The organism is Mesorhizobium opportunistum WSM2075 (assembly GCF_000176035.2).
In the GTDB taxonomy this organism is placed as follows: Bacteria; Pseudomonadota; Alphaproteobacteria; order Rhizobiales; family Rhizobiaceae; genus Mesorhizobium; species Mesorhizobium opportunistum.
This window is the reverse complement of the sequence record NC_015675.1, coordinates 3,270,223-3,383,746: the sequence shown is the minus strand read 5'-3', so window position 1 is coordinate 3,383,746 and position 113,524 is coordinate 3,270,223. Positions and strand designations below refer to the sequence as shown.

Below are 113,524 nucleotides of genomic sequence, written 5' to 3'. Positions count from 1 at the left end.
CCCCGCGACGGCGCCGACGACCCAATTGTTGGCCAGGAAAGCCATGGCCAGCGACGCGCTCATGCCCGAAAGCGCCAATGTCGAGGCGACCGACAGGTCGATCTGCCGGGAAATGATGACGAATGTCATGCCCACGGCGATGATCGAGACCAGTGTCGTCTGCCGGCCGATATTGAGAAAATTGTCGATCGACAGGAACCAGGGCGATGCCAGGCTGAAAACGATCAGCATGACGGCGAAGGCGACGTAGAGCATGTAGGGACGCTCGCCCTGAAGCAGATGCCGCAGCGCCGAGCGACCGCCCGCTTCGTTGGAGGCGCCCCTTGCCATTGGTGCCTTTGCCGGGCTTTGGGTGTCGGTCATGCCGCGTGCTCTTCCGATGGCTGCGATAGTTGAATGAGGTGATGGAGATCCTCGGCGCTGCCGAATTCCTGCCGCCCAATCGTCCTGGTGATGTGACCATCGACGACGATCGAGATGCGGTCGCAAAGCTGCAGCAGTTCCGAGAGATCTGAAGACACCAGCAGAACGCCACTGCCGGCGGCGGCCGCGGCACGAATGACGCCGTAAATCTCCTCGCGCGCGCCGACATCGACACCGACCGTCGGCTCGTCGAGCAACAGCACCCGTGGCCGCGGCTCGTTCCATTTGCCGAACACGACCTTCTGCTGGTTGCCGCCGGACAGGTTCTTCACCGTGGTCGATGCGTTGGGGGCTTTGACGGCCAGCCGGCGCATCGCGGCATTGGCGTGCTCGTTCGAGGACCGGCGCTGCAGCCAACCGAAGCGGGAGAACTCCCGCAGCCTTGGCAGCCCGAGGTTGCGCTCGATCGAATGTTCGAGCACCAGGCCCTGGACATGCCGGTCCTCCGGCACCAGCGCGATGCCTCGCCTTATTGCCGCCGCCGGATCGGTTCCAGCAAGCGAGACACCGTCCAGCCTGGCTTCGCCCGACTGGATGGACCGCAGTCCGAAGATGGTCTGCAGTATTTCGGTGCGTCCGCTGCCGATCAGGCCGGCGAGGCCGTGGATCTCGCCACTGCGCAGCTCGAGATCGGCGCGGTCCAGCCGGTCGTTGCTGACGTCGGTCAATTCGAGCACCGGCTTTTGAGATGAACCGGCCGATGAGGGCACGCCTTGCCCCGATGCCGTGCCGTCCGCCTTCAGGACGGCGTGATCGGGCCCGACAATCGCCCCCACCAATTGCCGCATATTGGTTTGCGCCGTGACGAACGTTCCGGCGTTCTGTCCGTCACGGAAGACCGTCACCCGGCTCGAAATCCGGAACACTTCATTGAGGCGATGCGTGACATAGATCACCCCGACGCCGCGCGCGGCGACCGCCCGGATCGCCTCGAACAGGATTTTCTCCTCATCGTCGGTCAGCGCCGAAGTCGGCTCGTCCAGAATGAGCAGGCGGACATCGCCCATCAGCGCCTTGGCGATCTCGGTCATCTGGCGATAGGCAAAGGGCAGCGAGCCGACCATGGCGCGGGCGTCGAGCGGGATGTTCTGCGATTTGAGGAAGGCTTCGGCCTGCGCCACCAGCTGCCGCTTCTTCAGGAAGCCAAGCCGCGTCTTCGGCTCTCGTCCCAAGAGCAGATTGTCGGCAACCGACAGCGACTCGACCAGGCTCAGATCCTGGTAGACGACCGCCACGCCGGCATCGCGCGACTGGGCGGGCGAAGCGAACGAGACAGGCTTGCCGTCGATTTCGATCGAACCGCCATCATGCACGTGCACACCGCTCAGGATCTTGATCAGCGTCGATTTGCCGGCCCCGTTTTCGCCGAGCAGGGCGTGCACTTCACCGGACCGGATTTCCAGACTGACGCCGCGCAGCGCATTGACGCCGCCGAACCGCTTCCTGACGCCCTCGACGCGCAGCAAGGGGATTTCGGACATCATCGCAGTCGAACCCGGTTCGATCATGACGCCCGCACTTCCTCCCTTTGAAGCGTCCCCTACCCGACGATATCTCTTTTGAGACTTATCTTACTTTTTTTGTGACTTTTCCATCAGGCTGGGGAAATGTCAAATGGAGTCAGGCTGTGGCTGAAATGAATCCGGTCCGACTTCGCCATGCTCGGTGACTATGGCGTCGAAGCCGTCCATGGCTGAGAAGAAGGCGCGCTTGAGCTTGCCGATCTTGCTCGAGTCGATGACGAGATAGTTCTCGCGCGCAAGGCTCATCACCTTCTGCTTCACCACCGCCTCGTGGAAATGCTCGCAAGTGGCGCCGCGCTTGGCATCGACGCCGGCGGCCGACAGGAAGGCTGCGTTGATACCGACGCTCTTCAAAATGTCGAAATCATGCGTGCCCGAGAAAGATGCCGACGCGGGGTGATAAACACCGCCCAGCATGATGATCGTCACATTGGGCTTGCGGCTCAGGCGCTCCGCGATATTCATCGCGTAACATATTGCCGTTATTTGATAATTGTCGGGAATGAGGTCGATCAGGTGGATCAGCGTCGTGCCGCAGTCGATGAAGATCGTCTCGTCGGGCCGTATCTTGCGCACCGCGTGCAGGCAGGCTTCGCGCTTCGCCGCCGCATGGCTGTCGGCCGCGGTCGCCAGTTCGTAGGGAATATCGGCCTCGATCTCGGCCGCGGCCAATATGTGCCCGCCGAGATAGGCGATCTGCCCCTGGTTGTTGGCGATGTCGCGCCGCACTGTCATTTCGGAGACGCCGAGGAGCGTTGCCGCTTCGCTCAGATGGATGACCCGCCGTTCCGACAAAAGGTGGATCAGCCGGGCCGTCCTTTGCGCTTTGCGAGCAGTCATGCGTTGGGCCTGTTGGTCGCCTGAAATGTGAGGATTTTAACAACCGCTCGCACTCAGATGCAAGCGCGGTGCGCGACTTGGTCCTGCAATGGCTGACGGGCATGCCCGGCTTGGCTTTACCGGTCGCCGGGCCAATCGTTCGACCATCAGGCTTTGGCGGATTTCCCCGCCCCGAACCGCAAGCCGTCCATCAGCAGTTTGACCAGCCGCCAGGAGCGGTCGCGCCACTCCGGTGTATCGGGTGCGGAATAGATGCCACCCAGCGCGTGCAGGACGTCGGAGGCATCGACGTCGCCGCGGATAGTGCCGTCGGCCACCGCCGCCTCGACCAGTTGCCGCAAGGCCTGCGATATCCGCCCCGACGTGTCGGAAAACAATGTTGAATTGGTGGTGAAGAGGATGCGCAGGCTGGTCGCCAGGCCGCGCTTGGTCGCGATGTAGTCGACGAAGCGCCGCATCCATTCTTCCAGCGCGACATCGGACGGATATCTTGCCGCAAGCTCCCCGGCAGCGGCACAAAGCGCCTCCGCTTCACGACGGTAGACCACCTCGACCAGGTGTTCGCGCGTTGGGAAATGCCGGTAGAGCGTGCCGATGCCGACCCCGGCGCGGCGTGCGATCTCCTCCAGCGAGGCATCGATGCCGCGCTCGGCAAACAGCGCCGCCGCCGTCTCGACCAGCCGGTCGCGGTTTCGCTGGGCATCCGCGCGCAGCGGCTTGGCCTCCGCGGCGGTCTTCGTTTCGGCGAGTGCTGACGGCTCGACGGCCAATTTTTTCTCCACGGATCAAATATGGGGGCTTGAACCCGGCCGGGCCAGCCCCCACGTAGTAAACGGAGGCACCTCCGTTTTAGTGGAGTACCTTTATCATATAATCAGGGGAATGGGTATGTCACGTCTTTCCAGCCTGCAAGCCGACATCTCCCCTGCGTGCGAGAGAACCGTCTTCATCTCTGCTTTCATCACCAGCATCTGACCACGAGGTGCCTTGCCCTTCCCGGCAAGGCGCCAGTTCAATTCCCGACCTAAGCACTGGAGCCAGAGGTCAATGACCAGCCTTCCCATCACGCTCACCATCAACGGACACCGACACGAACTGGAGGTCGACCCACGCGTAACGCTGCTCGACCTGTTGCGCGAACGGCTTGACCTCACCGGCACCAAGAAGGGTTGCGACCGCGGCCAGTGCGGCGCATGCACGGTGCTTGTCGACGGCAAGCGCATAAACTCCTGCCTGGCGCTGGCGGTCAGCCATGACGGCGCCGACGTCTTGACGATCGAAGGCGTCGCGAACGGTGAAGAACTGCATCCGGTGCAGGCTGCCTTCATCGCCCATGACGGCTTCCAGTGCGGGTTCTGCACGCCTGGCCAGATCATGAGCACGCTCGGCCTGATCGCCGAAGGACAGGCAGGCGAGGATCCCGAGCGCATCCGCGAGGGGCTGAGCGGCAACATATGCCGCTGCGCGGCGTATGGCGGCATCGTGGAGGCCGTCCTGGAAGCCCAGGAGCAACTTGCCAGAACCAACCGGAGGACCGCGGCATGAGAGACTTCGACTATATCAGGCCCGCCACCATTTCCGACGCCATCGCGGCGGCGGCCGAGCCAGGTTCGTCCTATCTCGCCGGCGGCACCAATCTGCTCGACCTGATGAAGGGCGGCATCACCAGCCCCGAGCGCATCGTCGACATCACCCGACTGCCGGAACTCAATCGCATCGAACGGCTGGACGATGGCGGCCTGCGCATCGGCGCGCTGATCCGCAATGCCGATCTGGCCCATGACGCGGCGTTCGCCAGCGCCTATCCCGCAGTGGCCGAAGCGCTGCTTTCGGGGGCCTCGGCGCAGCTTCGCAATGCCGCCACCGTCGGCGGCAATCTGCTGCAACGGACGCGCTGCAGCTATTTTTACGACACTGCCAGCGCCTGCAACAAGCGCGATCCCGGCACGGGCTGCGGCGCGTTGGGCGGTGAGAACCGCCTGCACGCCGTGCTTGGCTGGAGCGATGCCTGCATCGCCACGCATCCGTCGGACTTCTGCGTGCCGTTGGTGGCACTCGACGCCGTGGTCGAGATCGAGGGCAAGGCGGGCCGGCGCCACGTCACGCTGGAGGAATTCCACCGGCTTCCCGGCGAGACGCCGCAGTTGGAGAATCCGCTGGAGCCCGGCGATCTGGTCGTGGCGGTGCGGCTGCCGGCGGAGGCCGCCTCCTTCCGCGCCAATGCGCGCTACCTGAAAGTGCGTGAACGCACCTCCTATGCCTTCGCCGTCGTCTCGGCCGCCGCGGCGCTGGTCATCGACGGCGGCAAGATCCGCGGTGCAAGGCTGGCGCTGGGCGGTGTGGCGGCCAAGCCGTGGCGGGCGCGTTCGGCTGAAGCCGCCCTGCTCGGCGCCGATGCCGACGAGGCGAGCTTCGTTCGCGCCGCCGATGCCGCGTTGGCCGACGCCAGCCCGTCCGGCGACAATGCGTTCAAGATCGAACTTGCCCGGCGCATTGTCGTCAGGGCGCTGACGTCGGCACTGGCAGGAACGCCCGAACGGCTGCCGGCCCTGCCTGCCTCCCCTTTTTCCTCCATCCCCGGAGCGCGCCATGACGCTTGAACTCAACCTCAACCAGCAACCCGCCCATACCCGGCACGGCTCCAGCATCGGCCAGCCGCTGACCCGCCGCGACGGATTTCTGAAAGTCACCGGCACCGCGCGCTATGCCGCCGACAACCATCCGCCCGGCATGCTCTATGCAGTGCTGGCCGTCAGCAGCATCGCGCGCGGCCGCGTCGTCGCGCTGGATATCGAGGCGGCCAAGGCGCATTCGGGCGTGGTCGAGGTGATGACGCCACGCAACCGCCCGGCCCTCGCCATCGATCCGGATGCCAAGGACAACCCCTTCATGTTCCGGCTCGATCTGCTGCAGAACGACCAGGTCCGCTATCCCAACCAGAGCATTGCCGTGGTGATCGCCGAAACCCTTGAAGCAGCGACCGAAGGAGCCGCGCTGCTGTCGCCGCGCTATGAAGCGCTGCCCGCGCGCGTCGGTCTCGACGGCGCTGAAAGCTTCGTACCCCGCGGTGTCGGCGTCGGCGGCCCGGCGGTGCAGCAGAAGGGCGATGTCGATGCCGGCCTCAAATCGGCAACGACGCGGATCGAGGCGACCTACGAGACACCGGCTCAATACCACAACGCCATGGAGCCGCACGCGATCGTGGCCGCCTGGGATGGCGACCGCCTGTCGATAGACACGCCGAGCCAGGGCCTTGCCATGGCGCAGGGCCGCATCGCCGGCCTGTTCGGCATCGCGCCGCAAAATATCCATATCCGCAGCCCTTTCCTTGGTGGCGGCTTCGGCTCCAAAGGCATGATTTCCGGGCCTCAGGTGCTCGGCATCCTGGCGGCACGCCTCGTCGGCCGTCCGGTCAAGCTGGTGCTGCGGCGCGAGCAGATGTACGGCCCCGTCGGCCATCGCGCCCCGACCCGCCAAACCTTGCGTATGGGCATGGACGGCGACGGCCAACTGACCGCGATCTCCCATCACGCCAGGACCACATCGAGCACGTTTGACGATTTCTTCGAACCGGCCGCCGACGCTTCGCATACACTCTATGCCAGTCCGGCCATCGCCACCTCGCACGATGCCGTGCGGCTCGACACCGGCACGCCGCTGTTCATGCGGGCTCCCGGCGAAGCCACCGGTTCGATCGCGCTGGAGAGCGCCATCGACGAGGCCGCGCATGCCTGCGGCATGGACCCGCTGGAATTCCGGCTCAAGAACTATGCCGAAATCGAGCCGATGACGGGCAAACCGTTCTCCTCCAAAGCGCTGCGCGAATGCTATCAACAGGCGGCCGAGGCGTTCGGCTGGGCGAGTCGCCCGCTTCATCCGCGCCGAATGCGCGACGCTGACGGTTTCCTTGTCGGCTGGGGTATGGGCACGGCCACGTTTCCCGCCATCATGTTCCAGGCCGAGGCCCGCGCCGTGCTGAGAAGCGACGGCAGCGGCCTGATGGAGACCGGCGCCCAGGACATGGGGCAAGGCGCATGGACCGCCTTTGCCCAGATCGCCGCCGACGGATTGGGGCTCGACATCGACCGGGTCGAGTTCAAGGCCGGCAGCTCCGATCTTCCCAACGCCGGCATTGCCGGCGGCTCCGGCCACACGGCGACAGCCGGAATGGCGATCCACAATGCGGGCGCCGCCGTCATTGCAAGGCTTGCCGATCTTGCCACCGGTGACCAGCGCTCGCCGCTGTTCGGCGCCGGTAATGAAGGTTTGCTGGCGCGCGGCGGACGGCTGTACCGGCGCGAGGACGAAAGCCGCAGCGAGAGCTATGCCGAAATCCTCACTCGCGCGGGCCTCTCCGAGATCGAAGGCCATGGCAAGGGTGCTGCGGATCCGGCGTCGCAGGAGGCCTATGCCAAACACGCACATGGCGCGGTGTTCGCCGAAGTCAAAATCGACCCCGATTTCGGCCAGATCCGCGTCACCCGGCTGGTCGGCGCATTCGCCGCCGGACGGGTCATCAACCCGCGGCTGGTGCGCAGCCAGTATTATGGCGGCATGATCTGGGGCGTTTCCTTCGCGCTGCATGAGGAAGCCGTTACCGACAGGCGCTCGGGCCGGATCCAGAATGCCAACCTCGCCGAATACCATGTGCCGGTGAATGCCGACGTGCCGTCGGTCGAGGCGCTGCTGGTCCACGAGCACGACCCCCATGTCAATGCGCTCGGCATCAAGGGCGTCGGCGAAATCGGCATCACCGGCACGGCCGGTGCCGTCGCCAATGCGGTCTGGCATGCAACCGGCGTGCGGGCCCGGCGCTTTCCGATCCGGCTGGAGGACCTGCTCTGAGGTGACCAGCGTGCGCGTCGTTCGGAAGCCGATCCCCTTCCGAACGACGCGCACCAGAAACGACAGCGCAGCGACAGGGCTGGAAGCCGTCCGGCCCTCACCTGCCCTATCCCAATCCCATCCGCGTCAAGCAACTGGAGCCAGACGCCCATGACAAAAATCCCCGTCCATCTCGATATCAACGGCCATCGCCACGAGTTGCAGCTCGAACCGCGCGTGACGCTGCTCGACGCCTTGCGCGACCGCCTTGGCCTGACCGGCACCAAGAAAGGCTGCGACCACGGCCAGTGCGGCGCCTGCACCGTGCACATCGACGGAGAGCGCGTGCTGGCCTGCCTCACATTGGCAGCCCAGGCCGAGGGCCGCACCGTCACCACCATAGAGGGGCTTGCACGGGAGGGCGAACTGCATCCCGTGCAAGCTGCCTTCCTCGAACAGGATGCCTTCCAGTGCGGTTATTGCACGCCAGGCCAGATCATGTCGGCGGTGGCCTGCATCCGCGAAGGCCATGCCGGCTCGGATGAAGAGATCCGCGAATACATGGCCGGCAATCTCTGCCGCTGCGGCGCCTACCCGCACATTGTCGCCGCCGTGCGCCAGGCAGCCCTGGAGGCCGCGTCATGAGGGACTTTTCCTATCTCCGCGCCGCTTCGGCTGACGCCGCACGCCAGGCGGCCGCCCTGCCCGGCGCCATGCTGCTGGCTGGCGGCACCACGGTGATCGACCTCGCCAAATGCGGCGTTGCCGAGCCGCACATGCTGGTCGACATCACCCATCTCAAGGGACTGGACCGGATCGAAGTCGACGAGCGCGGCGCCACCATCGGGGCGCTGGCCCGCATGGGCCATGTCGCCGACCATGCCGGGATCAAAAGCCGCTTCCCGGCCATCTCCGAAGCGCTATGGCAGGCAGCCTCGGCGCAGATCCGCAACATGGCGACCATTGGCGGCAATCTGATGCAGCGCACGCGCTGCCCCTATTTCCGCGATCCCGCCAATTTTCCGGCCTGCAACAAGCGGCAACCCGGCAGCGGCTGTTCGGCGATCGGCGGCGTCACCAGGGGACACGCCGTGCTCGGCACCAGCGACGCCTGCATCGCCATGTACCCCGGCGATCTTGCCGTCGCGTTGGTCGCGTTCGACGCGACGGTCCATCTCGGCGATCGACGCATCCCCGTCGACGAGTTTTTCCTGCTGCCTGGCAGCACGCCGGATAGGGAACATGCGATCGAACCGGGCGAGATGATCACCGCCATCGAGATCCCCGGTTTCGCCGCCGCCCGCCGCTCGACCTACCTGAAGATCCGCGACCGGCAATCCTATGAATTCGCCGCCGCGAGCGCCGCTGTCGGCATCGAGTTCGAGGCGGATGGCCGTACCATCCGTGACCTGCGCGTCGCGCTCGGCGGTGTCGCGACCAAACCATGGCGGGCGCGGGCCGTCGAAGACGTATTGAAAGGCAAGGCGCTGGAGCCGGACGCCGTCCGCGCCGCCAGCCGGCTCGCCGTTGACGGCGCCGTCGACCATGGCGCCAACCACTACAAGATCGAGCTCGCGCCGCGTGTCGTCGCGCGCGCTATTCTCAAGTTGGGAGAGACGGCATGACCGTTCACGACATCAGACATGGTGACGCCTCGGACGGAACGCTGGCGCAAGCCGTTGGCGGCCGGCTGTCGCGTGTCGACGGCCCGGCCAAGATCACCGGTGCGGCCAAATACGCCGTCGAGCAGCAGCTCGAAGGCCTCGCATATGCCGCGCTGGTCGAAAGCACGATTGCTTCCGGCAAGGTGCGTTCGATCGAGACAGCGGAGGCCGAGGCAGCGCCGGGCGTGCTCAAGGTGCTGACGCCGGACACCATTATCAGCCTCAGGACCGCGTCCGACTGGTTCGGCACGCCGCCGCCCGACAAGCCCTATTGCCCGCTGGCGCGCGACATCACCTTTTCGGGCCAGCATGTCGCCGCCGTGGTGGCTGAAACCTTCGAGCAGGCGGTTGCGGCAGCGGCCCTGGTCAAGGTCAGCTATGACGAGACGCCTTCCATTGTCGACCTCAGCGACGGCAGGGCCGGGGACGGCATTCCGATCGATGCCATGACCAAGGAATGGGGCGATGCGCCTGCCGCCTTCGCCTCGGCGCCGGTGCGGATCTGCGCCGCCTACAACACGCCGCGCGAATATCAGGCGCCGATGGAACCGCACGGCCTGATCGCGCGCTGGGAGGGCGATCATCTCACCGTGTGGGAGCCGAGCCAGTGGCTGGACGGCATGGCCCGCACCTATGCCGAATGGTTCGGCGTGCCGTTCCAGAATGTGCGGCTGGTCTCGCCCTATGTTGGCGGCGGCTTCGGTTCGAAGGCGCTGGCGCTCGGCCACGGCGCGATTGCCGCGAGTGCCGCCAAGATGCTCGGCCGGCCGGTGCGGCTGGTGATGACCCGGCCGCAGACCTTCACCGGCTATGGCGGCCGCGCCGCGACGCGACAGACGGTGACGATAGGCGCCGGCCATGACGGCGTCATCCAGTCCATCGTGCATCGCGGCGTCAACGAAACATCGATCGACGGCATGTGGGTCGAGCCGCTGGGTTCGGTCACCTCGATCATGTACGCGACGCCGAATTTCTCTTCGAAGCAGAATGTCGTGCGGGTCAACAGCGTGGTGCCGGGCGCCATGCGCGCGCCGGGCGAGAACCCCGGCGCCTTCGGCATAGAAAGCGCCATCGATGAACTCGCCTACGAGGTCGGCATCGACCCGCTGGAGATCCGGCTGCGCAACTACGCCGAACAGGATCCACACGTCAAAAAAGCCTGGTCGACAAGGCAGTTGCGCGAGGCTTTTGCCGCAGGCGCGGAGCGCTTCGGCTGGGCAAGGCGCACGCCGCAGCCGCGCTCGATGCGCGACGGCAACCAGCTGATCGGCTGGGGCGTGGCCGCCGGCACCTATCCGGTACGGCGCGCCTACGGCGAGGCGCTCGTGCGCATTCTGGCCAACGGTTCGGTCGAGGTCGAAAGCTCCTCGATCGATATGGGTCAGGGCACCTACACAATCCTGGCGCAGACCGCCGCAGAGACGGTTGGCGTGCCGGCCGACGACGTGGTGGTGAAGCTCGGCGATTCCCGCTTCCCCCGGGCCGGCGTCACCGGCGGCTCGCGGCTGGCCGGCGTCATGACGGGTGCGGTCTACAAGGCTGCGACCTCGGCACTCGATCAATTGGTGGGTCTGGCGATCAGCGACCCGCGATCGCCCTTCCATGCGCTGCAGGCCAACACGCTGGTGGTGAGCAACGGCCGCATCGGCTCGGCGCGCGGCGATGGCCCCGATGTCTCGATCGCCGAATTGCTCAAGAGCGTTGGTCGCGACCATATCGAGGCGACCGGCGACACCATGCCGGCCAATTCGAGCGCCGAGGATCGCTACAAGAACTACACCACCATCGCCATGGCGCTGCCGCACACCGAAGGCGACTATTCCCGTTACTCCTGGTGCGCGCATTTCATCGAGGTGCGCGTTGACGAGGATTTCGGCACGGTGCGCGTCTCGCGTGTGGTGTCGGCGCTGGATTCGGGCCGGCTCTACAATCCGAAACTGGCCGAAAGCCAGTGGAAGGGCGGCATCATCATGGGGATTGGCCAGGCGCTGCTGGAGGAAGGCATCGTCGACCGCCGCCACGGCCGCATCGTCAACGACAACCTCGCCGATTACCTCGTGCCGACTAACGCCGACATTCCCGATATCGAGGTGATCTCGGTCGGCATCCCCGATCTGCATTCCTCGGCCCTTGGCGGCAAGGGCGTCGGCGAAGTGGCCATCGTCGGCGTCGCGCCGGCTATAGCAAATGCGGTGTTCCATGCGACGGGGAAACGGATCAGGGATTTGCCGATCACGCTGGAGAAGCTGATTTAGGTAGAGGGCATGGTGCGAGGCGCCCCCCTCTGCCCTGCCGGGCATCTCCCCCTCAAGGGGGAGATTGGCAGTTTCGGCTTTCCAGCGTTGATCATTGGTGAGGACGATGAAGTGAATAATCTCCCCCCTTGAGGGGGAGATGGCCGGCAGGCCAGAGGGGGGGGCGCCAGGCGCAAGCCTCATCCTCCCCTCACCACTCCAACCCGAACACCAATTTCCCGAAATGCAGGCCGCCGGCGGCCATGTGGGTGTAGGCTTCGGCTGCTTCGTCAGGTGAAAACACCTTGTCGACGACTGGCTCGATTCCGGCTGCACCGATGGCGCGGGCTGCGTCACGGAGGTCGGACACCGATCCGGTGTTGTTGCCGACCACCTTCAGCGCCTTGATGATGATCGGCAGCAGATTGACCGTGACCTCGGCGCCCGTGAGAAAACCGATGGTGAACAGCGTGCCGCCGGGCGCGGTGGCGTTGACCGCACGGGCAAAGGTGGCGGCGCCGCCGGTCTCGACGACGAGGTCCGCGCCGAGGCCGCCGGTCAGCTCCAGCACCTTGTCGTCCCAGTCTGACGTCGCTCGGTAGTTGATCAAATGATCGGCGCCGAGTGCCTTCGCCCGCTCCAGTTTCTCATCCGACGAGGAGGTGATGATGACGGTGGCGCCGAAGGCTTTCGCCAGTTGCAACGTGAAGATCGAGACGCCGCCGGTACCAAGCAGCACGACGACCGAGCCCGGCCCGACATTGGCGGCGCGGATCGCGTTCCAGGCGGTGGTGCCGGCGATCGGCAGTGTCGATGCCGCCTCGAAGGAGAGGTGCGCCGGAACCGGCACCAGCGCATTGGCCGGCAGCGCGACATATTCGGACAGCGACCCCGGCAGCGAGATGCCTCGCATCTGCCTCATCTCGTAAGGCCGCGGCGGACCGCCGATCCAGTGCGGCTTGGCATGCGCGATCACGCGATCGCCCGTGCTGAATGTCGTGACGCCCTCGCCCAGCGCGACGATCTCGCCGGCGCCGTCGGCGACCGGGATGAGCGGAAAGGTCGGTCCGGGATAATTGCCGCTCGCCACCGCGACATCGACGAAGTTGAGGCTCGCCGCGCGCTGGCGGATCAGCACCTCGCCGCGCTGCGGTTCGGGGGTGGCGACGGTCGTGGCGTGGAAGGCGTCCAGCCTGGCCTGGCTGAGTTCGATGGCTTTCATGGTTTCACTCCTGTGTGACGATGGATGGGTTGAGTGAACCTAGCCGCTGCGCTATCCATAGATAATCCTCGTCATCTACATTTGAGTATTGCGGATCATGCAGCAATCACACGAGCCGGCAGCCCTTGCCGAAATGGCGGCCTTCGCGGCCATCGCCGAGGCGCGCTCCTTCACCAGGGCGGCGGCGCGCGTCGGGCGCGACGCGACCATCCTGTCGCGGCGCCTGCAATCGCTGGAGGAGCGGCTGGGGGTAAGGCTGCTCCATCGCACGACGCGCAGCGTGTCGCTGACCGAAGCGGGCGCCGAATTCCTGGTGCGCGTGCGCGCCATCCTCGCGTCGGTCGACGAGGCCGAGGCAGCGGCTTCCGCCCATGCCGGCGGCGGCCCGCGCGGCCTGCTCAGGCTGGCGCTGCCCGGCACCTTCGGGCGCATGTGGATCGGCCCGCTGCTGCCGCAATTCCTGGCCGATTTTCCCGATGTCCGCATCGAGGCCGAATTCTCCAACCGCTTCGCCGATCTGGTCGCCGAGAATTTCGACGTCGCCGTGCGGCTCGGCGCGCTGGAGGATTCACGTCTGGTGGCACGCAAAGTGGCGACGCGGCGCCGGCTGCTGTGCGCCGCTCCCACCTATCTCGCCCGAAGCGGCACGCCGGAGACACCGCAGGCGTTGCTAGAACATTCCTGCCTGGGCTTCTCCGGCTTCCAGACCTTTCCGGCCTGGGAGATGACCAACCGCGAAGGCCGGCGCGTGCGCGTCGAGGTTTCCGGGCCGCTGGTCAGCGACGATGCCGAGGTGCTGGTCGAGGCCGCCGTGCAAGGCGTCGGCCTGATGATGAGCACTGATTGGCTGGTCGGCCGCGAGCTCGCTGACGGACGGCTGGTGCCCGTCCTTGAGGACTGGACGCTGGCCGACGAAGGCGCGGTCTATGTCGTCATGCCCTCGGCCAAGGGACAAGCCGCCAAGACCCGCGCCTTCGCCGACTGGATCGCCAAGCGCTTTTCGCCGGAGCCGCCGTGGCGGGGATGAAGGGTGCCGCAACGCCCTTACTTCCCCTGCCCCTTCAAAAACTGCCCGAGCAGATCGACCGGCAGCGGGAACACCACCGTGGACGAACGCTCCCCGGCAATGTCGTGCAGCGCCTCGAAATAGCGCAGTTGCATGGCTTGCGGCTCGGCCGCCAGCATCCGCCCCGCTTCGACCAGCTTCGCCGCCGCCTGCTGCTCACCCTCGGCGTTGATCACCTTGGCACGCCGCAGCCGCTCGGCTTCGGCCTGCTTGGCGATGGCGCGGATCATGTTCTCGTTGAGGTCGACATGCTTGATCTCGACATTGGACACCTTGATGCCCCAGGCATCCGTGCGCTGGTCGAGGATCTCCTGGATGTCGCTGTTGAGCTTGTCGCGCTCGGCCAGCATTTCGTCGAGCTCGTGCTTGCCGAGCACCGAGCGCAGCGTGGTCTGCGCCAGCTGGTTCGTGGCCGCCATGAAGTCCTCGACCTGGATGACCGCCCGCTCGGCGTCGACGATGCGGAAATAGAGCACCGCGTTGACCTTCACCGAGACGTTGTCGCGCGAAATCACGTCCTGTGGCGGCACGTCCTGCACCACCACCCGCAGATCGACCTTCACCATCTGCTGGACGAAGGGAACGAGGATGATGAGACCGGGCCCCTTGACCCCGGTGAAGCGGCCGAGCGTGAAGACCACGCCGCGCTGATATTCCCTGAGGATGCGGATGGCCGCGGACAGGAACATGATCACCACCAGCGCGACGACCAGATAGGCCACATAACCAATCATCATTGTCTTGCTCCATTGCCTCCCGCATCGCGCCGCCGAACCGTCAGCACCAGGTCGCTGATGTCGGTGACCTCGACGCTGTCGCCCGCCTCGATCGGCTCATCGGCCTTCGCCCGCCAGCGCTCGCCCAAGGCAAGCACATGGCCCTCGCCGCCCTGCCAGTCGAGGATCTCGGCCGGCACGCCGCGCATGGCCTCGCCACCGACGCGCGGCGGGTTCCGGCGCACCGCCCGGACGTAGGTGCCGGTCAGCAGCGCCAGCCCAAGCGTCAGTGCGGCGGCGGGACCGATGACGGCCCATGACATGGCAAAGCCTGGCCCTTCGACCCTCATCAGCATGGCGGCACCGAACACGAAGGCGGCCACGCCGCTGAGCCCAAGCACGACGGTGGGATTGAACGCCTCGATGACCAGAAAAGTGATGCCCAGCAGCATCAGGGCAAGGCCGGTATAGTTGATCGGCAAGAGATCGAGCGCATAAAGCCCGAGCACGAGGCAGATGGTGCCGACGACGCCGGGCGCCACCGCGCCTGGGCTGGTGAACTCGAAGACGATGCCGTAGACGCCGACCAGCATCAGGATGACGGCGGTGTTGGGGTCGGTGATGACGGCGAGCAGCCGGATGAACCAGCCGGGCTCCAGCGTCTCTACCGGCAGCCCGCTGGTTGCCAGAAGCACTTTCCTGCCGGCCACATCGACCGTGCGGCCATCGGCCTGCTGCAACAGCTCGGTGGTGTCACGGGCGACGAGGTCGATCACATGCTCCTGCAGCGCCGCATTGGCCGACAGGCTCGCCGCCTCGCGCACCGCCTTCTCGCCCCAATCGCCATTGCGCCCGCGCAATTCGGCGAGCGAGCGGATCAGGGCGACGGCGTCATTGGTCACCTTGGCCATCATCGCATCGCCGGCCGGCCGGCCGTTGGCATCCTTCTGGTCCTTAGCCGGGCCGTTGTCCTTCTCGCCGCCGGGAAGCGACGGCAGCCCGCCCATCTCGACCGGTGTTGCAGCTCCGAGATTGGTGCCGGGCGCCATCGCCGCGACATGGGTGGCGTAGAGTATATAGGTGCCGGCGCTCGCCGCGTGGCCGCCGGCCGGCGCGACATAGCCGATGACCGGCACCGGCGAGGCCAGGATGTCGGCGATCATCTCGCGCATCGAAGTAACCAGCCCGCCGGGCGTGTCGAGCTTCAGGATGAGTGCCGCGGCGTCCCGCCGGGCGGCGACGTCAAGCGCTTCCTCGAGCTGCCTGGTGCTTGCCGGCCCGATGGCGCCGTCGATGGCGACGCTCAACGCAACCCTCTCGCCCCCGGCCGAAGGGAAGGGAGAAACGACAGCCGCGACGACAAGGGTCACGGCAAGAAGGGCCACCCGCGCGAAGGACACGCTCAACGCTCCATGAACTCAATATGGGTTCCATTTCAGCGAAGTCCATGAGGGGAATGGTGGCAATGATTGGCGAAGCGGCTGAGCGCAATTTCCCCGCTCTAGGGGAGATTGGCGGCTTCGGCGGTCAGAATTTATAGGCCACGCCGATCCGCAGATCATGCGTCGTCAGGTCGACCGCATCCGGGTTTAGAGGAGCACCATTAACCAAGGAGTGGCGCACAGAAGTGTGGCGGCCGAAATCGGCGAACCGGTATTCGCCGCGAACCAGCCAATTGTCGGTAACCGCGTATTCGGCGCCGGCGCCAAGTGTATAGCCTGCGACTGTGCCCTTGACGTCGGCATAAGGTGTGCTGCCGGGAAGGTTCACGGTGGTGTGCTTGTAGCTTGCCACCGCCAGGCCACCGGTGACAAAGGGAAGCCACCGATCCACCGCATAGCCGGCTCTCAGGCGTAGCGAGCCGACCGTATCCAGTTTGAGTTCACCGCCAAAGGCCGGGTCATCGACACCAAGCGCTCGATAATGCGTCGTGTCCTTCACGCCAGCAAAGCTGTAGTCAGCCTCGATGCCAAGAACAAGCCCGCTATCGAACTGATGATTGACGCCGGCATACAGGCCGCCGAACCCACCCGACGGATTGTATCCCCAGCCGTAATCGTCGAAGCTGCCCGGGGCAAAGGTCTGGCCGACCCTTGCATTTGCCCATGCATATCCGGCCTGTGCGCCGATATAGGCCCCGGACCAGTTGTAGGTGGTGTCACCCGGCAGAACCACGTTGGTGTCCGCTGCCGACGCCATACCGACAGGCGTGATGACCGCCATGGCAAGAAGAATGGTTTTCATCGTTTGTATGTTGCCCCGAAATATTGCGTTGCCCGCGCCGAAAAAGCCGGCGCGGGGTATTGTTCGGCCTTGTGGATCAGAACTTGTAGCTGAGGCCGACCCGGACATCGTGCGTCTGGAGATCGACGCTCGTCACCGTCGGAAGACCGGCTGCCAACGAGAGGTCCTGGCTGCCGAAATCGGAGTAGCGGTATTCGGCCCGCGCGATCCATCTGTCGGTGAAGGCATGCTCGATTCCGGCGCCAACCGTCCAGCCGACATGGCTCTCGTCGTGGAACGGTATTTCACCGCCGGGGCCGGCGCTGATCGCGGTCACTTCATATTTGGCCGCGGCCACGCCGGCGGTAATGTAGGGCAAGGTCCGGTCGAACGCGTAGCCCGCCCGCAGCCGCGCCGATCCCTGCCATTTGAGTTCGCTCTTGAGCAATGTGGTGACGCCACCGCCGCCGGTGTCGACAGGTGTCAGTCCATCGGCATTGCTGTAGGCGATATCAGCCTCGGCGCCGATCACGAAGTTGTTCGCCATCTGGTAGTTGGTGCCGATATGGATGCCGCCGACAAAACCGTCCGGATCAAGCGGCACGTTGAGGTCGGATCCGCCGCCGAAGCCGCCGCCGGCGATGAAGAGATTGGATTTTCCGGCCGCGTAACCGGCATCGACGCCGGCATAGAGGCCGGACCAGTCGTAGCCGGCAACAGGCGAAACCTCATTGATGTCGGCCGCGCAGGCCATGCCGACAGGCCCGAGAATGAAGACTGTCGCGAGAAGAAGGGTTTTCATTTGTTTGTCTGCCGCCCCAAGGGTTATGGTCCCGCGCGAAATGCGTCGCGGAGATCCAGCTGTTGTCGCGTCCCCGGTGTTGCATTGTCCGCCGGTCCCGTCTTGGGCTGGGCCGCACCTGAATTGTCCTGGAGAGCACTGCAATGCTTTCTCGGTCGGTGTGGCCATTCGGCCTCAGTCGATCGGTGGCCTGTGTTCGGCGGCGAGCGGCTTTAGCCTGTTGAGGCCTGAACCGCCAGCGGCGTACCTATGTCCGAGACGAGTTTGACGAGATCGGCTTGGCGTCTCGTACCGGTTTTGGCGAAGATACGATTGAGATGCGTTTTCAGCGTGTTTTCGCCGATGCCGAGAGACGATGCGCTCTTCGAGGCGGACAATCCGCTGCCGATGCGCAACAGGACCCGCGCCTCCGCCGGCGTAAGGTCGAACAAGGTGGTGAGAACGGCCTCGGGGAGCGGGGAAGAGGACGTCGTCGTCGACACGAAGACGGCGGCACATGCGGGCTGGAAAGCGGCGCGAGCCGTTCCTTCGCTCAACGGCAGCACATAGGCCACGGCGGGCGGCTGGCCCGGGGCCGAAATGGGCAGGCCAATGCCGCGGGAGCCAAGCAGAAAATCCGCGCTCGCCGCGCTGGCGATCGCTTCCAGCAGGGCGCGGGCCACCGCCGGATTTTGAACCTGGAGCACGCCGTTCCTCGAAAGAATGGGGCCTTGCGCGGAAAACATCCGTTCGGCGGCGCCATTGGCGTGGAGGATCGCTCCACTGGCTCCGGTCAGGACAACAGGCACCGCCAGATGGTCGAGTGCCTGGCGGTAGAGATTGGCGGTGACGCGGCTCTGATCGAGCAGATCTCCGATCAGCGACGCACGGCGCAGATGCGGCGAGAGCAACGCCAGGAAACGCTGATCCTCGGCTGATATGGCCTCCCTGCTGGCCCGCGTGGTGCAACCCATCAGCCCGATCCGGTCCGGCGTATGGACGAATTTGGTGATGCAGCCTTCGCGCAGTCCCTGCGGTTTGGCCCAATTCTGAAAAAACGGAGTCTGCTGGAGCTCGGCTTCGCTCATCTGCGACAGCGTCGCGACAGGACTGTCGACGTCGCCGACGACCGCAGCCTTCAGCCCGGGAATCGTGTCAAAATCATAGTCCTCCTGGAGCACGCGCATCTGTTCGGGATCCCAGGGCGATTGGGCCGCGAAGCGGCCTTGATTGCCGGCGGTGCTGGCAAGCGCGATGGTGGTATAGGCCGCATCGACAGCCCCGGTGATCCGGATCATCACCCCGGCCCAACCGTCGGGGTCCAGGACGCAATCATAGATATCGCCAATGATCGAACAGAGAACTTCACTGCTCAGTCTCTCCACACGCCCCCCATTTTGCTCCGATCTCGCCTCGAAGGAATTTGTAGCGTCATACTTTCAGGTGACGCCACGCGCGGTTGATCTCGATTAAGGATTTGAATTCGATCAGTTGATACTGGCGGCTATTGTCGCTGGTTATTCTTGGAATGGGAAGCATCGCGCTCAATATATTAGAGTTAGCGAATACATATCGGGTTGCACCATTGTCACAAAAGACGGTCTTTTCATCGGCTCAGTTGCCATCGCATCTCAGCGAACGAGATCGGTTTTCCCTCTGGCAGGACATCCATGTCGCGGAGATATGGTCGGTCGAATATGGCACATCGGAAAACCTGCCCTTCCAAGCCTCGATCGAAGCCACGACCGTGGGAGAACTGGTTCTTGGCCAGATGTCCGGAACAATCAAGCATGCGACGAGGAAGGCGAGCAACATTGCCGATGACGACAATGACGGATACCTGCTGCTGATCAACAAGGCCGACACCCTGTTGTCCGGGACCCAGGCCGGCCGCGAATACGGCGTCGGTCGGGGCGAAGCGGTCCTGGTCACGGCAGCGGAAGCGCTGAAAATGGGCGGTGCCGACTGGAACGTCTGGACGAACGTGGTCGTTCCGCGCGCCATCCTCACACAGGCCTTCCCGCAGATCGACGACAGGCTGGCATTAAAGATAGGCGCCGAAAACGAAGCGCTCGATCTCCTCAAGCGTTATTGCCAGCTGCTTGAAGCCGGCCGCCCCCTCGCCTCGCCAGATCTCATAGCACACGCGACGGAAACGATCGTCGATTTGATCGGCCTGGTGACCGGCGCGAAAGGCCAGCGCGCCGAACTGGCCGGCCTCCGGGGCCTGCGCGCCGCCCGCCTGCAGGCGATCATGGCCAAGATCGCCGACAATTTCGCCGACCCCGGCATCTCCGCCCAAGGCGTCGCACAAGAACTTGGCCTGTCGGCGCGCTACGTCCACGATCTCCTTCAGGAGACCGGCACCAGCTTCACCGAGCGCGTCCTCGAATTGCGCTTGCAGCGGGCCCACAAGATGCTCTCGCAAAGACACAATGACGACATGCGGGTCAGCGACATCGCCATGATAAGCGGGTTCAGCGATGTGTCCTATTTCAATCGCTGTTTTCGCCGCCGGTTTGGCCATACGCCGACGAGCGCCAGATAGGGGATGGGCTCCTGCTGTAGTCCGCAGGCCCACCTGCGCGATCGCACCGAACTGCCACAGTGGGCACAAAATGGACTGCTGTTCACCCCAGTCCAATTCCAGTGCGGCCCAGCCCAAGACAATCTCTATCCGCGATGCGATGTCAGCCTCAGGGCGAAACGACCGTAATGTGAGGGGACTGAATGCCGCAGAATGGTTTGGGGTGCCGCAAGGCGAAGGCGTTAAAATGTCTGGCGCTGGCATCGACGGCGCTGATCGGTGTTGGCCAGCCGATCGCCGCCACGGCTGCCGAGATCTGGACCGGCGCTGCTTCGACGGACTGGTTTACCGCGGGAAACTGGAACCCTGGGTCGGTGCCGACAGCGGCAGACGACGTTTCTCTCGATCCGACATTCCCCCACCCGGCCGTGATCAATGCGCCAAATGCGGCCGCACACTACCTGTTTGTCGGCACCATTGCGAGCTACTCGGGCTCGCTGACCATCACGAGCGGCGGCACGCTCGCCGACACCGCCGGCTTTCTCGGCTACGCTTCTGACGCGAACGGCAGCGTGAGCGTCGTTGGCGCGGATGCGGTCTGGAGCAACAGTTCGGACCTCTTCCTTGCCTTGGGCACCAACAGCACCGGCACCTTGACGATCTCAAAAGGCGGCGCTGTGAGCGACACCGTGGGTCATGTCGGCTTCGGTTATGGCACCGGCACCGTGACCGTCGATGGGGCCGGCTCGACCTGGACCAACAGTGGAGACCTGTATGTCGCCGAATTCGGTGTCGGCACGCTTGATATCACCAAGGGCGGCGTGGTCAGCAATGCCGTGGGCACCATCGGTTGGCATCCGGGCTCCAGCGGTACGGTGACGGTCGATGGTACGGACTCCACCTGGACAAACAGTTCCAACCTGTTCGTCGGCGACCAGGGCAAGGGTGCGCTGATGGTCACGAACGGCGGCGCGGTCAGCAACCTGAGCGGCATCGTGGGCAACCTGGTGGGCTCGACCGGCACGGCGACCGTCGATGGTGCCGGCTCGACCTGGGCCAACGGAGCCCTCGCGGTCGGCAACGCGGGCTTTGGCGTGCTGACGGTCACGAATGGCGGCGCGATCACCAGTTCGGTGGGTTATGCGGGCTATGCCGCAGGCTCCAGCGGCATGGTGACGGTCGATGGCTCGACCTGGACAAACAGTTCCAATCTGTTCATCGGCGATCAGGGCAAGGGTGCGCTGACGGTCACGAACGGCGGCGCGGTAAGCAACGCCCTGGGCTATGTTGGCGACTTCGCGGGCTCGACCGGCACGGTGTTCGTCGATGGGGCCGGCTCGACCTGGAGCAATGCCTCCGATCTCTATGTTGGCAATCTCGGCGCGGGCGCTCTGGCAATCACCCACGGCGGCGCGGTAAGCAACGCCTCGGGGACTGTTGGCGCGAAGGCGGGCTCGACCGGCATGGTGTTCGTCGACGGAAAGAAGTCGACCTGGACAAACAGCGGCACGCTGATCGTCGGCGGTCTCGGCGCCGGCACGCTGTCAATCTCGGGCGGCGCCACGGTCGACAGCGGTTCGAGCTATATTGGCTACAGTGCTGCCTCGAACGGCACCGCGATTGTCGACGGCATGGGCTCTAAATGGACCAGCAGCGGGAATCTTTTCGTTGTCGGCCAGAGCGGGACTGGCACATTGACCATTTCGAACGGGGGCGCTGTCGACAGCGTCTTGGGCTATGTCGGCAACTACTCCGTCGGCACCGCTTTGGTCACCGGGGCGGGTTCTACATGGAACAGCAGTTCGGCTCTCTATGTCGGCGTCAGCGGCGGCGGTGTCGGCACGCTGACGATCCAGGGCGGCACGGTGAAAAACACTGTCGGCCACCTGGGGAACTCGGTCGGCTCCACCGGTACGGTGATCGTCGACGGCGCGGGCTCGAGCTGGATCAACAGCTCGGCCCTGTCCGTCGGCACCGCGGGTACCGGCACGCTGGCCATCTCAAATGGGGGAAGCGTCAAGAGCGCTGCCGCAACGGTTGGCGGCGTCGCTACAGGAACGGGTCTGGTGACCGTGGCTGGTGCGAATTCGATTTGGGCCAACAGCGGCGACCTCTATCTCGGCAACCTCGGAACCGGCACACTGAATGTCTTGAATGGCGGCACGGTCACCAATGCCTGGGGCTATGTCGGCTACAATCCAGGCTCGACCGGCACGGCGACGGTCAACGGAGCTGGCGCGACCTGGACCAGCAGCGCCGGCCTGACGGTTGGCCTCGACGGTGCGGGCACATTGACGATTTCGAACGGCGGCATCGTTTCAGCCGCGGGTATCGTGACCATTGCCAGCCATGTCGGCTCCGTCGGCACGCTCAACATCGGTGGCGCGACCGGTGCGGCTGCGCTGGCGCCGGGCTTGCTCAATGCCGCGAGCGTGCAATTCGGATCGGGCGACGGCACAATCAACTTCGATCATACCGACACGAACTACGCCTTCGCCCTGGCGATCGGCGGCGCCGGCACGATCAACCAGGTCGCCGGCACGACGAACCTGACGGCGGATTCGAGCGGCTTCACCGGCGCCACCTACGTGGTCGGCGGACGGCTGGCCGTGAACGGTTCGCTGGCTAGCTCGCTGGTGACGGTCTCCGGCGGCATATTAAGCGGCAACGGCACAGTCGGCGGCATCGTCGCAAAGTCGGGCGGCATCATCGCGCCGGGCAATTCGATCGGCACGCTCCATGTCGCGGGAAATGTCGACCAGGCGGCGGGCTCGATCTACCAGGTCGAGCTGACCTCGACCGGCCAGTCCGATCTCATCATGGCGACGGGAACGGCGACGATCGCCGACGGCGCTGTCCTCGACGTGGTCAAGACGGACGCAGCGCCTTATGTGCTGGGCACGCACTACACCGTGCTGCAAGCCGATACGGGCGTCACCGGCACCTATACGCTGACCGGAGCCGGCCCCTTCGTCGGCCTTGTCGCCAATTACGACCCGAAGCATGTCTATCTCGATGTGGTGCAGGCAAAGACCTTCGCCGCCGTCGGCCTGACGCCCAACCAGATCGCCACCGGCGGCGGCGCGGAAAGTCTTGGCAGCGGCAATACGCTGTTCGATGCCATCTTTGCATTGCCGAGCGAAGCCGCTGCCCAGGACGCTTTCGACCAGCTTTCCGGCGAGATCCACGCTTCGGCCAAGGGCATGCTGGTCGAGGACAGCCGCTTCGTGCGCGACGCCGCGACTTCCCGAATCCGTGCGGCCTTCGGCGATACAGGCAGGGCTGCCCTCCCGGTCATGGCCTATGGCGAAGGCGGGCCTGAAATGGTCGCCGCCGACACCGACCGCTTTGCCGTCTGGGGCCAGGCCTTCGGCTCCTGGGGCAAGACCGATAGTGACGGCAACGCCGCCGCCTTCGATCGATCGACCGGCGGCCTGCTGGCCGGCGCCGACACGCTGGCCGGCGGTTGGCGCGTCGGCGTTCTCGGCGGCTACAGCCATTCCTCATTCGATGCCGACGCGCGCCAATCCTCCGGCAAGAGCGACAGCTACCATCTCGGTCTCTATGGCGGCACCAACTGGGGTGCCATCGCTTTCCGCACCGGCGCCGCCTACTCTTGGAGCAGCCTTTCGACGCATCGCTCCGTCACCTTCAACGGTTTTGCCGATGGGCTGTCGGCCGACTACGATGCCAGCACCGCGCAAATCTTCGGCGAACTCGCCTACAGGGCCGGGACCGGCGGCAGCTTCAAGTTCGAGCCGTTCGCCAACTTTGCCTATGTCAGCGTCCACACCGACGGTTTCACCGAGACGGGCGGCCCAGCCGCACTCACCAGCCAGGGCCGCACCGCCGACGCCACCTTCACCACGCTCGGCTTGCGAGGCTCGACCGACTTCATGCTTGGCGGCATCGGCGCCACCGCGCGCGGCACGCTTGGCTGGCGCCATGCCTTCGGCGATGTCACGCCGACCTCCAGTTTTGCCTTCGCCGGCGGCGACGCCTTCACCATCGCCGGCGTGCCGATCGCCAAGGACAGCGCGCTAGTCGAGGCAGGGGTCGATCTGCCGCTTGCCTCCAACGCCACGCTCGGCCTGTCCTACACCGGCCAGTTCGGCGGCGGAGCGGTCGACAATGGCGCCAAGGCAAACCTCAGCGTAAAATTCTGACGAGAAAAACAGCGAACGTATTTCGGCCGGATCGAGGCAATGCTCGCTGACGGCGGGGGCGAACGCTGAACCAGTTTTCGCGCGTTCGCCTGCCCGCTACCCCTACTCCGGCGACGGCACCGGCGGCTTCGACGTCACTGCCGTACCGGCGGCAGCGACGATGACGGCAGCGATGCCGGCCAGTTGCGGTGCGGTCAGGCTCTCGTGCAGGAACAGGAAGCCGGCGAGCGCGCCCAGCCCCGGCTCCAGGCAGGTCAGCGTGCCGTAGATGCGGGCCGGCATCCGGGTCAGCGCCACCATCTCCAGCCAGAACGGCAGCGCGCTGGAGAACAGGCCGACGAGCAATGCGCTGACCAGGATCGATGGCGAAAGCAGTCCCATGCCGGCCTCGGCCACGCCGAAGGGCAACACCAGAACGGCGGCGATCGCCATGCCGTAGGCGGTCGTGCGCGAGCCGAGTTCCGCGCCGGCCTTCTGGGCAAGCACGATGTAGAGCGCCCAGAAGCCACCGGCCGCCAGTGCCAGCACCACCCCCACCGGGTCAAGCGGCTGCAGCGAACGGATGAACGGCGACAACAGCACGATGCCGGCGACCGCAAGCGCGATCCAGGCAAAATCGCTGGCGCGCCGCGAGGTCAGCGTCGCCACCAGCAGCGGGCCGGAGAATTCCAGCGCCACGGCAACGCCGAGCGGGATCCTGGCAAGTGCCGCGTAGAACAAGAGGTTGAGTGCTGCGAGCGTCACCCCATAGGCGATGAGCCACGGCAAGGTGGCGCGCGAAGGCCGCATCTGCCAGGGCCGCAGCACCGCGATCAGCATCAGCGCGCCGACGACGAGCCTGAGCGTCGTCGTGCCCTGTGCGCCGATCACCGGGAACAAGGTCTTGGCGAAGGTGGCACCGATCTGGATCGACACCATGGCGCCCATCAGCGCCGCGACAGGCAAAGGCGCCGCTTCGCGACTGGCAACCGGCGTCGATGTCAATTGACTTCATCCTCCCATGCCGCCCGGCGAAAACCTTCCCGGAGCATGGCAATAGGGTGAACCGGCCCGCCTGTCGTGAGGCAGCGCGGAGGCGTTGATAAGGGCACAGCCAGCCTGGCGGGCCGCCCGTTTTCATCAGCGCGCCCGTCTTGATGCCAAGTTCAGACGACAATCACGGTTCAGCATGGCCCCCCTTTGGTCACTGCGCCGCCGCCTTCGACGCCAGCCGTGGCCCGGTCTTGACGTCGACGATTTCGGGCCTGCCGCTGTCGACCGTGCCGTCCCAACCGCCGCCGAGCGCCTTGTTGAGGGCGATGTAGTTGGTCGCCAGGAGGACGCGGCTTTGCAGCAGCGAGTCTTCGGCGGAATAGAGCGAGCGCTGCGCGTCGAGCACATCGAGAAGGCTGGTCTCGCCGGCCTTGTAGAGCGTGCCTTCGAGACTCGCCGCCTCGCCGTAGGATTTCGCCGACGAGGCAAGCTTGCCGATCCGGATGCGCTCCTGCGCCATCAGCACCAGCGCATTCTCCACATCTTCCAGCGCGGTCAGCACAGAAGCCCGGTAGGCGATGAAATACTGGTCGCGCTGCGCCCGGGCGACGTCGGCCGCCGCTTGCAGCTGGCCGGCGTTGAACAGCGGCACGCTGAGCGTCGGCCCGAAGGACCAGCCGATCGACGAATTCTTGCCGAGATCGCCGAGATCGAGGGCCGCCGTGCTGATGTTTCCCGTCAGGCTGACCGACGGATAACGCGCCGCTTCTGCCTGGCCGACCTTGGCGGTGTATTGCGCGTATTGCCGCTCAGCCATGAGGACGTCGGGGCGCGACAGCAGGATGTCGGCGGGAATCCCGGTCGGCATCGGCAGGCGCGGCGACGGGATCGGCTTGCTGCGCTTCAGCCGCTCGCTGAGTGCCGCCGGCGGCCGGCCGGTCAGCACCGACAGACGATGCACGGCCTCGGCATAGCTTGCTTCCAGCGTCGGCACCGAGGCCTCGGTGCTGGCCGCCTGCCCCATCGCTTTGGCGACGTCAGCGGCCGTCGCCGACCCTGCCAGCGCCATGGTGCGGGTGAGTTCGGCGGTCTGCCGCTGCGACACGGCCGAGCGCCGGGCGAGCGCGATCCGGGCCTGGTAACCGCGCGCCTGGGTGTAAGTGGATGCGACATCGCCAACCAGGGTCAAAAGCGTCGAGCGCAATTCCTGCTCGGACGCATCCACACCATAGCGCGCGGCCTCGAGGCCCCTGCGGTTGGCGCCGAACAGGTCAAGTTCCCAGCTCGCGTCGAAGCCGGCCTGATACTCGGTGTAGGTGGCATTGCTGCCCGTCGTTGTATCGGCCGACTTGTTGCGGGTGACCGATCCGGATCCGTCCACGGATGGCAGCAATGTGGCGGCGGTCTGGCGATAGCTGGCGCGGGCCTCGCGGATCTTGGCCTTCGCGGTGGCGACGTCGAGATTGCCGGCAACCGCTTCCTCGACAAGCGTGTCGAGCTGCGGATCGCGCAGCCGCTGCCACCATCGCGACAGTTGCGCCGGCTGGACGGATTTCGTCGGCCTCTCACCGCTCCAGTTCGCCGGCATCGCCAGGATGGGCGTCCGATAGTCCGGGCCGACGACGCATCCTGCGAGCAAAACTGCCGTTATCATGGGCACGAAGAGCCGCCCCGCGGCCACCGGGCCACGTTCCAAACCTCTCATGTAAAGCTTCCTATTGCTGGTTGGCCGTCACCGGCGCCTCGCCCGTACCTTGTCCGGTATCTGGCCCAGTACTTGGCCCAGTACTTGGTTTGGCCGCCCTGCCCTTGAAGATGCGCCGCACCGTGACGAACAGCAGCGGCACCAGGAAGACGCCGATCACCGTCGCCGCGATCATGCCGCCCATGACGCCGATACCGACCGAGTTCTGCGCCCCCGAGCCGGCGCCGCTGGCGATGGCGAGCGGGGTGACGCCGAGGATGAAAGCCAGCGACGTCATCAGGATCGGCCGCGACCGTTGTCGCGCCGCCTCCAGCGTCGCCTCGACCAGCCCCATGCCGGCTGTCTGTCGCTCGATGGCGAACTCGACGATCAGGATGGCGTTCTTGGCGGCAAGGCCGATCGTGGTCAGCAGGCCGACCTTGAAATAGACGTCGTTGGTCTGGCCGAACAGCGTGGCCGCCACCAGCGCGCCGAAGATGCCGATCGGCACCGAGAGCATGACCGCGAACGGGATCGACCAGCTTTCATAAAGGGCCGCCAGGCACAGGAACACGACCAGCGCCGAGATCGCGTAGAGCGACAGCGCCTGGTTGCCGGAAAGCCGCTCCTGGTGCGACAGCCCGGTCCATTCGTGGGAATATCCGGCGGGCAGTTGCGCCATCAGCCTGTCGATCTCGTCCATCGCCGCGCCGGAGCTGATGCCCGTGGCCGCCGCGCCCTGGATCTCGACCGCCGCCGAGCCATTGTAGCGCTCGAGCCGGGGCGAGCCGAATGTCCAGTGGCTGGAGGCGAAGGCCGAGAACGGCACCATGGCGCCGCTGGCATTGCGGACCTGCCATTTGTCGAGGTCTTCCGGCTGCATGCGGAAGTTCGCATCCGACTGCATATAGACCGGCTTCACCCGCCCGCGATCGATGAAATCGTTGACGTAGTCGCTGCCCCAGGCGCTCGACAGCGTGTTGTTGATGTCGGCGAGGCTGACGCCCAGGGCGCTTGCCTTTTCCTGGTCTATGTCGACCGAGAATTGCGGCTGGTCCTCCTGGCCGTTGGGCCGAGTGTTGGCGAGCAGCTTGCTTTGCCCGGCCAAGGCCAGGAGCTGGTTGCGCGTCTGGATCAGCGCGTCATGGCCGGCGCCGTTGACGTCCTGCAGGTAGAAGTCGAAGCCGTTGGTGTTGCCAAAACCCTGGATGGCGGGAGGGGCAAGCGCGAAGACCTGCGCGTCCCTGATCTTGGAGAAGGCGCCCATGGCGCGGCCGGCGATCGCCTGCGCCGCCGAGGCCGCCGTTTTGCGCTGGCTGAAATCCTTCAGCCGCACGAAACCGATGCCGACATTCTGCCCGGCGCCGCCGAAGCCGAAGCCGGAGGCGGTGAAGACGCCTTCGACGGCGTCCTTTTCGTCATTGAGATAGTGGTCGGTCACTTGCTTCAGCACGCGCTCGGTGCGGTCCTGCGTGGCGCCGACCGGCAGTTGCACGCTGGTGATCAGGATGCCCTGGTCCTCTTCCGGCAGGAACGAGCTCGGCAGCCGGGCGAACATCCAGCCCATGGCGACGACGATGGCGAGGAAAACGGCAAGAAAGCGCCAAGACCGGTTGATGATGCCGTGCGAGCCGTCGCGATAGGCCGTCGTGCCGCGGTCGAAGGTGCGGTTGAACCAGCCGAACGGGCCGGTCTGCGTCGCATGGTCCTTGGGCGGCCGCAGGATCGTGGCGCAAAGTGCCGGCGTCAGCACCAGTGCCACCAGCACCGAGAGCACCATGGCCGAGACGATGGTCACCGAGAACTGACGGTAGATGATGCCGGTCGAGCCGCCGAAGAAGGCCATCGGCACGAACACGGCCGACAGCACGGTGGCGATGCCGATCAGCGCGCCGGTGATCTCGTGCATCGATTTTCGCGTCGCCTCTTTGGGCGGCAGTCCTTCCTCCGCCATGACGCGCTCGACATTCTCGACGACGACGATGGCGTCGTCGACCAGGAGGCCGATGGCCAGCACCATCGCGAACATGGTCAACGTGTTGACCGAATAGCCGAACAGGGAAAGCACGCCGAACGTGCCGAGCAGCACCACCGGCACGGCGATGGTCGGGATGATGGTGGCGCGCAAATTCTGCAGGAAGATGAACATCACCAGGAACACCAGCACGATCGCCTCGGCCAGCGTCTTGACCACCTCCTCGATCGACAGCCGCACGAAGGGCGACGTGTCGTAGGGGTAGACGACCTCGACGCCTTGCGGGAAGGTCGAGCTCAGCCGGTTGATCGTCGTGCGCACCGCTTCCGCCGTGCTGATGGCGTTGGCGCCCGTCGCCAGGTTGACGGCGACACCCGCCGCCGGCTTGCCGTTGTAATTGGCCTGCGTCGTGTAGCTTTCGGCGCCGAGTTCGACGGTGGCGACGTCATTGAGGCGCACCAGCGAGCCGTCGGTCTGGCTCTTTAGGATAATGTTGCGAAACTGTTCGGCGGTCTGCAGCCGGCTCTTGGCCGTCACCGTGGCGTTGAGCTGCTGGCCCTTGCGCGCTGGCAGGCCGCCGAGCTGGCCGGCCGACACCTGCGTGTTCTGCGCCTCGATGGCGGTCGCCACGTCGTTCGGCATCAGCGCGTATTTGGCGAGCTTGTCGGGGTCGAGCCAGATGCGCATGGCATAGCCGGAGCCGAAAAGCTGCGTCGAGCCGACGCCTTCGACGCGCTTCAGCGTGTCGTTGACGGTGGCGTCGACATAGTCGGCGAGATCGGTCGAGTTCATCTTGCCGTCGCTGGAGACGAAGCCGATGACCATCAGGAAGCCGGTCGAGGATTTGGAGACGGTGATGCCGTTGCTCTGCACCACTTGCGGCAGCTGCGACTGCACCAGCTGCAGCTTGTTCTGCGTCTGCACCTGTGCGGTGTCGGGATCGGCGGAGCTGGTGAAGGTCAGCGTGATCGAGGCCGAGCCGGTCGAGGTCGAGGTCGCCGTCATGTAGTCGAGATTGTCGATGCCGGTCATGCCTTGCTCGATGACCTTGGTCACCGAATTCTCCACCGTCTGCGCATCGGCGCCCGGATAGGTGGCGCTGATGTTGACCGTGGTCGGCGCGATCTGCGGATATTGCGAGATCGGCAGCGTGGTGAGCGCCAGAAGGCCGCCCAGCATGATTACGATGGCGATCACCCATGCGAAGATCGGCCGGTTGATGAAGAATAGTGACATCGCTCAGTTCCCGGTCGACTGGTTGCTGGCGGTCTTGGATGCGGCGGGCACGGCCGATGTTTGCCCGCGGTCCTTGATCTCGCCGGTCGCCTCGTCGATCGTCACCTCGACGCCCGTGGCATCGCCGCCGGGGCGTACCAGTTGCATGCCCTCGACGATGACACGGTCGCCGTCGCCGACGCCGGAATCCACCAGCCAGTTGTTGCCGACGCTGTTGCGCACCGCGAGCACACGTGTCTCGACCTTGCCCGCCGCGTTGATGACCATTGCGGTCGCCTCGCCCTTGGTGTTGCGGCTGACGCCGCGCTGCGGCACCAGGAAGCTGTTCTGGGCAACGCCCTCCTCGACCAGCGCGCGCACATACATGCCCGGCAGAAGCAGGCGGTCCGGGTTGGGGAACTCGGCGCGCAGCGCGAAGGTGCCGGTGGTCTGGTCGACATTGGCGCCGGCGAATTCCAGCTTGCCGGTCTGCTGATAGATGGTGCCGTTCTCGAGCTTCAGCTTGACGCTGACATTGGGGCCGCTGAACTTCAGCCGCCCTTCCGAGATCGCCTGGCGCAAATTGAGCAGATTGGTGCTCGACTGCGTGACGTCGACATTGATCGGATCGAGCGAACGGATCGTGGTCAGCACCGTTTCCTGGTTGGCGGTAACCAGGGCGCCCGGCGTCAGCGTCGACTTGTCGATGCGGCCGGCGATCGGCGCCGTGATCGAGGTGCGGTCGAGGCTGATGCGCGCGGTCTCCGCACTGGCCTTCGCCGATGCCACATCGGCCTGGGCCTGCGCCAGCGTGGCGGCGGCATCGTCATAATCCTGTTTGGAAACAACATTCTGCTTCAAAAGGCCGGCATAGCGGTCGAACTTGGCCTGCGCGGTCGGCACTGCCGCTTCCGCCTTCTGCTGCGACGCCACCGCGCTGTCATAGGCTGCCTTGTAGCTGGCCGGGTCGATGAGGTAGAGCGGCTGCCCGACCACCACTTCGGCGCCTTCCTTGAACAGACGCTGCTGGATGATGCCGTCCACTTGCGGGCGCACCTCGGCGATCAGCGAAGCGGCCGTGCGCCCCGGCAATTCGGCGGTGATGGCAACCGACTGCGGATGCAGCGTGACGACGCCGACTTCCGGTTTGCCGACGCCGCCCATGCCGGCGGGGGTCTTGCTCTGCTCCTGCGAACAGGCCGCCAGGACAAGGGTGGCGGCGAGCACCGCCGTCCACGGCGCGAGCCGGCGGGTCTTGGCCGACAAAGCGGACTGGCTAGGCTTGAGATGCATGGCCTCGATCTTTCGCTGGAGTTGCTGTCGCTTGAAGCTCCGGATCGCGGGAGCGGCGGAGAGTGCGTGCCGGCATGGGCAAGTTTGGTCGCCCGTCATGGCGATCGAGACGATGGGCCACGCCGGCGTGCGGGGGGCGTCGAGCAGTGCTTCGAAGCGGCCCATGTCGCGCTCCTTCTCCGCGGCCGGAGCGTACCCGAGGATCGGGGATCCGGACGAGATGCCCACCGACCCCATTATGCCCATCGACGAGAGTATGCCAACCCTCGCCCATGTCTTACGCGATCTTGCGGTCATGATGTCCGTGGCTATCGGGCTGCTGTGAAAGCGGCAGCGACAGCCGCCAGGCTGCGAAGCTCAGGCGGATCGCGCCCTTCAGCGTATCGACCGGCAGGACTGGCGGCATGGCATGGTTGGCGCGCTGGCCGAGCGAGAATCGCGGGCTCATCGATGCCATCAGCCGCAGCATCATCATGGCTTCCCACATTGCCGTGCTTCCATTTTTTGCTTTGAAACGGTGGGATGGTGCGGCCGCCATTCCCTTGAAAAAACCGGCCGGCCCGAGAACGGGTTGGGTACCGGGCCGGCCGGCGCGGCCGGTCAGGGTTCAGCCATTCCCGGGCTGGGGTGGCGGAAGCTGTCCGCCCTGGTCGGGCGGCCCTCCTGGTCCGGCTGCGTCATCCGGCGGGCCGCCCCAGGGACCGGGGGGTGGCCCGTGGCGTGGCCTGTGGGGGCGTTCCGCCGAAGCGAGGATTTCGAGCTGTTCGGGGGTGAGCTTGGTGCGCAGCTCGGCGATCGCGTCCTTCAGCTTGGCGGCCGAAGCCGCGCGCGCCGTGACCTCGTCGGCCAGTCTTTCCTGGAAGGCGAAGGCATCGGCCTTGCCGCCCGGACCCGCATCGGGACCCTTGACATCTGGACCCTTGGCCTCGGGCCCGCCGGCATCAGGACCGCCAGTGGCACCGGGGCCACGATCATGCCGTGGCGGGGTCAGCACGGCTTGCAGCGCGCTGGTATAGTCCCGCCAGGCATCGAGCTGTTCGCTGCGGATGCCGACGCGGGTCTCGAGCGCGGCCAGCCGGGCGGCGAGCATGAATTCCGGCGGCGGTCCCATGCGCCGGGGGCCAAAGCCTTCCTGCGGACCCGAGCTTTGCGGACCCCAATTTTGCGGACCATGCCGCGTCGGCCCATTCTGGCCGAACCATGGCATTGGGCCATGGTCCGGTCCACCCTGTATTGCCATCGGTGGCGCATCGCCAGGCGCCGTGGCGGGATCGGGCTGCGCCGCCAGCACGGGGTGAACCGCGGCGACGGAAAACAGGCCGAGCGCAAGAAGTCTGCTTCGCATGACGATGTTCCTTTCTCTCATGCATCGGACGGCCATGAGGATAGGAAGCCTGTTTGTCCGCTTCGCGTCGGCGTGTTGCCGAAGGTTTCCGCAAAGGGGCAATTTGTTTCCGAATGTTTCCAGCGGGCCGCCGGAAACATTGCGTTGCAATTTTCCATGCCGCTTATGCGCGCTCTCCCTATAATCACGGCCATTACGGGCAAGGGCACGATGATGCAGTCACAACCCCATATCCTCGTCGTTGACGACGATCGCGAGATCAGGACGCTTCTCGGCCGCTACCTCGACGGCCAGGGCTTTCGCGTCTCGGTGGCGGCGGACCGGCGTGAGTGCGAGCAGAAGCTGGGTCTCGGCCAGTTCGACCTCATCGTCCTCGACGTCATGCTGCCTGATGGTTCGGGGCTCGACATCTGCCGTGCCTTGCGCGATCGCAAGCCGCACATTCCGGTGATCCTGCTGACGGCGCTGAAGGAGGATGTCGACCGCATCATCGGTCTCGAACTCGGCGCCGACGACTATCTCGGCAAGCCGTTCAACCCGCGCGAACTTACCGCCCGCATCCGCGCCGTGCTGCGGCGCTCGACGCCCGAGGACGCGCCCGCCCCGCCTCGCGCCCGCATCTATCGCTTCGCCAGCTACCGGCTGGAGCCGGACACCCGCAAGGTGACGGACGCGCAAGGCGCGGCTGTCGACCTCACAGGCGCCGAGTTCGACCTTTTGCAAGTGTTCCTCGACCGTCCCGGCCGGCTTTTGTCGCGCGACCAGCTGCTTGATCTCACGCAAGGCCGCGAACGCGACCCGCTCGAACGCTCGGTCGACGTGCTGATGAGCCGACTGCGCCGCAAATTCACCGACACCGGCGACGGGCCGCTGTTCAAGACGGTGCGCAATGGCGGCTACCAGCTCACCGCGCGTGTCGAGACGGTGGAGGCGCAGGCGTGAACTCGCTGCGCCGCCGCCTCATCCTGCTGCTGGTCGCCTCGATCGTCGGCGTCGTCGGCTTGGCGACGGCCGCCGTCATCAGCGTGCGCGGCGGCGGGCCGCCGCCGGAGCTGACCGTGCCCTGGGTCGCCCAACAGATGGAACTGGTGGTGCGGCTGCTGCCCGGCCCTATTCCGGATGTGCTGCGCGTGCAATTCAGCGACGGTCCGGCCGACGGCAAGGTGGACCGGCCGAAGACCGCCATGCTCAACGATCTGCTGCGCCGTCGCGGTTTCGACCTGCTGGCCATCGTCAGCGACAGGCCGGACGCGCCCGGCCAGCATGCCTCGGTGCGCCTGCCCGATAGCCGCTGGGCGATCGTAGAGATTCCCCATATCGATCCGCCCGGGCGCGAGTGGCTGGTGCTGGCCGGCTGGATATCGCTGATCGTGGCCGGCGCCACCGCCGTCTCGGTCTACTTCACCTCGGTGCTCATCCGGCCGCTGGAGATGCTGGAAACAGCCGTCTCCAAGATCGGCAGCGACGGCGTGCTGGCGGCGGTGCCCGAAGTCGGTTCTGCCGAGGTCAAGGCGACGGCGCATGCGCTGAACCAGCTTTCGTCGCGGCTGCGGACCGCCATGGAAAGCCGCATGCGGCTGGTGGCCGCCGCCGGTCACGACCTGCGCACGCCGATGACGCGCATGCGGCTGCGCGCCGAATTCCTCGACGAGGAGCGTGACAAATGGCTTCACGACCTCGACGAACTCGACCGCATCGCCGACAGCGCCATCCGTCTGGTGCGCGAGGAGGTGAACCAGGACGCCGTCGAACCGCTCGACCTGGAAAAGATGGTGCACGACATATCGGCCGAAATGGTCATGCTCGGCCATGCCGTCTCCATCGGCCACCTCGACAAGGTTTCGGTGCGCGCCGGCGCGCTCGGCCTGCGCCGGGCGCTGCGCAACCTGATCGTCAACGCCGCCACCCACGGCAAGGCCTGCAGCGTGGATCTTGCCATCGCCGGCAAGCGCGCCGTGCTGACCATTTCCGACAACGGGCCGGGCATCCCGCCCGACCTCATCAACAAGGCCTTCGAGCCCTTCTTCCGCGTCGACCCCGGCCGCCAGCAATCCGTTCCCGGCGCCGGTCTGGGCCTTGCCATCGCCAAGGAGATCATCGAGCGCTACGGGGGAACCGTAACGCTGGAGAACCGAACGGGCGGCGGGCTGGCGCAGACGGTTGTGTTCGACGCGGTGTGAGGCGCTGGCTCCCCACCTCCCCCTTGTGGGGAGGTCGGACCGCAGGTCCGGGTGGGGGTGCTGGTGCTGGCCTTGCAGGAGATAGATCTCGCAACGTCGCGCTGCCCCCACCCCGTCCCGCAATCTCCACTTCGCTGCGACTGCGAGCCGACCCTCCCCACAAGGGGGAGGGTGAAAAGCTAGGCCGAGATCGCCATCGGCACGGCGCTCTTGTTGGGGATCTGGATGTCGATTTCCAGCGTCGACATGGTCTCGCCGCGGTCCATGGAGATTTGCAGGTAATCCTGGTCGATCTGCACATGCTTGGCGATGACGGCCATGATCTCCTCGCGCAGGATGGAGACGAGGTCGGGCTGGTTGCGGTTGCGGCGCTCATAGGCCAGCAGCACCTGCAGCCGCTCGCGCGCCACCGGCGCACTGGAGCGCCGCTTGAAAATGTCGAGCAGGTTCATGCCGCCCTCCTTCCCAAAAGACGATCGAGAAAGCCCTTGCGTTCGAAGGGCACGATGACAGGCAGGTCCTCGCCTTCCAGCCGCCTTGCGGCATCGAGGTAAGCCTTGGCCGCGGTGTTGAGCGGCTCGGACAGCGTGACCGGCGCGCCGAGGTTGGAGGCCCTGAGCACATCCTGGCTCTCCGGAATGATGCCGAGCAGCGGCACCGACAGGATTTCCAGCACGTCGTCGATGGAGAGCATTTCACCCCGCGCGGCCCGCCCCGCGTCATAGCGGGTGACCAGCACGTGCTTGGCGATCTGCTCGCCCTGTTCGGCGCGCATGGTGCGGGCGTCGAGCAGGCCGATGATGCGGTCGGAATCGCGCACCGACGACACTTCCGGATTGGTGACGATGACCGCCTCGTCGGCAAAGCGCATGGCGAGCTGCGCGCCGCGCTCGATGCCGGCCGGGCTGTCGCAGAACACGTAGTCGAACACCGAGCGCAGCTTGTCGATGACTTCGCCGACGCCTTCCTCGGTCAGCGCATCCTTGTCGCGCGTCTGCGAGGCCGGCAGCAGGAACAGCGTCTCGACGCGCTTGTCGCGGATCAGCGCCTGCGACAGCTTGGCCGTGCCCTGGATGACATTGACGAGGTCGAACACCACGCGCCGCTCGGCGCCCATGATCAGGTCGAGATTGCGCAGGCCGACGTCGAAATCGACGAGCGCCACCTTCTTGCCGGTCTTGGCCACGGCCGCTCCAAGCGCTGCCGTCGAGGTGGTCTTGCCGACGCCCCCCTTGCCCGAAGTGACCACCACTACCTTGCCCATCAAAAAAGCCTCCGTTGTTGTCGTTTGTTATCTCGGGCCGGCTTGCCGGCCTTTGTCTCAGTCAGCGCTTTAGCTCAATGTCTCGACACGCAGGCCCTCGCCGTCGAGGAAGGCCTGCACCGGTTTGCCGCGCGACACGCCTTCCATTTCCTCGGCGGTGATGTACCAGCCGTCGACCGACAGAAGCTCGGCCTCATTGCGGCGGCAGAAGATGCGCGCGGCGGTGTTGCCGAGCGCCCCCGCCGAAGCACGCCCGCGCAGGGTGCCATAGACATGGATCGAGCCGGCCGCCACGATCTCCGAACCCGACGCGACCGAGCCGAGCACGATGACATCGCCATGCGGATGCATGATCGCCTGGCCGGAGCGGATGGGCGCCTTGATCATCAGCGTGCCCGAATCGTAATGCCCAGCCTGCGGCTCGCTTTCATCGGTCTTGCTTGCGCCAGCCTTGCCCTTGCCAGCCGCACCTGCTTCTGTGCGCGTTTCCGGCACCTCGGCCTTGTCCGAAACCTGGACTTTGTCCGAAACCTCCGCCCTGCCCTTGCGGCCAGGCAGCAGCCCATCCGTCGTCGCCTCCTTGGCGCCGACCAAAACCGGCGGCAGATCGGCGTCGAGCGACGCGCCTTCAAGCTCGATGGCATAGATGCGGATGCCGCGCGTGCCGAGTTCAGCCACCAGCGCCGCGATATCGCTTGGGTCCGGCTTCAAAGTGTTCAAATCGAGCAGCACCGGCCGCCCGGCAAAATAGCCCGGCGAGTTGCCGATCCAGTGATCCAGCCCCTGCAGCCACTCCGAAAGCGGCATCTCCGGCGTCAGCGTGAAAGCGACGAAAGAGCGAGCCCGAAAGCGAATGGATTTGGCCTCGAGGGGAGCGGCAAAGGTCACGGCTGGCGAATCCTTACTGAGAGGTAAACGCTAGCGAGGGAATGGTTAACGAATGGTTAATGAGGGGTGAGCAACTTATCTCGTCGCAACGATGTTCCCGCGGCGACACCGGTTTCCGGGCATTGCGCTACCCAGCATTAGCGCGCATCTGACGTCGAGATGTGCGCCTCGCGCGCGGCGCAGCTTCGACGATATGTCCATTTGTGGGCAACACAGCGTCTTTGCGCGATCTCGCGTCGGTCACTCGGTGCAACCGCTCGTAGGGCAGCAATTCCTTAATGCGCGCGTCAAGAGTCACGATTTCGGCGCGCAGATCTTCGCATTCCTGCCTCTGGATATCGAGCTGTATCTGGTCTGAAGCCAGTTGCAATGAGAGCTCCGATAGGTTGGTGCTGACCGCCGACAGGTTTTTCTTGTCGCCTTCGCTCTCAATTTTGAGAGCGACAAGCCTTTCCTCCGCGATCCGGCGCTCGGTCGCGAAATCGTTAGCCTGGGTTCTGAGCAGGGTGATCTCGGCGGAGGTTTCGCTGCTGTCGCTGGATGCCTTCTCCAGCCTCGATCGCAACTCCTCTATCTCGGAACGCAGGCCGCGCATCTCCGCGTGGGCGCGCGCCCGTTCGGCAGCGCTGTCGCTTTCCACGATGCGGGCCGCCTCGGTTGCCTCGGCAAGCTGGGCATGCGTGGTCTCCAGTGACTTCTGCAGCCGGGCTCCTTCCTTCTCGTGCCTGCCGAGTTGGCCCAACAGCTCGGCTATGTGCGCGGTTTCGTTGGCGTGAGTTGCCGCGAACTCGTCCAGTTTATGCCGAGCCTCGGTCTCCCGCTTTTGCGCCTGCTCGAGCTCGACCGAAAGGCCGACCTGCTTTTCGCGCAGCAGCTTGTTCTCGCTTGCGCGTCTGTCGACCTCGACGGTTTTGACGGTCAGAGCCTTGACGATCTCGCCGAACTGCGTTTCGCGCCTTGCACTCTCATTGCCCATTTCCACGAGCTCGAGCCGTGCCTTCGCAAGCGCTGTACGCAGCGACTCGCGGTCCTGGACTATGCCGGCCTCGCGCTGTTGCCAGACCTCGGCTGCACGGTCGAGTTCGCGCAGCTTGCGGGTGGTGTCGAGCAATTGTTCCGACAAGGTCTTGTGTTCCGTCGTCAAAGCGATATTGGCCAGTTCCAACTCATTGGCCCTTAGGGTGTCGCGATACAGGACGTTCAGAACCTCGCGCGTCATGCGATGCGCGGTGGCTATCTCGGCCAATCTGGTTTCGATCTCTTCCAAGTGGCCTTGCCCGTCCCGGAAAAGGCCGGCGACGGCCTCCAGGGCAGCAAGCCGGGTCTGTGTGTGCGGCGTCAACCTCACGGACGGCGCGTCGCTTTCGCCTTCAGCAGGGCCAGTGTCCTCGTTTGCCGGCACTTCCGCATCTTCGGAACCCTGCCCATTGGTCGAAAGGCAGTCCTCGATTGCTTCCGCCAGATCCGATTGGAATTCCTGAAATTCCTTGTCTACGTTCTCGGCCCGCTTGATTAGAGATTTGAAACTCATCACGACACACCCCTTACGCTCGACAACACACCTTACCCTAGCTTCCGGGAACGCTTAACGAATTGCTAATATACAGCATTACCTGCCATTCCGGAAGGGCTCGAGGCTGCCATGGCCGATCCTGCCGGCCGAATGGACGAGATCATCCAGAAGTATGACGAGGCGCAGCGCCGGTTCGAGGAGCTCGACGGATACGAGCGGCGACAGCCACGATGCTGTTCTCGTCAGGCGACGGGACAGCTACCTTTAACGGCCGAAATGAGGCGCAAAGCCGCCATTGTACTCGGCGGAGATGGCCATTAGGAGTAGTACGGCCGAGGTCATCGAAGGGGAGGCATGACATGCAGGCAATGCCGATAGCGCATCAAGCCGCGCAACCCGTGCTCGGCCCCATATCCTCCATGACCGGCTATCCGGCCGCAGTCCTGTGCTGGCTGCTTTCGGCTGGCGTCTATATCGCGGCCAAATGGGTGGCGCCTGAAATGCCGCCCTGGGGCCTCTGCTTCTGGCGGCTGACGCTTGCTTGCGCCATCCTGCTGCCGATCGTGCACCGTCATCACGACGCGATGATCGGCCTTTTGCGAACGCGCGCCGTGGAGGTCGTCGCCGTCGGGGCGATCGGCCTGACGCTCTGCCAGGGCATGATCTACCATGGCCTCAGCCACACCGACGCCACCACGGCGGGCATCATCATGGCGCTGTCGCCTGTCATGACGATGGTGCTCGCCCGTTTCGTGCTTGGCGAGCCGCTCGGGCTGTGGAAGTCGCTTGGCGCCCTGGTTGCGCTTGCCGGGATGATTTTCATCGTTGCCCACGGCAACCTGGCGGCGCTGCTGCAACTCAAGGTCAACGCCGGCGAGTTGTGGATCGTCGGCAGCGCGTTCTGCTGGGGTCTGTACACCGTGCTTTTGCGCCGTGCCAAATTCGGCATCGAACTCCTGCCGATGGTCGTGCTGCTGCTCGGCGCCGGTGCGCTGGTCGCCTTGCCTTTCCATGTGTGGGAATTGTTCAACGACGAACGCTCCGCCATGGACATCGACAGCGTTCTCGCGCTCGCCTATCTGGCAGGCCCCGGCGGCGCCTTGATGTACTATCTCTACAACAAAAGCGTGGAAACGCTCGGCGCGAGCCGGGCGAGCATGCTGCTCTACCTGCAGACGGTGTTCGTCGCCATGCTCGCCTATCTGCTGCTTGGCGAGGGCTTGCACGATTACGATCTGGTCGGTGCTGCCTTCATTGTCGCCGGCATCGTACTCGCCACCGTGGTCAAATCCAGGCCAGCTCAACCCCGCGTGGCGTAGAAATCCTGACGGGATCAGGCGCAAAGCCGCCTTTGTATTCAGCGGAAGTAACCAGTCTCAGTGGTGCGTCACCGTCGCGACAGTCAGAGGTACCCCTCAATGCCGCTTGAAATACTGCACCTCCCGCTCATGCTTCTCCGCCGCCTCGCGCGTCTCGAATGTGCCCAGGTTCCGCCGCTTCCCGGTCTTCTCATCCTTCTTGCGCGAATAGAGCCGGTATTTCCCGTCCTTGAGTTTCCTGATCATTTCGCCTGGCCCTCCTGAGGCGTGCGCCGCCTTTTGAGACTGCGCGCGGCTTGTTCAAGGGCGGCGCGGTCGGTGCCCAGGCGATCGATCAGGTCCTGCGCCTCGTCGCCCGATATGCCGGTGCGCACCGCCAGTTCCTCCACCGTCAGCACGTCGGCGCTGGCGATCTCACGCGGCAACGCGTCACCGGCCGTCAACGGCAGTGCCGCCTCGCGATCGATCTCGGCTTCGGCCCGGTGCCAGTGATCCTCGGGATCGCCGCCGCCTTCACGCTGCCAGATCTGGTATGCGCGCTGCTGGATCTTCTCGTGCCGGTCATCGTCCATGGTCGTTCCTCCTCTGGGCATTGAGGCCGATCCGAACGATCCCAGAAATCGCGCGGTCGCAGTCGCTCCCGGCGGCCTTCGTCGTGTGCCAGCCCGCTGCCGGCTACTCGCATTGGCGTCTCGGCCCGCCGGAATAGGGCTGGTAGCTGTTGTCTTCCGGCCGATAGGAGCGGTAGCGGCTGAAGCAGGAGGCAACATGGTCGTCGTCGCCGGCGGCCGCGTAAGCGCCCAGCCCCGGGCCCTCGGCATAGCTGGCCTCGGCGGCGGGCGGCGCGGTGCGGTCGGCGGCGAGATAGGGCGAGACGCAGGTGCGCTGCTGCCCGCTATAGGACATGTAGCTGTTGTCGTCGGGATTGTAGGAGCGGTAACGGTTGGCGCACCAGGCGAGATGCGGCGGCGGCAGTTCGGCCGGCGCGATAGCGCCGGTGACGGTGGGATCTGGCTGCTGCTTGGTTGGTTCCTTGGCGGCGATGTCGGCAGGCGCGGGCTGCTCGGCCGGCACGCGTTCGAGGTTCTGTGCCGCCTTGTTCACCGGCCGCGCCTTCTTGGTCCACAGCTCCGCCACGCTGACGGTGGGCCTTGCTTCGCGCGCGGGTTTGGCGGCGAGCAGCCAGGCTGCGAAAACCAACCCGCTGCCGAACACCGCAAGGGTCAGCACGAAGCCACAGACCAGTCCCAAAAATGCTTTCACGCCACGCTCCTTGCGCCCCTGCTAATAGAATGCGGGACGTCAAGGCTTGTTCCAGAAAAGCACGCGCGGCGGGCGCATCGCTGATCGGTCCGCTGGAGCAGGAATGGAGCGAGCCATTCAGGCAGAGAAACGATCCAGGCGGCGACCGCCGCCTGGATGCCGGCCATGGCGGCCGGTTTGTTATCGGTTGCCCCAGATGCCCTGGCCATAGCCCGGTGCGGGCATGCTGGAGTTCGCACTTCCCTCAACCGCGCTGCCGGTGATGCCCTTGGTGCCGCTCATGTCGGGCGCACCGCCGGACATCATCGAATGGGTCGTCGTGGTCGGATAGCTGCCGGCGGCCGGGACATAGTCCGTGCCGAAGTGGTCGCTGCCGGCAAAAGCCGTGCCGGAGGCAAACAGAACCGCGGCAATGGTAAGAACGATCTTCTTCATTTCAATTCTCCATCTTTCTAAAGTTGATGACAGGACCTCAACGCGCCGCCCGCACCGCGTTCCCGAGGCTGTCTCTACATTTTCATCAGGCGAAACCGGCCAGCCGCTATCCCCACGGGGTCCGCGGCGGCAGGTTGCTCAGCGCATGATCGTCTTGGGTTCGTCGTGCGCTGTTGGCCGCTTTATAGGGCCGTGGTGTGTGCGCAAGCGTGGTAGCCGGCGTGGTAGGAACCGCCGCAACAGTGGAATTTTGCGTGGAATGCAGCAGACAAGTGCTGCGCCTGGGCCGCGAGGGTTCGGGCGCCCCTCAAATCGGCAGCTTCACCTCGCCCACCCACATGTGGTTCTCCACCGCCAGCAGCGCCGCCGCCATCTCCTTGTCGCGCTGTCGCTTGTGCAAATAGAGCGCCACCAGCCGGTCCAGCGAGAACCTGCCGGCACCGACGGCGGCCAGCACGAACATGCCGCCGGATATGGCCAGGTCCTTTTCGAAATGCAGTAGCTCGTTCTGGCTGGCGAAGTTGGTGTGGAACAGCATGGCCGTCGCCAGGCAGAACAGGCCGAGCCCGATGGCGCCCAACCGCGTCAGCAGGCCGGATGCGATCGAGAGCCCTGCCCCCAGTTGCAGCGCGATGGTGGCGACGAACAGCGGCAGGCCGACGCCCAATGCCGCCATCGCCTTTGCGGCGGCATCGAAATGGGTGGCGAGCGTTGCGCCCTCATGCAGGAAGATGAGGGACAGAAGCAGGCGGCCGGCAAGCAGGGTCACATCCCCAGCGTGGTATTTCGTGGCGAGCGCGTGCAACCGGGCGATACGTTCGGTCAATGTCATGGTCGGTCTCCGATATTTTGATACAGGCAGGCGCCCGCTCTGCAAGGGCGCTTGCCAGCGTGCGATGTTCGAAAGGGCCGGAGCCGGCTCGAGGGAGAGGCGCCGGCTCCGGCAACGGGCGTCAGCCACGAGCGCCCAAACTGCCCCCGAGGGGAGATGTGGGAAGCGTCAACGTTGGCCCCTCCTCTCCCCTCGGGGAGAGGTCGGATTGCCCCGAATTGCTCTTGGCAATTCGGTCTTGGCAATCCGGGTGAGGGGGAACTTACTGCGTCACCTTGGTGTCGATGGCTTTCTGCAGGTCGGAAAGCTCCTCGCAGCCGGCGGGGCACAGTTTCTGCAGCGACGCCAGTTGCTCCTGCGCCTTGGCCATGTCGCCGGTCTCGACATAGAGCTCGCCCAGATATTCGCGGGCGGCCTTGTGGTCGGGCTTCAGCTCCAGCGCCTTGTTGTAGTAGGTCAGCGCGGTGGTGAAGTCGCCGGTCTTGCGCAGCGTGAAGCCGAGCAGGTTGTAGACATCGGCCTGCTGGTTGTCCTGCGCGAGATCGCGCAAATCGGCCAGCGCGCCCTTGTAGTCCTTGGCGGCGATCTTGGCCTGCACGGCGGTGAGATCGGGCGCATCGGTGCCCTCGATGTCATCGACGGCATAGGCCGGCATGATCGTCGCGACGGGAACCACGGTCAGCACGGCAATGGCGCCGAGCAGACCGTACAGGGCGTGTCTGCCCAAGAAGGATTGTTTCATTGTCTTTCTCGCTTGTCGGTTACCGTGATCAAATCTGCACGGGCGTGAAAGCGTAAGCGCTGCCATCCTTCACGAAGACGCCGGTGCCGGGGAATGGGAAATGCGACCCGGAAATGCGGATGTTGTCCGCGATCACCCGGTCGACGATCTTGTGGCGCGTGGCGATCGCGGTCGGCCCGTCCTGGTCGTAGGCGCCCTGCCACTCCGGATGCGGCGCCAGAAGGGCCGGCACATACATGGTGTCGGCCGAGATCATCAGCTGCTCCCCACCGGAATTGGCGAGGTAGACCGAGTGGCCGGGCGTGTGGCCGGGTGCGGCGATGATCTGGATGCCGGGCGCGACTTCGGCGCCGTCCTCGACCAGCTTCCAGTTCTTCCATTTCGAAAAATTCTCGGCGATGCGCTTGCCCGCCGGCTTGCGGCCCTCGGGCAGCTTGGCCAGCCGGCTGGGGTCGGTCCACCAATTGTATTCGGTGGCGTTGACGATCAGCTCGGCATTGGGGAACACCGGCGTGTTGGTGCCCTTCTCCATCAGGCCCCAGACATGATCGGGGTGGAAATGCGAGATCATGATGGTGTCGATCGCCTTGTAGTCGATGCCGGCGGCGGCCATGTTGGCCGGCAAATGCGTGGCGTTGGCCTGCCACTGGCCGACACCCGAGCCGGCATCCATCATGATCAGCCGACCGCCCATCTTGAGCACGACGACGGTGAGCGGGATGGGCATGAACTCGGTGGGCAGCCCGGCTTTGGCAAGAGCCGCCTTGGTGTCGTCGACCGATACATCCTTGATGAAGGCCGGGTCGTGCGGCTTGCGCCAGATGCCGTCATAGACGGCGGTGACCTCGATATCGCCGACCTTGTATTTGTAGAAGCCTACGGTCGGCTCAACCGGTGTTTGCGCGAAAGCCGGGCGTATGAATTCCAGCTTTCCGGCAAGGCCGAAAGCGGCGGCGGCGGCTGCTGATTGAAGCACTGTGCGACGTGTCATGCTGAACATGGTGGTCTCTCCTTTGGGTTGCGTGGCGGAAGGCAAAAATCGGAAGAAATGACGGAGGGCCAAGCCCCTGGCCCTCCGTCCTGATGCGGTGAGGCGCGCCGTCGGGATCCGGCGCGACGCTCATGAACTCAGCGGCCCCAGATGCCCTGGCCGGGTTCTTCCGCATCGGATTTCATCGACGCCTGCGTGTCGTGCCGAACCATGTCCGCCTCGCGAGTGGAGGCAGTGTAGGTGTTGTCGGTGGTTGCGGTGGCCTGGGTGCTCGTGCCGAAATGGTCGCTGCCGGCAAAGGCAGAACTCGAGGCAAGCAACATCGCAGCCACGCTGAGAGCGAGCTTGGTCATTTCCGATAAATCCTTGTTCCGTTTCTTCAGGTCGCGGGCCGCTGGATTGGCCCCGCTGAAATGAAGACCCGGAAGGGCGGCGCTTTATTCCCGGGCCTCGCAAGATTCTTTGGGAGGAAGGAATCCGGGGCAAAAAAGAGCACCGAGACACAATCCAGAAACAATATTCAACAGTTCGGAAAAACTGGCGAAAAGATCGGATGGCATAAGCGTGTCCCAGCGACCGGGAATCGGCCGCACAGCGCATCGGATTGGGCACGGGCAATGCAACGCGGTTCGAACGGATGGATGTCGCTCGCCGCCAGCGGTGCGTCTGCCTCCGCCCCGCGCCCTGCGCGCCGGTCATTCCACCTTCACCAACAACGTCAAATTGCAGCGGCCGCACAGCCGACAATGCCTGCTTGAGCGGCGGCACGATCGACATGTGCCTGGCACGGTTCGGCTAGGATAAGAAAGTTTTGGAAATGGACCACGGTGTCGATATCGCCGAACTGGACAGGGAAGCGGCAAGATCGGGCGGAGAGCCCGATCGGGCGGGCCTGGATAGCATCGAAGCTCTTGTAAGGATCGCCCCGCGGACAGTGGCGCGCAGCCAGATCCTGGCGGGCGCCGATTTCGCCCGGGCAGGTCAGCCAGATGAGCGGCTCGATGCGGTCTTCGAGCAGCTCGCCGAAAGCTTCGCCACGCTGCCGGCGGTGATCAGCGAGGGACGTGTCTGGACCTATCGCGAGCTCGACAGGCGGGCCAACCAGTTCGCCCGCCTACTGGTCGAGCGTGGCGTGCGGCCGGGTCACCGGGTCGGTCTCATCCTCGACCGGTCGGCGGAGACCTATGTCGCGGTGCTCGCCGTAACGAAGGCCGGAGCCGCCTTCGTGCCGCTGGCCACCGCCTTCCCGCAAGAGCGCATGACCCTCATCATCGAAGACGCCGGCGTGAGCCTGATCGTCACCATCGCCGCCTATGCGGAGCGAGCCGGTCTGCTGCCGGTTCCCCATGTGCTGATCGACAGCGCCGCCACCGACATCTCCGCACGCTCCGACGCAACGCTGCGGCTCGACGCGGCGCCCGCCGACGACATCTGCTACATCCTCTACACGTCGGGCACGACAGGCAGGCCGAAGGGCGTCGCCATCCGGCACCAGAGCTTCGTCAATTTCATCCGCGTCGCCGCCGCATCCTACGGATACCGGCCGGGCGATCGCGTCTACCAGGGCATGACCATCGCCTTCGACTTTTCCTCCGAGGAGATCTGGGTGCCCTTCGTCGCCGGCGCGACGGTGGTGCCGGCACCCGGCCCGCTAACGCTGGTCGGCGAGGAGCTGGCCGATTTCCTGCGCCACCATGAGATCACCTGCATGGCCTGCAGCCCGACCCTGCTGTCGTCCATGGCGAGCGACGTGCCGAGCCTGCGCACGCTGCTGGTGGGCGGCGAGGCCTGCCCGCACAATCTGGTGGTGCGCTGGTCCAGGCCCGGCCGGAAGATCCTCAACACCTATGGCCCGACCGAGGCGACCGTCACCGCGACGATGGGTGAACTGACCCCCGATAAGCCCGTGACCATCGGCGCGCCGCTGCCCACTTATTCCATCGTCATCCTCGACCCCGAAGTGCCGGCACTGGCCGAGCCGGGCGAACTGGGCGAGATCGGCATTGCCGGCATCGGCCTTGCCGTGGGCTACCTCAACAGGCCCGACCTCACCGAACAGAAATTCATCGCCGATTTCCTCGATTTGCCCAACAACCCATCGCGGCGCATCTACCGGACGGGCGACCTTGGCCGGATCAACGACGACGGCGAGATCGAGTATGCCGGCCGCATCGACACCCAGGTGAAGATCCGCGGCTACCGCATCGAGCTGGGCGAGATCGAGGCGGTGCTGCTGGACCAGCCGGAGATCGCGCAGGCCGCCGTCACCACCTGGGAGATCGAGCCCGGCCGCGTCGAACTCGTCGCCTATTTCGCGCCAAAGGCCGGCCTGCCGCCGCTGTCGCGCGCCGATATTGCCAGCACGATGAAGCGGCGCCTGCCGGATTACATGGTGCCCTCCTATCTGGAGGAACTGCCGGCGATCCCGATGACGGTTTCCAACAAGGTCGACCTTCGCCAGCTTCCGAAGCCGACCAGCATCAGGCTTTCCGCCGACCGCGAGATGGTGGCGCCCGGGAATGACGACGAGCGCTTTCTCGCCGAGGCGCTGGCCGCGGTGCTGAAATTCGACGCAGTGTCCGTCGAGGACAATTTCTTCGACGACCTCGGCGCCAACTCCCTGCTGATGGCCCATTTCTGCGCGCGCGTGCGCACCCGGAAGGAATGGGCGACGGCCTCCATGCGCGACATCTATCTCTATCCGACCGTGGCGCGCCTGGCCAAGCACCTGCGCGTGGCCGAAGAGATGACGACCGCCACCAACGAACCTGTCCTCACCCGCCAGGCGTCGAGCCTTGTCTACTGGACTTGCGGTGCCGCGCAGCTCGCCTTCTACGGCCTCTACAGCTATGTCGCGCTATGGGCGGTCAATGACGGCCTCAACTGGGTCTATGACGCGCTCGACGAGCCGCTGCAGCTCTATATCCGGTGCGTGGCGCTCTCGGCCGGCGTGTTCTTCGGCATGTCGGGCTTTGCCGTCGCCGCCAAATGGCTGCTTGTGGGCCGCTGGAAGGCCGAAACGTTCCCCATCTGGGGCCTGCGCTATTATCGCTTCTGGGTCGTCAAGACCTTGATCCGCACCGCGCCCGTGGTCCTGTTCCGCGGCAGCCCGCTCTACAGCATCTACCTGCAGCTGCTTGGAACCAGGATCGGCAAGAACGCGGTCATCGAATCCAAGTCCGTGCCCGTCTGCACCGATCTCATTTCGATCGGCGCCCAGACGATCCTGCGCAAGGAATCGATGATCCTCGGCTATCGGGCCCAGGCCGGCTATATCCACACCGGGCCGCTGACCATCGGCCGCGACGCTTTCGTCGGTGTTGGCTGCACCATCGACATCGACACCAAGATCGGCGACGGCGGCCAGCTCGGCCACTCGTCCTCGCTGCAGCGCGGGCAAAGCATCCCGGACGGCGAACACTGGCATGGATCGCCGGCGGTGCCGACCACGGCGGACTATTGCAAGGTACGCGCCGTCGATCCGTCCAATGTCCGGCGCGTCCTCTACGAAGCGGTTCAGTTGATCGGGTTGTTCGCCATCGTCACCCCGCTGCCGCTCCTGTTCCACAGCTATTGGGAAAATGTCGGCGACGACTATCAGGAGACGATCGGCCTGGTCGCGATCGGCACCACGGTCACGCTTCTCGGATACATCGCCGCGGCCTTCCTCGCCGCGACGGTCGTGCCGCGCCTGATAAGCCTGGTGCTGAAGCCCGGCCGCACCTACTCGCTCTATGGTTTCCGCTACTGGCTGCAGACCGTCGCCGAATTCTCGAGCAACTCGCGCGTGCTCGGCCTGCTGTTCGGCGACAGTTCGGCAATCGTCCACTACATGCGCGCCATCGGCTGGAATCTCAACAAGGTGGTGCAGACGGGTTCCAATTTCGGCTCCAACCAGCAGCACGAAAACCCTCTCCTGTGCGAGATCGGCACCGAGACCATGGTCTCGGACGGGCTTTTCATGATCAATATGCACAAGTCCGCCACCGCCTTCAGGCTCGAGCCGACGCGCATCGGCGAACGCAACTATCTCGGCAACAACATCTACTATCCGCCGGATGGACGCACGGGCGACAACGTGCTGCTCGGCACCAAGGTGATGGTCCCCGTCGATGGACCGTTACGCGAGAATGTCGGGCTTCTGGGCTCTCCGGCTTTCGAGATCCCGCGCATAGTGAACCGCGACAAGGAACTCATCGCCGGCGTCGACGAGGCCGACCGCCGACAGCGCATCCCGCACAAGAACCGCCACAATCTGGTGACCATCCTGCTGTTCGTGGCAACGCAATGGGTGATGCTGTTCGCCACGCTGGCGATCTGGGACCGGGCGCTGAACTACTACAGCGAGTGGGCGGAGGTCGCGCTTTTCGTGGCCGTGCTCCTGACCTCGGCCATCACCATCCCGTTCTACATCCTGGTCGAGCGGGCAAGCCTTGGCTTTGGCAGGCTCAAGCCCCAGATCACGACGATCTACGACGTCGCCTTCTGGCGCCACGAACGCCACTGGAAGCTTGCCGATTCACCGATCGTGCGCCTGTTCGCCGGCACGCCGTTCCGGCCGGTGATCCTGCGCCTGCTCGGCGTCAAGGTCGGCAAGCGCGTCTATGATGGCGGCAGCAACCTGACCGAACGTTCCCTGGTGGAGATCGGCGACGACGTCACCCTCAACGAGGGCTGCGTCATCCAGGCCCATTCGCTCGAAGAAGGTGCGTTCAAGTCCGATTACATCCGCATCGGCAATGGCTGCACGCTCGGGCCCTCCGCCTTCGTCCACTATGGGGTGGTGATGGGCGAAGGCTCGGTGGCCGACACCGATTCCTTCGTGATGAAGGGCGAGGAGTTGGAGCCCAACTCGATCTGGCGCGGCAACCCGGCCAAGCTGCATCGGTTCGTGACTCCGGTCGCCGACGATGGCGAAAAGTGACGGAACGTCCCGCGAGATGGTGGAAATCCGTCTCGTCCCGGTGACCAGGGCCAACCGGGCCCTGGTCACGTCCCTGCGACTGGCGCCGGAGCAGATCGATTTCGTCGCCAGCAATGCGGACTCCCTGGATGAAGCCAGATCCGACAGGGATGCACGGCCACGCGCGGTGATCGCCGGCGACCGTGTCGTCGGATTTCTGATGTACGAGGCGCCGCGCGATGACGACGAGGCGCGCATCTATCGCTTCATGATCGACCGCTCCAGCCAGGGTAAAGGCTACGGCAAGGCCGCGCTGCGTGAAGTGCTGGGCGAAATCCGGGGGCTCGGCCACGTCAGGCACGTCTCGATTTGCTATGAACCGGAGAATGAGGCCGCGCGCCGGCTCTACCGCGCCGCCGGTTTCGTCGAGGAAGGCCTCGACGAGGACGGGGAAATGATCGCCGAGCTCGTGCTGCCCGCATCGAGCGGCCGATGACACTTCCCGCAATTCCGTCCGCCCTGGAGCAGCTTGAGGAAATCTCACTCGCGCGGGCGCTGGCCGCCATCGCCCCCAACGGCGTCCGCACCGGATGCCGGATGATCCGTGGAGGCGACGAGGCGCACCTCTTGCCCGCGGAGGCGCAATCCATTCCGGCGCGCCAGCCGGCCATGCGACGCGCCAGCGGCGCGGCGCGGTGGATCGCGCACCGGCTGCTGGCGGATCTCGGCGTCAACGACCTCGCCATCCCGCGCGGCACCTCCGGCGCGCCGGTCTGGCCCGGCGAGATAGTTGGTTCGCTCGCCCATGACGACGAGATGGCCGTGGCCGCGGTCGCGCCGCTTGGCCACATCGCCTCGCTCGGCATCGACGTCGAGCCGGCATTGCCCCTGCCCGACGAGCTCCTGGCGATTGTTCAAACCCCAGCGGATGAAACCGGTGCGGCGCCCCTGCATCTTGCCGGCCGTATCCTCTTTTCAGCCAAGGAGGCGGTCTACAAGGCGGCATATGCGCTCGACCGCAATGTGCTAGGCTATGAGGATATCACTGTCGACCTCAACGCAGGTCGCGCGGTGACGAAGACGGGCCGCAGCGTCCGCCTCGCATACCGCATAGCGCCGCGCGTGGTCGTGCTGGCGTTTGTCGAGGCCGGTGCGGACTAGCTGATCCGGCGCCGGCGCACCTGCTTCTCACGCTTCGGTGATCTCCGTATATCCCCTCACCGCGCCATCCTGCCCGCGTATCCGCCAGCTCTCCCCATCGCGTCCCTCGATAGAGCACGGCCCGAGCGGCACCTTGCCGCCGCCTTCCGGGAGGTCCAGCACATAGACGGGATTACAGATGCCCGACAGCCGCGCCCTCAGCGCTTCCACCAGCGCCTGGCCCTGCGCAATCGTGGTGCGCCTGTGCGCCATGCCGCGCGCGAGGTCGCCATGGTGCAGGTAATAGGGTTTTACCCCCAACCGGTACATCAACTCGCGGCAGAGCTCTTCCAGCACTTCGACGCTGTCGTTGACGCCCTTGAGCAGAACGCTCTGGTTGAGCAGCACGAAGCCCGCCTGGCGCATTGTCCGGCAAGCCGCCTCGGCAGCGTCGGTGATCTCGCGTGCATGGTTGAAATGGGTGACGACGGTGACCATCAGCCGGCCTTGCAGCGCTTCGACCAGCCCTGGCGTGATGCGTGACGGCAGCGCCACCGGCACGCGGGTGTGGATACGCAGCAGCCGCACATGGGGGATAGCCTCGATGCGCATGAAGATTTCGGCCAGTGCCTTGTCCGACAGCGACAGCGGATCGCCGCCGGTCAGGATCACCTCGCGTATCTCGGAGTGGTCGGCGATATAGGCCAGCGCCGGCTCCAGCGCCTCGCGCGTGTAGCCGCGGCCGATCGAGGTCAGGGATTCCTTGCGGAAGCAGAACCGGCAATAAACAGCGCATTGATAGGTCGGGAACAACAGCACCCGGTCGCCATGGCGGTGCGTCAGCCTGGGCACCGGGCTGAAGTCGTGATCGGCGATCGGGTCGCCAAGCTCACCCTCCGCTTCCACCAGTTCGTCCGGCGACGGGATCACCTGTGCCCGGATAGGGTCGGCCGGGTCGTTCCAGTCGATCAGGTCGAGATAGGTTTTTGGCACGCGCACCTTGTGAAGCGTCGCGGCTTGCTGGGCGGCTTGGCGCTCGGCGGGCGACAGCGGCAAGGCGGCCAGATCGCGGACATGCCGCACGCCCTGGCGGACATCGTCCTGCCAGGTGGCGTCGGTGGCACGGGTTGCATCTTTGAGGTCGGTCATTGCGGGTCTCGGGCTGTTCGCGCGGACCTATCGGCCGGATGGGCGGTTGGGTCAACCGCCATGGACGCCAAACGATGTCTGCCCCGCCCTACGACGCCCCCCTCTGTCCTGCCGGACAGAGGGGGCGTCGTAGCGCACCAACCTCGCAAGGCATCCAACCTTCACACCGTCCGCCCGCCTCCTGCAGCCATCTCCACAAAGGCGCTCTCGATCGTCTCGAACCTCAACTCCGGATAAAGCGCACCGGCCTCGGGAGTGGCCGTCTCCAGCGCGGTCTCGCCGCGGATCCAGAATGCGCGCAGCAATGCGAGGCCAGGGACGGCCGCGATCAGCGCCTCCAGCTCGTCGGCGTTCATGTGCTTGATGCCAGGCGAGCGGCCGCTCACCTTGCGCCACAGCTCGATCATCTCGTTCTGCGTGATCCTGTTCTGCGCGATGCGGATTTCGCGGCGGACGGCACCCGGATCCTCCAGCGCACGCAGGGTGACGGCGGCGATGTCCTTTTCGCTGACGAAGGTCGCCGGCACATTGCCATCGCCGTAGAGCGTGACCTCATCCGGCGGCAGGGACGTCGAGCCGAACCGCGTCAGGTCGCCTAGCGTGGCCACCCAGGTCGAGAAGAAGCCATTGGTATATATCACCGTATAGGGCAGATCGGCTTGCCTGACCGCATCGAACACGGCTCGCTTGATGTCGAGCGGTTCGATCGAGCCGGGTGCGGCGGCGGCAAAGTCGAGGCCGAAGCCGGCGGAGGGCACATAGCGCGAGACGCCGGCATCCTTGATGGCGCGCACCAGCGTCATCTCGCTGGCCGAGCCAACATGCACCGAGCTGATGACGCGATCGACCTTGCCGACGGCGCGGACAAGGCTGTCATAGTCGTCGAGATCGCCGACATGGACCATGGCGCCGAGGTCTCGCAGCGGGCGCATCCGCTCCTCATTGCCTGCGGTTGCCGGCCGGACAAGGACATGCAGGCTGTCGCCGTTGCGCGCACTCGCCTTCGCCATTTCGCTGCCCAGAAGTCCCGTCGCGCCGATGATCAAGGTGCTGGTCATATTCCCCTCCCGTTGCCAAGAATGGAACCGTCCCAGTCGCGCTCCAGGCCGATGTCGCGCAGGCGTCGGTCCGAGAGGCGTGAAACCTGACGCAGGGTGCGGCGGTGCTCGAATGCTGCTACGCTTCGCATGGCAAGGCCACCTATCGCGGCGCCGATATATCCAAGGGTCATTGTTCGTCTCCTGTGTTCGTTTGGGCGCAAGGATGCCGGTGCCGCCCAGCGGGCGAGCATGACGATCGCTCACACTCATGTCTGGTCTTCAGCGCATCGGCGAGCCGGAAAGCTCGATGTGGATGCGCGGTACGCCTTGAATATTGGCCATCTTTGGGCTGGACGACAAACGACTCTTTGTGCAGGATTTGTGAGCAATGCTCACAGGTCGAGACCATGCCGCGCAGACTGCCACCCCTCACCGCTTTGCCCGCCTTCGACGCCGCCGCCCGGCATTTGAGTTTCTCCAAGGCGGCGGAAGAGCTCAACGTCACCCATGGCGCGGTCAGCCGCGCCATCCGCAACATCGAGGACAGGCTGGGCATCCAGCTGTTCGATCGCGGGACAAGGTCGGTGCGCCTGACACCCGTGGGCGCGGCCTATGCGGCGGAGGTCGGCAAGGCGCTGGACCAGATCGCCGCCGCCACCATCGCCGCAACGCCGGACCGCTCGACGCGCGTCCTGAACGTCAGCACCTCGGACGGCTTCGCCGGTCGCTGGCTGGTGCCGAGGCTGCATCGCTTCCACCGCGCCAACGCTGATATCGACGTGCGGTTGTCGACCTCGGGCGTGTTTGCCGATTTCGTCAGCGACGGCATCGACATCGCCATCCGCTATGGCCGGGGCGACTACACCGGGGTGACCGTCGAGTTTCTCGCCGATGAGGAGGTCTTCCCGGTCTGCAGCCCGGAACTCCTGGCGGGTGAACATCCGCTGCGCCGGCCCGAGGATCTCAGGCATCACAAGCTGATCCACGATGCTTTCCGCATCGACTGGGCGACATGGCTGGACCAAGCCGGCGTGACGGACATCGACGCCAAGCGCGGCGTGCGCTTCGATTCAGCCACCTTTGCCGTCGAGGCGGCGGTGCATAGCGAAGGCGTTCTGCTCGGCCGCAGCGCGCTGGTCTCGGCCGACCTTGCGGCGGGGCGCCTAGTGCGGCCTTTCGACCTCGCGCTGAAATCGGCGGCTCGCTACTACGTCGTCTATCCCGAAGGCGCGCTGCGCCAGAAAAAGGTCAGGGCGTTCCGCGACTGGCTGTTCGCCGAAATCGCGGCCGACTGGGTCGGGATGCCCAAGAGAGATTGAGCGGCGCCGCGGCCCCACCCCGCTGCTTCGCAGCGACCCTCCCCACAAGGGGGAGGGTTAGGAAGCGCCTTGTTCACCTATGCGACCGTGCTTTATGGAAATGCAGAAAAAGCTCAGCTCCCACCTTCCCTTGTGGGAAGGTCGGACCAAAGGTCCGGGTGGGGGTACTGGCGCAAACCTTTCCCTGAGCTACTCCTTGGCGCGGTAGGCTTCCGGCACGACGAACACTTCGTCGGCGCGACCATAGCCGCCGTCGGCGACCTCCTCGACCAGCACCATCGTGTAGGGCCGCACGCTCTCGCCGAAAAAGTCGACGAACATGGCGGTGGTCCGATGGATGAGGTCTTCCTTCTGTGCCCTGGAGAGGGCCGCCTGCGGCATCTTGATGTTGGCGAATGGCATGATCGTTTCCTTTTGTGTTGAAGTTGGATTTCAGGCTTTGGGATGGAGCAGCCGTCCGGCGGCTGGAGACGCCGTCGACAGCCTCCTTCAGATCACGCCGCCATTGGCGCGGATGATTTGCCCGTTGACCCAGAAGCTGTCCGGCCCGGCTAGGAACGAGACCACGCCGGCGATGTCGCCGGGCTGGCCGAGCCGGCCGAGCGGGATCATCTTGCCGATCGCCTCGATCTGCGCCGCGCTCTTGCCGTCCGTGAACAGCGCCGTCTCGACCGGTCCGGGCGCCACCGCGTTGACGGTGATACGGCGCGCGCCAAGCTCCTTGGCGAGAATGTGCGTCATCGCCTCGACCGCCGCCTTGGTGGCAGCGTAGACGCCATAACCCGGCTGATAGAGGCCGACGACGCTGCTGGAGAATGAGATAATGCGGCCACCATCACGAAGCCGGCGCGCGCCTTCGCGCATTCCACGGAACACGCCGCCGAGATTGGTGGCGACCTGGTGGTCGAAGGAGGCGTCATCGGTCTCGGCGACTGGCGAAAGCTTCATGATGCCGGCATTGTTGACGAGAATGTCGACGCCCCCAAACGCCTGCTCACCGGCATCGAAAAGCATGGCGATACCAGCCGGATCGGCGATGTTGGCCTGTATGGCAACCGCCTTACCGCCTTCGGCTTCAATCGTGCGGACAAGCTCTTCGGCCTCCGCACGGCCTCGTGAATAATTGACGACAACGGCGACGCCGTCACGGGCAAGCCGCCGCGCGATCGCAGCACCGATGCCCTTGGAAGCGCCGGTCACGATCGCCGCTTTGGTTGGATTGGATATCATAGACGTGTCTCCGTGTTGTCAGTGACACGGGATATATGCCAAGCCATCTTTCGGATAATCAGTCACCTATTGACATCACTATTCGGAAACTGCGAACAAAGGCCATGGATCGCCTGGACACGATGCGGCTCTTCGTCCGCGTGTTGGAGCGGCGCAGCTTCACCGCTGCCGCCGCCGATCTCGGACTGCCCCGTTCAACCGCGACGGAAGCGATCCGGCGGCTGGAAGAACATCTCGGCGCGCGGCTCCTGGAACGCACGACACGGCAGGTGAACGCCACGCAGGACGGCGAGGCCTACTACCGGCGTTGCCTGTCGATCCTGGCTGAGATCGAGGATGCGGAAGCCGCCTTCCGCAACGCCGAGCCATTCGGCCTGCTGCGCATCGACGCCAGCACGCTGCTCACCCGGACATTTCTTCTGCCGCGCCTGCCGGAATTCCTCGCCCGCCATTCCCGCATTGACCTGCAGATCGGCCAGAGCGACCGGCTGGTCGATCTGGTGCGCGAGGGCGTCGATTGCGTTATCCGCGTCGGCGAGCCGCCCGACAGCGGCATGATCATGCGGCGGCTGGCCATGATCCGCGAGATGACCTGCGCCAGCCCCGCCTATCTCGAACGCCACGGCACGCCCGCCTCCCCCGACGCGCTCGACGGCCACCAGGCGGTCGGCTTCGTCTCGTCGCGCACCGGCGAGGTGCTGCCCTTCGAATTCACCGTCGGCGGCAAGACCCGCGAAGTCAGGCTGCCGGGCCGCGTCGCCGCCAACAATTCCGACACCGCCGCCGACCTGGCCAGGCTTGGCCTCGGCCTCATCCAGGCCCCACGTTATCGCTTCGAAAAGGATCTTGCCGACGGCACGCTCATCGAGGTGCTGGCCGACTATCCGCCCTCTCCGACGCCACTCTCGGCGCTTTACCCGCAGAACCGGCAGCTTTCGCCCCGGCTGCGCGTCTTCCTCGACTGGGCCGCGCGCATCTTCGCCGAGGCGAACCTCTAGGGGTGAGATCCAGCCCTATTCGCCGGCGATCAGCACGATCTTTGCGGGGTCGAAATCGATGCCGACGACGGTTCCTTCCGCCACGGCGGGCGAATGGCGAGTGCCGCGAGACCAAGCCATGCCCTGCCCCGCCTGCGAACAAATGGACCTTTCATCGATATTCCTCCCTTTAACTGCTCTTGAAATCAACCGTCGTCGAGCGGCACTCCGATCACCTGGGACAGTGTCGCCGCCACGCCTGGTGCTGCGGCAAGCACGGGATTGCCCTTCGTCATGCCCTCGCCGTCGAGGAACCGGTTCACCCGGCCCCCGGCCTCCTCCACCAGAAGCAATCCGGCCAGGCAGTCCCAAGAATTGATGTGAAGCTCGGCATAAGCATCCGAGCGGCCGTCGGCGACATAGGCCAGCCCAAGCGCTCCCGAGCCGGAGCGCCGCACATTGGCGCCGAGTGACCAGACCAGCGCGACCTTGTCCAGATAGTCGCGGTTCGGGATCCTGGGCGACCAGCCGAACTCGACAAAGGCGCGGTCGAAAGCTTGCGTCGGCGAAACATGGATCGCCGCGCCGTTGCGCGTCGCGCCGCGTCCGCGACGGGCAAAATACGTCTCGCCGACGGCCGGATTGGAGATGCCGCCGATCTCGCTGCGGCCGTCCTGGACGAAGGCGATGGAGATGCAGAAATGCGGAATGCCGCGCATGAAATTGGCGGTGCCGTCGATCGGGTCGACGACCCACATGCGGACCGAGCCGGTGCCGCCGGTCTCCTCGCCCAGGAACCCGTCCTGCGGAAAGGCCGCGGCCAGCGTCGCACGGATGTGCTCCTCGACCTTGCCGTCGGTTTCGGTGAGAAAATCCTGCGGCCCTTTCATCGCCACCGGCTGGGTGGCGTCGAGCCTGGAGTATCCCTCCATCGCCAATTCTCCCGCCGAGGCGAGCAGCTTGCGGCAGACATCGGCACGCCTGTCCATTTCGGCATCGGACAGCCGGTCCGCCCCAGGATGCGCCACTGCCGTGCTCATGCAGCCGGTCCGGACAATCGCGCCCTCGATACCGTCGTCGCTGAAATGGACAGGATAATCCTCCAGTGCCGCATTTGTTGCACGGCTGTGCAAAGCTGTTTCATTCAGGCGCAGGTGTCAAGTGGGGCAGTAGCAATAGCTCGGAACTTGCGCTATGTTGCACTGCCGTGCAAGGAATCACGAGAAACAGCAGCGAGACATTTCGCTTGACCGTCCAGAGAGCCCGCAACGGTTTTTCCAGCGCCCAGCAGGTCGCCGACCTCGCCGGTGTTTCGCGTTCGGCCGTGTCGCGAACCTTCACCCCCGGCGCCAGCGTCTCGGAAGAAACCCGCGAGCGTGTGCTGCTGGCGGCCGAGCAGCTCGGTTATCACGTCAACCATCTGGCACGCGGCCTGATGCGGGCTTCCACGGGCATCGTCTGCCTCATCGTTGCCGACGGCGACACGCCCTATCACGCCCGCCTGCAGCGGGTGCTGACCCAGCATCTACGGGATGCCGGCAAGGTGGCCATGGTGTTCAACACCTCAGGCCCCAGCCATCATGTCGATCAGGCATTGCGCAACACGCTGAATTATCGCGCCGATGCGAGCATCGTGCTGTCCGGTTCGCCGCCGCAAGTCCTGATCCGCACCTGCCTCGAAAACGGCCAGCGGCTGATCCTGATCAATCGCGACGATCGCTTCGACGGGCCGCACAACATCGGCGTCGACAACGCCGCAGCCGCCGAGGCGGCATTGCACGCCTTCATCCGCGCCGGTTGCACGAGGCCTGCCTTGGTCACGTCGGCCGCCGGCACGCCCAGTCTCCTGGTCCGCGAGACGGCTTTCATCGCCGCCGCGCGGAAGGAAGGGCTGGAAATGATCCTGTGGCGCGAAGGGCGCACCGGCTACGCAACCGGCGTCGAGGGCGCCAGGCGCCTGTTTTCCGGCCGGCAGCGGCCGGATGCGGCGTTCTGCGTCACCGATCTCATTGCCTGCGGCTTCCTGGACGCGGCGCGCCATGAGTTCGGCATCAGCGTGCCGCGCGATCTTTGCGTCATCGGCTTCGACGATATCGAACAGGCCGACTGGGCGTCATACCGGCTGACAACGTTCGCACCGCCCATCGAGGAGATCGCCACGCACGCCGTGCGGCTGGCCACCGGTGCGCGGGACGAAGGCGGTGCCGGCAGCCGTATGATCTACCATGCGCCGATGATCTGGCGTGGCACCGTAAGGCCGGGGCAGAGCTGATGCGAAGCATGCCCGGACCAGATTGGGATGCGCACTGATGCCAAAGAAGAAGGCCAGGAAGACGCGTCATGTGGCAAGACCGGTCGAGGTCTCGGTGAGTCCCGAAATCCGGCGGATGATGCGCAAGTTCGGCCTGACCGAGGAAGAAGCGCTGCGCATGATGCGCGAGTGCAGCGCCACACTCTACGGCTCCAGCGCCGGACACAGCCGGCAAGGATCCTAGCTCCGCCCGCCGGTTCTTCTGCCTGCGCGACCGGCTTCCTTCATTGCCCATCCACGCCATCTGATGTCATTGTCGCCGCGACGGCGCTCCGTGGGGAGATGTGGCGCCGCCAGGGAGACTGCCATGACCAGGACCGGCTTGCCGCGCTACGAGGACGCTGTTCAGCACTTTCGCATCGAAGATGAGATCGCCAGGCTCGACGGCGACCCGGCGACCGGCATCAATGCCTATGTCGAATGCTGCGGCCGCCATACCGGCAGCAACCGTCTGGCGCTGCGCGCGATCTCGGCCGGCGGCGAGCTCAGGCAATTCAGCTTCGACGATCTGGCCGATATGTCGGGCCGAGTCGGCAACCTGCTCAAGCAACTGGGCGTCGGCCCCGGCGATGTCGTCGCCGGCATGCTGCCGCGCATTCCCGAATTGGTAGCGCTGATCCTCGGCACGTGGCGCATCGGCGCCGTCTACCAGCCGCTGTTCACCGCATTCGGCCCAAAAGCGATCGAGCACCGGCTCGGCTACAGCGGCGCGAAATTGGTGGTGACCAATCCGGCCAATCGCGGCAAGCTCGACGAGATCGAGACCTGCCCGCGCGTGGCAACCATTCTCGACCCAGGCGATACCCTGCCGCAAGGCGACATCGATTTTCGTGCCGCCATTGCCGCCGTCTCTCCCGACTGTGAGCCGGTGATGCGCAAAGGTTCCGACCTGTTCATGATGATGTCTACCTCGGGCACGACAGGCCTGCCCAAGGGCGTGCCGGTGCCGCTCAGTGCGCTGCTGGCCTTCGGCGCCTATATGCGTGACGCGATCGGACTTCGTCCAGACGATGTCTTCTGGAACATCGCCGATCCCGGCTGGGCCTATGGCCTCTATTACGCCATCACCGGCCCCCTGCAGCTCGGCATCGCCACGACCTTCAACGAAGGACCTTTCAATGCCAGGAGCACCTATGAGGTCATCGAGCGGCTCGGCGTCACCAGCCTGGCCGGTTCGCCCACCGCCTTCCGCCTGCTGCTCGCCGAAGGTCCCGACGCCGCCGCTCGCGTCAAGGGCCGGCTGCGCGTGGTAAGCAGCGCCGGCGAGCCGCTAAACCCGGAGGTGATCCGCTGGTTCGACGCCCACCTCGGTGCGCCCATCCACGATCATTACGGCCAGACCGAGAACGGAATGATGGTCAACAATCACCACGGCCTCGCGCATCCTGTCCGCGCGGGCTCTGCCGGCTTTGCCATGCCCGGCTACCGCATGGTGGTGCTGGACGAGGCCGGCAACGAGCTCGGCCCCAACCAGCCTGGCATCCTTGCCGTCGACATCGCCAACTCGCCGCTGCGCTGGTTCGATGGCTACCACCAGGCCGAAACGCCGGCGATCACGGGCGGCTACTACCGCACCGGCGACACGGTGGAATACGAGCCGGACGGCTCGGTCTCCTTCATCGGCCGCGCCGACGACGTCATCACCTCATCGGGTTACCGCATCGGCCCCTTCGATGTCGAAAGCGCGCTGATCGAACATCCCGCGGTCAACGAGGCCGCCGTGGTTGGTGTGCCCGATCCGCAGCGCACCGAGATCGTCAAGGCCTTCGTAATCCTGGCGCCCGCTTACAAGGGCAGCGAGGCGCTCGCCGAGGAACTGGCGCAGCATGTCCGCAAGCGGCTTTCTGCGCATGCCTATCCGCGCGAAATCGATTTCGTGACGGAATTGCCGAAGACGCCGAGCGGCAAGATCCAGCGCTTCCTGCTGAGGAAGGCGGAGGTGGAGAAGCGAAAGCAAACCTGACCATGTTTTCACCATGCTCGTTGCACAATGTCTTCCGCACAACACCCTGGAACTGGAGAGATTCCCATCATGCGGCTGGTCTGGACGGTCATGTTCGCGCTGGCGAGCAGCGCGGCTTTCGCGGCATCGCCGGAGGACGACTATATTGCCGCGCGCGACAAGGCGATTGCAGCCATCGCGGCGCTCAACAGCGCGAACGCTCCCGTGGAAGACCTCGATGCCGCCGATGCCAAGGCGCGGACCGATCTCCAAGGGCGCCTCTCCGCACTTCTCGGCCCCCTGGCGGTCAAGGATTTCCCGGCAACCGGCACCATCAATCTGGAAAGCCTGAGCGACGCCGATGTCGGATATGGCATGCTCGACGGGCTGCGATACACCAAGAGCGATGACGGCCCGAGCCTCTTGGCAACGACGCGGGGTCTGCTCGACCGCTGGCTTCAGGCCCGGTCCGCCGAGACCGACGCCGCGCTCAAACTGCCCACCGATATCAACGAAGCGCTGAAGCTCGACGCCTTCTACACCCAGGCGATCAACAGCGACGCCGCCTTCCTGGGCACGCTCGATTTTCCGCTGAAGAAGCCTGATGGCGCCGACATCGCCATTGCGCGGCTCGGCGGCTGGACGCAGGATGTCGGCCCGATCTACGAGCAGCAGGTCGTCGTCACGCTGGTCAAGGGCAGCAGCGTCATGATCGCCTCGGCGCCCGCCACACCACCTGTTCCCAAGATCGCGGCCTGCGAGGCCTTGTGGACGGCGGCGGACGAAGCCGCCCAGAAACTCGCCGCGCAGGCGTCCGGGCAGCAGGACGAAACGGCCTATGATGCCGCCAATGCCGCCTGGGAAAAAGGCGACGGCGACTATCGCAAATGCATGGGCGAACAGTTGCCGAAAGACGCGGCCTTCCCGGCTCTGGTCGGCGAGGCGCAGGCGCTTGCCGACCAGATGGCGGGGAAGTAGCGCGCGGCACGGACGCTGCCAATCTCCCCACTCGTGGGGGGTGAGGAGCGGCCCGCGCAGCGGACGGAAAGCCAATTGCTGGGCTTTCCGAGCGACGAACGCCGGCAGGCCAGAGGGGGCGCCGTAGGGCGCCAACCTCATCGGTGCGAGAGAACGCATCGCGACGACGGATGGACTGGAAGAGTCGGCGGGACAGCGCCCCCCTCTGCCCTGCCGGGCATCTCCCCCACTAGGGGGGAGATTGGCAGTTTTGCCGCCGGCGCCCAGTTTCTCAGCCTCTTGTCACTCTCCCATTCCATCACGATATTGTCGTGGCGCTGGCAACTGCCGAGTTGCCAGCGTTATTGAAAATGGTTGAAAGGGACATCCCGAACGCGCTACCGCGCGGCGGGCGGATGAACAGCGTGGGAAAAATCTGAATGACGACCGATACGAAAGCGACGGAAACCAGGGCGTTCGAGGCGGATGTTTCGCGGCTGCTGCACATGATGGTGCACTCGGTCTATTCCGATAAGGACGTCTTCCTGCGCGAGCTGATTTCCAATGCCGCCGACGCCTGCGAGAAGCTGCGTTTCGAGGCCGTCAGCCGGCCTGAGTTGCTGGCCGATGACCCCAAGCCACGCATCTCGATTTCGGCCGATCCCGACAACAAGCAGATCACCGTCGAGGACAACGGCATCGGCATGAGCCGCGACGACATGGCCGAGGCCCTTGGCACGATCGCGCGGTCGGGCACGCGCGCTTTCATCGAGCGGGTTGGTTCCAGCACCGAAGACACCCAGCTCATCGGCCAGTTCGGCGTCGGCTTCTACTCTGCCTTCATGGTGGCCGACCGCGTCGACGTCGTCAGCCGGCTGGCGGGAAGCGAGGAAGCCTGGCGCTGGTCGTCCGACGGCAAGGGCTCCTACGAGATCGCGCCCGCCCCGCTCGAAGCCGCCCCCAGGCGCGGCACCCGCGTCGTGCTGCATCTGATGGACGATGCCGTCTCCTACACCGGCTCCTATCGGCTCGAGCAACTGGCCAAATCGCAATCGGGCCATGTGCCGGTGCCGATAACGCTCGTCGAAAAACCTGGCGCCGAGGCGCGCGACATCGCCGATGGTACGGCTCTCTGGGTCAGGCCGAAGAGCGAGATCAAGCCCGAGGAATACACCGACTTCTATCGCGGCGTCGCCGGCCAGTATGACGAGCCGGCCGCCACCATCCACTTCCGCGCCGAAGGCCGGCAGGAATACTCGGTGCTTGCCTTCGTGCCCGGATCGCGCCCGTTCGATCTCTTCGACCAGGACCGCAAGGGCCGCATGAAGCTCTATGTGCGCCGCGTGTTCATCACCGACGATGCCGACCTCCTGCCGCGCTATTTGCGCTTCGTGCGCGGGCTGGTCGATTCCGCCGATCTGCCGCTCAACGTTTCGCGCGAGATGATCCAGGAAAGCCCACTGCTGGCCGCGATCCGCAAGGGCCTGACCAATCGCGTGCTCGGCGATCTCGCCAAGCTGGCCGAGAATGAAGCCGAGGCCTACGCGAGTATCTGGGAGAACTTCGGCGTTGTTCTCAAGGAAGGGCTCTACGAGGACCATGAGCGCCGCGAGCAATTGCTGAAGCTTGCCCGCTTCCGCTCGACCGGCTCTGGCGAAGGCTGGCGCGGGCTTGCAGACTATGTCGCGACGATGAAGGAAGGCCAGAAAGCGATCTTCTTCATGGCCGGCGACGACCGCGCGCGGCTCGAAGCCTCGCCGCAACTCGAAGGGTTCAAGGCACGCGGCATCGAGGTGCTGTTGCTCACCGACCCGGTCGACAGCTTCTGGGTGACGATGGCGCCGGACTTCGACGGCAAGCCGTTCAAGTCCGTGACACAGGGCGTGGCGGAACTGTCGGACGTCCCGCTGCCCGACGGCGCCACCAAGCCGGACACGGCAACGACACCGGAAGTCGAGGGCTTCCTGGCCTTCGTCAAGGCGGCGCTCGGCGATGCCGTCTCGGACGTCAAGGCATCAGATCGCCTGACCGAAAGCGCCGTCTGCCTGGTCGCGCCCGAACATGGCCCCGACCGTCAGTTCGAGCGGTTGCTCAATGCCGCCGGCCGCCTCGACAAGGCGGCGAAGCCGATCCTGGAAATCAATCCGCGGCACCAGCGCGTGCTGGCGCTCGCCGGCCTTGGCGAGGACGAACAGGCCTTCAAGGACGATGCGGCCCATCTCCTCTATGACGAGGCGCGCGTGCTCGACGGCGACAAGCCGGCCGACGCCAGGGCATTTTCCGATCGCCTTGCCCGGCTGATCGCACGCGGCATTTCGAAGGGCTGAGCGCACGCTCAGCCTCACTTGATCGCCGAGCCTCGACGGCGATCAACCTGTCGGCGCCGCGACGCCGGCGTGGTGGCTTCCCAATTGCCAGAAGGGCAGCGGAAACCGCCTGCGCTCTTCTTCGATAAGGTGGAAGCCCGCCCCGCGGATCAGGCCCAACGGATCGCGGTTGAGGTGACAGCCGCCGGCGAGCCGCCCCCACAGGCGGTTCAGGCGCTCCTGCCACCTGCGGCAACGCGGCCCCTCGGCCTGGCCGTGCTCGATGAAGATCAGCCGCCCCGTTGGCTTCAGGACGCGCCGGATTTCGCTCAGCGCCGCCTCGGGGTCCGGAATGGTGCAAAAGGCATAGGTGACGACGACCGTGTCGGCGCAGGCATCGGCCAATGGCAGGCTTTCGCCGCCGGCACGCAGGCATTCGACATCGAATGGCGAGGAGCGGCACTTCGGTCCGGCCAGACCGAGCATTGTGCCGTCGGGATCGACGCCGACCAGCCGCTTCACCCGGGCGGCGTCGTAATAGGGAAGGTTCAGGCCGGACCCGAAGCCGACTTCGACGACGATGCCCTCTGCCCGCGGGATCATGCGCCTCCGCATATGCGCGAACGCGTTCGCCGAACAGCCGGCGTGGACGAAATAGGGAGCAACGCAGCGTGCGTACCAGGAAAGACAGGATTGGCACATGTGTCAGCCTCCCTGCCGTATGGTTGCGGCACCGACAGGGGTGCCGGCATCGATCTCGAACGTAGAGTGATGGGTGAACGTATTGACCAGTGGCATTTCTCGCTCCAAGGGAGTCTCCTGATCGGGCCCATTTGGCCCGGCGTCGTGGGGTAGATAGAAGGCCGGCGTCCCCTCAACGTCCTCTCAAACCCCTTCGGCGGCCGCACACGGTTTCGATGGAACGATTGGCGTTCCGATTTCTGGGGTTTCCGGAGTTCCGCCTGAACGGGCGGCGGGTGGAGCTTGCCTTGCTCAAGGCGGCTGCGCTCCTGATCTATCTCGCAGAGGCCGGCGGACCCGTGGCGCGCGACGTCGCCGCCACGCTTCTGTGGCCTGAAACCGACGAAGAATCCGCACGGGCACGCCTTCGCCGCACACTGTATAAAATCCGCATCGCTTTCGGCAGCGAGCTCATCGCCGCCACCGGAGCATCGCTCGTCCTGCACCCGGAGCTGTCGGTCGAGGTCGACTCCAGCTTTTTCGAACATGCCTGCAATGTCGGTCCCCTCGACGCGGCGGCCGATACGTACCAGAGCGACTATCTCGCCGGCTTCTCAGTCCCGGATTGTCCGGAATTCGAGGAATGGGTTTTCTTCAGGCGCGAGGCCTTGCGCAGCCGCCTGGTGCAGGTGCTGGAACGGCTGGTCGAAGCCAAGATCGCCGATGGCGAGCCCCGTGCTGCCGTCGTGAGCGCGACACGCCTGGCCGGACTGGATCCCCTGAGCGAAAGCGCGCACCGTCACCTGATCCGTGCCCATCTGGCGGCCGGAGACAGGGCGGCGGCCGAGCGCCAGGTCGAATCCTGCGTGCGGCTGCTGAGGGATGAACTCGGCGTAGCGCCGGACCCCGCCACCCTTGCCCTGCTGCAGCAGCCAACGCACGATGCCGCCGTCCCCGCAACGCACTACATCGAAGTCGACGGCATCCACATCGCCTACCAGATCGTCGGCACCGGCCCGATGGACATCGTGCTTGTTCCCGGCTTCATTTCACATGTCGAGCGCATTTGGGAAGACGGACGCTGTCGCGCCTGGCTCACTTCGGTTTCGCAGATGGGCCGCCTGATCCTGTTCGACCGGCGCGGCATGGGGCTTTCCGACCGCGTCGGCGCCCGCCCCACCGTCGAAGCGACGGCGCAGGATATTCTGGCGGTCATGAATGCGGCCGGCAGCCGTCGGGCCCTGCTCATCGGCGCCTCGGAGGGTGGGCCGGGTTGTGTGCGTTTTGCCGTGGATCACCCCGATCGCCTCAGCGGCCTTGTCCTCTGGGGCTCGCTCGCGAAAGGCAGCCACGCCCCCGACTATCCCTTCGCCCTGACCGCCGCGCAATATGATCTGTGGAAGCGACGCCTGCTCGCCGGCTGGGGCGGTCCGGCGGAGATCGAAACCTTCGCGCCGAGTCTCGCCGGTGACCGTCAGGTTCGGACCTGGTGGGCCGGACTGCTCAGGGCAGCCTCCAGTCCCGGCGCGGTCGCGGGGCTGTTGGAGGCACTGAGTGATACCGATGTCCGTCATCTCCTGGCAAAGGTCTCGGCCCGGACGATGGTGCTGCACCGCGCCGGCGACCGCGCCGTGCGCGTCGAGGCAGGGCGGTTCCTCGCCGCCAGGATCCCGGGCGCACGGTTCATCGAGGTCGCCGGTCACGACCACTGGTTCTGGGTCGGCGACCAACAGCCACTGCTCGACAGCATCGGTGCGTTTGCGCGAAGCGGCTGATTGGCAAGGTCGCGCATTCGTTCGCCGTCGTAACCCCTAGCTGTTGTTGTTCGGAAGCGTCTCTTCGCCCTGGATGGAGGTCAGGCTGCTTTGCCCAAGGCGAGGCTCCGTCCCGTCAAGCAGCCGCCGGATGTTGGCACGATGGCGTGCGATCACGTAGAGGCCGCCCGCGATCACCAGCAGCCGATAGGCCAAGGGCTGCTCCATGCCGCAGACCAGCGCGATCGCGGTCAACGCCGCCAGCATCGAACTCAGCGAGACAATCCTGGAAATAGCCAGTACCGCGCCAAACACCGCCGCGGCACCCAGACCGATCGGCCAGGACAACGCCAAGAGCACGCCCAGCCCCGCCGCGGCGGATTTGCCGCCGGTGAAATTCAACCAGATCGAACGGCCATGCCCCAGCAGCACGGCAAGTCCGGCAAGGCAGACGGCCCAGGGCACGAAGCTTTGCGGATCAAGCCCCGCCGGAGGTGTCAGAAACGGCAATGCATAGAGCCAGCGGGCAAAGGCGATCGCCGCCACGCCTTTCAGCACATCGACCAGCAGCACCACCAAGGCGGGCCCTTTTCCCAACATTCGCAACACGTTGGTCGCGCCGGTTGATCTGGAGCCATGCTCGCGTATGTCGATCCCCTTGAGCAGCTTCCCCGCCAGGTAGCCCGTGGGTATGGACCCGAAGAGATAAGCGATCGCCAATCCAGCCACGCTCGCTATCCAGAAAACCATGGTCTCATCCTGTTGCGTATCGATCACGTCACCCTTATACAGCCGCTGTCGGAAAAGGCAGTGTTGGTTTGGTAAGCCCAACTCCTCTCGGTGACGAGAGCTCTGGTCTTTGGCTTCGTGCACGAGATCCCCGCGACGAACATCGGGCGCTATTGCGCCCCATCGTTCGTCCGTGTGGAACTCAACTCGAGGAACGCTCCGGTCGAACATCGACCAAGGAGCAGTTCATGCACAGCCACCACTCGAATCCCTATGATGTCGTGATTGCCGGCGCCGGTCCGGTCGGTCTTTTTCTCGCCTGCGAGCTTCGCCTCGCGAGCCTCTCTGTCCTTGTGCTGGAGCAGGCCGAGGATCCCGGCTCTGCGTTGAAGCGGCTCCCCTTCGGTATGCGCGGCCTGACGGTGCCCACCATCGAGGCGTTTCACCGTCGCGGCCTGCTGGAAGACATTGCGCCGCCCACCAATGATGGCTCCGGCGGCGGCAAATTGGCCGACGCGCACTGGATGCAGCAGCAGCGCCGACCCGGCGGCCATTTCGCCGGCATCCAGTTCTACCTCGACGCCATAGACCGCTCGAAATGGCCATACCGCCTGCCCGGCTCGGCGGGCACCAGCATGGCCGTCGAGATGGAGCATCTCGAAACCGCGCTTGCCGCACGCGCAAGCGCGATAGGCGTCGAGATCAGGCGTGGCCTCGGCGTCGAAGCCGTTGATCAGTCGGACGAACATGTGACCATCCGCGCCGGCGGCGAGACCTTTCGAGCATGCTGGCTCGTCGGTTGCGATGGCGGCCGCAGCACGGTTCGCAAGCTTGGCGGCTTTGCCTTCACCGGCACCGATCCCGAATTCACCGGTTATTCCGTTGAAGTCGAAATGGTCGACCCGGACAGGTTGAGCCTTGGCCGCCACTACACGCCGACGGGCATGTACACCTACTCACGGCCAGGCACCATCGCCATGGTCGAGTTCGACGGCGGCGCCTTCCACCGCACAGAGCCGATCACACCAGAGCATGTACAGGCAGTGCTGCGCCGCGTGTCCGGCACGGACGTCACCTTGACGGCGCTGCGGCTCGCCACCACCTGGACCGATCGCGCCTACCAGGCGACCGCCTACCGCAACGGCCGGGTGCTGCTTGCCGGCGACGCCGCCCACATCCATTCCCCGCTGGGCGGCCAAGGGCTCAACCTCGGGCTTGGCGATGCCATGAACCTCGGCTGGAAGCTGGCCGCCACTATCCGCGGCGACGCGCCGGCCGGCCTGCTCGACAGCTATTTCGATGAGCGGCATCCGGTGGGCGCGCAGGTTCTCGACTGGTCGCGCGCCCAGGTCGCACTGATGCGGCCAAGCCGCAGTTCGCGCGCGCTTGAAGCCATTATCCGCGATCTCATCGACACGCGCGACGGCGCGACCTATTTCGCCGAGCGCGTGTGGGGTATTTCGCTGCGCTACGACCTCGGCGGCAACCATCCGCTGGTCGGCCGCAGCGCACCAGACTTCGAACTGGCCGACGGGACGAAGCTCGGCGAACGCTTGAGGTGCGGGGGAGGCCTGCTTCTGGACTTCGACGCCAACCCTGCCCTTCAGGCGCTTGCAAGCCGCTGGAGCGGGCTCATCACCTATGTCGCCGTCGACGCCAGGGAGCGACTGGGCCTGAGCGCCCTACTCGTGCGTCCGGATGGCGTCGTCGCCTGGGCCGCAGATGCTGAGCCCGACCTTGAGGAGCTGAGCGGGACCGCGTCACGATGGTTTGGCGACGCGGCGACACCGTAAAATCTTCCCCTACCCATCTATCGGCTGGAAGGCACGAGTTCGCCAACCTTGGCGGCCTTCCTCTCCCTCCGGAGGGGGGGAGAGGTGGCGCTGCGAAGCAGCGACGGAGTGGGGGAAGCCATCGCCAAACGCGCCGCCGTAAGACAGGTATAACCCGGCAGGCAAGAAAACCTAAGCAAGCGGTAGTCAGGCGGAAGCATGCTTCGATGAAGATCGACCCCCACTCCGTCGAGCTTCGCTCGACACCTCTCCCCCGATCGACGGGGGAGAGGAACCCAAGCTGGAACAACGCCGCGTTCCTTCACCCCCCCTCTGCCCTGCCCGGCATCTCCCCACGAGTCCTTCGACGGGGAGATCGGCAGCTTCGGCGCCGACCCTGCCCTCTCATGGCTGAAAAAGAGGCAGGGTGTCGGAAAGCACCCCGCTCATTCGTCCTTTGGGCGCAACCAAAAACCATACCCGACACCGGAGCCTGCCAATGACCCCCACCATCACAGCCTTTGAACGATCGCCCGATGGCGGCAAGGGACTGGCGCGCGATACGCGCGTTCGCTGGGCGCTCGAAGAAGTGGGGCAGCCCTATGAGGTTCGTCTCGTTTCCTTCGCGCAGATGAAGGCACCCGAGCATCTGGCCATCCATCCCTTCGGCCAGATCCCCACCTATGAGGAAGGACCTCTGCGCCTGTTCGAGACCGGTTCGATCGTCTTTCATCTTGCCGAGCGGCATGCCGGTCTGCTGCCTGGGGATGGCGATGCCCGCGCGCGTGCCATCACCTGGATGTTTGCCGCGCTCAACACCGTCGAGCCGCCGATCCTCGAATTGATGACGGCAAGAATATTCGAACGTGACAAGCCTTGGAGCGAAGAGCGCCTGCCGCTGGTAAAGGACCGTGTTCGCGCGACGCTGGACAAGCTCTCTGTTCACCTGGGCGCCGCCGACGGGCTCGATGGTGCGTTCAGCGCCGGCGATCTGTTGATGGTATCGGTGCTGCTGCGACTGAGAATGTCAGGCATTTTGGACGAGTATCAAAACCTGGCCGCCTATGTGGCGCGCGGGGAAGCTCGGCCCGCTTACATCAGGGCTTTCGCCGCGCAATTTGCGGTCAACGCCCCGTCAATCAGCTGAAACACCAATGCCCGGTGCTTCCAGCTTGACCGCTTTTGGCGTCAACCTTCCTCCCAGGCTGACCAGATGTCCGCAACGAACGACGCGCCGTCAACAGCCGCCTTCGTGCTCCGCGATGAAAGTGTGTCTATGGATATTTCGTCTGTGCGCTCGCGGGGCTGAAATCGCCTTCCAATTCCTTCGGCAGCGGAAGGCTTGAGCATTGCAGGTGCACCTCGCGGGCGAACAGCTTCCGTTGCTTCTGTTCGTGCTCCTTGGTGGCCGCGATGATTCCCAACCCGTACGGGCCAAGCGCGACGAATTCCCAGCCCGGATGGAGCTTTTCACGCGCCTGATAGTCCGAAGCCGCCGCCCGCGCCTGCTGGCATTGCGGCGACGCCCATTTCTGGTCCTGCTGCGAAAGCGACGCCCCGTAGTCAACCGGCGAGGTCGCGCATCCAGCCAGCGTCGCGGCCAATGCGGACGTCGCAATTCCCATCGCAATTCTCATCCTGAAGCTCTTCCCCTGAATTGCACCTTGAATCGCATCATCCCAAATTCCGCACGGTCGTGCCTGGCTGGCGCCTCCGCCTTGCCAATCACGTATACGCGATGTCCCGCCCTGGCGCTTGCCATAGACCTCGCTTCGTGTCGATCTTCTCGCAGCCAGATTCAAGCCATGTGCTTGGAACCAAATGACGGGCGAGACTGTTCAGTTGTAACTTTGATATGACGCTGACAGCCCCGCCGGTTGGGCCAAGCGGCGGCCTTCTGAGGAGCTTTCATCATGAACATTTCGTCCGGATTGCGTTCCATCGCGGTTGCCGCCATCGCCACCGCGGGCATCAGCTTTGCCAGTGCCGCGCATGCCGACAGCGGCACGATCCGCTTCGCCGTCTACAAAGCCGCCTTCTTCATCGGCGGCTCTGGCGGCGAAGGCACGTTGACCTTCCATGGCAAAAGCTATCCCATCTCGGTCGGCGCCGTCTCGGGCGGCCTCGCCTTCGGCGTTTCCAAGACCTATTTCCGAGGCACCGTGCGCCATATCCGGCGCGCCCGGGATGTGACCGGGGTCTATGGTGCGGCGGGCGGTGGCGGCGCGATCGGCAAAGGCGCCCAGGTGATCGTCATGACCAATGACAAGGGCGCCCAGCTCGAACTCACAGGCAGGCAGGTGGGCATGCAGGTCAACGCCGATCTCAGCGGCATGAGCATCTCGCTGAAGTAGCGGCCTACCCCCTCAGCCCGGGCGCCTCCTGCCCCGTGCGCTCGACATATTCGGTGTAGCCGCCACCATAGGTGTGGATGCCCTCGGGCGTCAGCTCCAGCACCCGGTTGGACAGGGCGGCTAGAAAATGCCGGTCGTGCGAAACGAACAGCATGGTGCCTTCATACTGCGACAGCGCCTCGATCAGCATCTGCTTGGTGGTGATGTCGAGGTGGTTGGTCGGTTCGTCCAGCACCAGGAGGTTGGGCGGATCGAACAGCATCAGCGCCATCACCAGCCGCGCCTTCTCGCCGCCTGACAGCACCCGGCACTTCTTCTCGATCTCGTCGCCGGAAAAGCCGAAGCAGCCGGCGAGCGCGCGGAGCGGCGCCTGGCCGGCCTGCGGGAAATTGTCTTCCAGCGTCTGAAACACGGTGCGCTCGCCTTCGAGCAGCTCCATGGCGTGCTGCGCGAAATAACCCATTTTCACGCTAGGCCCCCGCGCCACCGTGCCCGTGTCGGGATCCGAAGCGCCCGCCACCAGCTTCAGCAGCGTCGACTTGCCGGCGCCATTGACGCCCATGATGCACCAGCGCTCGCGGCGGCGGACCTGGAAGTCCAGCCCGTCATAGATGGTACGACTGCCATACGCCTTGTGCACGTTCTTCAAGGTCACGACGTCCTCGCCGCAGCGCGGCGCCGGCTGGAACTCGAAATTCACGATCTGGCGGCGCTTGGGCGGCTCGACGCGGTCGATCTTGTCGAGTTTCTTCACCCGGCTCTGCACCTGTGCGGCATGGGAAGCGCGCGCCTTGAAGCGTTCGATGAAGGCGATCTCCTTGGCCAGCATCGCCTGCTGGCGCTCGAACTGCGCCTGCTGCTGCTTGTCGGCGATGGCACGCTGCTGCTGGTAGAACTCATAGTTTCCCGAATAAGCGGTCAGCGAACCGGCATCGATCTCGACGATCTTGTTGACGATGCGGTTCATGAACTCGCGGTCGTGCGAGGTCATCAGCAGCGCGCCGTCGTACCCCTTCAGGAACTGCTCCAGCCAGATCAGGCTTTCCAGGTCGAGATGGTTCGACGGCTCGTCAAGCAGCATGACGTCGGGCCGCATCAACAGGATACGCGCCAGCGCGACGCGCATCTTCCAGCCGCCGGACAGCTTGCCGACATCGCCGTCCATCATCTCCTGGGAAAAGCCGAGGCCGTCGAGCACCTCACGCGCCCGGCCGTCGAGCGCATAGCCGTCGAGCTCCTCGAAGCGATGCTGCGCCTCTCCGTACTTCTCGATGATCTCGTCCATCCGGTCGGCCTGGTCGGGATCGGCCATGGCAGCCTCGAGTTCCGCCATTTCGGCCGCCACGTCGCTCACCGGCCCGGCGCCGTTCATCACCTCGGCGACAGCACTATGGCCCGCCATGTCGCCGACATCCTGGCTGAAATAGCCGATGGTGACGCCGCGATCGACCTGCACCTGGCCCTCGTCCGGCTGCTCCTGGCTGGTGATCATGCGAAACAGCGTCGTCTTGCCGGCGCCATTGGGCCCGACAAGACCGATCTTCTCGCCCTTCTGCAGGGAGGCCGACGCCTCGATGAAGACAAGCTGACGGCCATTCTGCTTGCTGATGCTTTCAAGTCTGATCATGCGGGTTTCCGGACTGTGCCTGCGCTGAAAGGATTTGCCCGGCGCCTTACGCGAAGGATAGCGGCAAAGGAAGAGGCAGAAGCGCCGCATACAGCCGATCTCCCCCACAAGGGGGGAGATCGGCGGCTTCACGCCAGAAACACTCCAGAAACAAGATTCAACACACCGGAAAAACTGGCGAAAAGATCGTCTGCGATAACCATCCCGTGGCAGCCGGACAGCGGCCGCCACTCGGCGCAATGAGATGATCCCGAAAATGCAACGACGTTCAACCAGATGGATGGTTGCCCTCGCGGGCGTTTCGCTCACCATGCTTGTGGTCGCACAGTCGGGTGCGGAAGCGGCGGTGACCCGGAGCGAATATTGCAGCCGGCTCGGTCTTCAACTCGACAGCGCCATCCAGACCCAAGCCGAACCCGGCGCCAATGCCAGTGAGATCGCCGAGGCAACGGCGCTCCAGGACAAGGCGAACCGGTTCTGCGCCGAGCGCAAGCAGGCGCAAGGCATCCGGGCCTACGCCAACGCCCTGAAACTTCTGGGCGTGACACCGGTCGACCTCAACCAGTGACAGCACTCCCGGGAAAAGGCCGCAACGCGCAGAACGCGAGGGCGGCTTTTTCTTGGGCAATGCCCGGTGTCGGTTCCTCCCGGCTATTTCTCGCCCAGATACTGGAAGACGGCCTGCTTCCACCAGTCGCTCTCCATGGTCTGCAGCAGGGTGACATCGAGAGGCTTGCGCAATTTGCTGCCGAGCGGCAGCGCGATGGCATATTGCTGCTGGTCGAAGGTTGCGTCGAGAACCTGCAGGCTCGTCGCGTAATTCTGCCCGACCAGCCAACCAAGCAGCGGCTTGTCGTGGACCAGCGCATCGACCTTGCCGGCGCGCAGCGCGTCGAGCCCTTGCTGGATGGTGGCGAAGTCCTGATGGCGGATCTGCGTCGAATCCAGGTAGGACGCTGTCGAGGAGTTCTGCACGGCGCCGACCCTGACGGCGGCGAGGTCGCTTTCGCCCTGCACCATCCCTTCCATCTGCGTCACCGTCAGCACCGACGTGACGCCAGCGGTGAACACCGCGATCACGATGATCGATCCCATCATCCAGAGTGCGGCCAGCACGCGCCCCGGCACGGTTCGCGGGCCGAAGTCGCCGGTGCTGGCCTGCGTCGCGGCGATGGTCGACCACCACATGCTGGAAAACAGGCCCTTTGCGACGCCACCGCCGAAATCATCATTGTGGCGGCGCTCGAACATCCAGATCAGCACGCCGACCACGACGGAGATGACGATCAGCGCCAGCACCGCCTGCAGGAAGCCGAACGAGGTCAGCGCGCGCATCACCGGCCGCCATGAAGGCTGGTTATTGAGCGGCGTCGCGATGCCGAGCCCGGTCGTGAAAAAGGGCTGCGTGAAATCGACCGCCTTTTCGCGGTCGGCCGTGACCGTGATCGCCGCCATCGCCGCATCGAACTTGCCGCTGACGACGCCATCGATCTGATCCTGCACGGTCGGCACTTCGACATAGCGGAAACGAAGCTTGAGCCGCCCGGCTATTTTCTGCCAGAGGTCGATGCTCAATCCGGACCAGGTGCCGTCCTGTAGCTTGAAGGCGAAGGGCGGCGCGGCCTTTATCCCAATCGATATCTCTTTCGTCGACAGGTCGGCGGGCAAGGACAGGTCGGGGGACGTCTGGGCGGCGGCCCCGGTTCCGGCACACGCGACAATGGCCGTGAGAAACAATGCCATCGTCCACGAAGCAACTCTTCTCAACGGCAACGACTCCCAGCAACCGCCGCGCGATCGGCGCGGCGCTGGAAAAGGTAACGGCCACGCCGCCCTTCGTCCACCGGCCATGTCGGTATCACCAGTCGGCGATGTGCAATGGCCTGTCAGCGATCCGGGGGCCTGACAGCGATCCGGGCAAAAACAGGCAGTTAGGGCGGTTTCGCGATTCAAATGGTGAACCGCCCCCCCACAAAGCCGGGCCGCATCGGTACCACCGGCTTTGCCCGCATCCGGATGCCTGAACGCCTATTTCTTGCCCTGCGGATGGATCGTCTCGCCGCGCTTCAGCATCGCGACGAAGGTCTCGATCTTCTTTTTGCGGCCAGCCTCGGTCTTCATGTTGTGGGTGCGGAAGGCGAGCGCGAAGCGGTTCTGCGCGCTGAGTTTTTCCAGCATCGCCTTCGCGGCCGGCTCGGCGTCGATCGCCGCCCGCAGATCGTCGGGGATCTTCATCTCCCGGCTGCCGCCATAGGCCCGCGCCCAGCGCCCATCGGCCTTGGCTGCCTCGACCTGTTTCAGCCCATGCTCTGTCATGCGGCCCTCTTCGATGAGCCGTGCGACATTGTCGATGTTGATCTTGCTCCAGATGCTCTTCCTGCCACGCGGCGTATAGCGCTGCAGGAAGCTTTTCTCATCCAGCCCCTTGCGCACCGCGTCGATCCAGCCGAAGCACAGCACGACATCGATGGCTTCCTTCGGCGTGATCGACTTCAGCCCCGAACCCACCTTGTGCACCTTGATCCACACTTCGGTTTCCGTGGCATGGTGCTGGCCGAGCCAGGCGTAGAAGCTGGCCGCGTCGGGGAACTCCCGGACCTTGTCGGGATCGATCTTGACCGGCGCCATCAGCGGGCCTGTCCGTTCAATGCAATTGTCGCTTGTGCCACCATGTCGCCTGCCACCATCGTCCCCTTATCGGCCAGCATCATGGCATAACCCACGGCCAGTTTTCGTCAGCAGCCGACGCACCGGCGCCAGTCAGCGGAACGCACCACCCATCGCCGCGTTCCGGCATCAGTGCAACCGCCGGATGGAGGTTCCGATGGCGATCCAGACGATTTTCGCCCATGTCAGCTGCTCCGATCTCGAAGCCAGCATCGGCTGGTACGAAAAACTCTTCGGCAAGGCGCCGCAGCGCCGGCCGATGCCTGGGCTGGCCGAGTGGCAGTTCAGCGACAGCGCCGAGGTGCAGCTCTTCGAGGACAAGGACAAGGCCGACACCTCGACGCTGACGCTTGGCGTGCTGCCGCTGGCGCCCGAACGGCTGAGGCTGGTGGATGCGGGCCTCGAACCCGGTCCTATCGAGAAAGCCGACCATTTCTGGATCATGCGCATGCGCGACCCCGACGGGAACCTGATGGTGTTTGCCAGCGCGGAACGCGACTAGCACACTTGCCATCCTTCCAGGGGAAAGGGGGCGCTGGCGCCTCCTCGCGCTGTGCTGTACCAAAGCGGGTATCACTGTCGGGGAACGCGCCATGAAATGTCTGCTCCTCGCTTTTGTCCTCGCGCTCCCCGCAACTGCCCTCCCGAACCGATCGAAACCCAAAAAATCATCACCGCGGCCACCGGCGACTGGAACGGCGACGGCGCCATCGACCTGGCGATGATCGTCGAGACGGAACCCGGCGCAGCCATGGACATGCATTTTTTCCTCAGGGACAAGGAACACAATTTTCTCAAACCTGCCGGCATCGTGCAGGAGCAGATGTATGGCGAATGGAACGGCTACGACCGGCCAGGCTATGAGGCGTCCTACATCGAGCCGGAGCTGACCGCGCTGCCAAACGGCTCGATCAAGCTCGACATACCGGGGATACCGTCCAACGGCGCGCGGACCGACCAGACGCTGACGATCGCCTGGCGCAACAATGGCTTCGTCGTCGCCGGCTTTGCCTATGACTATCATGACTACATGAAGGACAATGTCGCCAGCGACTGCGACTACAATCTGCTGACCGGCAAGGGCAAAAGCAGCAAGATGCAGCCGGATGGCACCCGTATGCACAGGACCGTGGCGGTGGAAGGAAAGGTCGTGCCGTTCGCCGAGTGGGATAGCGGGGCCAGCTTTACCGATTGCGGAGAATGAGCGGCCTTGCGCTTCGTTGCGCAAGGCAACGCATGACCGCCGCCCTGCTGTAAATTCCCGCAAGACCTGCCATGGTCCTCTTGGACGCGTCTCCCTCCCACCCTCGGAACACGCCATGCGATCCCTGCTCTTCGCTCTTGCTTTCCTGCTCCCCATTACGGCGCTGGCCGAACCGATCGAAACCCAGAAGATCATCACCGCGCTGACCGGTGACTTCAACGGCGACGGTGCGCCGGACCTTGCCGTGGTGATCGAGACCGAGCCCTCCGATCCGATGGACATCCATTTCTTCCTCAGGGACAAAGAGCACAATTACCTCAAGCCGGTCGAAACCGTGCACGAACAGATCGGTGGCGAGTGGAACGGTTACGACCGGCCGGGCTACGAGAACTCCGACACCGAGCCGGAACTGACGATGCTGCCCAACGGCTCGATCAAATTCTATCTGCCGGCACCGCCAATCGGCAGCGAACGCACCAACCAGACGCTGACCATCGCCTACCGCAACGGCACCTTCATCGTTGCCGGCTTCGCCTATGATTCGCAGGACTACCTCAAGGAGAATGTCGCCAGCGCCTGTGACTACAATGTGCTGACCGGCAAGGGCATCAGCTCGAAGCAGCAGCCGGACGGCAGCACGAAGCACAAGACCGTGTCGGCCGAAGGCCGGATCGTCGCCTTCAAGGACTGGAATTCGGGCGACGCCTTCACCGCTTGCGAGGAATAAGTAGCGCCCTGCCCCCGGCCGGCGTCAGACCGGCGGCGGTGCTGCCGGTGTTCGTCGTCTGGGACAGCCCGCTGGTGCGCTGAACGAGACCGCTGCGCGGCTCGCACTATCGGCATCTCCGATAACACCATCGGTTTCTTCCGTTTCCCCTTGGCGCCCTGACCTGCCAATCCCCTGCCCTTGTTCCTCCAAGCAAAGGCAGAGCGAAATGAGCATTCCGAGCCAGAAAATCCTGATCGTCGGCGGCGGCTCCGGCATGGGCCTGGCACTGGCCAGGCGTTGTGTCGAGCGCCAGGTTGAAGTCATCATAGCCGGGCGTAGCGAGACCAGGCTGCAACAGGCGCGCGAGGCGCTGGGCAATCCTGACAAACTGGATGTGGCCGTCGTCGACCTCACGCGGGAGGACCAGGTCGCGGCGCTGTTCGCGCGCGTCGGCGGGCTCGACCACATCGTCAGCACCGCCGCCGACATCGAAGGCGCCTACCGTCTGCTGCCGGAGCTTGACCTAGAGGCGGCGCAACGCGTGGTCGAAAGCAAGCTCTTCGGCCCGCTGCTGCTGGCCAAGCATGGTGCGCCACAACTTACACCTGCCGGCTCGATGACCTTCGTTTCCGGCATCGCCGCCTACCGCCCGGCCGCGCGTGGCTCGGTCGTCGCCGCCGTCAATGCGGCGCTCGAAGGGCTGGTGCGGGCGCTGGCGGTGGAGCTCGCGCCCATCCGCGTCAACGCCGTGTCGCCCGGCTGGGTCGACACCACGATCTGGACGCAGGTCGCCGGCGACAGGAAGGCCGAAATGCTTGGTGCGATGGCCGAGCGGCTGCCCGTCGGGCGGATCGGCCAACCCGAAGACATCGCCGATGCCATCGCCTTCCTGATCGGCAACGGCTTCACGACGGGAACGACGCTGCATGTCGAGGGCGGGCATCGGCTGGCCTAGCATGGCCCGACATCAGGAACTGTTTGCAAACAAGGCATTGGAGCGTTTCGTCGATTCAGCTCCTGAACGCTCAGTTGGCACAAGCGTATCGCGAGCGGCGGCAAGCAATTGCCGGAGCGCCGGCGGCTGGACGCGCCGGCGTCGCCAGATCATCGTCAGCGGCGCCGCCCGCGCCGAACCGGGCCATGGCAGTTCGACGATGTCGCCACGCGCGATCGCATCGCTGACGGCAATGCGTGGAACGAGGCCGAAACCCGCGCCGGCGGCCACCAGCCGCGCAATGACGCCGATGCTGCCGACTTCGGCGGCAATTGCTGGCGCATCGACACCCGCCTCGACAAAGGCAGTGTCGACCATGTGCCGGTAGATGCATCCGGGCTCGGTCGCCACGAACCGCAGTTTGGCGAGCGCGGCAATGTCGCCTGGGGCGGTGCCCTGCCCCGGAGCCGCGACCAGTGCCAGCGGTTCGGCCATTATCGTGCGCCTGGCGAAACGCTGATCGGAAGTGTCCTTCGCGAAATGGCGAGGCTCGAAGCAGAAGACGACATCGATATCGCCGTCCTCCAGCTGGCGCAGCAGCGCGCCGCTGCCTGCCACCTTCATCCGGACAATGATGCCGGGGTGGTGGGCCTGGAACCCGGGCAGCCACGGCGCCAGCCGAGCCGAGGCGATCGTCTCCAGCGCACCGACGGTCACCTGCCCGCTCGTCTGCCCGGCAGCCGCCTGCACAGCCGCACGCGCCTCTGCGTCGAGCCGCAACAGCTCTTCGGCGACGGGCTTCAACGCCAGTCCCGCCGGGGTCAGCTCCAGGCCGGCCTTCGAACGCGTGAACAAGGCAGCGCCAAGCTCGGCCTCGAGCGACTGGACCTGGTCGCTGACGCTCGACTGCGCGAGATGGACGGCCTCCGCGGCGCGCGTGACGTTGCGGCTGCGCGCCACGGCGAGAAAGGTCTTGAGCAGTCTTGGATGCATCGCCTGGCCGAAATGGTAAGGCCTACTGCAGCTGCGGCTTTTTCAGGAAACTGCCACGGTCGGCGGATTTGACGCGCAGCCAGGTCTCGCGGCCGTCGCGCACCACCCGCATCGGGATCTCGGCGCCCGCCGAGCCGCTCTCCCACAGCTTGCGATAGAAATCGGCGAGCCCATCGACCGCGCCGTCGCGAACCTCGGAAATGACGTCGCCCTCGCGCAGGCCGGCCTTGGCGGCCGGGCCACCTTCGGTCACGCTCATCACCACCACCTGGCCGTCGCTTTCGGCCGACAGGGCGCCAAGCCAGGGCCGCGGCGGCTTGGCCACCTGGCCGCGCGTCAAGAGATCGTCGAGGATCGGCGGCAAAAGATCGATCGGCACGATCATGTTTATATCGGCGACCTCGCCGGCGCGGCTCATCTGCAGGCGCAACGAGCCGATGCCGAGTAGCGCGCCATCGGCTCCGAACAGCGGCGCACCGCCCCAGGACGGATGCGCGGGCGCGATGAAGATCGCCTCGTCGAGCAGATACTCCCAATAGCCGGCGAATTCCTGCTTGGTGACGATCCTGGCCTCGACGGCTCGGCCGATGCCGTCGGCAAGCACGACCGCGTCGCCGATCCTGGCCTTGCCGGCGTCGCCCAGCGCCACCGCCGGCAGGCCGGTCGGCGCCAGCGCCTGGACCAGGCCGAAGCCCGATTCCTGGTCGTATGCCAGCGCATGCGCGGGGACGACACGGCCGTCATGCGTGGTCAGCCAGACCTCCTCGGCCTCGGTGATGAGATAGCCGATGGTCAGCACCAGCCCATCGTCGCGGATGACGACGCCGCTGCCTTCCCGGAGCGTGCCCAGCGCGCCCGCCGTGAAGGCGTCTTCCGGAACGGTGGCGCGCACGGCAACGACGGAGCGCGGATTGGGATTGGCGGTCATGATTTTGTCCTGCGATGCGAATGCCCTGGCGGCTTGTTCTATAGGTATGCCTTGGAGGGGATGGTGCAAGGGGTGAGAAGCGGTCCGCGCAGCGGACAAAAAGCCAATTGCCTGGCTTTTCGAGCTTCGAATGGTGAAGATCCGGTTCGCCTTCGGGCGGATCAAAGGTCCAGTGGACCGTTTGAAGGGGCTGAACACCTGAAGAGCGGGGAGCCCGGATCAAAAGGCCCACTGGACCTTTTGAAGGGGCTGAATACCTGAAGAGCGGGCCTCCGGGGAGAAGGAAGGAGCCGGCGCTCTATATTGACAATAGTTCAACGCAAGTTGAACTTCCCGCTCCGCAGCCCTAGCTGTAGGTGGATCCGCCCCCGATCCCGTTCTGTCTCCCCCATCACGCCACGAGGCCCGACATGACCGACTATACCCCGCCGAAAGTATGGACCTGGAACAAGCCGAGTGGCGGCGCCTTCGCCAGCATCAACCGGCCGATCGCCGGGCCGACGCATGACAAAGAGCTGCCCTTCGGCAAGCACCCGCTGCAGCTTTATTCGCTGGCGACGCCGAACGGCGTCAAGGTGACGGTCATGCTGGAGGAGCTTCTGGCGCGCGGCCACGAAGGCGCCGAATACGATGCATGGCTGATCCGCATCAACGATGGCGACCAGTTCGGCAGCGGTTTCGTCGAGGTCAACCCCAACTCCAAAATCCCGGCCTTGATGGATCGCAGCGGCGCCACGCCGATGCGCGTCTTCGAATCCGGTTCGATCCTCGTCTATCTCGCCGAAAAGTTCGGCGAATTCCTGCCCACCGAACAGCCGGCGCGGGCGGAGGTGCTGTCCTGGCTGTTCTGGCAGATGGGCTCGGCGCCGTATCTGGGCGGCGGCTTCGGCCATTTCTACGCCTATGCGCCGGAAAAATTCGAATACGCCATCGACCGTTTCTCGATGGAGGTGAAGCGCCAGATGGACGTGCTCGACCGCCGGCTGGCCGAAACGGAGTATCTCGGCGGCAAGGATTACTCGATCGCCGACATGGCGGTTTGGCCCTGGTATGGCGGGCTGGCGCTTGGCCGCATGTACAACGATTCCGCCGAATTCCTCTCGGTGCACGAATACAAGCACGTGCAGCGCTGGGCGAAGGTGATCGACGAGCGGCCAGCGGTCAGGCGCGGCCGCATGGTCAACCGCGCCTTCGGCGAACCGGCTCTGCAGTTGCACGAGCGCCATGACGCCAGCGATTTCGACACGAAGACGCAGGACAAGCTCGCCGCCGAATAGGCGGCAAGGCCCGCTTCAAAAGAAAGCCCGCCACGAAGCCGCGGCGGGCTTTTCCCAAGAGTTGGGCCGGTATCAGTTAGTCGGTGTCGCACCCTCTTTCATGGCCAGGCCACGGATCAGTGCAGCACTTCGACGATTTCGCGCGTGTCGGGGTCGACCAGGACGGTCTGGTCGTTGATCACGGCGACGCGGTACCTGACGTTGGGTACCTCGCGCAATTCAACCCTGTCCGGCACAGGCGAGCCGAGCTTGAGCTCGACGCCCAAAAGGTTCACCGACGCCAGCGGCTCCTTCTTCACGTATTCGCGGACGACTGTCTCATCCTGTGGCTGCACGACGACGGTTTCCGCCAAGGCCGTGCCAATACCACCCATCAGGACGATCGCGGCAGCCGCACTCGTAGCAAGATAGTGTTTCATAACAAACCTCCATGGTTGGATATGTCAAACCCGCCCTGCAGGAAAACTCCGCCACCGTCGCGAGGTTCCATCTCGATTTTTGGAATAAATGCGCCATTCAGGCAAACTGATGAGAATTTCCGCCGTTGACAACATTGTGATTATATATGGATCACGCAGACAAAACCTCAGAGGTTATTTTCAGAGATTACATTTTTAGTGAAAAATATAAGCGAAAAATACTTTCACCGTGAAGCGCGCCGGGCCGTACTTCTTCACGGAGTGAATTCGATCTGGTCTGCCTATTGCCTTAGCTACAGCTAACGTGGAGCGCGCCGCGTCGTTCCCACCCCTTCGCCGCACCCGAAAAAGGCCCGCCCTGCCGGGAGCAGGACGAGCCTTTAACGGCGCCGGCGGAGGTGGCAGCCTCACCGGTCACATCAGGGAAACGCCGGCTCTGGCACCTTGGTTCCAGCAATCGGACGGCGTGGCTGACGTTTGCCGTTCTCGCGCTGATGGCGCCCTTTGCCGGCTGCCTGGCGCACGCGCGAATAGATGGCCGGTAGCGAAAAGCACTCCTGATCCACCCGGACATCATCGATCCCGGATGTCGGCCTTCAGAACCAGACACCATCCCGATGCAGCGGCGGAACAACGTTCACGGTATCCTCGCTTGTCGCGGCATGATGCGCGCGCCTGTAGATCAGCCGCACGACGAGCATGAAGTATCCAACCTGCAGGACAAGCAATGTCACGACCGTCCAGGCGAGCGCCTCCCAGAAAGAACCGGTGGCTAGATAGGTCCAGACCGCGATAACGACGGTCGTGACTGACATCCCTACGAGAAAATGTCCAAAATACATCGATCCCAAAATCGCTCAAACCGCCCCGGTTCAAACGACTCCCCTGCCTGAATTCCCATTACCCGCCCACAACGTTTCATTATTTTAGCGACTTCGCAACTATGTGATCGCCCGATCCGGAACAGCTCGCGAAATTTGTTGCGCGACCGCCCGGTCGGGAGCAATTTAATGCTCACGGACCGGGGTAATGGAGAAAACAAGTCCGAGGGATGGGGAAATGACGCTCAAACTGATCGGGGCCGGTTTCGGCCGCACTGGCACGTGGTCGACCTTTGCCGCGCTCAATAGGCTCGGCCTGCCTTCCTACCACATGCAGGAAGTAATCCTGAACAAGGCCAACAAAGGTCATCTCGATTTCTGGCGCAAGGTGGCCAACAGTGCGCCCGGCAGCCAGCACGACTGGAACCGTGTGTTCGCTAACTATACAGCCACCGTGGACAATCCCGGCTGCTGCGTGTGGAAGGAACTGATGGTTGCCTACCCCGATGCCAAGGTACTGCTGACGCTCCACCCGCGCGGCGCCGAAGCCTGGTACGAGAGCACGATCGACACAATCTACTTCACCGAGAATGTCTGGCAGTTCAAGATCTTGGAGTGGCTGACGCCGTTCGGCCGGAAATTCGGCGATATGTCGAGGAAACTGGTGTGGGGTCGCACGCTGAACGGCGTAATGGAGGACCGCGCCAAGGCTGTGGCGCGCTACAACGCCTATGTCGAGGAGGTCATGGCAGCGGTGCCGCCGCAGAAGCTGCTGGTCTACAAGGTGACCGAAGGCTGGGCTCCGCTTTGCGAATTCCTCGGCGTGGCGCTGCCCAACGAGCCGTTCCCCAACCTCAACGACCGCGAGACGATCAAGAAGATCATCCGCGATATCGTCAAGGGCTCCTACATCATGCTGGGGCTGACGATCGCGGCGATCGTGGCGGTGGTCGCAGCGCTCTGGTGGTGGCTGGGCTGACGCGCAAGCCTTCGGTGGTCATTAGGCGCAACCCCTACCGCTATCAGGCGGGAACAAATGGCGGCACGCCGAGTTTCGCTTGCAGTCCTTTCAAGGGTTGGAGGCCGGCATGGCACCGCGCGAAAAACCACGCACCGACATGGAAGAAGACGGTCCCGAGGCCGATGGCCCGACCATCGAGCAGCAGGACTGGGACGCGGTCAAGGGCGGCCAGATCCTGCCCGACTCAGTGCCGGAAAATGGCGACATTCGCTACGAAACAGAGAAAGAGGGCGAACTGCCCGAGGAAGACGACGACAACGCCTACCAGGACAGTGACGACGCCCTCCCTGACGACGACGAAGAAGCTGCGATCAGGCGTGATTTGAACCGCGAGGGAGGGTTTGACGAGACGTGAGCCGTGACTTGATCCGATCAGCCGTTGGTGAATTTGCCGCTTCTCGACGACCTTGTTTTTCGCCTCGCAAGTGCCGGTAAAAAAGCTTCGTCGGCTATTTTTTTGACGCTTTCCTACCTCCGGCAGCGCCGCACCATTATATGTCGTTTGACTAAAATAACGGAACGTCCAATGGACATTGCCGGAACCGAACAGGGCCCCTCGGACCTTTGCGTTCGGCCGCTAAGACCTTGGTCCTACAGGGAAACGCAAACGGCCGAATAAGGCCCTGCTCCGGGAACATCTGGCCCTTGCTGCCGTTTTTCCGCGAGGTCTCCGGACCCGCCTCATCTCGGAGGAAACGAGCGTGCCCCATCGGTCCATCATCATCAACACAGGCCATGGTCCGGGTACGGCGATTGCCGTATTGACGGTCGGATTGGTGGCGGTGGGGATTGTTTTCCTCATCCTGGGCGGGGCGCTCTATCTTGGCGAGCAGCCGTCCAGTCAACATGTTCTCTCTTCCGTGCCAGCCCGATCGATCCAGGCGGCCGACCGAGGGGCGAACCGATGAAGGGCGTGGCTTGTCGTCTCAGAACTTGCAGTTGATCTTACCGACGACGATTTTTTCCGTGTCGTGGTTGTCGACGAAGAAGCCAGGGCTTACGTCGCTTTCTGCCGCCGAACGATTGCTGGCGTCGCCATAGATAAGGCAACGGCCAACAGACGTCCACGCGCCGAAGCCAGATAGTCCTGCTTGGTCTCATGGCTCAAATGCAACAGGCAGGAAAAACTGTTTCGCGCGATTGCCCCGCGAAGCAGAGCGCCGAATCCGCGCCGCAGCTCCTGCCTATTCCGCTTTCGCGGAAGTTTCGAGCGCCCCGCAATGTGTCATGTTGCAGTCGCGGCGGTACGAGCCGCCCTGGTTGACGCGGACGCCCGAGCCATCCCAACAATGCGCCCCCCCGTCCGCGTCGGCCATGGCAAACGCCTGGGGGCAGGACGACGCAGCCGCCGCGCGAAGCGACGATGAATATGTTGTCGCTTGTTGATCTAGCAACTGATCAGTGGCTCCGCTGAATATCGAGACCAAACAGGAACCCGGTACCAAGGATGCCTATGGCGATGGCAACCAACACCATTGCGCAGGCAATAGTGCGAAAAGCTGCCATCGATCTTACCCCGTGCTGCAAGCTGCCGATCTCACGAAGTGTTCTGCGGGCCAATACAAGAAATCCAAAGGCAGCGGCTGCGGTTGCTCCCCAAACAAAAAGCACTGCCAAACTTCTCAACGTTGGCGGATGACTGTAAACACCGACGATCGCCTCAACGAAGTGATGAAGGAAAATCGGCGCGTATCCTATTGCGGCGAAGACGCCGCCGAGCGCAAAGTAAGTCACCAGGCGCCAGGGCCATTCTGAGAGCCAGCGTTTGCCGGCCAGTTTTCGTGCGCGATGATCCAGCACTGCAAAGCAAATACTGCCGGCAATCCAGCAACAGCCGATCCACCAATTCATCCAGGCACCATACAAGACCTATCGTTATTTAGGGATTAAACGGTCACTATGTCCGGCCATCGATGTCTTGACCTTTACACCTCACCCCGGCGCCCCCGCAAACAGCACCACGCCGTCGCCCCCCGTGGCCGGCCAATCCCTGATCGTCCGGTCATAGCCGCCGGTCAGCACCGTGCCGTCGGGAGCAAATGCCACCGCGTAGATCGGGCCGGTCTGGCTGTCGAACATGGCGATCTGGTTGCCGGTTTCCATGTCCCACAGCCTAGCCGTGCCGTCGAGCGAGCCCGACAGCAGGCGCTTGCCGTCGGCCGACAGCGCCAGCGTGTAGACGGTGCCCTCGTGACCCTCGAACCGCTTCACCTCGCGGCCGCTGTCGAGATCCCAGACCTTGATCGTCAGATCGCCGCTGCCGGTGATCAGATGATGTCCGTCGGTGGTAAACACGGCGCCGTAGGTGCCCTGCTCGTGGCCGTGCCAGCTGCGCAATTGCTTGCCGCTGTCGATGTCCCAGAGCTTGAGCGTGCCGTCGATGCTGCCGCTGAGCGCCTGCTTGCCATCGGGCGAGACGGCGACCGCGCTGATCGACCAGCCGTGCCCGGTCAGCACATGCAGCACGGAATTGTTGACGAGATCCCAGACGATGACGTTGCCGGTGTCGTGGCCGCTGACGGCGTGCTTGCCGTCCGGGCTGATCGCCAGCTTGTTGACGCCGCCATTCTGGCCGGACTGGAAGACATGCAGCACGGTACCATCGGCGAGTTTTCTCAGCACGATCTCGCCGTCGTCGCCGGCCGTCAGCGCGCTAACCCCGTCGGGCATGTAGAGCGCCGTGCGCGCCATGTCCTTGTGGACGCCGAGATTGCGGATCAAGTGCTTGCCGCCGACGTCCCACAGCTTGATGACGTGGTCGGTGCTGGCGCTCATGATCGATTGGCCGTCGGGCGCGACCGCCAGCCAGACGACCGCGTCGCGATGGCCGTCGGGCTGGGTTGGGGCCGACGGCGGCGGTGGCGGCAACGGCGCCACCGTGGGCGGCGGAATGATCGCGACCTCCGGCGGCGGCGCGGCGGGAGTCTGCGGTGGAGCGGGTGGCATCGGTGTCGACGGTGGGTTGGCGGCTACCGGTGGTGGAGCCGGAGGTGCCGGTTCCACGGCTGGCGGCGTGCTGGCGACATCCTGGCTCTTCGGTTCATCAGGCTTGGGCTCGGCAAGCCTGGGTTCATCAGGCTTGGGTTCATTCGCCTTGAGCTCGCTGGCCACCCCGCCGCCACCATCATGCCACGGGCCGAGCCGGTCAACAGCGAGCGCCGCCAGCACAACCAATGGCAAGGCAAAAAAGACCTTGCGAAGGCCAGGCCTGCCGGTCTCCCGCACCTCCGCCGTTCGGCCGAACAGAGGCGCGCTGGCAAGGTGCGCCGGCCGGCCTGGCAAAAGACCGGCCCAGAACAGCAACGCGCCGACAAGGCAGGCAAGTGCCGCCACGGAGAAAACCAGAAGCCGCAGGGAGGCCGCATCCTGCGAAACGGAGGCCCGACCCCAGGCGAGGGTAGCGACGAGCGGATAAATCCGCGCCAGGCAGCCGATGGCAACCGCGGCCAGCAGAAGCGCCAGCACCCTGTCAGCAAGTCTGTTCATCGCACCCTCCGCCCGTCCTTTCGAGCCAGATCATCAGCGACATCAATGCACCGCAAAAATGGCGGGAAAGCCCCGCGGCGGCGGCCTTCAGGCGAGCATGATTGACACCAGTCGGCGATGTGGCACACTTCCAAAGGGAATATTCTGGAGAGTACAAGCCTTGAAGAAGATTTATGAGCGGCCTGCTCTGGTCAAGAAAGGCAATTTGAAGTTGATCACCGCCTCGGTCAACGGCGGCGTGGTGGTTTCCGGGCGGTGACTTCGGAACGCATCTGATTTTTTGTGGCGAAATATTGGGGAGACGGAACCATGAAGAAGACCTACGCACGGCCTGCTCTGGTCAAGAAGGGCAATTTGAAACTGATCACGGCCGGGACCAACGGCACGGCCGTGACCTCGAACCCGCAATAGTTCAGCGCGTCAGCACCAAATCGTCCAGCACCATCTGCCAATGATGTCTCGTTGAAAGACGGACACGGGTTATTTCTCTGAGCATCGGGGCGTAGTGCAGAGGTGAAAGCGCCGATAGCGCCAGCGCATCGCTGGCCACCAGTTGCTCACCCAGCCAACACTCGATCAGCGCCATCTCCCCTTCCGACTTTAGCCATGCAGCGCTCAAAAGCACGGAGTGGAACCCGAACGGCGTCTCGCTCCAGAACTCGGCCGGGTAGCCACTGCTGGTATAAGCCACGTGGTCGCCCGAGACATTGCCGTTGACATAGCCTTCGCTGCCCTTGGTGTGGTCCTGCGCCATGGCGTTCAGGTTGCGCCATTGCAGCCCGGCATGGCCGCATGGGATCTTGCGGAAGCCTCGCCCGGTGACGTCGTCGAAGCCGATCGTGCGCAACGCCGACTTGCCAGGCAGCGTTTGCGGCGACATCAGCCCGAGATCGGTCGGATAGGGCGAAAGCGCAAGCTGCCGGTCGAGGCCGCCGCCGGCGATCACCACCGCGTCGGCCTCGTCGGCAAGCTCGAGCCGGAAGGCCGTGTCCGGCGCCAGCGCCCGCCTCTCCAGCTCTTGCCCGCTCGCCATCACCGACAGTGTCGCGGTGCCGTCCGCCGCCATCCTGCCGGCCAGGCTGCGCGGCGGCGCCAGGCCGACCGGCCTCGGCAGGTCCTGCGACACCAGACCGGTGGGCGAGCCCGGCTCCAGCCAGAAACGCTGCGATTGCGTCACGTTGGCACTGGGCGACCGCCATCCCGGTGGCACCGAAACCGAGAACCCGTAGGCGCCGGGTAAGCGGATCGCGGCATTGGCCGAAGATGTCGACATGGCAAAATTGGCAAAGCCAACATTGTTTGTCCTGGCGGAAGCGACAAAGCCGCCTTGCCCGTCGAACAGCCGCACCATGATACCGGCCATCGGCCGGTCGCCCACACCATATTTGCCGTCGCGGTCGACATCGAAATAGACAAAGGACGAGTAGTTGACGGTGCCGGTGCTGCGCCCCCAATCGCCGCGCACGGCATAATCGTTGGCCGGATCGGCCCGGCGAGCCGTGCGGCGACGGGACCGCGCTCGCCGCAACAGCCAGACGACGCTTGCCGCGACCGCGATGATGGCGGCGGCCGAGAGCATGATTTCGACGAGGCCGAAATCATGCATGGCAGATACGCTTCGGTCGGTGATCGCTGTCGATGTTCATGGACAACCAGTCTGCAGGAATACGCAACCTAGCTTGCGATACCGCCGCTGCACAGATGGGGCCGGCGGTGACCGCGTGGTGATGCCGCAAGGCGCGTGCTTCACTTCACCTCCACCCACACCGGCGCATGATCGCTGGCGCCGTCTTGGCCGCGCACGTCGCGGTCGATGCCGGCCCCTTTCAATCGGCGCGCCAGTGTCTTCGACAAAAGGATGTGATCCAGCCGCAGGCCCGCATCGCGCGGCCAGCGGTTCCGCCGGTAATCCCAGAACGTATAGAGCGTCTCATTCGGGTGTTTCTTGCGCAGCGCGTCGGTCCAGCCTTGCTCGAGAAGTGCGGCAAAGGCAGCCCGGCTCTCCGGCTGCACCAGCGCATTGTCGTCATAGGAGCGGGTGGCGTAGATGTCGCGCGGCTCGGGCACGATGTTGTAGTCGCCGGCCAGCACCACAGGCAGGCCGGTGTCGATGAGTTGTTCGGCATGTGCGTTGAGCCGCTCGTGCCAGGCGAGTTTGTACTGAAATTTCGGCCCCGGCCGCGGATTGCCGTTCGGCGCGTAGAGGCAGGCAATGACGATGCCGTTCACCGCCGCCTCGATGTAGCGGCTCTGCTTGTCCCCATCGTCGCCCGGCAAAGCATCGCGGGTCAGGATGGGCTCAGCGCCCCGCGCCAGGATGGCCACACCGTTCCAGGTCGGCTCGCCCTTCCACACAGCGCCATAGCCGGCATCGGCGAGCGCGGTGCGCGGAAACTGCATGTCGCGCGCCTTCAATTCCTGCAGGCAGACGACATCGGGTCTGGCGGCAGCCAGCCACGCCAGCAGGTTTTCGAGCCGGCTGTTGATGTTGTTGATGTTGAAGGTAGCGATCTTCATTGGGAATTTAAATGATGTCGATGGGAACCCTTCATAAAAAGAATAACATCGGGGAAAATTAGAGCTTCAAAAAGAAGAATTATCGAATATACCGCAGATTCAAATACTCCGTATGACTTGTCGAACATGACAAATATCGATGATACCCCGATAAAATAAACCACAACAGAGAACCGCTTGAACCGAATTATCTGATTTGAGTCAGACATAAACCAAAAATAATTCCTATATTCTTCTGAGTTATTCATTACAATATAAATGTATATAAGTGACAAAATGAATGATGCGTATTCGATAAATAGTAAATGACTTACGTCTAAATAGGACATCGCCGCAAGGAAGACGCAACATAAAATTAACAACGCCATTGCAAAGAAGGCGCTACCTGTTTGCAGCCTGCCTTTCCCATATACTATGTAGAGCAAAATTACCTCTTCTGATCTCTACCTGTACGAAAATCCGCTCGGTTGGCCAATGCGCGCGCCTCCCAATCCCTCACTGTCTCCGCCAGCGTCCTCAAATGATCGGCTGTCGAAAGTCCCGAAACACTCTTGCGCGGCTTCAGATCGTGGTCGCCATCCTCCAGCCAGACGACCTCGATGCTGTCGGAAAGCCCATAGCCCGCCACCTCGTCCGGCGTGCCGAACTCGTCGCGCGTGCCCTGGAAGATCAGCGTCGGTGTCTTCAGCCCGATGAGATGCTTTGTCCGCAACTGCTCGGGCTTGCCAGGCGGATGGAAGGGATAGCCGAGACAAACCAACCCGACGATCTCGCCCTTGGCGAACATCTCGTCGGCGACCATCGAGGCGACCCGCCCGCCCATCGACTTGCCGCCGATGATCAGCGGCCCAGTCACACCCCTGGCGCGAAGATCGGCGATCGCCTTGATGTATTCCGGGTTGACCGTCTCGGCGCGCGGCGGTGGCTTGCGATGACCGTAGCGGCGGGCCGCCATATAGTGGAACTCGAAGCGCGCGACCTGCAAGCCAGCGGTGGCGAGCGCCTTGGCGGTGGCGGTCATCGAAGGAGAATCCATCGACGCGCCGGCGCCATGGGCCAGCAGAATGGTGACGGGGGCGGTGTCGTGGCCGTCGAAGAGGAAGGTGGTCATGGGGTGAGTTCCAGCGCGACGGCGACGCAGCCGATCTCCCCCCTTGCGGGGGGAGATCGGCTGTTATCGCGGCCTTCGCCAATCATGATCATCCCGCCGTCCGCGCCAGCTGCATATCCACGAACTGCACGCCCTTGGCGGCCACCCCAGCCCATTCCGACACCGCATCAAGCTCCAGATAGCGCACCCAGAGCCGGCGTGCCTCCAGCAGATTGCCGGCGTCGAATTCCAGCCGGGCGAGGTTGAACACCGGGTCGGCATAAGTCTTGTCGAGCGCGATCGCCTTCTGCAAATGCCTTCGCGCCGAGGCCTCGCGGCCCTGCTCGCTCATCAGCCCGGCGAGGTTGAACCAGGCTTCGACGAAGGCCGGGTCGAGTTTTATGGCCCGGGCGTAGTCGTGTGCGGCCTCCGCCGCGTGGCCGCCGGCGCGCAGGCAGTTGGCGCGGTTGAAGGCGGCGATGGCGTCGCTCGGGTCGATGGCGAGGCAGCGCTGGTAGAGTATGGCGGCCCCGTCATGGTCGCCGCCCTCCTCCGCCATTTCGGCCTCGGAAAATAGTTCCTCCAGCGTGTCGTCGCCACTGGCGGCAGCGCCGAGATCGAACAGCAACTGCCCGTCGAGTTCGCTCTGGCCGCCTTCGAGATAGATCGCGTCGGGTCGGCCGTGCTGTGAACCGACATTGAGCGACTTGGCGGTCAGCGAAGCGACCGGACCGGATCGGTGCACGGAGCGCGCGATCGCCCCCCAAGTCGCGCCGCCGGCCACCAGCCCGGCATATTTGCGCGCCAGGATCAGGTCGCGGAAGGAATAGGGTTCCGCGTCATGCTCGAAGGCATCGAACAGCGAGAGCAGGTGAAGATCGGCGCCTGACAGCCGCGATTGCTCGATCAGCGATTGCCTGGACAACGAGGACGCCTCCGGTGCCGTCATCAGCCCGAGCAGGCGCAGAAAGCCGTTTTCGCTGATCAACGTTCGCCCAGCCACGCGCTCGGCGGCGACACGGCGCTCGATCTCGGCATCGCCCCCTTTCGTCAATCCGGCCTTGGCAAGAAGTGTACGGCCAAACACGACATGCGTGGTGCGCCGGGTGATGCCGCGCCTGAGCTGGCCGTGCTGGCGCTCGACCTCGCGCGCGGCGAGCCGGAGCGGAAACGCCGCCAGCGCGCCAACGGTGCCGAAGACGGCGCCTGGAACCGAAACGGCGGGTGCCGTCATTTCTTGCTCTTGCCGACCGCCTTCAGCAGATTGGCCTTCAGCGGATTTTCGGCCGCACCGCCCGCTGCCGCTTTCTTGGCGGCCGGCTTGGCGACTTCATCGGCCTTGCTCTTCGACTTGGCCGGCGGCTTCGACTGCGAAAGGCTGGCCTTCAGCGCATCCATCAGGTTGATGACATTGCCACGCTCGGGGGCTGCCGCGATGATCGGCTTGTGCCCTTTGAGCTTCTCGCGGATCATGCCCATCAGGGCGATCTCGTAGCGGTCCTCGTAATTCTTCGGATCGAAGGTGGTTTCCTTCTGCTTGATCAGCGCTTCGGCGAGCTCGAGCATTTCCGGGTCGGGCTTGCCCTCCGGGATATTGCCGAAATATTCAGCCGTACCGCGCACTTCGTTCGGGTTCCTCAAGGTGCACACGAACATGCCGTTCTCGCGCGCGCCGATCGTCACCACCCGCTCGCGGCTGGACAGAACCAGCCGCGCGATGGCGAGCTTGCCGGACTTGCGCATCGCTTCGCGCAGCACCGCGAAGGTTTCCTCCGCCATCGCGCCATCCGGCGCCAGATAATAGGGCGCATCCTGGTAGATGACATCGACCTCGTCCTCGTCGACAAAAGCCTCGATGTTCATCGTGTGGTTGGATTCGATCCTGACCGCGTCGAGGTCGGCGTCATCGATGATGATGTACTGCTTGTCCTCGTACTCGTAACCCTTGACCAGGTCCGAGCGCTCGACGAGCCCGAGTTCCGGATCGACCGGCTTCATGTTGATGCGGTTGTGAGTCTTCTTGTGCAGCTGGTTGAACGAGATGCGTTCGCTGGCACTGGTGGCGGGATATAGCCGCACCGGACAGCTCACCAGACTGAGCTTGAGATAACCCTTCCAACTTGCCCTGGGCGCCATGATACACTCCTACGCGGCCATGCACTGACAAAGAACTACAGCGCTTTCCGTCCGAAGGACGGTTGGCGCCGTGGAAATCCTACACCGACCCCACACGATACCGGCAAATCCCTGACGAAATCTTCCGGGACGTCTTTGAGGTCGTTGGGGAGAGAATAATTCAAATTGTCGGAACCGTCGATGGACTGGGCGAAACCATGCTCTGCTGGAGGGACAGCACCCCCCTCTGCCCTGCGGGGCATCTCCCCCGCAAGGGGGGAGATTGGATGTCGCGAATGCCTTCGCCAATCTCCAACATTGAAAAACTGGCACTACCGGCGACGCTGCCGATCTCCCTCCTTGCGGGGGAGATGGCCGGCAGGCCAGAGGGGGTGTGAAGGATCGCGACGCTTCTGACCTGCGCTCCTAGCTAGCAGCACTACCTTACCGGCTGGAACACCGGCAAATCCCGCGCGAACTCCTCGATCTCCGCCCAGGGATCACCCGACGTCTCCAACAACCCCGGCAGCGAGGAATAATTCAGATCCTGCGGCGCATCGATCGCCTCCAGGTCGCCCCAGCTCACCGGCGTCGAGGCAGGCAGGTTGGTGCGCGCGCGCAGCGAATAGGGGGCCGCCGAGGTGTGGCCGCGCGCGTTGCGGTGGTAGTCGATGAAGATGCGCTTCTTGCGGTTCTCCTTGCCCATGGTGGTGGTGAAGGTGTCGGGCGCCGTCGCCGCCAGATGGGTTGAGATGGCGCTGGTTGCCTGGTGCAGCTTCTTCCAGTTCTGCTTGCGTGTCACCGGAACCGTGATGTGGATGCCGTTGCCGCCCGACGTCTTGGCGAAGGGTACCAATCCCAGCCGCTCCAGTTCGCCCTTGATGTGGACGGCGGCCTCGACCACCTCGCGCCATGAAATCCCCTCGCCCGGGTCGAGGTCGAAGACGATCTGGTCGGGCTTGTCGAGGTTGGCGCGATGCGTGCCCCAGGTGTGGAACTCGACGACGCCGAACTGCGCCAGCGCGAGGTAGCCCTTGGCGCCTTCGACCGAGAGGTAGGATTTGGTCTCGCCCTCGGAATTGGTCGCCTCGAACGTCGCCACCGAAGGCGGCATGCCGGTGAAGGCGTGGCGCTGGAAGAAACAGTCCTTGGGCAGGCCGGTCGGGCAGCGCACCAGCGACACCGGACGGCCGAGAATATGCGGCAGCATGAAGTCGCCGACCAGCGCGTAGTAGACGGCGATATCGAGCTTGGTCGGCCCGGTCTTGCCGAACAGCCGCCGGGTCGGGTTGGTCACCCAAATGGTGGCGAGGTCCGCCTCCGAGATCAGCCTTTTGCGCTTGGCCGAAACCGGCGTCGACAAGCCGACATCCCGCAGGCCCCGGAACACCGCGTGGCGCAGCGCATTGTCTGATGTGCGGTTGGCATAGTGGATGTGGGCCGAGAACAACGGCTTCACCCAGTTCATCTCGCGCATGATCTCGCGCGGCACGCCTTCCGGCGCGGTCGCGCCCAAGGTCAGCGTCTCCAGCCGGGCGAGCAGGTCGGCGGCGGTTTCGGCATCGAAACCGGTACCGACCTTGCCGCGATAATGCAGCTCTCCGTCCTCGAACTCGGCAAGGCCAAGCGCGGCGAGCCCCTCGGCCGCGTCGGATATGGTGAAGCCGGCGATGACGAAATCCCCGGTCTGCAGCGCCTTGGTCTTGGTCCAGCTCTTGGTGCGGCCGCTCTGGTAGGTTGCGGTCGCCCGCTTCGAGACCACGCCTTCCAGTCCGAGCTCCGAAGCCTGGTCGTAAAGCCCCTGCCCCGAACCTTCGACATGGTCGGAGAACTGGATGGCGGAGTTGGCGCCCAGCCCGCCGAGCAGTTCGGCCAGCAGCGCCTTGCGCCGAAGGAGCGGCGCCTTCATCAGGTCCCAGCCATCGAGATGCAGGAGATCGAAGGCATAGAAATGCAGCTTGCTGCCGGCGCCCTCGGCCAGCGCATCCTGTAGCAGCGCGAAGCGGCTGATACCTCGGCCATCGAGCACGACGATCTCGCCGTCGATGATGGCCTCGCGGCAGGGCAGTTTGGCAAAGGCATGCGGAAGATCGCCATAGCGCTTCGTCCAGTCGATGCCCGCGCGGGTCATCAATCTCACCGCTCCGTCTGTAAGATGCGCCATGGTGCGATAGCCGTCGAACTTGATCTCATGCAGCCAGAGCTCGTTTGTGTTCTCGGCGAGGCCCTCGCCGCCCGGCGGCTTCGGCACCTGTGTCGCCAGTTGCGGCTCGATGCGGCTCAGCGCCCGCGCCTTGACCGCGCCGGGCAGCGTGGCCGGCTTCAGCGACCCGGGCTTGGGCGCGGATCTGGCCGCCGGTTTCGCGGCCGCCGCCAGTTCCTCGATGCGCAATCCGGATTTCACGCTTTCCGGCCGCGCTTCCAGGATGTCGAGTGCGGTATCGGAGGCAAGGTCGCGCTCCTTGAACAGCAGCCAGTTTTTCTTGTTCTCATCCTCGCCGGGCTTGGGCTTCAGCCGGGTCAGCATCCAGCCGCCATTGAGCTTTTCGCCGGCCAGCCGGAACTTGAAGGCGCCTGTCCCGAGGCTCTTCTCGACATCGTCCATCGGCGCCCAGGTGCCGGTATCCCAGACGATCATCGGCCCGCCGCCATACTCGCCCTCGGGGATGACGCCCTCGAAGTCGATATATTCGAGCGGATGGTCCTCGGTCTCGACGGCCAGCCTTTTGTCGGCGGGGTTGAGCGAGGGCCCGCGCGGCACCGCCCAGCTCTTCAGCACATCGCCGACCTGCAGCCTGAGATCGTAGTGGTCAGCGGTGGCGTGATGCTTGTGGACGACGAAGCGGTTGCCGTGAGCCGTGGTCAGCCCGCCCGCCGGCTCCGGCGTCTTGGAGAACTCGCGCTTGGCGCGATAGGTCTTCAGTTTCGGAGACGTGGTCATGGCGTGGAGCGAAGTATGGCAACCAAGTGCCAGCGCCTCGTTCCGTGCTGTCCCGCCGGCATTTCAGATTTCCCAGCGTAGTGCGAAGAAACGGCAGTCACGCTCAATCGTCAGCAGCCGGCGTCAGCTCGAGCTCGGCCGGGGTCAATCCTTGCTGCAGCTGGCTCAGCCGGAACTCATCCACCCAATAGGCCTCGCCGTCGACCAACACGCGCGCCCGGTAGGCGCCGTCCGAAAAGCTCTGCGCGGTGATGTAGACCTTGTGGCGGTCGAGCGCCTTGCGCACCGCGGCGCGCTTGGCATTCTGGCCGGTGACGGGACTGAACATGACGCTGCCCTCGGTCGCCCTGACAAACAACACGGCCGCTCCCGCAGCCCGGCGACTGGCCTCAAGGATGACGGAGACGCACGGTCCTGTCAATTTCGCGCAGCTCAGTCAAATTCTGCCAGGCTTTTGAAGAGGTTTGGGCCTCGGCCTGAATCAAAACATGAGACCGCTGTCGAAATCCGTTCCCTAGGAACGACAGTGGTGCGGCGGCGATGAACATCGCGGCGCCGATTACGCCAGACAATGGGAGCACCACCATGGCCAAGATGCTTGTCATCTACAAAACCCCCGCCGATCCGGCTGCCTTCGACCGGCATTATTTCGACATCCACGTGCCGCTGGCCAAGCAGCTTCCCGGCCTACAACGCTACGAGATCAGCCGGCGGCCGATCGTGAATGTCCTGCAGGGCGAGGTGCCCTACATCGTGGCGACGCTTTATTTCGACAGCCTGGAGGCCATCCGCTCGGCCTTTGCCAGCGAGACCGGCAAGGCCTGTGCGGTGGACCGGCGCAAATTCGCCGGCGACGATGACCTGGTGACGATGCTGCTTTTCGATACCGAGCCGCTATGAACCGGTTCAGTCCTTCAACCGCCGCAAACGACGCATCACGCCCTGCACGGCCTTGAACAGCCCTGGCCGGGAGCGGATGAAAAGCTCGGTCTTCCCGCGCAGCCTGATATAGGCCGTCGAGCCCCTGCCCCGCAGCGTTATCGGCACGCACAGCTCGGCCAGCACCGAACTCGACGCGCCGATATGCTGCTTGTAACCCTGGCCGCCGACCGACAGGTCGAAATAGTCGAGCCCTCGCGCGCATCCCCACATCATCAGCTTGCCGATCATGGTCAGGCCCGGCGCAGCGTTGGCGACCGCGTCCTGATCGATCCCAAGCAGAAGAGCGTGCATGGTGCCCTTCCTGATCAGCGCGTACATGACGGCGAGATAGTCTTGACCGACACGCAGCCCGAAGACCCGCACCGATCCGTCGGCCAGGCCCCGCAGGGCCGCGTCGCGGTAGAAGTCGACGACCGGCGCCTGGGTCAGGAGGTCGAAACGCCCGAGCTCGCGAAACCTTTTCAACCGCAGTTCGAGGAGCTTGTCGAAGAGTTCCTGCGTCAGCGCCGGCGTGTCGGCCTCGACCAGCGCGAGCCCGCCCATTTGTTCGAAGCGGCGGCAATGCTTGTGGAAATTCTTGGCGAAGGACGATTTGCAGATGCGCTTGACCAGCGTCTCCGGTTCGCCGTGCAGGGCGAGGCCCGAGGTGATCTGGATCGAATTGCGCGCCACCGAGAGCAGCGCCAGCGGATTGGCGGCGCCGTGAATCTGCTGCGGGATGCCCGCGATGTGGATGCGGTCTGCCGGCGGCAACACCGAGCGGATAGTGGCCCAGGCTGCGTCAGCGCCTTGCGTGGTCCATTGTCTCTTGTCCGCCAGCAGCGGTGCCGAATAATCGCATACGCCGCGGCTCAGCCATTCGATCACAGTGTGGCCGAGTGCCCGGCGCCGCATCAGCGGCAACAGCATGACAGGCGCGCCGGTGGCGGCGTCGTTGACTTCGACGACGAGCAACTCGGCGCCCTTGGGCATCAGCCGTTTGGCGATCCCTTCCACCCAGGCAAGGCTCTGGTGGCCAGTACACAGGCCATGCGCCTCAACGAGCAGCCATAGCAGCCTTACGGTGTCGAAGCTGGTGTGCAGCCGGGCCGTAAAGCGCTGGGTTGCAGCAGCACCGGCGACAGTCGGAGAAGGCGAGCCATCGGGCAAATCCGCCGTCGGAGTCGTTCGCATCGCGTAGCTTGCCACATGCTTCTCCTGTCATTGCGGCTCGCTATCAGGATCCCCCACGCAAACGCCGCAAGCCTCGCATCAGTCCCTGGGCCGCCTTGAGCAGCCTTGGGTTGGAGCGCACGAAGGCCTCGGCCCGGTTGCGGAACTCGATGGCAATGCCCGCGACACTGCCCCGCATCGTAAACCCCTGGCGAAGCTCGGCCAGCACCGAACCCTTGGCGCCCATATGTCCCTTGTAGCCCTGGTTGCCGACCGACAGGTCGAAATAATCGAACCGCCGCTCGCGCGCCCAGCCTATCAGCCTGCCCATGATCAAGAGGCCAGGTGAGACGTTGGGAACCGCATCCTGGTCTATCGCTATCAGCAAAGCGTGAACAGTGCCTTGATGAACGACCAGATATTGAGCGGCGATCAGAGCCTCGCCAACCCGCAGTCCGAACAGCCGCACCGATCCGTCAGACAGGCCCTGCAGGGCGGCTTTGCGATAGAAATCGACAACCGGCTCTTGCGTCAGCAGGTCGAAACGGCCCATTTCGCGAAAGCGGTTGAGCCGCATCCGAACCAGACCGTCGAAGATGAGCTCGACCAGGGCGGGTGTGTCGGCCTCGACAAACTCCAGGCCGCCGAGCCGTTCGAGCCGGCGCCAGTCCTTGCCGAATTCCTTGACGAAGGATGGCCTGCACAGGCGCTTGAGGACGGTTTCCGGGTCGCCGTCGATGGCGAGCCCATAAGTGGTCTGCATGGAATCGCGCGTGGCCGCGAGCAAGGCCAGTGGATTGGCGACGCCGTCGATCCGCCGCGGAATTCCCATGATGTGGACGCGGTCCGCCGGCGGCAGCACGGAGCGCACCGCCGCCCACGCGGCCTGCGCGGATTGTGCGGTCCACGCGCTCGCATCGGCCAGCAGCGGCGCCGAATAGTCGCAGACGCCGCAGCTCAGCCACTCGATCACCCGATGGCGGAAGGCTGGCCGCAGCATCAGCGGCACCAGCATCAGGGGCGCGCCGGTCACCGCATTGTTCACTTCGACGATGAGCGCCTCCGCGCCGGCCGGCATCAGCCGCGCCACGATCCCCTCGACCCAGGCAAAATGCTGGTGGGCGGTGCAGACACCATCCGCCTGGAAGCGCAGCCAGAGCGGCCTGACCGCCTCGAGGCTTGTGTGCAATCGCGCCGTGTAGGCGTCGTTCGCAGGGACAGCGGCAGGTTGGGAGACCTGCCCGCCGGGCAGGCCGTCCACCGCAGCAATTTGCACTGCCTCGCCTGTCAAATCCATCTCCTACCGCTTTGCCGCGGCGAACGGGACCGCTCGCCGCCACGTGCCCGGCCGGCTGTTGCGCTGCTGGTCCGGGTGCTCGATGTTCCACATGCGATGACGCACGAAATACCATGATGCCACGAGCACGAAGATCTCCGAGATCGCGGAACCCGCCAGCGACCAAGGTGGAGAGGCTATGGCCAGCAGGATCGCGATCAGCGCCAGCCCGACGATCGCGCCGCCCGTCGTGATGAACGCGACGATGCGGAAATCGCCGAGGATCTCGAGCACGATGCGGGGCATGATGTAGAGCATGATCGGGACAAAATTCGCGATCACGAACACTCCGATGAAGCCCACCGATGCATCCTGTAGGGCTTGGGATTTTATCATCGGCAGGACCGCCATGATGGCGCACCCATAGACCAGGCCGCCGAGCCCCATGACGAGCGACCAGATTTTTGCCTGCGCCCAGACACGGGCCGTTTCGTTGTTGCGCATCAGCTTCGCCAGCTCCGGCTGCGTCATGTTCACGAAGGCAAGACTGATGATCCGCAGCGGGGCAAACAGCACCAGCACCGCTGCCAGCGGAGCATAGGCGGCAGGCCCGGCAATGCCGGCGACCAACAGCGCCAGGCATTGGCCTTGGATGTTGGTGGTGGTGGCGCTGAAACCCGACCACCGCAGCTGGGGCCAGAGCCTTGCATAGCGCCGCCGCGTCGGCATGCGGAAGCTGATGCGGATCGTGCGGCGCGCCAGCCGAACCAGGACGGCGATGCCAAACACATTCGCCGCGGCGAGAGCATAGAACACCGTCTGCAGCGCGCCCGGGGCGAACCAGATGGTGAACCCGGTCAGGACGGTGCCGGCGATGGTGAAGGCGGCGTCGCTGATGGAGACGACCACCTGCTGGCGACGGGCGAAGAATGCCGTGCGCATGTGGCTGCGCAACGACCATGCGCCGACAAAGCAGCCGGCGGCGATGCCGCTCGGATCGCCCAGGACGCGCATCAGGATCGCGGTGCCAACGGCCATCAGCAGCGCCACCACCACCGCCGCCGTCCCGAAGGCGACATCATGGGCGTCGACGCCGGCGCTGTTGGTGCTTTTGCTCATCCAGATCGAGGCGGGAACGGCGGTGAGCGATCTGATGTAGGACAGGCCGACGCCGCCCATCACCATGCCAATGGCGAACAGGCCGTAGCCTTGTGCCGACAGCATGTGCAGCAGCGTCAGGTTGAGGGCAAAGTGAAAGCCGCTCTGCATCGCCTCGCCGCCGACCATCAGCACGAGGCGCCGCACCAGATGGCCCGGGAATCTCACGATCGTGTCTCCGCCTGGCGGCTGCTTGCCGCCCTGCCCGGCCTTGCCATGGTCACCTTCAGCTTGTCGCCGGCGATCGCCGCGATCGCGGCCGCCGCGACCGGTTCGCTGAAGACCCCCTCGTAGCGCGCGCGGCCTGCGGCGACAAAACCGCGCCAGGCCTCGGGAGTGAGGATGATCTCCTGCAATTTCTTCGACAGCGCCGCTGCGTCGCCCGGCGGCACATGCCAGCCGGTCTCGCCGTCGCTGACCACCTCGACCAGTCCACCGATCGCCGACACCAGCGGCGGCCGGCCATAGGCCATCGCCTCGATGGCGACGCGGCCCAGCGATTCGGGGCGTCGCGACGGCACGGTGACGATGTCGGCCCAGCGATAATGCTCCGAAGGGTCCGGTATGAAAGGCAGGACGCTGACACGCCCGGTCAGGCCCATTCTGCCGACCAGTTCGGCCAAGGCGCGCTCGCGCTCGACGCTTTCGAAGGCGCCGCCGACCAGCCGCACCTCGATCCTCGACTTGAGTTCCGCCGGCATCGAGGCGATCGCCTCGAGCAGCACTTCCTGGCCCTTGATCCGGTTGATGCGGCCAAGCAGCAGCACCCGCAGCGGGCGCTTGCCGTCATAGGTCATCGCTTCGGCCGCCGGCGGGCCGGCAACGCCGTTGTAGACGACATGCGAGCGCGCGGATTTGGGCTCACCAAATGCGGCGCGGGTTGCGCGCGAGTTGAAGATGAGATCGGCATGGCTCCAGTGCATCAGGCCGACGAGGATCCGGCGCATGGCGCCTTCGGGAATTTCATGGATGTGCAGCACCGCCTTGCTGGGCAGGAAGCGGGCAGCCAACGCGTAATCGGCGACGATCGAGGTGTTGACGTAGGTGAGATCGTAATTCCTGAGCCGCCGCCATGCTCTCAGCACGGCAACCGGCAGTCGTGCCATCTCGACGGTGGCAAGGCGCGCGATGGCCTGGCGCCTCAGCACCCATAGCGGCTCGAAGACGATGCGGCTGGCATGCGGTTCGAGGATCCCTAGGATCGGGCCGCTGCGCGGCAGCACGACTTCGATGTCGGCGGACGGAAATGCCGCGCGCAACGCAGCGACGCTCTCCGCGAAGCTGCGGTCTGAACCATAGAGTTCATATCCCTGATGAACGCAGGCAATCCGCATCTTTGTATCCCGCCAGGTGCTGCACCATCGCATTGACTGACGGCGTGCAGAAACCGCTACGCAAAAATCATGCCTGGCTTGATCTGCCCGGCCGCCGGCCAACCAACCATTGCACTGCCTCGTTTCGATGCAGCTACGCACAGAAGGGTTGACCGAGAATGAAACAATCACCGGTCCAACACTGTTTTTTTACAACCCGGAGCGATGATCACCTGCCCAAACGCGAAGATTGTGGGATGGCACGGAAGTTGCCGGTCTCTAATTATTAATGCAGCAATTGCTAATATAAAGAACCTCTCTGAAAGCGCCAACAGCCATGAAATCGGAAAAGCCTTCCATCCTGATCCTGGGGACCCGCGGCATCCCCGCGGCCCATGGCGGCTTTGAAACCTTCGCCGAGAAGCTAGCGCTTTTTCTTGCCGGGCGCGGCTGGAAGGTCGGCGTCTACTGCCAGGAGGAGGTCGAGCGGGTCGACCGGAGGATGCGCACCGAAACCTGGCGCGGCATCGAACTCATTCACATCCAAGTCGCCTCGAAGGGACCGCGCGCGACGCTGGAATTCGATTGGCAATGCGTGCTCGACGCCGCCCGGCGGCCCGGCGTATGCCTGGTGCTCGGTTACAATGGCGCGGTCTTCCTGACCTGGCTCAGGTTGATGCGGCGCAAGATCATCACCAACATGGACGGCATCGAGTGGCGTCGCCCCAAATGGGGGCCGGCGGCGCGCGCATGGTTCTGGCTCAACGAGTGGATCGGCGCCTGGGCCTCGCAACGCCTGGTCGCCGACCATCCCGTCATCGCCGACCATCTGGCGACGCGCCGGCCGCGCAGTGCCATTACCACCATCGCCTATGGCGCCGACCCGGTGACGGCGGCACCGGAGGCGCCGGTTCGTGCGCTCGGCCTCGAGCCCGGCAAATACCTGATCTCGATCGCGCGCATCGAGCCCGACAACAACATCCTGCCGATCGTCGAGGCCTTCTGCAGCCAAAAGCGCGACATGAAGCTGGTGGTGCTGGGCACGCTCTCCGACGAAATCGCCTATCATGTCGCCATCCGCAAGGCGGCGAACGCCTCGGTGGTCCTGCCGGGCGCCATCTACGACCAGGCGACGGTGAAAGCGCTGCGGTATCACGCCCGCGCCTACCTGCATGGCCACACGGTCGGCGGCACCAACCCTTCGCTGGTCGAGGCGCTGGCCGCCGGCAACATGGTGATCGCCCACGACAATCCGTACAACAGGTGGACCGCGGGTGCCGCCGCCATCTTCTTCAAGGATACGCAGAGCTGCGCCGAGCGGATGCAGCAGGCGCTGGAGGACGACGTCCTGGTCAAGGCCTGCGGTGAGGCAGCGAGGACGCGCGCCCGCGAAGCCTTCCGCTGGGACGATGTCCTGGTCGCCTACGAGAACGAAGCCTACCGGCTTCTCGGCGTAACCACTGCCGAGAGAGTCGCGATCGACCGTCCCTCGGCCGGCGCGGTATGACGGGCTGGTCCCGACGGCGGGTTCTCAGGACGGCGCTGTCGCTGGCGCCGGCAGCAGTGGCGCTGGCACCGCTTTCGTCGGCAACGCCCGCCCTCGCCGCCAGTGGCGAATGGCGCTTTCGCCGTGGCGTCAACGCCTGGCCCTGGTTTGCGCTGACGCGTGAATTTCCGGCACCGCGCACCGACTATGCCTGGCCGCCGTTCCAGTCGCAGCGGCCGGTGCCGACACCAGAGGATCTTCGCCGGCTACGCAAGACCGGGCTCGATTTCATCCGCCTGCCCGTCGATCCCGGTCCGTTTCTGGCGGCTGACGCCGCCACGCGCGGCAAGTTGCTGGACATGCTCGACGCGGCCGTCACCGCCACAATCGACGCCGGTCTCGGCATAATCGTCAACGTCCAGGCCAATGGCGCCACCCACTACTGGAACCCCGACCGCATGGTCTCCAGCACCGCCGCGCCCGCCTTCGATCTCTATCGCGCGCTGATCGGCGAGCTTGCCGGCAGGCTGGAGCGGTTCACGCCGGGCATGGTGGCGCTGGAGCCGGTCAACGAACCGCCGCAATCCTGCGATTCCAACGTCTGGTCGCGGATCCAGCTTTCCCTTCTGACGGCGGCCAGGGCATCGTCCGCGTCCTTGCCGATGGTCGTCACCGGCGGCTGCGGCTCGATGGTGAGCGGGCTGGCCGCGCTCGATCCCGAACCGCTGGTTCCCTTCGAGCCGATCCTGTTCACCTTTCATTTTTACGAGCCCTATCTGTTCAGCCACCAGGGCGCGCCGTGGATGCGCGAGCCCGTCTACCGCGCGCTGAACAATGTGCCATGGCCGGCCTCCGCCGGTTCGCTCGACGCGACTCTGGCCTCCGTCAGGGCACGCATGGCCAGGGATACCGAGACCTCCGAAGCGGACAAGAAAGCCGCCTATGCGGAAACCGAGCGCGTGCTGAAGGTCTATTTCGACGCCCGGCCCGACCGCTGGTTCATCGACAAATATCTCAGCCAGGCGCGCGACTGGGCCGACAGCCATGGCATTGCACCGGAACGTGTCATCCTGGGCGAATTCGGCGCGCTGCGCACCGACGCGCGTTATGTGGCAGCGCCCAATCCCGATCGCGCCCGCTACATCGCAGATGTCAGGCAGAGCGCCGAGTCGTTCGGCTTCCCCTGGGCCTTCTGGGACCTCTTCGATGGCATGGGCATGATGGACGACACCACGCGTGCGCTCGACCCGGCGATGGTCGAGGCGCTTGGATTGAGGATGCCGGAGTAGTCACCGTTCCATACAGGCAATCGCCGAGTTCCACGCTAGTTTCGCCTCGCTTGCACCCTTTGCCCCACCCCGGCCCGCCCCGGCCTGTACAACACCAGCGCGATCGCTACGAATTTGGTCATGAGCGTTGTCTTGGACGCCAGGCTCTCGGAGGTGTTGAGCAGGATCAGCCAACCCAGCATCGGCAGCCAGATGCCGGGATGGCAGCGGCGCGCGACCTCGTGCATGAACAGGGTGAAGCCGAACAGCATCAGCAGGGTGAAGAAGGCGCCCTGGTAGAGAACCAGGCGGATGATCGGGTTCTCGATGCCTTGCTCGAGGCCGTTGATACGGCGCATGCTTTCGAGAAGATCGATATCGGGCCCCACGATCAGGTCGCGCAGTTCCAGATGCTTGAAGAGCTCGAACATTTCGACGCGAGCATTGGCGCTGCCGCTGTCCGACACGAAGCGCTCGAGCAGTGCATCGAAGAAGCCGTAGGAGAACAGCATGACGAACACGACCGGCAGCAGCGAGGCAAGCATGACCGCGAGGGCGGCGCCCGGCAGGCTGATGCGTCCTCGCCGCAGGTAAGCCACGCCACTGAAAAGCAAATAGATGGCGCCGAGAACAATCGTCGTCACCATCGCCGAACGCCCGCCGAACGCGACCAGCGCGGCGAATTGCAGCCCGACCAGCCCGAGCCGCATCGGCATCGGCAGCGATCGTGAGCCCGAAAGCAGCGCCAGCACATAAATCGAGGTGATCGTGGCATTGGCCAGCGGATGCCCCTGGAGGGCGGTCGAGCGCAGGTCGGAAACGAACACCTCGCCGTCGAGCCGGTAGGGGAAGATCAGCGTCTTGGTCGCGAATTCGAACAGAGCCAGCACTGCATTCGCCGTCATGACCGCATGAACGACCGTCTGCAGCCGGGCGAAGGTCCGTTCGTCGTTCTCGCTCAGCATCATCACCAGCAGCGCCGGTGTCACGAACGTATCGATCATGCCGGCCATGCCGGGGCGTTGCCTGACGATGACGATGATCAGCAAAAAGATCGAAATGACTGCCAGTAATGCGCTGGCCGGCCGCCTGTCGGCGACATGAATGGTGTAGCCGACCGGGTTGCCGAATGTGCATGAGCGCCAGACAAACGCCAGCACCAATATGTAGGTGGACGGGTGGATCTTGGTCGCCGGATTGCCGATCAGGCCGTCGTAATTGTAGCCCACCAGCCATAGCATGCCGCCCGAGACGGCGAACAGCAACGCCACCGTCGCGACCAGTCCGAAGCGGGTCACCCAGTCCACGGAGCTGCCGGCGCGGGGCGCGGCGGCTTGACCAGCTTCTGTCCAGCTGGCTGCCGGGTTAGCGGCCCGGACGGCAGCCATGTCAGGCCGCCTCGTCGACCAGCATCGCGCCTGTCGGCAGCCGCCCCATGACGGAAATGGCCTGCGTGGCTGCCGTGACATCGCGCATCGGTGTCGAATTCAGCGTGGCGACGAGCAGGATCTCGTCGACCATGGACACCAGCGGCGAGGCGTTGAGATTGTCGGCCAGCGCGCCGCCATCGATGACGACGAGATCGAAGCTGCGGCTCGCCTGGGCCAGCATGTGCTGCGCGAAATAGACGCCCTGCGCCTCCTGGAAGACCGCGGTCGGCCGACCCCTGCCCAACACCGCGACATTGCTGCCGGGCCTGTACTGGCTCAGCGCCTCGAAGGCGTATTCGCCGCGCAGCACGTCGAGCAGGCCGGGCTGCGGGTCCTTCTGGTGGCTGCCGGCATTGACGTCGATGAACAGGACGCGGCTGCCCCGGGCGGCCGCTGCATTGGCGAGCAGGCGCGCCACCCTGCCGCGCTGCGCGGCGTCCTCGGGCGGCGACGTCACCAGGATGGACGGCACCAGCGGCCAGTTCGGCGGACGCCGGCCGGAAGAGAACATGCGCCGGAGCGCCAGCCCCGCGACCGCATCCATCTTCTGGCTGGCCGGTGCGGCCGCACCACCGAAAGGCCACCAGCGGCGACCGCCCGACTTTGCCGGCAGCACGCCCAGCACGGGGGCTTCGATGGCCGATTGCATCTGATTGCTGGAAAGCACCGTCGGCGAGGCATATTCCGCGATCAGCGCCAGGCCGGTGCCCAGCCCCAGGCCGCCGAAGATCGCGCCGACAAGCAACAGAGCGAGAGGCGGCCAGCTCTTCTTCAGGGCGGGCATAGCCTTGGAGATGATGCGCGCATTGGTGCTGTCGACATTGACCTGCTCGCGCGTTTCCTGCGCCCGCTGCAGATAGGTGGCGTAGACGGAGCGCAGCGCCTCGAGATCGCGCTGCAATTCGCGCAGCTTGACCGAGGCCTGGTCGGTATCGAGCGACTTGCTCTTCATGCCGGCGACCTTGGCTTCGAGCGCCTGCTGGTTGGCCAGCGCCCGCTCGTAGTCGGTCTCGGCGGCGGCGCTGATGCGGCCGAGTTCACGCGCGATGAGCGCGCGCGTGTCGCGCAGCTGCTGCTGCGCCGCGATCATCGAAGGGTGGCGTGGCCCGAGTTCCGTGCCGAGCTGCGAAACCTGGTCAACAAGCGTTGCCTCCTGCGCCCGCAGGCTCGAAATCACCGAGGAACGCATCGCCTCGGAGGTTGCCTCCGGCGCACCGCCGGACCTGCGCAGCTGGTCGACCTGCGCCTTCAGAGTCGCGGTGCGGCTCTGCGCCGCCGAAAGCTGCGTGTTGATCTCGGTCAGTTCCTGGTCGCTGACCAGATTGCCCGCCGCCATCACCATGTTGTTGGCGGACTTGTAAGCCTCGACGGCGTTCTCGGCCTGCTGGACCCGCTTGCGCTGTTCTTCCAGCCGGGCGCCGATGGAATCGGAAGCATCCGTGGCCATCTTCGCGCGCGCGGCGGCCTGATCGGCCAGGTAGGCCTGCGCGATGGCATTGGCGAGCTTTGCCGCCTTGTCGGCGCTCTTGGCCGTGACGATCACGTCGAGGACCAGCACTTTGTCGGCCCGCTTCACCGCCAGCACCCGGCGCAGCGCATCGAGCGTCTTCCCCGTCTTGTCGGTTTCGGCCGATCCTGAACCTAGCAAGCCGCCGAGCAAACGGCTCAGTAACCCGCCCTGCCCGTTAAATTCGGGATCCTCGGTCAGGTTGGTCGCCTGGATGGCCCTGAGCAACACGCCCGTCGATTGGACGACGCTGACCTGGCTTTCCACGATCGTGATGCCGCCGTCAGGGGGAACACGGCTCGGATTGACGTCGTTGTTGACCACCTGCAGGTCTTGCGGATCGATGATGATTTCCGCCACCGAGCTATAGAGCGCTGGCGTGAACAACCCATAGAGCAGTGTCACGAGGGTGAGCAGCGCGGCGGTCGCCAGGATAAGGAAACGGCGGCGCACCAATATGCGCTTCACGTCACCGAGTTCGACGGTCGAGGGTGCATAAGACGCCGCCGGAACTGCCTCCGGAGCATATTGCATCACCTCGGGAGCGTGTTGTTGCGGCATCGAGAGCAGGGATGATTGCAAGGGTCGCTCCGACAACACTCCATCTGCCTGCAAAGATCAAATTGCGGCGTGGTTCTAGCTATTCCTCCAACTGTTAAAACACTGTTAATTATATTGGGAAGTCTTAAGATTTTTGGCACGAAGTTTGCGTAGTAAAGGCACGGGTGTGTTGACACGGCGCGGGCGAGCGGGAAGCGAATGGAAATGGGGCAGATTTTCACCCGACCCCGCCCGTCCGGCAATTTCTCATGCCCAATTTTCGATCAGCCAGATACCGAACGTCAGAATGCTAGGGGTGCGACATGCAGGTGAGCCTGCGCCTGGACAGCGAGGGCCTGCGTGCCTCTCACCTGAACCTGCTGCAGCGCCTGACGGCGCTGGCGCAGGTTTCCGTCGACGTCAGGCCAGCCGAAGGCGGCATTCCAGGCAGCGCCGCGGCGCTGTTTCAGCTTGAGACGGCCATTCATGGCCTGCCCGCCAACGGGCTGGCCAAACGCTTGCCGCTTTCGGCGCTCGCGCCCTACCAGGCGACGCAGCCCTCCGCGTCACCGGACCTGGTGATCGACCTTTGTGGTGACGTGCAGCTGGAAGGAACACGGGTCTGGCGCGTCACCTATGATAGCGTTGCCGGCGAAGCCGCGCTACTGGCGCTGATCCTCGACGGCCGCACGCCGACTGCCCGCATCGAGGAGAATGACACCACTATCGCCGAAGGACGCCTCGGCACCGAATATGGCGGCATTGCGCTTGCTTCATTCCAGGACATGCTGGCGCGCACGGCAAGCCTGATCCTGGCAGCAATAACGGGGGCGGCGCGGGCCGCCTTGCCTGTCCTGCCCGAGCCAGCGCAGGCTGGTGTCCCACCGCAAATACCCTCTACCGCCAAGCTCGGCGTCAGGGCGGGCAAGGCGCTGGCGCGGCGCATCGTCCAGAAAATCTACCACCTCTGCTACAACGCCCCGCACTGGAAGGTCGGCTGGCGCGAGACCGGCGGGCGGGATCTGTTCGACCTGCGCGCGCATCCGGCAACCGGCTGGCAAGTGTTGCCCGACGACGGCAGCCGCTTCTACGCCGATCCGTTCCCGATCCTGTACCAGGGAAAGGTAACCCTGTTCGTCGAGGACTATATCCATCGTCTCGGCAAGGCCATCATCTCCGCCGTGCCGTTCGGCCCGTCAGGCCCGGTCGGCCGACCGGAGCCCGTGCTCGACCTGCCCTACCACCTCTCCTACCCCTTCGTCTTCGAGCGCGACGGCGAGGTCTGGATGGTGCCGGAAAGCTGCGCCAACCGCACGGTCGATCTCTACCGCGCCACCGCCTTCCCGGGCGGATGGGTCAAGGAAGCGACACTGCTGTCGGACATCGTGGCCAGCGACGCCACCCTGGTCGAGCATGGCGGGCGCTGGTGGCTGTTCGCCACCGTCCGCGATGGCGGCGGCGCCTTCTCCGACGCGCTGCATCTATGGTCGGCGCCCGACTTTCGCGGGCCGTGGACATCGCACCCCAAGAACCCGGTGCTGATCGATATCGCCTCGGCGCGGCCGGCGGGCCGCATGGTCAAACGCGGCAACGACCTGCTGCGCCCCGTGCAGGACTGCCGCAGGAGTTATGGCGCGGCCCTTGGCATCGCACGCGTCGCTCACCTCGATTTGAACGGCATGGAGCAGGTTGTCGAGACGATCTTAACCCCTGGAGCGCTATGGAGTGGCCGCAAGTTGCACACGCTCAACGAGGCGGGCGGCCTGGAATTCATCGATGGCTCGGCGATCGCGCCGCGCTGGAAACAAGGAGGCGGCCGTCATTGACCTGAACATTGTTACTACCAGCCACTCCGCTGGTTGCTTGAGGTTGATTTGGCTCGGCAAGATATTTCCACCACAGATTGTGGATACGAAAGATGACCAGCGGAAAGGGCAGTGAAATGACGATCGCTGAGGCTGACGCGGCCGAAGTCGACGTGGCGATCGTAGGCGCCGGAATGGCCGGCACCAGCCTGGCAATGCTGTTGGGAAAAGCCGGACGCAAGGTGGCGCTGATCGACCCGCACCGCGTTCATCACGACGAGTTCCGGGCCGAGAAGATCGGCGCGGATCAGATGCAGCTGTTCGAGAAGCTCGGCCTCGACAAGACCGTCATGCCGCTCGTCACCCCGTTTTCCGATCTTTATGTCTTCCGGCTCGGCCAATTCTTCGCACGTGAAAAGAAGTGGGAATACGCATTTTCCTATGGCTCGCTGATCAACGGCCTGCGTGACGCCTTGCCGCCGCAAGTGCCATTGACGGTTGGTAAGGTAACCGAGGTCTCGACCGGACCGGACCGGCAGCGGCTTGTGCTGGCCGACCGCTCCGTCATCAATGCCCGCCTGCTGGTGGTGGCCACCGGCTACAGCGAAGCGGTGCGGCGCGCCATCGGCGTGGAACGCATCGAGGAATCGAAGGCGCATTCGCTCTCGATGGGATTCGACCTCGCCATCTCGCCGCGTGATTGCGCCTATCAGGCCATCACCTGCTACGGCAGGCGCGCCGAGGACCGTGTCGCCTATCTCACCATCTTTCCGATCGGCAACAAGATGCGGGCGAACATGTTCGTCTATCGCACCGTCGCCGAACAATGGACGAGGGATTTTCGCGCCGATCCGCAGAAGATGCTGTGCGAACTGATGCCCGAAATATCGGCGCAGTGCGGCAACTTCGAGGTGGCAAGCCCCGTCGAAGTCAGGCAGATCAATCTGAGCACGACGCAAGGCCACCGCCGCGACGGGGTCGTCTTCATCGGCGATGCGTTCTGGACGACATGCCCGACGCCGGGCGTCGGCATCGGGCGGGTCATGGTCGATGTCGATCAGCTCCATTCGGTCCACATTCCGCGCTGGCTGGAAACACCAGGCATGGCGGCTGACAAGATCGACGCTTTCTATGACGACCCGGTCAAGGGGGCTTCAGATGAGAAAGGCATGCGTGTCAGCTTTTACGCCAAGCGGATCACCACCGAAACCGGGCTGGAATGGCGCGTCCGGCGCCTGCGCAACAACACCGCGCGCCAGCTGATGATCATCGGCCGCAAGGTGCGCCATCTGGGATCACGGCGGCAGCCCGGCATGGCGTGAGGGATTCCTGTCTCGCCGTGGAAGGCAGCGAGGCGTCTTTCCTTCTCCCGTCCCTGCGGAAAAAGGAAGCCCTTGGTGTCTCAGGATGCGTCACGTCATCACCAAAAGCAAAAGGCGCGATCGACCGATCGCGCCTCGCATTTCGAAAAGCCAATGCGCCAAGCCGCTCAGGACGGCGGCTTCGAACCTGGAGACAGGGTTGACTGGGCTATGACGGCCGAAAGCCGTTCACGTTTCTGCCAGCTTGGCTTCTCGTATTTCTTCATCCGATAATGCCCTCCGCGTTGAACACCGCGCCAGAAGAACCGCTTCGCCACGTCGTGTCAATCGTGTCAGGATAGACTCACAGCTTCGATCGATGACCTCACCCCAGCTGCAGTCCCGCCTTCCTCGCTTCCTCGCGCAGGAATGGCAGCCCTACACCAATCACATCGTCGGGATTTTCCGCCACCGGCCGCCACACGGCGAGCCCGCCGGCAATGTCGACATCGACATGGTTCATGCTTTCGAGTGTGATGGCGCCGCTATAGCCAATGTCCGATATGGCCTTCATGCAGGCCGCCCAATTGAGCATGCCGCGCCCCGGCACGCCGCGATTGGCTTCCGAGACATGGACATAGCCGAGATACGGCGCCGCCGCCCGGAAGCCGGCCTCGAAACTCTCCTCCTCGATATGCATGTGATAGGTGTCGAGATGGATGAAGATGTTGTCGGCGCCGACGCGCTCGATAATCTGCGCCGCGTCGATGCCGCGGTTGATCAGATGCGTCTCGTAGCGGTTGCAGGGCTCGATGCCGAGCTTCAGCCCATGCTCCCTGGCGGCCCTGGCCGCGCGGACCAGGAACCGGCACATGCCGTCGATCTTTTCTTCGGTCGGCGCGCGTCCGGACGTCTTGCCGATCGTGCCATAGGTGACGCCGCCAAGTGCTCCACTGCCCACTGCTTCGCAGACCGCGAAGGCCGGCTCGAGGAAGGCCAGCGCCTCGTCCGGCCGTGCAACCACGTCGAGTGAAGCCGGCAGGCCAAGCGACGGAATAAGCTCGACATTCCAACGCTCGGCGAAAGCGCGCGTGCGCAGAGTGTCGATCTCTTCAGGGCGCAGCAGCGGGATTTCCAAAAGGCCGATGCCGAGCCCCTTCAGCCGCTCCATCTGCGGCTCGATCAGGTCCAGATCCCAGACCGGCGCAATGGCAAATGTGTGCAGTCCAAAAATGTTCATCTCAGCCTTCCCCGGAATGCGGGACGTTACCTGGCGAGCCAACGGATTCCCGCATCAAGACCCGGCAAGGCTCGAGCCGCGCCGTCGGCGGCCCCTCCTTGCCTTCAATCCTGGCGAACAGCGCATCCATCGCATGGCCGGCGATCTGGCGCACCGGCTGCACGACGGCGGCGATGGCCGGCCATGTCACCTGCATCCATTCGGCGTCGTCGAAGCCGATCAGCGAAATGTCGTTGGGGCAATGCCAGCCACGCCGGCGGAATTCGGACAGCGCAACCAGCGTGCCCTTCAGGAACAGCGAATAGACGGCTGTCGGGCGTTCGCCTTTTGCAAAATAGTCGCGCAATTGTGCCCGCAGCGGTTCGACATCCGTTTCGGCGAGCACGACATCGATGCGCACATCCGGCGCCAGTTTGAGCGCCGTGGCGCGAAAGCCATCGAGGCGCGCGCGCACCGTCGCCGCCTGTTCGCCGAGGCCGACCACCAGTATGTGACGATGACCCTTGCCGAGAAGGTCGCGCGCCACCTCGGCACTGGCCGCGGCACTATCGGCGGAGACCGTATCGAAGGCGTCGTCGGAGAGCACACGGTCGATCAGCACGCCGGTCATGCCGTTGGCCTTCATGAACGCGGCCGCCGGGCCATGCTCGTTGCGCACCGGCGCCAGCACGACGCCGGCGACCCGCCAGTCATGCATGCGGGCGAGAATTTCTGTTTCGCGCGCCTCGGATTCGCGGCTCGACGCCGCCACCAGCGTGTAGCCGCGCTGCTCTGCCAGGCTTTCCAGTTGGGTGACCATCTGGCCGAAGAATTCGCTTTCGAATTCAGGCATGATGGCGCCGATGATGCGGCGCTTGGCCCGGCGCATGTCGGAGGCCAGCGGATCGACGCGGTAGCCCAGTTGCTCGACGGCATCGAAGACACGCTGCGCATTTTCCGGCTTCACCGTGGTGACGCCGGCCATGACCTTGGAAACGGTGGCCGCGGACACACCGGCGCGGCTTGCCACGTCGTGGATCGACGGACGCCGCTGCTGGGCCTGCCTGTACACCATTATCGTCCTCCAGGCCCCGCATTTACCTGCTTTCGAAATAAATAAATCGATTTTTCGCAGTTGTAAATCGTTTCACTGGCGGTATTTTGCTCGCCGAGAAACGCGATGAGGATCGCGTCGGGAGGAATCGTCATGCCGAACAAAGATTTGCCGCTGGTCATCAGCGCGCCGGAACCACGCACGCTCGAGCTGATCTTCACGCCGCCGCAGTTGGCACGTCTCAAGGCGAACTACCGCGTCGTCGAGACGACCGCCGACGGTGTCGCCAAACTGCCGGCCGATGTTTTGGCCGGGGCTCGCTACATAATCGGCCAGCCGCCGATCTCGCCCGAGACGCTGGACGCCATGAAGGCGCTGCGCTGCGTCTTCAATGTCGAGACCAACCTCATCAACAACATGCCCTACGAGACGCTGTTTGCCCGCGGCATCCATGTCGTCACCACCGGTCTCGTCTTTGCCGAGCCGGTGGCCGAGCTTGGCCTTGCCATGGCGCTCAACCTTGCCCGCAACATCGTCGATGCCGACCTCGCCTTCCGGCAGGGCAAGGAGCTATGGGGCGGCGACGGCAACCTGACGGCGCGGCTGCTTTCAGGCGCCGATGTCGGCATCATCGGCTTCG

Annotated in this window: 104 protein-coding genes (2 of these 104 running past the window's edge); 43 read left to right on the top strand and 61 right to left on the bottom strand. The window is 64.6% G+C overall.

The annotated features are described in order from the left end of the window. From MESOP_RS16230 to MESOP_RS16215, 4 genes are all read right to left on the bottom strand, one after another. On the bottom strand, positions 1 to 363 hold the 5' end (the start) of the coding sequence (locus tag MESOP_RS16230) for an ABC transporter permease (RefSeq protein ID WP_013894410.1). Its footprint begins 639 nt before the window's first position; only the first 363 of its 1,002 coding nucleotides appear in the window; it begins with the start codon at positions 361 to 363; its stop codon lies beyond the left edge, outside the window. Beyond that, positions 360 to 1,931: a sugar ABC transporter ATP-binding protein gene (locus MESOP_RS16225; RefSeq protein WP_013894409.1), complete on the bottom strand. Its 1,572-nt coding sequence runs from the start codon at positions 1,929 to 1,931 to the stop codon at positions 360 to 362. Before MESOP_RS16225 ends, MESOP_RS16230 begins: the two co-directional genes overlap by 4 nt. Before the next feature lie 102 nt (positions 1,932 to 2,033). Then, on the bottom strand, positions 2,034 to 2,786 hold the full coding sequence (locus MESOP_RS16220) for a DeoR/GlpR family DNA-binding transcription regulator (protein ID WP_013894408.1): 753 nt from the start codon (positions 2,784 to 2,786) through the stop codon (positions 2,034 to 2,036). A 146-nt stretch (positions 2,787 to 2,932) separates the two neighbouring features. Then, positions 2,933 to 3,556, bottom strand: a complete 624-nt coding sequence (locus tag MESOP_RS16215; RefSeq protein WP_013894407.1) for a TetR/AcrR family transcriptional regulator — start codon at positions 3,554 to 3,556, stop codon at positions 2,933 to 2,935. Between the two features lie 277 nt (positions 3,557 to 3,833). On the opposite strand from MESOP_RS16215, the gene MESOP_RS16210 reads away from it, so the two are divergent. The 6 genes from MESOP_RS16210 (at position 3,834) to MESOP_RS16185 (ending at position 11,529) form a co-directional block, all read left to right on the top strand. After that, positions 3,834 to 4,331 carry a (2Fe-2S)-binding protein gene (locus tag MESOP_RS16210; protein WP_013894406.1) on the top strand — a complete coding sequence of 166 codons (498 nt, stop codon included), beginning with the start codon at positions 3,834 to 3,836 and terminating at the stop codon, positions 4,329 to 4,331. Further along, the gene (locus tag MESOP_RS16205; protein ID WP_013894405.1) at positions 4,328 to 5,386 is read left to right on the top strand and encodes an FAD binding domain-containing protein; all 1,059 of its coding nucleotides are present in this window, start codon (positions 4,328 to 4,330) and stop codon (positions 5,384 to 5,386) included. Before MESOP_RS16210 ends, MESOP_RS16205 begins: the two co-directional genes overlap by 4 nt. Next, positions 5,376 to 7,631, top strand: coding sequence for a xanthine dehydrogenase family protein molybdopterin-binding subunit (locus tag MESOP_RS16200; RefSeq protein WP_013894404.1), 2,256 nt, complete (start codon positions 5,376 to 5,378; stop codon positions 7,629 to 7,631). Before MESOP_RS16205 ends, MESOP_RS16200 begins: the two co-directional genes overlap by 11 nt. Before the next feature lie 150 nt (positions 7,632 to 7,781). Next, complete coding sequence (locus MESOP_RS16195) at positions 7,782 to 8,255, top strand: (2Fe-2S)-binding protein (protein ID WP_013894403.1); 474 nt, start codon at positions 7,782 to 7,784, stop codon at positions 8,253 to 8,255. Further along, positions 8,252 to 9,235 (top strand): FAD binding domain-containing protein, encoded by a 984-nt coding sequence (locus MESOP_RS16190; RefSeq protein WP_013894402.1) that lies wholly within the window; start codon positions 8,252 to 8,254, stop codon positions 9,233 to 9,235. Before MESOP_RS16195 ends, MESOP_RS16190 begins: the two co-directional genes overlap by 4 nt. Beyond that, positions 9,232 to 11,529, top strand: a complete 2,298-nt coding sequence (locus tag MESOP_RS16185) for a xanthine dehydrogenase family protein molybdopterin-binding subunit (RefSeq protein WP_013894401.1) — start codon at positions 9,232 to 9,234, stop codon at positions 11,527 to 11,529. The genes MESOP_RS16190 and MESOP_RS16185 overlap by 4 nt, the downstream gene beginning before the upstream one ends. A gap of 190 nt (positions 11,530 to 11,719) precedes the next feature. On the opposite strand, the gene MESOP_RS16180 is transcribed toward MESOP_RS16185, so the two are convergent. Beyond that, positions 11,720 to 12,730, bottom strand: coding sequence for a zinc-dependent alcohol dehydrogenase family protein (locus MESOP_RS16180; protein ID WP_013894400.1), 1,011 nt, complete (start codon positions 12,728 to 12,730; stop codon positions 11,720 to 11,722). A gap of 97 nt (positions 12,731 to 12,827) precedes the next feature. Between MESOP_RS16180 and MESOP_RS16175 the strand changes: the two genes are divergently transcribed. Continuing rightward, the gene (locus MESOP_RS16175) at positions 12,828 to 13,757 is read left to right on the top strand and encodes a LysR family transcriptional regulator (protein WP_013894399.1); all 930 of its coding nucleotides are present in this window, start codon (positions 12,828 to 12,830) and stop codon (positions 13,755 to 13,757) included. Positions 13,758 to 13,774: 17 nt separating this feature from the next. Here MESOP_RS16175 and MESOP_RS16170 read toward each other — a convergent pair whose 3' ends face one another. From MESOP_RS16170 to MESOP_RS16150, 5 genes are all read right to left on the bottom strand, one after another. Next, positions 13,775 to 14,533 carry a slipin family protein gene (locus MESOP_RS16170; protein ID WP_013894398.1) on the bottom strand — a complete coding sequence of 253 codons (759 nt, stop codon included), beginning with the start codon at positions 14,531 to 14,533 and terminating at the stop codon, positions 13,775 to 13,777. After that, the gene (locus MESOP_RS16165) at positions 14,530 to 15,912 is read right to left on the bottom strand and encodes an NfeD family protein (protein ID WP_013894397.1); all 1,383 of its coding nucleotides are present in this window, start codon (positions 15,910 to 15,912) and stop codon (positions 14,530 to 14,532) included. The genes MESOP_RS16170 and MESOP_RS16165 overlap by 4 nt, the downstream gene beginning before the upstream one ends. A gap of 127 nt (positions 15,913 to 16,039) precedes the next feature. Further along, positions 16,040 to 16,756, bottom strand: coding sequence for an outer membrane protein (locus tag MESOP_RS16160; protein ID WP_041164156.1), 717 nt, complete (start codon positions 16,754 to 16,756; stop codon positions 16,040 to 16,042). 76 nt (positions 16,757 to 16,832) lie between these two features. Continuing rightward, positions 16,833 to 17,537: an outer membrane protein gene (locus tag MESOP_RS16155; RefSeq protein ID WP_013894395.1), complete on the bottom strand. Its 705-nt coding sequence runs from the start codon at positions 17,535 to 17,537 to the stop codon at positions 16,833 to 16,835. A 212-nt stretch (positions 17,538 to 17,749) separates the two neighbouring features. Continuing rightward, on the bottom strand, positions 17,750 to 18,814 hold the full coding sequence (locus MESOP_RS16150) for a helix-turn-helix transcriptional regulator (protein ID WP_245265108.1): 1,065 nt from the start codon (positions 18,812 to 18,814) through the stop codon (positions 17,750 to 17,752). Between the two features lie 287 nt (positions 18,815 to 19,101). Here MESOP_RS16150 and MESOP_RS16145 point away from each other — a divergent pair, with 287 nt between their 5' ends. Then, the gene (locus tag MESOP_RS16145; RefSeq protein WP_041164155.1) at positions 19,102 to 20,064 is read left to right on the top strand and encodes an AraC family transcriptional regulator; all 963 of its coding nucleotides are present in this window, start codon (positions 19,102 to 19,104) and stop codon (positions 20,062 to 20,064) included. Between the two features lie 182 nt (positions 20,065 to 20,246). Next, positions 20,247 to 24,209 carry an autotransporter domain-containing protein gene (locus MESOP_RS16140; RefSeq protein ID WP_013894392.1) on the top strand — a complete coding sequence of 1,321 codons (3,963 nt, stop codon included), beginning with the start codon at positions 20,247 to 20,249 and terminating at the stop codon, positions 24,207 to 24,209. A 102-nt stretch (positions 24,210 to 24,311) separates the two neighbouring features. Here MESOP_RS16140 and MESOP_RS16135 read toward each other — a convergent pair whose 3' ends face one another. The 6 genes from MESOP_RS16135 to MESOP_RS16110 form a co-directional block, all read right to left on the bottom strand. Continuing rightward, complete coding sequence (locus MESOP_RS16135) at positions 24,312 to 25,193, bottom strand: EamA family transporter (protein WP_013894391.1); 882 nt, start codon at positions 25,191 to 25,193, stop codon at positions 24,312 to 24,314. 199 nt (positions 25,194 to 25,392) lie between these two features. Then, a complete protein-coding gene (locus MESOP_RS16130; protein WP_013894390.1) occupies positions 25,393 to 26,886 on the bottom strand; it encodes an efflux transporter outer membrane subunit in 1,494 nt (497 codons plus the stop codon). Between the two features lie 10 nt (positions 26,887 to 26,896). Next, positions 26,897 to 30,076, bottom strand: coding sequence for an efflux RND transporter permease subunit (locus MESOP_RS16125; protein ID WP_013894389.1), 3,180 nt, complete (start codon positions 30,074 to 30,076; stop codon positions 26,897 to 26,899). 3 nt (positions 30,077 to 30,079) lie between these two features. Continuing rightward, on the bottom strand, positions 30,080 to 31,348 hold the full coding sequence (locus MESOP_RS16120; protein WP_041164727.1) for an efflux RND transporter periplasmic adaptor subunit: 1,269 nt from the start codon (positions 31,346 to 31,348) through the stop codon (positions 30,080 to 30,082). A gap of 277 nt (positions 31,349 to 31,625) precedes the next feature. Then, positions 31,626 to 31,835 (bottom strand): hypothetical protein, encoded by a 210-nt coding sequence (locus MESOP_RS16115; protein WP_013894387.1) that lies wholly within the window; start codon positions 31,833 to 31,835, stop codon positions 31,626 to 31,628. Between the two features lie 120 nt (positions 31,836 to 31,955). Beyond that, on the bottom strand, positions 31,956 to 32,693 hold the full coding sequence (locus MESOP_RS16110; protein WP_013894386.1) for a hypothetical protein: 738 nt from the start codon (positions 32,691 to 32,693) through the stop codon (positions 31,956 to 31,958). 213 nt (positions 32,694 to 32,906) lie between these two features. Here MESOP_RS16110 and MESOP_RS16105 point away from each other — a divergent pair, with 213 nt between their 5' ends. Both MESOP_RS16105 and MESOP_RS16100 read left to right on the top strand, forming a co-directional pair. After that, positions 32,907 to 33,635: a response regulator gene (locus MESOP_RS16105; RefSeq protein WP_041164725.1), complete on the top strand. Its 729-nt coding sequence runs from the start codon at positions 32,907 to 32,909 to the stop codon at positions 33,633 to 33,635. Next, positions 33,632 to 34,873, top strand: coding sequence for an ATP-binding protein (locus MESOP_RS16100; RefSeq protein ID WP_013894384.1), 1,242 nt, complete (start codon positions 33,632 to 33,634; stop codon positions 34,871 to 34,873). Before MESOP_RS16105 ends, MESOP_RS16100 begins: the two co-directional genes overlap by 4 nt. 179 nt (positions 34,874 to 35,052) lie before the next feature. Here MESOP_RS16100 and minE read toward each other — a convergent pair whose 3' ends face one another. From minE to MESOP_RS16080, 4 genes are all read right to left on the bottom strand, one after another. Continuing rightward, a complete protein-coding gene (gene minE / locus MESOP_RS16095) occupies positions 35,053 to 35,325 on the bottom strand; it encodes a cell division topological specificity factor MinE (RefSeq protein WP_013894383.1) in 273 nt (90 codons plus the stop codon). Beyond that, a complete protein-coding gene (minD, locus tag MESOP_RS16090) occupies positions 35,322 to 36,137 on the bottom strand; it encodes a septum site-determining protein MinD (RefSeq protein WP_013894382.1) in 816 nt (271 codons plus the stop codon). The genes minE and minD overlap by 4 nt, the downstream gene beginning before the upstream one ends. Positions 36,138 to 36,206: 69 nt before the next feature. Then, complete coding sequence (gene minC / locus MESOP_RS16085; protein ID WP_013894381.1) at positions 36,207 to 37,025, bottom strand: septum site-determining protein MinC; 819 nt, start codon at positions 37,023 to 37,025, stop codon at positions 36,207 to 36,209. 127 nt (positions 37,026 to 37,152) lie between these two features. Then, positions 37,153 to 38,556, bottom strand: a complete 1,404-nt coding sequence (locus MESOP_RS16080; RefSeq protein ID WP_013894380.1) for a coiled-coil domain-containing protein — start codon at positions 38,554 to 38,556, stop codon at positions 37,153 to 37,155. Between the two features lie 111 nt (positions 38,557 to 38,667). On the opposite strand from MESOP_RS16080, the gene MESOP_RS35640 reads away from it, so the two are divergent. Further along, the gene (locus tag MESOP_RS35640) at positions 38,668 to 38,859 is read left to right on the top strand and encodes a hypothetical protein (protein WP_041164154.1); all 192 of its coding nucleotides are present in this window, start codon (positions 38,668 to 38,670) and stop codon (positions 38,857 to 38,859) included. A 38-nt stretch (positions 38,860 to 38,897) separates the two neighbouring features. Then, entirely contained in the window at positions 38,898 to 39,857 is a 960-nt protein-coding gene (locus MESOP_RS16070; protein WP_013894379.1) for a DMT family transporter, read from the top strand. A 96-nt stretch (positions 39,858 to 39,953) separates the two neighbouring features. Here the strand turns inward: MESOP_RS16070 and MESOP_RS34675 are convergent, their stop codons facing one another. The 8 genes from MESOP_RS34675 to MESOP_RS16035 all read right to left on the bottom strand — a co-directional run bounded on the left by MESOP_RS34675 (position 39,954) and on the right by MESOP_RS16035 (position 44,473). Further along, positions 39,954 to 40,103: a hypothetical protein gene (locus MESOP_RS34675; protein ID WP_013894378.1), complete on the bottom strand. Its 150-nt coding sequence runs from the start codon at positions 40,101 to 40,103 to the stop codon at positions 39,954 to 39,956. Then, positions 40,100 to 40,429 carry a DUF2934 domain-containing protein gene (locus MESOP_RS16065; protein ID WP_013894377.1) on the bottom strand — a complete coding sequence of 110 codons (330 nt, stop codon included), beginning with the start codon at positions 40,427 to 40,429 and terminating at the stop codon, positions 40,100 to 40,102. Before MESOP_RS16065 ends, MESOP_RS34675 begins: the two co-directional genes overlap by 4 nt. 103 nt (positions 40,430 to 40,532) lie before the next feature. Further along, the gene (locus tag MESOP_RS16060; protein ID WP_013894376.1) at positions 40,533 to 41,120 is read right to left on the bottom strand and encodes a BA14K family protein; all 588 of its coding nucleotides are present in this window, start codon (positions 41,118 to 41,120) and stop codon (positions 40,533 to 40,535) included. A 180-nt stretch (positions 41,121 to 41,300) separates the two neighbouring features. Further along, positions 41,301 to 41,555: a DUF680 domain-containing protein gene (locus MESOP_RS16055; protein ID WP_013894375.1), complete on the bottom strand. Its 255-nt coding sequence runs from the start codon at positions 41,553 to 41,555 to the stop codon at positions 41,301 to 41,303. A gap of 307 nt (positions 41,556 to 41,862) precedes the next feature. Next, positions 41,863 to 42,387 (bottom strand): DoxX family protein, encoded by a 525-nt coding sequence (locus MESOP_RS16050; RefSeq protein ID WP_013894374.1) that lies wholly within the window; start codon positions 42,385 to 42,387, stop codon positions 41,863 to 41,865. 262 nt (positions 42,388 to 42,649) lie between these two features. Then, positions 42,650 to 43,129, bottom strand: a complete 480-nt coding sequence (locus MESOP_RS16045; protein ID WP_013894373.1) for a tetratricopeptide repeat protein — start codon at positions 43,127 to 43,129, stop codon at positions 42,650 to 42,652. 28 nt (positions 43,130 to 43,157) lie between these two features. After that, entirely contained in the window at positions 43,158 to 44,129 is a 972-nt protein-coding gene (locus MESOP_RS16040; protein ID WP_013894372.1) for an MBL fold metallo-hydrolase, read from the bottom strand. Positions 44,130 to 44,257: 128 nt separating this feature from the next. Continuing rightward, positions 44,258 to 44,473 carry a DUF680 domain-containing protein gene (locus tag MESOP_RS16035; protein ID WP_013894371.1) on the bottom strand — a complete coding sequence of 72 codons (216 nt, stop codon included), beginning with the start codon at positions 44,471 to 44,473 and terminating at the stop codon, positions 44,258 to 44,260. A gap of 464 nt (positions 44,474 to 44,937) precedes the next feature. Here MESOP_RS16035 and MESOP_RS16030 point away from each other — a divergent pair, with 464 nt between their 5' ends. The 3 genes from MESOP_RS16030 to MESOP_RS16020 are packed head-to-tail and all read left to right on the top strand — an operon-like array spanning position 44,938 to position 50,184. Beyond that, positions 44,938 to 49,044 carry a Pls/PosA family non-ribosomal peptide synthetase gene (locus MESOP_RS16030; protein ID WP_041164153.1) on the top strand — a complete coding sequence of 1,369 codons (4,107 nt, stop codon included), beginning with the start codon at positions 44,938 to 44,940 and terminating at the stop codon, positions 49,042 to 49,044. Beyond that, complete coding sequence (locus tag MESOP_RS16025) at positions 49,031 to 49,519, top strand: GNAT family N-acetyltransferase (protein ID WP_049802370.1); 489 nt, start codon at positions 49,031 to 49,033, stop codon at positions 49,517 to 49,519. The genes MESOP_RS16030 and MESOP_RS16025 overlap by 14 nt, the downstream gene beginning before the upstream one ends. Further along, a complete protein-coding gene (locus MESOP_RS16020; RefSeq protein WP_013894368.1) occupies positions 49,516 to 50,184 on the top strand; it encodes a 4'-phosphopantetheinyl transferase family protein in 669 nt (222 codons plus the stop codon). Before MESOP_RS16025 ends, MESOP_RS16020 begins: the two co-directional genes overlap by 4 nt. Before the next feature lie 27 nt (positions 50,185 to 50,211). On the opposite strand, the gene MESOP_RS16015 is transcribed toward MESOP_RS16020, so the two are convergent. The 3 genes from MESOP_RS16015 to MESOP_RS33700 all read right to left on the bottom strand — a co-directional run bounded on the left by MESOP_RS16015 (position 50,212) and on the right by MESOP_RS33700 (position 52,543). Further along, a complete protein-coding gene (locus MESOP_RS16015) occupies positions 50,212 to 51,312 on the bottom strand; it encodes a KamA family radical SAM protein (protein ID WP_013894367.1) in 1,101 nt (366 codons plus the stop codon). A 161-nt stretch (positions 51,313 to 51,473) separates the two neighbouring features. Then, positions 51,474 to 52,370 (bottom strand): NmrA family NAD(P)-binding protein, encoded by an 897-nt coding sequence (locus tag MESOP_RS16010; RefSeq protein WP_013894366.1) that lies wholly within the window; start codon positions 52,368 to 52,370, stop codon positions 51,474 to 51,476. Further along, complete coding sequence (locus MESOP_RS33700; RefSeq protein WP_013894365.1) at positions 52,367 to 52,543, bottom strand: YjiS-like domain-containing protein; 177 nt, start codon at positions 52,541 to 52,543, stop codon at positions 52,367 to 52,369. The genes MESOP_RS16010 and MESOP_RS33700 overlap by 4 nt, the downstream gene beginning before the upstream one ends. Before the next feature lie 216 nt (positions 52,544 to 52,759). On the opposite strand from MESOP_RS33700, the gene MESOP_RS16005 reads away from it, so the two are divergent. Further along, the gene (locus tag MESOP_RS16005; protein ID WP_013894364.1) at positions 52,760 to 53,671 is read left to right on the top strand and encodes a transcriptional regulator GcvA; all 912 of its coding nucleotides are present in this window, start codon (positions 52,760 to 52,762) and stop codon (positions 53,669 to 53,671) included. Positions 53,672 to 53,860: 189 nt separating this feature from the next. On the opposite strand, the gene MESOP_RS16000 is transcribed toward MESOP_RS16005, so the two are convergent. Next, on the bottom strand, positions 53,861 to 54,073 hold the full coding sequence (locus tag MESOP_RS16000; protein WP_013894363.1) for a tautomerase family protein: 213 nt from the start codon (positions 54,071 to 54,073) through the stop codon (positions 53,861 to 53,863). An 87-nt stretch (positions 54,074 to 54,160) separates the two neighbouring features. Then, entirely contained in the window at positions 54,161 to 54,901 is a 741-nt protein-coding gene (locus MESOP_RS15995; RefSeq protein WP_013894362.1) for an SDR family oxidoreductase, read from the bottom strand. Positions 54,902 to 55,005: 104 nt separating this feature from the next. Here MESOP_RS15995 and MESOP_RS15990 point away from each other — a divergent pair, with 104 nt between their 5' ends. Beyond that, positions 55,006 to 55,899, top strand: coding sequence for a LysR family transcriptional regulator (locus MESOP_RS15990; RefSeq protein WP_013894361.1), 894 nt, complete (start codon positions 55,006 to 55,008; stop codon positions 55,897 to 55,899). 185 nt (positions 55,900 to 56,084) lie between these two features. Here MESOP_RS15990 and MESOP_RS15985 read toward each other — a convergent pair whose 3' ends face one another. After that, positions 56,085 to 56,918, bottom strand: coding sequence for an inositol monophosphatase family protein (locus MESOP_RS15985; RefSeq protein ID WP_013894359.1), 834 nt, complete (start codon positions 56,916 to 56,918; stop codon positions 56,085 to 56,087). Between the two features lie 206 nt (positions 56,919 to 57,124). Between MESOP_RS15985 and MESOP_RS15980 the strand changes: the two genes are divergently transcribed. From MESOP_RS15980 to htpG, 5 genes are all read left to right on the top strand, one after another. Next, complete coding sequence (locus tag MESOP_RS15980; protein ID WP_013894358.1) at positions 57,125 to 58,150, top strand: LacI family DNA-binding transcriptional regulator; 1,026 nt, start codon at positions 57,125 to 57,127, stop codon at positions 58,148 to 58,150. 37 nt (positions 58,151 to 58,187) lie between these two features. Next, a complete protein-coding gene (locus MESOP_RS15975) occupies positions 58,188 to 58,373 on the top strand; it encodes a hypothetical protein (RefSeq protein ID WP_013894357.1) in 186 nt (61 codons plus the stop codon). Between the two features lie 123 nt (positions 58,374 to 58,496). After that, positions 58,497 to 60,152: an acyl-CoA synthetase gene (locus MESOP_RS15970; RefSeq protein ID WP_013894356.1), complete on the top strand. Its 1,656-nt coding sequence runs from the start codon at positions 58,497 to 58,499 to the stop codon at positions 60,150 to 60,152. Between the two features lie 69 nt (positions 60,153 to 60,221). Then, positions 60,222 to 61,109 (top strand): hypothetical protein, encoded by an 888-nt coding sequence (locus MESOP_RS15965; RefSeq protein ID WP_013894355.1) that lies wholly within the window; start codon positions 60,222 to 60,224, stop codon positions 61,107 to 61,109. Positions 61,110 to 61,528: 419 nt separating this feature from the next. Next, positions 61,529 to 63,415, top strand: a complete 1,887-nt coding sequence (htpG, locus tag MESOP_RS15960; RefSeq protein WP_013894354.1) for a molecular chaperone HtpG — start codon at positions 61,529 to 61,531, stop codon at positions 63,413 to 63,415. Positions 63,416 to 63,457: 42 nt separating this feature from the next. Here htpG and MESOP_RS15955 read toward each other — a convergent pair whose 3' ends face one another. Next, the gene (locus MESOP_RS15955) at positions 63,458 to 63,997 is read right to left on the bottom strand and encodes a class I SAM-dependent methyltransferase (protein WP_245265107.1); all 540 of its coding nucleotides are present in this window, start codon (positions 63,995 to 63,997) and stop codon (positions 63,458 to 63,460) included. Positions 63,998 to 64,311: 314 nt separating this feature from the next. Here MESOP_RS15955 and MESOP_RS15950 point away from each other — a divergent pair, with 314 nt between their 5' ends. Next, entirely contained in the window at positions 64,312 to 65,850 is a 1,539-nt protein-coding gene (locus MESOP_RS15950) for a bifunctional AfsR/SARP family transcriptional regulator/alpha/beta hydrolase (protein ID WP_013894351.1), read from the top strand. A gap of 36 nt (positions 65,851 to 65,886) precedes the next feature. On the opposite strand, the gene plsY is transcribed toward MESOP_RS15950, so the two are convergent. Further along, positions 65,887 to 66,579, bottom strand: a complete 693-nt coding sequence (plsY, locus tag MESOP_RS15945; RefSeq protein WP_013894350.1) for a glycerol-3-phosphate 1-O-acyltransferase PlsY — start codon at positions 66,577 to 66,579, stop codon at positions 65,887 to 65,889. A 227-nt stretch (positions 66,580 to 66,806) separates the two neighbouring features. Here plsY and MESOP_RS15940 point away from each other — a divergent pair, with 227 nt between their 5' ends. Continuing rightward, entirely contained in the window at positions 66,807 to 68,351 is a 1,545-nt protein-coding gene (locus MESOP_RS15940; RefSeq protein WP_013894349.1) for an FAD-dependent monooxygenase, read from the top strand. Between the two features lie 478 nt (positions 68,352 to 68,829). Beyond that, positions 68,830 to 69,477, top strand: coding sequence for a glutathione S-transferase family protein (locus MESOP_RS15935; protein ID WP_013894348.1), 648 nt, complete (start codon positions 68,830 to 68,832; stop codon positions 69,475 to 69,477). 127 nt (positions 69,478 to 69,604) lie between these two features. On the opposite strand, the gene MESOP_RS15930 is transcribed toward MESOP_RS15935, so the two are convergent. After that, a complete protein-coding gene (locus MESOP_RS15930; RefSeq protein WP_041164152.1) occupies positions 69,605 to 69,967 on the bottom strand; it encodes a hypothetical protein in 363 nt (120 codons plus the stop codon). A gap of 276 nt (positions 69,968 to 70,243) precedes the next feature. Here MESOP_RS15930 and MESOP_RS15925 point away from each other — a divergent pair, with 276 nt between their 5' ends. Next, entirely contained in the window at positions 70,244 to 70,684 is a 441-nt protein-coding gene (locus MESOP_RS15925; protein ID WP_013894346.1) for a lipid-binding SYLF domain-containing protein, read from the top strand. 4 nt (positions 70,685 to 70,688) lie between these two features. On the opposite strand, the gene MESOP_RS15920 is transcribed toward MESOP_RS15925, so the two are convergent. Then, a complete protein-coding gene (locus MESOP_RS15920) occupies positions 70,689 to 72,311 on the bottom strand; it encodes an ABC-F family ATP-binding cassette domain-containing protein (protein WP_041164151.1) in 1,623 nt (540 codons plus the stop codon). Between the two features lie 256 nt (positions 72,312 to 72,567). On the opposite strand from MESOP_RS15920, the gene MESOP_RS15915 reads away from it, so the two are divergent. Then, positions 72,568 to 72,879, top strand: a complete 312-nt coding sequence (locus tag MESOP_RS15915; RefSeq protein ID WP_041164720.1) for a hypothetical protein — start codon at positions 72,568 to 72,570, stop codon at positions 72,877 to 72,879. A gap of 83 nt (positions 72,880 to 72,962) precedes the next feature. On the opposite strand, the gene MESOP_RS15910 is transcribed toward MESOP_RS15915, so the two are convergent. Continuing rightward, positions 72,963 to 74,054 (bottom strand): transporter substrate-binding domain-containing protein, encoded by a 1,092-nt coding sequence (locus tag MESOP_RS15910; protein ID WP_013894343.1) that lies wholly within the window; start codon positions 74,052 to 74,054, stop codon positions 72,963 to 72,965. A 285-nt stretch (positions 74,055 to 74,339) separates the two neighbouring features. Beyond that, positions 74,340 to 74,939 carry a YdeI/OmpD-associated family protein gene (locus tag MESOP_RS15905; protein ID WP_013894342.1) on the bottom strand — a complete coding sequence of 200 codons (600 nt, stop codon included), beginning with the start codon at positions 74,937 to 74,939 and terminating at the stop codon, positions 74,340 to 74,342. Positions 74,940 to 75,135: 196 nt separating this feature from the next. Between MESOP_RS15905 and MESOP_RS15900 the strand changes: the two genes are divergently transcribed. From MESOP_RS15900 to MESOP_RS15885, 4 genes are all read left to right on the top strand, one after another. Next, entirely contained in the window at positions 75,136 to 75,480 is a 345-nt protein-coding gene (locus MESOP_RS15900) for a VOC family protein (protein ID WP_013894341.1), read from the top strand. A 96-nt stretch (positions 75,481 to 75,576) separates the two neighbouring features. Continuing rightward, a complete protein-coding gene (locus MESOP_RS15895) occupies positions 75,577 to 76,182 on the top strand; it encodes a hypothetical protein (protein ID WP_013894340.1) in 606 nt (201 codons plus the stop codon). Positions 76,183 to 76,297: 115 nt separating this feature from the next. Next, positions 76,298 to 76,909, top strand: a complete 612-nt coding sequence (locus MESOP_RS15890; protein WP_013894339.1) for an FG-GAP repeat protein — start codon at positions 76,298 to 76,300, stop codon at positions 76,907 to 76,909. 208 nt (positions 76,910 to 77,117) lie between these two features. Then, complete coding sequence (locus MESOP_RS15885) at positions 77,118 to 77,846, top strand: SDR family oxidoreductase (RefSeq protein ID WP_013894338.1); 729 nt, start codon at positions 77,118 to 77,120, stop codon at positions 77,844 to 77,846. Positions 77,847 to 77,858: 12 nt separating this feature from the next. Here the strand turns inward: MESOP_RS15885 and MESOP_RS15880 are convergent, their stop codons facing one another. Both MESOP_RS15880 and MESOP_RS15875 read right to left on the bottom strand, forming a co-directional pair. Next, on the bottom strand, positions 77,859 to 78,818 hold the full coding sequence (locus MESOP_RS15880; RefSeq protein WP_013894337.1) for a LysR family transcriptional regulator: 960 nt from the start codon (positions 78,816 to 78,818) through the stop codon (positions 77,859 to 77,861). Positions 78,819 to 78,840: 22 nt separating this feature from the next. Further along, positions 78,841 to 79,746 (bottom strand): S1C family serine protease, encoded by a 906-nt coding sequence (locus MESOP_RS15875; RefSeq protein WP_013894336.1) that lies wholly within the window; start codon positions 79,744 to 79,746, stop codon positions 78,841 to 78,843. 410 nt (positions 79,747 to 80,156) lie between these two features. Between MESOP_RS15875 and yghU the strand changes: the two genes are divergently transcribed. Continuing rightward, positions 80,157 to 81,023 (top strand): glutathione-dependent disulfide-bond oxidoreductase, encoded by an 867-nt coding sequence (yghU, locus tag MESOP_RS15870; RefSeq protein ID WP_013894335.1) that lies wholly within the window; start codon positions 80,157 to 80,159, stop codon positions 81,021 to 81,023. A 116-nt stretch (positions 81,024 to 81,139) separates the two neighbouring features. Here yghU and MESOP_RS15865 read toward each other — a convergent pair whose 3' ends face one another. Beyond that, positions 81,140 to 81,442, bottom strand: coding sequence for a DUF1236 domain-containing protein (locus tag MESOP_RS15865; RefSeq protein WP_013894334.1), 303 nt, complete (start codon positions 81,440 to 81,442; stop codon positions 81,140 to 81,142). Between the two features lie 596 nt (positions 81,443 to 82,038). After that, the gene (locus MESOP_RS15860) at positions 82,039 to 82,257 is read right to left on the bottom strand and encodes an exopolysaccharide production repressor protein (RefSeq protein WP_023767209.1); all 219 of its coding nucleotides are present in this window, start codon (positions 82,255 to 82,257) and stop codon (positions 82,039 to 82,041) included. Positions 82,258 to 82,501: 244 nt separating this feature from the next. Between MESOP_RS15860 and MESOP_RS15855 the strand changes: the two genes are divergently transcribed. Next, a complete protein-coding gene (locus tag MESOP_RS15855; protein WP_013894332.1) occupies positions 82,502 to 83,242 on the top strand; it encodes a sulfotransferase family protein in 741 nt (246 codons plus the stop codon). Between the two features lie 109 nt (positions 83,243 to 83,351). Further along, positions 83,352 to 83,639, top strand: a complete 288-nt coding sequence (locus tag MESOP_RS15850; RefSeq protein WP_013894331.1) for a hypothetical protein — start codon at positions 83,352 to 83,354, stop codon at positions 83,637 to 83,639. A 1,043-nt stretch (positions 83,640 to 84,682) separates the two neighbouring features. On the opposite strand, the gene MESOP_RS15845 is transcribed toward MESOP_RS15850, so the two are convergent. Continuing rightward, the gene (locus tag MESOP_RS15845) at positions 84,683 to 85,135 is read right to left on the bottom strand and encodes a hypothetical protein (RefSeq protein ID WP_150111203.1); all 453 of its coding nucleotides are present in this window, start codon (positions 85,133 to 85,135) and stop codon (positions 84,683 to 84,685) included. Between the two features lie 81 nt (positions 85,136 to 85,216). Continuing rightward, positions 85,217 to 86,770, bottom strand: coding sequence for a WD40 repeat domain-containing protein (locus tag MESOP_RS35635; protein ID WP_013894329.1), 1,554 nt, complete (start codon positions 86,768 to 86,770; stop codon positions 85,217 to 85,219). 160 nt (positions 86,771 to 86,930) lie between these two features. Here MESOP_RS35635 and MESOP_RS36025 point away from each other — a divergent pair, with 160 nt between their 5' ends. Both MESOP_RS36025 and MESOP_RS36020 read left to right on the top strand, forming a co-directional pair. Further along, positions 86,931 to 87,029: a putative RiPP precursor gene (locus MESOP_RS36025; protein ID WP_210160833.1), complete on the top strand. Its 99-nt coding sequence runs from the start codon at positions 86,931 to 86,933 to the stop codon at positions 87,027 to 87,029. 50 nt (positions 87,030 to 87,079) lie between these two features. Next, positions 87,080 to 87,181 carry a hypothetical protein gene (locus MESOP_RS36020; RefSeq protein WP_013894328.1) on the top strand — a complete coding sequence of 34 codons (102 nt, stop codon included), beginning with the start codon at positions 87,080 to 87,082 and terminating at the stop codon, positions 87,179 to 87,181. A 1-nt stretch (position 87,182) separates the two neighbouring features. Here MESOP_RS36020 and MESOP_RS15835 read toward each other — a convergent pair whose 3' ends face one another. The 7 genes from MESOP_RS15835 to MESOP_RS15795 form a co-directional block, all read right to left on the bottom strand. Then, positions 87,183 to 88,376: a hypothetical protein gene (locus MESOP_RS15835; RefSeq protein ID WP_013894327.1), complete on the bottom strand. Its 1,194-nt coding sequence runs from the start codon at positions 88,374 to 88,376 to the stop codon at positions 87,183 to 87,185. A 140-nt stretch (positions 88,377 to 88,516) separates the two neighbouring features. Continuing rightward, the gene (locus MESOP_RS15830; RefSeq protein WP_013894326.1) at positions 88,517 to 89,287 is read right to left on the bottom strand and encodes an exodeoxyribonuclease III; all 771 of its coding nucleotides are present in this window, start codon (positions 89,285 to 89,287) and stop codon (positions 88,517 to 88,519) included. Positions 89,288 to 89,714: 427 nt separating this feature from the next. Then, the gene (locus tag MESOP_RS15820; RefSeq protein ID WP_013894325.1) at positions 89,715 to 90,398 is read right to left on the bottom strand and encodes an alpha/beta hydrolase family protein; all 684 of its coding nucleotides are present in this window, start codon (positions 90,396 to 90,398) and stop codon (positions 89,715 to 89,717) included. 88 nt (positions 90,399 to 90,486) lie between these two features. Further along, positions 90,487 to 91,611 (bottom strand): tetratricopeptide repeat protein, encoded by a 1,125-nt coding sequence (locus MESOP_RS15815; RefSeq protein WP_013894323.1) that lies wholly within the window; start codon positions 91,609 to 91,611, stop codon positions 90,487 to 90,489. Further along, positions 91,608 to 92,513 carry a non-homologous end joining protein Ku gene (gene ku, locus MESOP_RS15810; RefSeq protein WP_013894322.1) on the bottom strand — a complete coding sequence of 302 codons (906 nt, stop codon included), beginning with the start codon at positions 92,511 to 92,513 and terminating at the stop codon, positions 91,608 to 91,610. Before ku ends, MESOP_RS15815 begins: the two co-directional genes overlap by 4 nt. A 418-nt stretch (positions 92,514 to 92,931) precedes the next feature. Then, a complete protein-coding gene (ligD, locus tag MESOP_RS15800; protein ID WP_013894321.1) occupies positions 92,932 to 95,433 on the bottom strand; it encodes a DNA ligase D in 2,502 nt (833 codons plus the stop codon). Positions 95,434 to 95,536: 103 nt separating this feature from the next. Continuing rightward, the gene (locus tag MESOP_RS15795; RefSeq protein WP_041164715.1) at positions 95,537 to 95,761 is read right to left on the bottom strand and encodes a hypothetical protein; all 225 of its coding nucleotides are present in this window, start codon (positions 95,759 to 95,761) and stop codon (positions 95,537 to 95,539) included. A 257-nt stretch (positions 95,762 to 96,018) separates the two neighbouring features. Between MESOP_RS15795 and MESOP_RS15790 the strand changes: the two genes are divergently transcribed. Next, positions 96,019 to 96,333, top strand: a complete 315-nt coding sequence (locus MESOP_RS15790; protein ID WP_013894319.1) for an EthD family reductase — start codon at positions 96,019 to 96,021, stop codon at positions 96,331 to 96,333. 6 nt (positions 96,334 to 96,339) lie between these two features. Here MESOP_RS15790 and MESOP_RS15785 read toward each other — a convergent pair whose 3' ends face one another. Genes MESOP_RS15785 through MESOP_RS15770 form a run of 4 tightly spaced genes read right to left on the bottom strand, consistent with a single transcriptional unit; the run spans position 96,340 to position 101,295 of the window. Continuing rightward, positions 96,340 to 97,563, bottom strand: a complete 1,224-nt coding sequence (locus tag MESOP_RS15785) for a GNAT family N-acetyltransferase (RefSeq protein ID WP_013894318.1) — start codon at positions 97,561 to 97,563, stop codon at positions 96,340 to 96,342. 28 nt (positions 97,564 to 97,591) lie between these two features. Continuing rightward, positions 97,592 to 98,824 carry a GNAT family N-acetyltransferase gene (locus MESOP_RS15780; protein WP_041164147.1) on the bottom strand — a complete coding sequence of 411 codons (1,233 nt, stop codon included), beginning with the start codon at positions 98,822 to 98,824 and terminating at the stop codon, positions 97,592 to 97,594. A gap of 3 nt (positions 98,825 to 98,827) precedes the next feature. Next, positions 98,828 to 100,129, bottom strand: a complete 1,302-nt coding sequence (locus MESOP_RS15775; protein WP_013894316.1) for an MATE family efflux transporter — start codon at positions 100,127 to 100,129, stop codon at positions 98,828 to 98,830. Then, entirely contained in the window at positions 100,126 to 101,295 is a 1,170-nt protein-coding gene (locus MESOP_RS15770) for a glycosyltransferase (protein ID WP_013894315.1), read from the bottom strand. Before MESOP_RS15770 ends, MESOP_RS15775 begins: the two co-directional genes overlap by 4 nt. A 316-nt stretch (positions 101,296 to 101,611) precedes the next feature. Between MESOP_RS15770 and MESOP_RS15765 the strand changes: the two genes are divergently transcribed. Both MESOP_RS15765 and MESOP_RS15760 read left to right on the top strand, forming a co-directional pair. Then, a complete protein-coding gene (locus MESOP_RS15765; RefSeq protein WP_013894314.1) occupies positions 101,612 to 102,781 on the top strand; it encodes a DUF1972 domain-containing protein in 1,170 nt (389 codons plus the stop codon). Continuing rightward, the gene (locus MESOP_RS15760) at positions 102,778 to 104,049 is read left to right on the top strand and encodes a glycoside hydrolase family 5 protein (RefSeq protein WP_013894313.1); all 1,272 of its coding nucleotides are present in this window, start codon (positions 102,778 to 102,780) and stop codon (positions 104,047 to 104,049) included. The genes MESOP_RS15765 and MESOP_RS15760 overlap by 4 nt, the downstream gene beginning before the upstream one ends. Before the next feature lie 35 nt (positions 104,050 to 104,084). On the opposite strand, the gene MESOP_RS15755 is transcribed toward MESOP_RS15760, so the two are convergent. Both MESOP_RS15755 and MESOP_RS15750 read right to left on the bottom strand, forming a co-directional pair. Next, complete coding sequence (locus MESOP_RS15755) at positions 104,085 to 105,416, bottom strand: VpsF family polysaccharide biosynthesis protein (protein ID WP_013894312.1); 1,332 nt, start codon at positions 105,414 to 105,416, stop codon at positions 104,085 to 104,087. A 1-nt stretch (position 105,417) separates the two neighbouring features. Then, the gene (locus MESOP_RS15750) at positions 105,418 to 107,547 is read right to left on the bottom strand and encodes a GumC family protein (protein WP_013894311.1); all 2,130 of its coding nucleotides are present in this window, start codon (positions 107,545 to 107,547) and stop codon (positions 105,418 to 105,420) included. A gap of 281 nt (positions 107,548 to 107,828) precedes the next feature. Between MESOP_RS15750 and MESOP_RS15745 the strand changes: the two genes are divergently transcribed. Both MESOP_RS15745 and MESOP_RS15740 read left to right on the top strand, forming a co-directional pair. Continuing rightward, the gene (locus tag MESOP_RS15745; protein ID WP_013894310.1) at positions 107,829 to 109,331 is read left to right on the top strand and encodes a glucosamine inositolphosphorylceramide transferase family protein; all 1,503 of its coding nucleotides are present in this window, start codon (positions 107,829 to 107,831) and stop codon (positions 109,329 to 109,331) included. Between the two features lie 92 nt (positions 109,332 to 109,423). Then, entirely contained in the window at positions 109,424 to 110,632 is a 1,209-nt protein-coding gene (locus MESOP_RS15740) for an FAD-dependent oxidoreductase (RefSeq protein WP_013894309.1), read from the top strand. Positions 110,633 to 110,996: 364 nt separating this feature from the next. Here MESOP_RS15740 and MESOP_RS15735 read toward each other — a convergent pair whose 3' ends face one another. Continuing rightward, positions 110,997 to 111,851 (bottom strand): sugar phosphate isomerase/epimerase family protein, encoded by an 855-nt coding sequence (locus MESOP_RS15735; protein WP_013894308.1) that lies wholly within the window; start codon positions 111,849 to 111,851, stop codon positions 110,997 to 110,999. Position 111,852: 1 nt separating this feature from the next. Next, positions 111,853 to 112,905 carry a LacI family DNA-binding transcriptional regulator gene (locus MESOP_RS15730; RefSeq protein ID WP_013894307.1) on the bottom strand — a complete coding sequence of 351 codons (1,053 nt, stop codon included), beginning with the start codon at positions 112,903 to 112,905 and terminating at the stop codon, positions 111,853 to 111,855. A 132-nt stretch (positions 112,906 to 113,037) separates the two neighbouring features. On the opposite strand from MESOP_RS15730, the gene MESOP_RS15725 reads away from it, so the two are divergent. After that, positions 113,038 to 113,524, top strand: the 5' end (the start) of a protein-coding gene (locus MESOP_RS15725; RefSeq protein ID WP_013894306.1) for a hydroxyacid dehydrogenase. Its footprint extends 545 nt past the window's final position; the window shows 487 of its 1,032 coding nt (coding positions 1-487); the start codon lies at positions 113,038 to 113,040; its stop codon lies off the right edge, out of view.

Bases quoted from the DNA above. Each gene is read 5' to 3' on its own strand.
- MESOP_RS15875 (WP_013894336.1), bottom strand. From the start codon at position 79,746: ATGACCGCCAATCCCAATCCGCGCTCCGTCGTTGCCGTGCGCGCCACC.
- MESOP_RS15905 (WP_013894342.1), bottom strand. From the start codon at position 74,939: ATGGCGCCGGTCAAGATCGATCCCGACAAGGTCCGGGAGTTCCCCGAC.
- MESOP_RS16010 (WP_013894366.1), bottom strand. From the start codon at position 52,370: ATGACCAGCACCTTGATCATCGGCGCGACGGGACTTCTGGGCAGCGAA.
- MESOP_RS15995 (WP_013894362.1), bottom strand. From the start codon at position 54,901: ATGATATCCAATCCAACCAAAGCGGCGATCGTGACCGGCGCTTCCAAG.
- MESOP_RS15735 (WP_013894308.1), bottom strand. From the start codon at position 111,851: ATGAACATTTTTGGACTGCACACATTTGCCATTGCGCCGGTCTGGGAT.
- MESOP_RS15830 (WP_013894326.1), bottom strand. From the start codon at position 89,287: ATGAAGATCGCTACCTTCAACATCAACAACATCAACAGCCGGCTCGAA.
- MESOP_RS15820 (WP_013894325.1), bottom strand. From the start codon at position 90,398: ATGACCACCTTCCTCTTCGACGGCCACGACACCGCCCCCGTCACCATT.
- MESOP_RS16180 (WP_013894400.1), bottom strand. From the start codon at position 12,730: ATGAAAGCCATCGAACTCAGCCAGGCCAGGCTGGACGCCTTCCACGCC.
- MESOP_RS16195 (WP_013894403.1), top strand. From the start codon at position 7,782: ATGACAAAAATCCCCGTCCATCTCGATATCAACGGCCATCGCCACGAG.
- MESOP_RS15910 (WP_013894343.1), bottom strand. From the start codon at position 74,054: ATGGCATTGTTTCTCACGGCCATTGTCGCGTGTGCCGGAACCGGGGCC.
- MESOP_RS15850 (WP_013894331.1), top strand. From the start codon at position 83,352: ATGGCACCGCGCGAAAAACCACGCACCGACATGGAAGAAGACGGTCCC.
- MESOP_RS15950 (WP_013894351.1), top strand. From the start codon at position 64,312: ATGGAACGATTGGCGTTCCGATTTCTGGGGTTTCCGGAGTTCCGCCTG.
- MESOP_RS15760 (WP_013894313.1), top strand. From the start codon at position 102,778: ATGACGGGCTGGTCCCGACGGCGGGTTCTCAGGACGGCGCTGTCGCTG.
- MESOP_RS15920 (WP_041164151.1), bottom strand. From the start codon at position 72,311: ATGATCAGACTTGAAAGCATCAGCAAGCAGAATGGCCGTCAGCTTGTC.
- MESOP_RS16030 (WP_041164153.1), top strand. From the start codon at position 44,938: ATGGACCACGGTGTCGATATCGCCGAACTGGACAGGGAAGCGGCAAGA.
- MESOP_RS15900 (WP_013894341.1), top strand. From the start codon at position 75,136: ATGGCGATCCAGACGATTTTCGCCCATGTCAGCTGCTCCGATCTCGAA.
- htpG (WP_013894354.1), top strand. From the start codon at position 61,529: ATGACGACCGATACGAAAGCGACGGAAACCAGGGCGTTCGAGGCGGAT.
- MESOP_RS16040 (WP_013894372.1), bottom strand. From the start codon at position 44,129: ATGTTCAGCATGACACGTCGCACAGTGCTTCAATCAGCAGCCGCCGCC.
- MESOP_RS16055 (WP_013894375.1), bottom strand. From the start codon at position 41,555: ATGAAGAAGATCGTTCTTACCATTGCCGCGGTTCTGTTTGCCTCCGGC.
- MESOP_RS33700 (WP_013894365.1), bottom strand. From the start codon at position 52,543: ATGACCCTTGGATATATCGGCGCCGCGATAGGTGGCCTTGCCATGCGA.
- MESOP_RS16000 (WP_013894363.1), bottom strand. From the start codon at position 54,073: ATGCCATTCGCCAACATCAAGATGCCGCAGGCGGCCCTCTCCAGGGCA.
- MESOP_RS16035 (WP_013894371.1), bottom strand. From the start codon at position 44,473: ATGACCAAGCTCGCTCTCAGCGTGGCTGCGATGTTGCTTGCCTCGAGT.
- MESOP_RS15845 (WP_150111203.1), bottom strand. From the start codon at position 85,135: ATGAATTGGTGGATCGGCTGTTGCTGGATTGCCGGCAGTATTTGCTTT.
- MESOP_RS16150 (WP_245265108.1), bottom strand. From the start codon at position 18,814: ATGATCCGGATCACCGGGGCTGTCGATGCGGCCTATACCACCATCGCG.
- MESOP_RS16045 (WP_013894373.1), bottom strand. From the start codon at position 43,129: ATGAAACAATCCTTCTTGGGCAGACACGCCCTGTACGGTCTGCTCGGC.
- MESOP_RS15990 (WP_013894361.1), top strand. From the start codon at position 55,006: ATGGATCGCCTGGACACGATGCGGCTCTTCGTCCGCGTGTTGGAGCGG.
- plsY (WP_013894350.1), bottom strand. From the start codon at position 66,579: ATGGTTTTCTGGATAGCGAGCGTGGCTGGATTGGCGATCGCTTATCTC.
- MESOP_RS15975 (WP_013894357.1), top strand. From the start codon at position 58,188: ATGCCAAAGAAGAAGGCCAGGAAGACGCGTCATGTGGCAAGACCGGTC.
- MESOP_RS16070 (WP_013894379.1), top strand. From the start codon at position 38,898: ATGCAGGCAATGCCGATAGCGCATCAAGCCGCGCAACCCGTGCTCGGC.
- MESOP_RS16205 (WP_013894405.1), top strand. From the start codon at position 4,328: ATGAGAGACTTCGACTATATCAGGCCCGCCACCATTTCCGACGCCATC.
- MESOP_RS15860 (WP_023767209.1), bottom strand. From the start codon at position 82,257: ATGTCAGTCACGACCGTCGTTATCGCGGTCTGGACCTATCTAGCCACC.
- MESOP_RS16025 (WP_049802370.1), top strand. From the start codon at position 49,031: ATGGCGAAAAGTGACGGAACGTCCCGCGAGATGGTGGAAATCCGTCTC.
- MESOP_RS16115 (WP_013894387.1), bottom strand. From the start codon at position 31,835: ATGTGGGAAGCCATGATGATGCTGCGGCTGATGGCATCGATGAGCCCG.
- MESOP_RS15935 (WP_013894348.1), top strand. From the start codon at position 68,830: ATGACCCCCACCATCACAGCCTTTGAACGATCGCCCGATGGCGGCAAG.
- MESOP_RS15880 (WP_013894337.1), bottom strand. From the start codon at position 78,818: ATGCATCCAAGACTGCTCAAGACCTTTCTCGCCGTGGCGCGCAGCCGC.
- MESOP_RS16160 (WP_041164156.1), bottom strand. From the start codon at position 16,756: ATGAAAACCATTCTTCTTGCCATGGCGGTCATCACGCCTGTCGGTATG.
- MESOP_RS16080 (WP_013894380.1), bottom strand. From the start codon at position 38,556: ATGAGTTTCAAATCTCTAATCAAGCGGGCCGAGAACGTAGACAAGGAA.
- MESOP_RS15985 (WP_013894359.1), bottom strand. From the start codon at position 56,918: ATGAGCACGGCAGTGGCGCATCCTGGGGCGGACCGGCTGTCCGATGCC.
- MESOP_RS15790 (WP_013894319.1), top strand. From the start codon at position 96,019: ATGGCCAAGATGCTTGTCATCTACAAAACCCCCGCCGATCCGGCTGCC.
- MESOP_RS35640 (WP_041164154.1), top strand. From the start codon at position 38,668: ATGGCCGATCCTGCCGGCCGAATGGACGAGATCATCCAGAAGTATGAC.
- MESOP_RS15895 (WP_013894340.1), top strand. From the start codon at position 75,577: ATGTCTGCTCCTCGCTTTTGTCCTCGCGCTCCCCGCAACTGCCCTCCC.
- MESOP_RS36020 (WP_013894328.1), top strand. From the start codon at position 87,080: ATGAAGAAGACCTACGCACGGCCTGCTCTGGTCAAGAAGGGCAATTTG.
- MESOP_RS15795 (WP_041164715.1), bottom strand. From the start codon at position 95,761: ATGTTCAGTCCCGTCACCGGCCAGAATGCCAAGCGCGCCGCGGTGCGC.
- MESOP_RS16170 (WP_013894398.1), bottom strand. From the start codon at position 14,533: ATGATGATTGGTTATGTGGCCTATCTGGTCGTCGCGCTGGTGGTGATC.
- MESOP_RS16155 (WP_013894395.1), bottom strand. From the start codon at position 17,537: ATGAAAACCCTTCTTCTCGCGACAGTCTTCATTCTCGGGCCTGTCGGC.
- MESOP_RS35635 (WP_013894329.1), bottom strand. From the start codon at position 86,770: ATGAACAGACTTGCTGACAGGGTGCTGGCGCTTCTGCTGGCCGCGGTT.
- MESOP_RS16190 (WP_013894402.1), top strand. From the start codon at position 8,252: ATGAGGGACTTTTCCTATCTCCGCGCCGCTTCGGCTGACGCCGCACGC.
- MESOP_RS16225 (WP_013894409.1), bottom strand. From the start codon at position 1,931: ATGATCGAACCGGGTTCGACTGCGATGATGTCCGAAATCCCCTTGCTG.
- MESOP_RS15885 (WP_013894338.1), top strand. From the start codon at position 77,118: ATGAGCATTCCGAGCCAGAAAATCCTGATCGTCGGCGGCGGCTCCGGC.
- MESOP_RS16200 (WP_013894404.1), top strand. From the start codon at position 5,376: ATGACGCTTGAACTCAACCTCAACCAGCAACCCGCCCATACCCGGCAC.
- MESOP_RS16110 (WP_013894386.1), bottom strand. From the start codon at position 32,693: ATGCGAAGCAGACTTCTTGCGCTCGGCCTGTTTTCCGTCGCCGCGGTT.
- ligD (WP_013894321.1), bottom strand. From the start codon at position 95,433: ATGACCACGTCTCCGAAACTGAAGACCTATCGCGCCAAGCGCGAGTTC.
- MESOP_RS16210 (WP_013894406.1), top strand. From the start codon at position 3,834: ATGACCAGCCTTCCCATCACGCTCACCATCAACGGACACCGACACGAA.
- MESOP_RS15955 (WP_245265107.1), bottom strand. From the start codon at position 63,997: ATGATCCCGCGGGCAGAGGGCATCGTCGTCGAAGTCGGCTTCGGGTCC.
- MESOP_RS16140 (WP_013894392.1), top strand. From the start codon at position 20,247: ATGCCGCAGAATGGTTTGGGGTGCCGCAAGGCGAAGGCGTTAAAATGT.
- ku (WP_013894322.1), bottom strand. From the start codon at position 92,513: ATGGCGCCCAGGGCAAGTTGGAAGGGTTATCTCAAGCTCAGTCTGGTG.
- MESOP_RS15890 (WP_013894339.1), top strand. From the start codon at position 76,298: ATGCGATCCCTGCTCTTCGCTCTTGCTTTCCTGCTCCCCATTACGGCG.
- minE (WP_013894383.1), bottom strand. From the start codon at position 35,325: ATGAACCTGCTCGACATTTTCAAGCGGCGCTCCAGTGCGCCGGTGGCG.
- yghU (WP_013894335.1), top strand. From the start codon at position 80,157: ATGACCGACTATACCCCGCCGAAAGTATGGACCTGGAACAAGCCGAGT.
- MESOP_RS16050 (WP_013894374.1), bottom strand. From the start codon at position 42,387: ATGACATTGACCGAACGTATCGCCCGGTTGCACGCGCTCGCCACGAAA.
- MESOP_RS34675 (WP_013894378.1), bottom strand. From the start codon at position 40,103: ATGATCAGGAAACTCAAGGACGGGAAATACCGGCTCTATTCGCGCAAG.
- MESOP_RS15740 (WP_013894309.1), top strand. From the start codon at position 109,424: ATGACCAGCGGAAAGGGCAGTGAAATGACGATCGCTGAGGCTGACGCG.
- MESOP_RS16220 (WP_013894408.1), bottom strand. From the start codon at position 2,786: ATGACTGCTCGCAAAGCGCAAAGGACGGCCCGGCTGATCCACCTTTTG.
- MESOP_RS16015 (WP_013894367.1), bottom strand. From the start codon at position 51,312: ATGACCGACCTCAAAGATGCAACCCGTGCCACCGACGCCACCTGGCAG.
- MESOP_RS15835 (WP_013894327.1), bottom strand. From the start codon at position 88,376: ATGCATGATTTCGGCCTCGTCGAAATCATGCTCTCGGCCGCCGCCATC.
- MESOP_RS15925 (WP_013894346.1), top strand. From the start codon at position 70,244: ATGAACATTTCGTCCGGATTGCGTTCCATCGCGGTTGCCGCCATCGCC.
- MESOP_RS16005 (WP_013894364.1), top strand. From the start codon at position 52,760: ATGCCGCGCAGACTGCCACCCCTCACCGCTTTGCCCGCCTTCGACGCC.
- MESOP_RS16020 (WP_013894368.1), top strand. From the start codon at position 49,516: ATGACACTTCCCGCAATTCCGTCCGCCCTGGAGCAGCTTGAGGAAATC.
- MESOP_RS15730 (WP_013894307.1), bottom strand. From the start codon at position 112,905: ATGGTGTACAGGCAGGCCCAGCAGCGGCGTCCGTCGATCCACGACGTG.
- MESOP_RS15865 (WP_013894334.1), bottom strand. From the start codon at position 81,442: ATGAAACACTATCTTGCTACGAGTGCGGCTGCCGCGATCGTCCTGATG.
- MESOP_RS16105 (WP_041164725.1), top strand. From the start codon at position 32,907: ATGCAGTCACAACCCCATATCCTCGTCGTTGACGACGATCGCGAGATC.
- MESOP_RS15965 (WP_013894355.1), top strand. From the start codon at position 60,222: ATGCGGCTGGTCTGGACGGTCATGTTCGCGCTGGCGAGCAGCGCGGCT.
- MESOP_RS15855 (WP_013894332.1), top strand. From the start codon at position 82,502: ATGACGCTCAAACTGATCGGGGCCGGTTTCGGCCGCACTGGCACGTGG.
- MESOP_RS15970 (WP_013894356.1), top strand. From the start codon at position 58,497: ATGACCAGGACCGGCTTGCCGCGCTACGAGGACGCTGTTCAGCACTTT.
- MESOP_RS16130 (WP_013894390.1), bottom strand. From the start codon at position 26,886: ATGAGAGGTTTGGAACGTGGCCCGGTGGCCGCGGGGCGGCTCTTCGTG.
- MESOP_RS16125 (WP_013894389.1), bottom strand. From the start codon at position 30,076: ATGTCACTATTCTTCATCAACCGGCCGATCTTCGCATGGGTGATCGCC.
- MESOP_RS15930 (WP_041164152.1), bottom strand. From the start codon at position 69,967: ATGAGAATTGCGATGGGAATTGCGACGTCCGCATTGGCCGCGACGCTG.
- MESOP_RS16185 (WP_013894401.1), top strand. From the start codon at position 9,232: ATGACCGTTCACGACATCAGACATGGTGACGCCTCGGACGGAACGCTG.
- MESOP_RS15745 (WP_013894310.1), top strand. From the start codon at position 107,829: ATGCAGGTGAGCCTGCGCCTGGACAGCGAGGGCCTGCGTGCCTCTCAC.
- MESOP_RS16065 (WP_013894377.1), bottom strand. From the start codon at position 40,429: ATGGACGATGACCGGCACGAGAAGATCCAGCAGCGCGCATACCAGATC.
- MESOP_RS15915 (WP_041164720.1), top strand. From the start codon at position 72,568: ATGCAACGACGTTCAACCAGATGGATGGTTGCCCTCGCGGGCGTTTCG.
- MESOP_RS15780 (WP_041164147.1), bottom strand. From the start codon at position 98,824: ATGGATTTGACAGGCGAGGCAGTGCAAATTGCTGCGGTGGACGGCCTG.
- MESOP_RS15940 (WP_013894349.1), top strand. From the start codon at position 66,807: ATGCACAGCCACCACTCGAATCCCTATGATGTCGTGATTGCCGGCGCC.
- MESOP_RS15755 (WP_013894312.1), bottom strand. From the start codon at position 105,416: ATGGCTGCCGTCCGGGCCGCTAACCCGGCAGCCAGCTGGACAGAAGCT.
- MESOP_RS15765 (WP_013894314.1), top strand. From the start codon at position 101,612: ATGAAATCGGAAAAGCCTTCCATCCTGATCCTGGGGACCCGCGGCATC.
- MESOP_RS16175 (WP_013894399.1), top strand. From the start codon at position 12,828: ATGCAGCAATCACACGAGCCGGCAGCCCTTGCCGAAATGGCGGCCTTC.
- MESOP_RS16120 (WP_041164727.1), bottom strand. From the start codon at position 31,348: ATGCATCTCAAGCCTAGCCAGTCCGCTTTGTCGGCCAAGACCCGCCGG.
- MESOP_RS15815 (WP_013894323.1), bottom strand. From the start codon at position 91,611: ATGACGGCACCCGCCGTTTCGGTTCCAGGCGCCGTCTTCGGCACCGTT.
- minD (WP_013894382.1), bottom strand. From the start codon at position 36,137: ATGGGCAAGGTAGTGGTGGTCACTTCGGGCAAGGGGGGCGTCGGCAAG.
- MESOP_RS15770 (WP_013894315.1), bottom strand. From the start codon at position 101,295: ATGCGGATTGCCTGCGTTCATCAGGGATATGAACTCTATGGTTCAGAC.